Origin of the sequence: Lysobacter defluvii IMMIB APB-9 = DSM 18482 (genome assembly GCF_000423325.1) — a bacterium.
In the GTDB taxonomy this organism is placed as follows: Bacteria; Pseudomonadota; Gammaproteobacteria; order Xanthomonadales; family Xanthomonadaceae; genus Novilysobacter; species Novilysobacter defluvii.
The window spans coordinates 1-111639 of sequence record NZ_AUHT01000007.1 but is presented as its reverse complement, the minus strand read 5'-3'; the positions used below and the strand labels follow the sequence as shown (position 1 = coordinate 111639).

At 70.1% G+C, this 111639-nt stretch carries 114 protein-coding genes, 2 tRNA genes and 1 pseudogene (1 of these 117 only partly in view); 74 read left to right on the top strand and 43 right to left on the bottom strand.

Translation table 11 applies throughout. The features are described 5' to 3' along the window. Positions 1–600 carry the final stretch of an ATP-dependent protease ATPase subunit HslU gene (gene hslU, locus G545_RS0107035; RefSeq protein WP_027069760.1) on the top strand. 774 nt of this gene lie to the left of the window's left edge, so only the last 600 of its 1374 coding nucleotides appear in the window; its start codon lies off the left edge, out of view; it ends in the stop codon at positions 598–600. 9 nt (positions 601–609) lie between these two features. Here hslU and G545_RS13975 read toward each other — a convergent pair whose 3' ends face one another. The 3 genes from G545_RS13975 to G545_RS0107020 form a co-directional block, all read right to left on the bottom strand. Beyond that, positions 610–918 (bottom strand): hypothetical protein, encoded by a 309-nt coding sequence (locus G545_RS13975; RefSeq protein ID WP_154656534.1) that lies wholly within the window; start codon positions 916–918, stop codon positions 610–612. 68 nt (positions 919–986) lie between these two features. After that, positions 987–1784, bottom strand: coding sequence for a hypothetical protein (locus G545_RS0107025; protein ID WP_027069759.1), 798 nt, complete (start codon positions 1782–1784; stop codon positions 987–989). Positions 1785–1869: 85 nt separating this feature from the next. Continuing rightward, the gene (locus G545_RS0107020) at positions 1870–2334 is read right to left on the bottom strand and encodes a nucleoside deaminase (RefSeq protein WP_027069758.1); all 465 of its coding nucleotides are present in this window, start codon (positions 2332–2334) and stop codon (positions 1870–1872) included. An 82-nt stretch (positions 2335–2416) separates the two neighbouring features. On the opposite strand from G545_RS0107020, the gene ubiE reads away from it, so the two are divergent. From ubiE to G545_RS0107005, 3 genes are all read left to right on the top strand, one after another. Beyond that, entirely contained in the window at positions 2417–3184 is a 768-nt protein-coding gene (gene ubiE / locus G545_RS0107015) for a bifunctional demethylmenaquinone methyltransferase/2-methoxy-6-polyprenyl-1,4-benzoquinol methylase UbiE (protein WP_027069757.1), read from the top strand. 82 nt (positions 3185–3266) lie between these two features. Beyond that, complete coding sequence (locus G545_RS0107010) at positions 3267–5213, top strand: M1 family metallopeptidase (RefSeq protein ID WP_027069756.1); 1947 nt, start codon at positions 3267–3269, stop codon at positions 5211–5213. A gap of 186 nt (positions 5214–5399) precedes the next feature. Continuing rightward, positions 5400–6131 carry a hypothetical protein gene (locus G545_RS0107005; protein WP_027069755.1) on the top strand — a complete coding sequence of 244 codons (732 nt, stop codon included), beginning with the start codon at positions 5400–5402 and terminating at the stop codon, positions 6129–6131. A gap of 48 nt (positions 6132–6179) precedes the next feature. Here G545_RS0107005 and G545_RS0107000 read toward each other — a convergent pair whose 3' ends face one another. The 3 genes from G545_RS0107000 to G545_RS0106990 form a co-directional block, all read right to left on the bottom strand. Beyond that, entirely contained in the window at positions 6180–6761 is a 582-nt protein-coding gene (locus tag G545_RS0107000) for a hypothetical protein (RefSeq protein ID WP_027069754.1), read from the bottom strand. A 48-nt stretch (positions 6762–6809) separates the two neighbouring features. Further along, complete coding sequence (locus G545_RS0106995) at positions 6810–7244, bottom strand: hypothetical protein (RefSeq protein WP_154656532.1); 435 nt, start codon at positions 7242–7244, stop codon at positions 6810–6812. A gap of 103 nt (positions 7245–7347) precedes the next feature. Further along, a complete protein-coding gene (locus G545_RS0106990) occupies positions 7348–8280 on the bottom strand; it encodes a carbohydrate kinase family protein (protein WP_027069752.1) in 933 nt (310 codons plus the stop codon). A 245-nt stretch (positions 8281–8525) separates the two neighbouring features. On the opposite strand from G545_RS0106990, the gene G545_RS0106985 reads away from it, so the two are divergent. The 12 genes and pseudogenes from G545_RS0106985 (at position 8526) to G545_RS0106930 (ending at position 22369) form a co-directional block, all read left to right on the top strand. Next, positions 8526–9572, top strand: coding sequence for a rod shape-determining protein (locus G545_RS0106985; protein WP_027069751.1), 1047 nt, complete (start codon positions 8526–8528; stop codon positions 9570–9572). Between the two features lie 54 nt (positions 9573–9626). Next, positions 9627–10454, top strand: a pseudogene (gene mreC / locus G545_RS13970) (rod shape-determining protein MreC); the annotation flags it as partial. 113 nt (positions 10455–10567) lie between these two features. Continuing rightward, positions 10568–11053, top strand: a complete 486-nt coding sequence (gene mreD / locus G545_RS0106975) for a rod shape-determining protein MreD (protein WP_027069750.1) — start codon at positions 10568–10570, stop codon at positions 11051–11053. 3 nt (positions 11054–11056) lie between these two features. Further along, positions 11057–12976 carry a penicillin-binding protein 2 gene (gene mrdA, locus G545_RS13965; protein WP_052106663.1) on the top strand — a complete coding sequence of 640 codons (1920 nt, stop codon included), beginning with the start codon at positions 11057–11059 and terminating at the stop codon, positions 12974–12976. A gap of 17 nt (positions 12977–12993) precedes the next feature. Beyond that, a complete protein-coding gene (rodA, locus tag G545_RS0106965; protein ID WP_407059632.1) occupies positions 12994–14085 on the top strand; it encodes a rod shape-determining protein RodA in 1092 nt (363 codons plus the stop codon). A 98-nt stretch (positions 14086–14183) separates the two neighbouring features. Beyond that, positions 14184–15365, top strand: a complete 1182-nt coding sequence (gene mltB / locus G545_RS13960; RefSeq protein WP_052106666.1) for a lytic murein transglycosylase B — start codon at positions 14184–14186, stop codon at positions 15363–15365. Continuing rightward, positions 15362–16615, top strand: a complete 1254-nt coding sequence (locus tag G545_RS0106955; RefSeq protein WP_027069748.1) for a septal ring lytic transglycosylase RlpA family protein — start codon at positions 15362–15364, stop codon at positions 16613–16615. The genes mltB and G545_RS0106955 overlap by 4 nt, the downstream gene beginning before the upstream one ends. 49 nt (positions 16616–16664) lie before the next feature. Next, positions 16665–17888 (top strand): D-alanyl-D-alanine carboxypeptidase family protein, encoded by a 1224-nt coding sequence (locus tag G545_RS0106950; RefSeq protein ID WP_027069747.1) that lies wholly within the window; start codon positions 16665–16667, stop codon positions 17886–17888. Next, positions 17885–18166, top strand: a complete 282-nt coding sequence (locus G545_RS0106945) for a DUF493 family protein (RefSeq protein WP_027069746.1) — start codon at positions 17885–17887, stop codon at positions 18164–18166. The genes G545_RS0106950 and G545_RS0106945 overlap by 4 nt, the downstream gene beginning before the upstream one ends. Next, positions 18154–18840: a lipoyl(octanoyl) transferase LipB gene (gene lipB / locus G545_RS0106940; protein WP_027069745.1), complete on the top strand. Its 687-nt coding sequence runs from the start codon at positions 18154–18156 to the stop codon at positions 18838–18840. Before G545_RS0106945 ends, lipB begins: the two co-directional genes overlap by 13 nt. Before the next feature lie 10 nt (positions 18841–18850). Next, on the top strand, positions 18851–19864 hold the full coding sequence (gene lipA, locus G545_RS0106935) for a lipoyl synthase (RefSeq protein ID WP_027069744.1): 1014 nt from the start codon (positions 18851–18853) through the stop codon (positions 19862–19864). Between the two features lie 228 nt (positions 19865–20092). Further along, complete coding sequence (locus tag G545_RS0106930) at positions 20093–22369, top strand: carboxy terminal-processing peptidase (protein WP_027069743.1); 2277 nt, start codon at positions 20093–20095, stop codon at positions 22367–22369. A 63-nt stretch (positions 22370–22432) separates the two neighbouring features. Here the strand turns inward: G545_RS0106930 and G545_RS0106925 are convergent, their stop codons facing one another. From G545_RS0106925 to G545_RS0106910, 4 genes are all read right to left on the bottom strand, one after another. Further along, positions 22433–23749, bottom strand: a complete 1317-nt coding sequence (locus tag G545_RS0106925; RefSeq protein ID WP_027069742.1) for an ABC transporter permease — start codon at positions 23747–23749, stop codon at positions 22433–22435. A gap of 12 nt (positions 23750–23761) precedes the next feature. Next, positions 23762–24922 (bottom strand): ABC transporter permease, encoded by a 1161-nt coding sequence (locus tag G545_RS0106920; RefSeq protein ID WP_027069741.1) that lies wholly within the window; start codon positions 24920–24922, stop codon positions 23762–23764. A 13-nt stretch (positions 24923–24935) separates the two neighbouring features. Next, the gene (locus tag G545_RS0106915) at positions 24936–25628 is read right to left on the bottom strand and encodes an ABC transporter ATP-binding protein (protein ID WP_036137716.1); all 693 of its coding nucleotides are present in this window, start codon (positions 25626–25628) and stop codon (positions 24936–24938) included. 65 nt (positions 25629–25693) lie between these two features. Beyond that, the gene (locus G545_RS0106910) at positions 25694–26947 is read right to left on the bottom strand and encodes an efflux RND transporter periplasmic adaptor subunit (protein ID WP_027069739.1); all 1254 of its coding nucleotides are present in this window, start codon (positions 26945–26947) and stop codon (positions 25694–25696) included. Between the two features lie 201 nt (positions 26948–27148). Here G545_RS0106910 and G545_RS0106905 point away from each other — a divergent pair, with 201 nt between their 5' ends. The 4 genes from G545_RS0106905 to G545_RS0106890 are packed head-to-tail and all read left to right on the top strand — an operon-like array spanning position 27149 to position 30717. Continuing rightward, positions 27149–28063, top strand: a complete 915-nt coding sequence (locus tag G545_RS0106905; RefSeq protein WP_027069738.1) for an ABC transporter ATP-binding protein — start codon at positions 27149–27151, stop codon at positions 28061–28063. Then, a complete protein-coding gene (locus G545_RS0106900; RefSeq protein ID WP_027069737.1) occupies positions 28063–28833 on the top strand; it encodes an ABC transporter permease in 771 nt (256 codons plus the stop codon). Before G545_RS0106905 ends, G545_RS0106900 begins: the two co-directional genes overlap by 1 nt. A 16-nt stretch (positions 28834–28849) precedes the next feature. Then, positions 28850–30118 carry a sensor histidine kinase gene (locus G545_RS13955; protein WP_081677777.1) on the top strand — a complete coding sequence of 423 codons (1269 nt, stop codon included), beginning with the start codon at positions 28850–28852 and terminating at the stop codon, positions 30116–30118. Continuing rightward, the gene (locus tag G545_RS0106890) at positions 30115–30717 is read left to right on the top strand and encodes a response regulator transcription factor (RefSeq protein WP_027069736.1); all 603 of its coding nucleotides are present in this window, start codon (positions 30115–30117) and stop codon (positions 30715–30717) included. Before G545_RS13955 ends, G545_RS0106890 begins: the two co-directional genes overlap by 4 nt. Positions 30718–30727: 10 nt before the next feature. Here G545_RS0106890 and G545_RS0106885 read toward each other — a convergent pair whose 3' ends face one another. From G545_RS0106885 to G545_RS0106855, 7 genes are all read right to left on the bottom strand, one after another. After that, the gene (locus tag G545_RS0106885) at positions 30728–32110 is read right to left on the bottom strand and encodes a leucyl aminopeptidase family protein (protein ID WP_027069735.1); all 1383 of its coding nucleotides are present in this window, start codon (positions 32108–32110) and stop codon (positions 30728–30730) included. Beyond that, entirely contained in the window at positions 32107–32829 is a 723-nt protein-coding gene (locus G545_RS0106880; RefSeq protein WP_027069734.1) for an HAD family hydrolase, read from the bottom strand. Before G545_RS0106880 ends, G545_RS0106885 begins: the two co-directional genes overlap by 4 nt. A 48-nt stretch (positions 32830–32877) precedes the next feature. Continuing rightward, positions 32878–33921 (bottom strand): AI-2E family transporter, encoded by a 1044-nt coding sequence (locus tag G545_RS0106875; RefSeq protein WP_027069733.1) that lies wholly within the window; start codon positions 33919–33921, stop codon positions 32878–32880. Positions 33922–34019: 98 nt separating this feature from the next. Beyond that, positions 34020–34442, bottom strand: coding sequence for a hypothetical protein (locus G545_RS0106870; RefSeq protein WP_027069732.1), 423 nt, complete (start codon positions 34440–34442; stop codon positions 34020–34022). Between the two features lie 23 nt (positions 34443–34465). Beyond that, complete coding sequence (locus G545_RS13950; RefSeq protein ID WP_052347279.1) at positions 34466–35053, bottom strand: phage holin family protein; 588 nt, start codon at positions 35051–35053, stop codon at positions 34466–34468. A gap of 8 nt (positions 35054–35061) precedes the next feature. Beyond that, the gene (locus G545_RS0106860; protein ID WP_027069731.1) at positions 35062–35397 is read right to left on the bottom strand and encodes a hypothetical protein; all 336 of its coding nucleotides are present in this window, start codon (positions 35395–35397) and stop codon (positions 35062–35064) included. A 163-nt stretch (positions 35398–35560) separates the two neighbouring features. Continuing rightward, complete coding sequence (locus G545_RS0106855; RefSeq protein ID WP_043711493.1) at positions 35561–36997, bottom strand: trypsin-like peptidase domain-containing protein; 1437 nt, start codon at positions 36995–36997, stop codon at positions 35561–35563. A 468-nt stretch (positions 36998–37465) separates the two neighbouring features. On the opposite strand from G545_RS0106855, the gene G545_RS0106850 reads away from it, so the two are divergent. The 3 genes from G545_RS0106850 (at position 37466) to G545_RS0106840 (ending at position 41045) form a co-directional block, all read left to right on the top strand. Next, positions 37466–39616, top strand: coding sequence for an adenosylcobalamin-dependent ribonucleoside-diphosphate reductase (locus G545_RS0106850; protein WP_036136660.1), 2151 nt, complete (start codon positions 37466–37468; stop codon positions 39614–39616). Between the two features lie 93 nt (positions 39617–39709). Next, positions 39710–40522: a TSCPD domain-containing protein gene (locus tag G545_RS0106845; RefSeq protein WP_027069728.1), complete on the top strand. Its 813-nt coding sequence runs from the start codon at positions 39710–39712 to the stop codon at positions 40520–40522. A 112-nt stretch (positions 40523–40634) separates the two neighbouring features. Continuing rightward, positions 40635–41045 carry a hemerythrin domain-containing protein gene (locus G545_RS0106840; protein WP_027069727.1) on the top strand — a complete coding sequence of 137 codons (411 nt, stop codon included), beginning with the start codon at positions 40635–40637 and terminating at the stop codon, positions 41043–41045. Between the two features lie 6 nt (positions 41046–41051). On the opposite strand, the gene G545_RS13945 is transcribed toward G545_RS0106840, so the two are convergent. The 3 genes from G545_RS13945 to G545_RS0106825 form a co-directional block, all read right to left on the bottom strand. Further along, the gene (locus G545_RS13945) at positions 41052–41759 is read right to left on the bottom strand and encodes an SAM-dependent methyltransferase (protein ID WP_081677776.1); all 708 of its coding nucleotides are present in this window, start codon (positions 41757–41759) and stop codon (positions 41052–41054) included. A gap of 50 nt (positions 41760–41809) precedes the next feature. Then, positions 41810–42616, bottom strand: coding sequence for a hypothetical protein (locus G545_RS0106830; protein WP_036136658.1), 807 nt, complete (start codon positions 42614–42616; stop codon positions 41810–41812). Between the two features lie 75 nt (positions 42617–42691). Continuing rightward, positions 42692–43993 carry an APC family permease gene (locus G545_RS0106825; RefSeq protein WP_027069725.1) on the bottom strand — a complete coding sequence of 434 codons (1302 nt, stop codon included), beginning with the start codon at positions 43991–43993 and terminating at the stop codon, positions 42692–42694. 117 nt (positions 43994–44110) lie between these two features. Here G545_RS0106825 and G545_RS0106820 point away from each other — a divergent pair, with 117 nt between their 5' ends. Next, positions 44111–44887, top strand: a complete 777-nt coding sequence (locus tag G545_RS0106820; RefSeq protein ID WP_027069724.1) for an N-acetylmuramoyl-L-alanine amidase — start codon at positions 44111–44113, stop codon at positions 44885–44887. Positions 44888–44962: 75 nt separating this feature from the next. Next, positions 44963–45577, top strand: coding sequence for a hypothetical protein (locus G545_RS0106815; RefSeq protein ID WP_027069723.1), 615 nt, complete (start codon positions 44963–44965; stop codon positions 45575–45577). Positions 45578–45628: 51 nt separating this feature from the next. Here the strand turns inward: G545_RS0106815 and G545_RS13940 are convergent, their stop codons facing one another. Next, positions 45629–46813, bottom strand: a complete 1185-nt coding sequence (locus tag G545_RS13940; protein ID WP_052106645.1) for a PQQ-dependent sugar dehydrogenase — start codon at positions 46811–46813, stop codon at positions 45629–45631. Positions 46814–46819: 6 nt separating this feature from the next. After that, a complete protein-coding gene (locus G545_RS0106805) occupies positions 46820–47317 on the bottom strand; it encodes a hypothetical protein (RefSeq protein WP_027069722.1) in 498 nt (165 codons plus the stop codon). A 115-nt stretch (positions 47318–47432) separates the two neighbouring features. Here G545_RS0106805 and G545_RS0106800 point away from each other — a divergent pair, with 115 nt between their 5' ends. From G545_RS0106800 to G545_RS0106765, 8 genes are all read left to right on the top strand, one after another. Next, entirely contained in the window at positions 47433–48155 is a 723-nt protein-coding gene (locus tag G545_RS0106800; RefSeq protein ID WP_027069721.1) for an HAD family hydrolase, read from the top strand. 75 nt (positions 48156–48230) lie between these two features. Continuing rightward, positions 48231–48641, top strand: a complete 411-nt coding sequence (locus G545_RS0106795) for a hypothetical protein (protein WP_027069720.1) — start codon at positions 48231–48233, stop codon at positions 48639–48641. 98 nt (positions 48642–48739) lie between these two features. Then, complete coding sequence (locus G545_RS0106790; RefSeq protein WP_027069719.1) at positions 48740–49183, top strand: hypothetical protein; 444 nt, start codon at positions 48740–48742, stop codon at positions 49181–49183. 102 nt (positions 49184–49285) lie between these two features. Next, complete coding sequence (locus G545_RS15000; RefSeq protein ID WP_052106644.1) at positions 49286–49894, top strand: hypothetical protein; 609 nt, start codon at positions 49286–49288, stop codon at positions 49892–49894. Positions 49895–49982: 88 nt separating this feature from the next. Further along, positions 49983–50966, top strand: a complete 984-nt coding sequence (gene dusA / locus G545_RS0106780) for a tRNA dihydrouridine(20/20a) synthase DusA (RefSeq protein WP_036136653.1) — start codon at positions 49983–49985, stop codon at positions 50964–50966. A gap of 131 nt (positions 50967–51097) precedes the next feature. Beyond that, positions 51098–51463, top strand: coding sequence for a PepSY domain-containing protein (locus tag G545_RS0106775; protein WP_027069717.1), 366 nt, complete (start codon positions 51098–51100; stop codon positions 51461–51463). A 62-nt stretch (positions 51464–51525) separates the two neighbouring features. After that, positions 51526–52209, top strand: a complete 684-nt coding sequence (locus tag G545_RS0106770; protein WP_027069716.1) for a response regulator transcription factor — start codon at positions 51526–51528, stop codon at positions 52207–52209. A gap of 63 nt (positions 52210–52272) precedes the next feature. Continuing rightward, positions 52273–53682, top strand: a complete 1410-nt coding sequence (locus G545_RS0106765) for an ATP-binding protein (protein ID WP_027069715.1) — start codon at positions 52273–52275, stop codon at positions 53680–53682. Here the strand turns inward: G545_RS0106765 and G545_RS0106760 are convergent. Further along, the gene (locus tag G545_RS0106760) at positions 53679–54485 is read right to left on the bottom strand and encodes a M90 family metallopeptidase (protein ID WP_027069714.1); all 807 of its coding nucleotides are present in this window, start codon (positions 54483–54485) and stop codon (positions 53679–53681) included. The genes G545_RS0106765 and G545_RS0106760 overlap by 4 nt on opposite strands. Then, on the bottom strand, positions 54452–54715 hold the full coding sequence (locus G545_RS15615) for a hypothetical protein (protein WP_036139815.1): 264 nt from the start codon (positions 54713–54715) through the stop codon (positions 54452–54454). Before G545_RS15615 ends, G545_RS0106760 begins: the two co-directional genes overlap by 34 nt. Before the next feature lie 136 nt (positions 54716–54851). Between G545_RS15615 and G545_RS13930 the strand changes: the two genes are divergently transcribed. From G545_RS13930 to G545_RS0106710, 10 genes are all read left to right on the top strand, one after another. Further along, positions 54852–55667: a biotin--[acetyl-CoA-carboxylase] ligase gene (locus G545_RS13930; RefSeq protein WP_052347277.1), complete on the top strand. Its 816-nt coding sequence runs from the start codon at positions 54852–54854 to the stop codon at positions 55665–55667. Continuing rightward, a complete protein-coding gene (locus G545_RS0106750) occupies positions 55667–56407 on the top strand; it encodes a type III pantothenate kinase (protein WP_027069713.1) in 741 nt (246 codons plus the stop codon). The genes G545_RS13930 and G545_RS0106750 overlap by 1 nt, the downstream gene beginning before the upstream one ends. Positions 56408–56429: 22 nt before the next feature. Next, complete coding sequence (locus G545_RS15610) at positions 56430–57107, top strand: hypothetical protein (RefSeq protein ID WP_052347276.1); 678 nt, start codon at positions 56430–56432, stop codon at positions 57105–57107. 14 nt (positions 57108–57121) lie between these two features. Beyond that, positions 57122–57197: transfer RNA gene (locus G545_RS0106740), tRNA-Thr, on the top strand. Between the two features lie 17 nt (positions 57198–57214). Beyond that, positions 57215–58138: an arginase gene (rocF, locus tag G545_RS0106735; RefSeq protein WP_027069712.1), complete on the top strand. Its 924-nt coding sequence runs from the start codon at positions 57215–57217 to the stop codon at positions 58136–58138. 120 nt (positions 58139–58258) lie between these two features. Further along, positions 58259–58408, top strand: coding sequence for an entericidin A/B family lipoprotein (locus G545_RS0106730; RefSeq protein WP_027069711.1), 150 nt, complete (start codon positions 58259–58261; stop codon positions 58406–58408). A 46-nt stretch (positions 58409–58454) separates the two neighbouring features. Next, positions 58455–58655, top strand: coding sequence for a CsbD family protein (locus G545_RS0106725; RefSeq protein WP_027069710.1), 201 nt, complete (start codon positions 58455–58457; stop codon positions 58653–58655). 134 nt (positions 58656–58789) lie between these two features. Next, positions 58790–60127 carry a tryptophan--tRNA ligase gene (locus G545_RS13920; protein ID WP_052106568.1) on the top strand — a complete coding sequence of 446 codons (1338 nt, stop codon included), beginning with the start codon at positions 58790–58792 and terminating at the stop codon, positions 60125–60127. Further along, entirely contained in the window at positions 60124–60453 is a 330-nt protein-coding gene (locus tag G545_RS0106715) for a hypothetical protein (protein WP_027069709.1), read from the top strand. The genes G545_RS13920 and G545_RS0106715 overlap by 4 nt, the downstream gene beginning before the upstream one ends. A gap of 51 nt (positions 60454–60504) precedes the next feature. Further along, a complete protein-coding gene (locus G545_RS0106710) occupies positions 60505–61611 on the top strand; it encodes a GGDEF domain-containing protein (protein WP_027069708.1) in 1107 nt (368 codons plus the stop codon). Positions 61612–61701: 90 nt separating this feature from the next. On the opposite strand, the gene G545_RS0106705 is transcribed toward G545_RS0106710, so the two are convergent. Genes G545_RS0106705 through G545_RS13915 form a run of 4 tightly spaced genes read right to left on the bottom strand, consistent with a single transcriptional unit; the run spans position 61702 to position 67810 of the window. Continuing rightward, complete coding sequence (locus G545_RS0106705; protein WP_027069707.1) at positions 61702–63147, bottom strand: dihydrolipoamide acetyltransferase family protein; 1446 nt, start codon at positions 63145–63147, stop codon at positions 61702–61704. A 56-nt stretch (positions 63148–63203) separates the two neighbouring features. Beyond that, positions 63204–64202 (bottom strand): alpha-ketoacid dehydrogenase subunit beta, encoded by a 999-nt coding sequence (locus tag G545_RS0106700; RefSeq protein ID WP_027069706.1) that lies wholly within the window; start codon positions 64200–64202, stop codon positions 63204–63206. Beyond that, the gene (gene pdhA / locus G545_RS0106695) at positions 64199–65272 is read right to left on the bottom strand and encodes a pyruvate dehydrogenase (acetyl-transferring) E1 component subunit alpha (RefSeq protein WP_027069705.1); all 1074 of its coding nucleotides are present in this window, start codon (positions 65270–65272) and stop codon (positions 64199–64201) included. The genes G545_RS0106700 and pdhA overlap by 4 nt, the downstream gene beginning before the upstream one ends. A gap of 21 nt (positions 65273–65293) precedes the next feature. Further along, positions 65294–67810, bottom strand: a complete 2517-nt coding sequence (locus tag G545_RS13915) for a type VI secretion system Vgr family protein (RefSeq protein ID WP_081677772.1) — start codon at positions 67808–67810, stop codon at positions 65294–65296. 132 nt (positions 67811–67942) lie between these two features. Between G545_RS13915 and G545_RS0106685 the strand changes: the two genes are divergently transcribed. From G545_RS0106685 to G545_RS0106675, 3 genes are all read left to right on the top strand, one after another. Further along, positions 67943–68818 (top strand): tryptophan 2,3-dioxygenase, encoded by an 876-nt coding sequence (locus tag G545_RS0106685; RefSeq protein WP_231553164.1) that lies wholly within the window; start codon positions 67943–67945, stop codon positions 68816–68818. Positions 68819–68889: 71 nt separating this feature from the next. Next, a complete protein-coding gene (locus G545_RS0106680) occupies positions 68890–70467 on the top strand; it encodes an AbgT family transporter (RefSeq protein WP_027069703.1) in 1578 nt (525 codons plus the stop codon). A 138-nt stretch (positions 70468–70605) separates the two neighbouring features. Continuing rightward, complete coding sequence (locus G545_RS0106675; protein ID WP_027069702.1) at positions 70606–72228, top strand: peptide MFS transporter; 1623 nt, start codon at positions 70606–70608, stop codon at positions 72226–72228. An 85-nt stretch (positions 72229–72313) separates the two neighbouring features. Here the strand turns inward: G545_RS0106675 and G545_RS0106670 are convergent, their stop codons facing one another. After that, entirely contained in the window at positions 72314–72799 is a 486-nt protein-coding gene (locus G545_RS0106670) for a MarR family winged helix-turn-helix transcriptional regulator (RefSeq protein WP_027069701.1), read from the bottom strand. 102 nt (positions 72800–72901) lie between these two features. Between G545_RS0106670 and hppD the strand changes: the two genes are divergently transcribed. Both hppD and hmgA read left to right on the top strand, forming a co-directional pair. Next, positions 72902–73987 carry a 4-hydroxyphenylpyruvate dioxygenase gene (gene hppD / locus G545_RS0106665; RefSeq protein WP_027069700.1) on the top strand — a complete coding sequence of 362 codons (1086 nt, stop codon included), beginning with the start codon at positions 72902–72904 and terminating at the stop codon, positions 73985–73987. A 194-nt stretch (positions 73988–74181) separates the two neighbouring features. Beyond that, positions 74182–75489, top strand: coding sequence for a homogentisate 1,2-dioxygenase (hmgA, locus tag G545_RS0106660; RefSeq protein ID WP_027069699.1), 1308 nt, complete (start codon positions 74182–74184; stop codon positions 75487–75489). A gap of 58 nt (positions 75490–75547) precedes the next feature. On the opposite strand, the gene G545_RS0106655 is transcribed toward hmgA, so the two are convergent. Genes G545_RS0106655 through G545_RS0106630 form a run of 6 tightly spaced genes read right to left on the bottom strand, consistent with a single transcriptional unit; the run spans position 75548 to position 81566 of the window. Continuing rightward, positions 75548–75946 (bottom strand): Na+/H+ antiporter subunit G, encoded by a 399-nt coding sequence (locus tag G545_RS0106655; protein ID WP_027069698.1) that lies wholly within the window; start codon positions 75944–75946, stop codon positions 75548–75550. 20 nt (positions 75947–75966) lie between these two features. Beyond that, positions 75967–76266: a K+/H+ antiporter subunit F gene (locus G545_RS0106650; RefSeq protein ID WP_027069697.1), complete on the bottom strand. Its 300-nt coding sequence runs from the start codon at positions 76264–76266 to the stop codon at positions 75967–75969. Further along, complete coding sequence (locus G545_RS0106645) at positions 76263–76751, bottom strand: Na+/H+ antiporter subunit E (RefSeq protein WP_027069696.1); 489 nt, start codon at positions 76749–76751, stop codon at positions 76263–76265. Before G545_RS0106645 ends, G545_RS0106650 begins: the two co-directional genes overlap by 4 nt. Further along, a complete protein-coding gene (locus G545_RS0106640; RefSeq protein ID WP_027069695.1) occupies positions 76748–78310 on the bottom strand; it encodes a monovalent cation/H+ antiporter subunit D in 1563 nt (520 codons plus the stop codon). The genes G545_RS0106645 and G545_RS0106640 overlap by 4 nt, the downstream gene beginning before the upstream one ends. Next, positions 78307–78723, bottom strand: a complete 417-nt coding sequence (locus G545_RS13910; protein ID WP_052106570.1) for a Na+/H+ antiporter subunit C — start codon at positions 78721–78723, stop codon at positions 78307–78309. The genes G545_RS0106640 and G545_RS13910 overlap by 4 nt, the downstream gene beginning before the upstream one ends. Next, positions 78723–81566, bottom strand: coding sequence for a monovalent cation/H+ antiporter subunit A (locus G545_RS0106630; protein ID WP_036136205.1), 2844 nt, complete (start codon positions 81564–81566; stop codon positions 78723–78725). The genes G545_RS13910 and G545_RS0106630 overlap by 1 nt, the downstream gene beginning before the upstream one ends. 150 nt (positions 81567–81716) lie before the next feature. Here G545_RS0106630 and G545_RS0106625 point away from each other — a divergent pair, with 150 nt between their 5' ends. Continuing rightward, positions 81717–82613, top strand: a complete 897-nt coding sequence (locus G545_RS0106625) for an SDR family oxidoreductase (RefSeq protein ID WP_244874618.1) — start codon at positions 81717–81719, stop codon at positions 82611–82613. Between the two features lie 10 nt (positions 82614–82623). On the opposite strand, the gene G545_RS0106620 is transcribed toward G545_RS0106625, so the two are convergent. After that, positions 82624–83517 carry a DMT family transporter gene (locus tag G545_RS0106620; RefSeq protein ID WP_027069692.1) on the bottom strand — a complete coding sequence of 298 codons (894 nt, stop codon included), beginning with the start codon at positions 83515–83517 and terminating at the stop codon, positions 82624–82626. A gap of 37 nt (positions 83518–83554) precedes the next feature. Next, complete coding sequence (locus G545_RS0106615; protein WP_027069691.1) at positions 83555–84499, bottom strand: phosphoribosylaminoimidazolesuccinocarboxamide synthase; 945 nt, start codon at positions 84497–84499, stop codon at positions 83555–83557. 130 nt (positions 84500–84629) lie between these two features. Here G545_RS0106615 and G545_RS0106610 point away from each other — a divergent pair, with 130 nt between their 5' ends. The 8 genes from G545_RS0106610 (at position 84630) to G545_RS13905 (ending at position 91674) form a co-directional block, all read left to right on the top strand. Next, positions 84630–84962 carry a J domain-containing protein gene (locus G545_RS0106610; protein WP_027069690.1) on the top strand — a complete coding sequence of 111 codons (333 nt, stop codon included), beginning with the start codon at positions 84630–84632 and terminating at the stop codon, positions 84960–84962. 20 nt (positions 84963–84982) lie between these two features. Further along, positions 84983–85657: a ribulose-phosphate 3-epimerase gene (gene rpe / locus G545_RS0106605; protein WP_027069689.1), complete on the top strand. Its 675-nt coding sequence runs from the start codon at positions 84983–84985 to the stop codon at positions 85655–85657. Positions 85658–85724: 67 nt separating this feature from the next. Next, the gene (gene yegS / locus G545_RS0106600; RefSeq protein WP_027069688.1) at positions 85725–86690 is read left to right on the top strand and encodes a lipid kinase YegS; all 966 of its coding nucleotides are present in this window, start codon (positions 85725–85727) and stop codon (positions 86688–86690) included. A 180-nt stretch (positions 86691–86870) separates the two neighbouring features. Further along, complete coding sequence (gene trpE, locus G545_RS0106595) at positions 86871–88382, top strand: anthranilate synthase component I (protein ID WP_052106711.1); 1512 nt, start codon at positions 86871–86873, stop codon at positions 88380–88382. Between the two features lies 1 nt (position 88383). After that, positions 88384–88962, top strand: coding sequence for an anthranilate synthase component II (locus G545_RS0106590; RefSeq protein ID WP_027069686.1), 579 nt, complete (start codon positions 88384–88386; stop codon positions 88960–88962). Positions 88963–89061: 99 nt separating this feature from the next. Then, positions 89062–90096, top strand: coding sequence for an anthranilate phosphoribosyltransferase (gene trpD / locus G545_RS0106585; RefSeq protein ID WP_027069685.1), 1035 nt, complete (start codon positions 89062–89064; stop codon positions 90094–90096). 4 nt (positions 90097–90100) lie between these two features. Further along, complete coding sequence (trpC, locus tag G545_RS0106580) at positions 90101–90892, top strand: indole-3-glycerol phosphate synthase TrpC (RefSeq protein WP_027069684.1); 792 nt, start codon at positions 90101–90103, stop codon at positions 90890–90892. Continuing rightward, positions 90889–91674 carry a haloacid dehalogenase-like hydrolase gene (locus tag G545_RS13905; protein WP_081677770.1) on the top strand — a complete coding sequence of 262 codons (786 nt, stop codon included), beginning with the start codon at positions 90889–90891 and terminating at the stop codon, positions 91672–91674. Before trpC ends, G545_RS13905 begins: the two co-directional genes overlap by 4 nt. 71 nt (positions 91675–91745) lie before the next feature. On the opposite strand, the gene crp is transcribed toward G545_RS13905, so the two are convergent. After that, positions 91746–92432 (bottom strand): cAMP-activated global transcriptional regulator CRP, encoded by a 687-nt coding sequence (gene crp / locus G545_RS0106570; protein WP_027069683.1) that lies wholly within the window; start codon positions 92430–92432, stop codon positions 91746–91748. Between the two features lie 193 nt (positions 92433–92625). Here crp and speD point away from each other — a divergent pair, with 193 nt between their 5' ends. After that, complete coding sequence (speD, locus tag G545_RS0106565) at positions 92626–93423, top strand: adenosylmethionine decarboxylase (protein WP_197050209.1); 798 nt, start codon at positions 92626–92628, stop codon at positions 93421–93423. 359 nt (positions 93424–93782) lie between these two features. Then, positions 93783–94124, top strand: coding sequence for an addiction module antidote protein (locus tag G545_RS0106560; RefSeq protein ID WP_052106714.1), 342 nt, complete (start codon positions 93783–93785; stop codon positions 94122–94124). Positions 94125–94329: 205 nt separating this feature from the next. Here G545_RS0106560 and coq7 read toward each other — a convergent pair whose 3' ends face one another. Next, positions 94330–94974, bottom strand: coding sequence for a 2-polyprenyl-3-methyl-6-methoxy-1,4-benzoquinone monooxygenase (gene coq7, locus G545_RS0106555; protein ID WP_027069680.1), 645 nt, complete (start codon positions 94972–94974; stop codon positions 94330–94332). Between the two features lie 36 nt (positions 94975–95010). Beyond that, positions 95011–96189: a (Fe-S)-binding protein gene (locus tag G545_RS13900; protein ID WP_052347275.1), complete on the bottom strand. Its 1179-nt coding sequence runs from the start codon at positions 96187–96189 to the stop codon at positions 95011–95013. A gap of 172 nt (positions 96190–96361) precedes the next feature. Between G545_RS13900 and rplM the strand changes: the two genes are divergently transcribed. The 5 genes from rplM to maiA all read left to right on the top strand — a co-directional run bounded on the left by rplM (position 96362) and on the right by maiA (position 99240). After that, positions 96362–96790: a 50S ribosomal protein L13 gene (rplM, locus tag G545_RS0106545; protein WP_027069679.1), complete on the top strand. Its 429-nt coding sequence runs from the start codon at positions 96362–96364 to the stop codon at positions 96788–96790. A 10-nt stretch (positions 96791–96800) separates the two neighbouring features. Next, positions 96801–97193: a 30S ribosomal protein S9 gene (gene rpsI / locus G545_RS0106540; RefSeq protein ID WP_027069678.1), complete on the top strand. Its 393-nt coding sequence runs from the start codon at positions 96801–96803 to the stop codon at positions 97191–97193. A gap of 45 nt (positions 97194–97238) precedes the next feature. After that, positions 97239–97313 (top strand) — tRNA-Gln (locus tag G545_RS0106535). A 138-nt stretch (positions 97314–97451) separates the two neighbouring features. Further along, a complete protein-coding gene (locus G545_RS0106530; protein ID WP_027069677.1) occupies positions 97452–98432 on the top strand; it encodes a fumarylacetoacetate hydrolase family protein in 981 nt (326 codons plus the stop codon). 145 nt (positions 98433–98577) lie between these two features. After that, the gene (gene maiA, locus G545_RS0106525; protein ID WP_027069676.1) at positions 98578–99240 is read left to right on the top strand and encodes a maleylacetoacetate isomerase; all 663 of its coding nucleotides are present in this window, start codon (positions 98578–98580) and stop codon (positions 99238–99240) included. Positions 99241–99327: 87 nt separating this feature from the next. Here the strand turns inward: maiA and G545_RS0106520 are convergent, their stop codons facing one another. Beyond that, positions 99328–100434 carry a PilT/PilU family type 4a pilus ATPase gene (locus tag G545_RS0106520; protein WP_027069675.1) on the bottom strand — a complete coding sequence of 369 codons (1107 nt, stop codon included), beginning with the start codon at positions 100432–100434 and terminating at the stop codon, positions 99328–99330. A 171-nt stretch (positions 100435–100605) separates the two neighbouring features. Here G545_RS0106520 and G545_RS0106515 point away from each other — a divergent pair, with 171 nt between their 5' ends. The 3 genes from G545_RS0106515 to G545_RS0106500 all read left to right on the top strand — a co-directional run bounded on the left by G545_RS0106515 (position 100606) and on the right by G545_RS0106500 (position 102199). Then, a complete protein-coding gene (locus G545_RS0106515; protein WP_244874617.1) occupies positions 100606–100929 on the top strand; it encodes a DUF4398 domain-containing protein in 324 nt (107 codons plus the stop codon). Next, complete coding sequence (locus G545_RS13895) at positions 100926–101510, top strand: hypothetical protein (protein WP_052106482.1); 585 nt, start codon at positions 100926–100928, stop codon at positions 101508–101510. Before G545_RS0106515 ends, G545_RS13895 begins: the two co-directional genes overlap by 4 nt. Positions 101511–101980: 470 nt before the next feature. Then, on the top strand, positions 101981–102199 hold the full coding sequence (locus tag G545_RS0106500) for a YdcH family protein (RefSeq protein ID WP_027069673.1): 219 nt from the start codon (positions 101981–101983) through the stop codon (positions 102197–102199). 102 nt (positions 102200–102301) lie between these two features. On the opposite strand, the gene G545_RS0106495 is transcribed toward G545_RS0106500, so the two are convergent. Further along, positions 102302–102580 carry a type II toxin-antitoxin system RelE/ParE family toxin gene (locus G545_RS0106495; RefSeq protein WP_027069672.1) on the bottom strand — a complete coding sequence of 93 codons (279 nt, stop codon included), beginning with the start codon at positions 102578–102580 and terminating at the stop codon, positions 102302–102304. Beyond that, positions 102580–103005: a hypothetical protein gene (locus G545_RS13890; RefSeq protein WP_197050167.1), complete on the bottom strand. Its 426-nt coding sequence runs from the start codon at positions 103003–103005 to the stop codon at positions 102580–102582. Before G545_RS13890 ends, G545_RS0106495 begins: the two co-directional genes overlap by 1 nt. 171 nt (positions 103006–103176) lie before the next feature. On the opposite strand from G545_RS13890, the gene G545_RS0106485 reads away from it, so the two are divergent. The 7 genes from G545_RS0106485 to G545_RS13875 all read left to right on the top strand — a co-directional run. Next, positions 103177–104553 carry a pyridoxal-phosphate dependent enzyme gene (locus tag G545_RS0106485; RefSeq protein WP_027069671.1) on the top strand — a complete coding sequence of 459 codons (1377 nt, stop codon included), beginning with the start codon at positions 103177–103179 and terminating at the stop codon, positions 104551–104553. A gap of 11 nt (positions 104554–104564) precedes the next feature. Next, entirely contained in the window at positions 104565–105953 is a 1389-nt protein-coding gene (locus G545_RS0106480; protein WP_154656530.1) for a glycosyltransferase, read from the top strand. Between the two features lie 91 nt (positions 105954–106044). Then, positions 106045–107220 (top strand): cystathionine gamma-synthase, encoded by a 1176-nt coding sequence (locus G545_RS13885; protein ID WP_036135721.1) that lies wholly within the window; start codon positions 106045–106047, stop codon positions 107218–107220. 19 nt (positions 107221–107239) lie between these two features. After that, the gene (locus G545_RS0106470; protein ID WP_161625776.1) at positions 107240–108031 is read left to right on the top strand and encodes an ABC transporter permease; all 792 of its coding nucleotides are present in this window, start codon (positions 107240–107242) and stop codon (positions 108029–108031) included. Between the two features lie 17 nt (positions 108032–108048). Beyond that, positions 108049–108882: an ABC transporter ATP-binding protein gene (locus G545_RS15260; protein ID WP_161625775.1), complete on the top strand. Its 834-nt coding sequence runs from the start codon at positions 108049–108051 to the stop codon at positions 108880–108882. A 29-nt stretch (positions 108883–108911) separates the two neighbouring features. Then, the gene (locus G545_RS0106460; protein WP_161625774.1) at positions 108912–110942 is read left to right on the top strand and encodes a glycosyltransferase family A protein; all 2031 of its coding nucleotides are present in this window, start codon (positions 108912–108914) and stop codon (positions 110940–110942) included. A gap of 33 nt (positions 110943–110975) precedes the next feature. Next, the coding region (locus G545_RS13875; protein WP_043711483.1) for a hypothetical protein at positions 110976–111639 on the top strand (664 nt) is incomplete at its 3' end.

The following is a 111639-nucleotide window of genomic DNA, read 5'->3' as shown; positions in this document are numbered from 1 at the left end:
TGCGAGCAGCACGGCATCGTGTTCCTGGACGAGATCGACAAGGTGGCCAAGCGCAGCGAGGCCGGCATGAGCGGCGGCGATGTCAGCCGCGAGGGCGTGCAGCGTGACCTGCTGCCGCTGGTCGAAGGCTCGACGGTGTCGACCAAGTACGGCTCGGTGAAGACCGACCACATCCTGTTCATCGCCTCCGGTGCCTTCCACCTGGCCAAGCCCAGCGACCTGATCCCGGAGCTGCAGGGCCGGTTCCCGATCCGCGTCGAGCTCGACTCGCTGGACAAGGACGACTTCGTCCGCATCCTCACCGAGCCGCGCGCCGCGCTGACCACCCAGTACGTGGAACTGCTGAAGACCGAGGGCGTGTCGCTGCAATTCACCGACGACGCGATCGAGCGCATCGCCGAGATCGCCGCGACCGTCAACGAGCGCCAGGAGAACATCGGCGCGCGCCGGCTGCACACCGTGCTGGAGCGCCTGCTCGACAAGCTCAGCTACGAGGCCCCGGACCGCGGCGGGCAGTCGGTCAGCATCGACCGGGCGTACGTCGACGAGCACCTGGGCGAGCTGGTGCAGGACCCGGACCTGAGCCGCTACATCCTGTAGCGGCCGGGGCTACTCGCGGAACAGCGGCTCCAGGCTGGCGCGCGACAGCGGCACGAAGCGGTATTCGTCCCCGTTCAGCCGCAACTCGACTTCGAAGGCCGCGGGCTCGTCCCAGAGCGCCTGGTCGATCCGCGCCCGCTCGCCGCTGCCGCGGCGGTACACGTGTACCTGCACGGGCCGGGCGCCCGGCGGCCGCTCAAGCGCGAGGAATGCGTCCAGCGCCGCGCGCTGCGCCACCGGGTCCGTTGCGGACGCCACCGCGGCCCACGCCTTTGCGTGGGCGCTGCCGGGCCTGGTCTGTTCACCGTTCAGGGGCATGGCGTTGCAGGCTGGAAGGACGCTGGAGCATGCCACCAGCATCCCGGCGAGCGCCAATGCGCGCGGCTTCAGTGGACGGATTCCACCCACGATTCAAACAGGTCCATGTGGCGCTCCCGCACGTCCATGCCAGTATGCATCAGGCTGTCGGTGTCCTTCATGGCCTCGGGACCGGCGCGACCGTTGTACTCGTCGGGCAGGCCGATCATGTGGCCGAACTCGTGGGCGGCGCCGACCTGCGGGTCGCTCGCGCCCTTGTGCACCGGCTTCACGTCCTCGCTGTCGAACACGCCGGTGTTCTGGCTCGGGATCACGTAGCTCTGGCTGAAGCCGCCTTCCTCGATGCGGATGATGTCGACGGTCCAGTTGCCGTCCCCGGAGCCGGGCGTGCCCAGCTCGTGGATGTCCAGGTCGATCGACAGCGTGACCTCCTGGCCCTGGTCGGTGGTGATGGTGTGGCCGTCCCACGACTCCAGCACCACGCGCTCGAAGTCCTCGATGAACTGCTGCTTGTCCTGCGCGTTCCAGTCCAGCCCGCGCTCGCCATCGACGAAGTTGAAGTCGATGGCCATCGCCATGTCCAGGGTCAGGCTGCCGTCCGCCTCGCGGAACAGCTGCAGGTCGTAGGCATCGCGCACGCCGCCGGCGGTGACGCTGTCCTCGGACGCGAGCAGAGTGCGCTCGCCGCCGTCACGCCCGGGGGCCGCGGCCGCCTGGTTGGCGGCGTCCAGCATGCGCGCCACGCCGCCGGCGACCGACGTGCGGTCCGCCGCGGTGGCCAGGCCGTCGCGGACCGGCGCCGCTTCGGGCTGCCAGGCCAGGCCGGAGAGCGTGGAGGCGTTGAGGTCGTTGCCGATGCCGAGCATGGGAAGGTCCTTCCGGTCGGGGGTGGACCAGTCTCGGCACGCGGTACCGCTGCGCCAACTGGGGCGTACCCCACGTCGGCCGCGTTCAGCCGGGGTGGCACTCCTCGCCGATGTCCTCGTTCCACAACGCCGGATTCGCCGCGATCCAGTCCCGCATCATGTCGATGCAGCGCTCGTCGGCGAGGTCGATCACCCGCACGCCTGCCTCGCGCAGCCAGTCCAGGCCGCCGGCGAAGTTCACCGACTCGCCCACGACCACGGTGCCGATGCCGAACTGCCGCACCAGGCCGCTGCAGTACCAGCACGGCGCCAGCGTGGTGACCATGATGGTGTCGCGGTAGGAAGCCTGGCGGCCGGCCTTGCGGAAGGCGTCGGTCTCGCCGTGGATGGAGGGGTCGCCCTCCTGCACGCGGCGGTTGCGGCCGGAGCCGAGCACGCTGCCGTCGGCGTGGTACAGCGCGGCCCCGATCGGGATGCCTCCCTCCGCCAGGCCGGTGCGGGCCTCCTCGAGGGCGGTGTCAAGCATTGCGCGGTACTGGTCGATGTCCATGTCCATGGGCGGCTCCTGCGGGAAAGGGGGTTCCCATCCTGACATGCCGCCCCGCGCGGTCCACCAGTGCGATAATCCGCCCATGGACCAGACCCCCGGCAACAAGCCCGACGACACCACCCACTTCGGCTTCCGCGACGTCCCGGCGCGGGACAAGCAGAAGCTGGTCGGCCAGGTGTTCTCCTCGGTCGCAGGCAACTACGACCTGATGAACGACCTGATGTCGCTGGGCATCCACCGCGCGTGGAAGCGCTACTACGTGGCGACCTCGCAGGTGCGCCGCGGCGACCGGGTGCTGGACCTGGCCGGCGGGACCGGCGACATCGCCGCGCTGCTGCGGCCGCGGGTGGGCGCGACCGGGTCGATCGTGCTGGGCGACATCAACGGCGACATGCTGCGCGTGGGCCGCGACCGCATGCTCGACCGGGGGTACGTCGACGGCTTCGAGTACGTGCAGTGCAACGCCGAGGCCCTGCCGTTCCCCGATGCCAGCTTCGACCTGGTGACCATGGCCTTCGGCCTGCGCAACGTGACCGACAAGGACGCCGCGCTGCGCGAGATCCGCCGCGTGCTCAAGGTCGGCGGGCAGGCTCGGGTGCTGGAATTCTCCGAGGTCAAGCCGGAGTGGTTCCGCCCGGTCTACGACTTCCATTCCTTCCAGGTGCTGCCGCGGCTGGGGCGCCTGTTCGCAGGCGACGAGGACAGCTACCGCTACCTCGCCGAGAGCATCCGCAAGCACCCGCCCCAGGATGAGCTGAAGGCGATGATGGAAGCGGCCGGGCTGGAGCGCTGCAGCTACCGCAACCTTTCGGCGGGCATCTGCGCGGTGCATACCGGCTACCGGTTCTGATCCGAACGGCCAGCTCCGGTACTTCGCGCCCCCTTCACCTCGCGGCTACACTCACGGGTCCGATCAAAACCACGGATCCGCCATGCGACTTCCGATGATGACCCTTTGCCTGGCCGCCGCGTTCGCGGTGACCGGCTGCTCGCGCGAGGCCGTCCCCGCCGGCGCCGCGTCCGCGCCCGAGGGCCGTACCGACCCGGTGGCCGCCGTGGTCGAGCACGACCCGTTCTCCTACGCAGAGCCGGCCAAGGTCCGCATCGACGACCTGGCGCTGGAGCTGGACATGGATTTCGACGCGAAGACCCTGTCCGGCAGCGCGACCTACACACTGGACTGGCGCGACGACAGTGCCCGCGAGCTGGTGCTCGACACCCGCGACCTCACCATCGACAAGGTGGTCGGCGAGCGCGGCGACGGCAAGTGGCAGGACCTGGAGTACTCGCTGGCCGAAGCCGACCCGCGCCTGGGCAGCAAGCTCACCATCCAGGCCCCGGACCGAAACCCGCGCATCCGCGTGAACTACACGACGTCGCCGGAGGCTTCGGGCCTGCAGTGGCTGACCCCTGCGATGACCGACGGCGGCGAGCAGCCCTTCATGTTCAGCCAGTCCCAGCAGATCCACGCCCGCTCCTGGGTGCCGCTGCAGGACACCCCGCAGGTGCGCTTCACCTACACCGCGCACGTCACCAGCCCGGATGACGTGATGGTGCTGATGAGCGCGGACAACGATCCGGAGGCGGAGCGCGACGGCGACTACCGCTTCGAGATGCCGCAGCCGATCCCGTCCTACCTGCTGGCGATCGCGGCCGGCGACCTGGTGTTCGAGCCGATCAGCGAGCGTGCCGGCGTCTGGGCCGAGCCGGGCATGGTCGAGGCCGCGGTGGAGGAGTTCGCCGACACCGAGAAGATGATCCAGGTCACCGAGGAGCTGTACGGCCCGTACCAGTGGGGCCGCTACGACCTGCTGATCCTGCCGCCCTCGTTCCCGTACGGCGGCATGGAAAACCCGCGCCTGAGCTTCATCACCCCCACCGTGATCGTCGGCGACAAGTCGCTGGTCTCGCTGATCGCCCACGAGCTGGCGCACAGCTGGTCGGGCAACCTGGTCACCTTCGCCACCCCGAAGGACCAGTGGCTCAACGAGGGCATCACCAGCTACGTCGAGAACCGCATCGTCGAGGAGCTCTACGGCCGCGACTTCGCCGTGATGGAGGCCGCGATCGCCCAGAACGACCTGCGCGCCAGCCTCGACAGCATGGATCCGCAGGCACAGGCCCTGGCGATCCGCCCGGAGGTCGAGGTCGACGCCAACTCGACCTACACCGCGGTGGCCTACGACAAGGGCGCCTGGTTCCTGATGTTCCTGGAGCAGCGCTTCGGCCGCGAGGCCTTCGATGCCTTCCTGCGCAAGTACTTCGACGACTTCGCGTTCCAGTCCGTCACCACGCAGACCTTCTTCGACTACGCCAGCGAGCACCTGCTGGGCGCGAACCCCGGCAAGGTCACGGAGGCCGAGCTGGAGCAGTGGCTGTACGAGCCGGGCATCCCGGACTCCGCCCCGGTGTCGGCCTCGACCCAGTTCGACCAGGTCGACGCGCTGCGCCAGGCCTGGCTCGACGGCGAGGGCCTGCCGGCGAAGGACGCCACCGACGCCTGGTCCACCCAGGAGTGGCTGCACTTCCTCGACGGCATGCCGCCCACCCTGGAGCAGGCCCAGCTGGCCGAACTCGACCGCGCGTACGAGTTCACCGGCACCGCCAACGGCGAGATCGCCATGCGCTGGTACCCGCTCGCCGTCCGTAGCGGCTACGACCAGGCCAACGGCGAGATCGAGGAGTTCCTCGAGGAGATCGGCCGCCGCAAGCTGATCATGCCGACCTACGCCGAGCTGGTGAAAACCCCCGAGGGCCTGGCCATCGCCGAGCGGGTGCTGGAGAAGGCCCGCCCCGGCTACCACCCGATCACCACCGCCTCGGTGGAGCGGGTGATCGCCGAAGCCAAGGGCGAGACGGCCGCGCCGGTCGCGGAATAACGCCCGGGCGAACCACGCCACATGCACCACCAGCGGCCGCCTCCGGGCGGCCGCTGCGTTTCCGCCATCCCCGCGCGCGCCCGTCATCCCTGCGCGTGCCTGTCATCCCCGCGCACGCGGGGATCCATGGCCGCTGGCGGGGAACCCGCTCTTACAATGCATCCGTCCAGCCTGTAGGAAGCGCCCATGAACCTCCGCACCGCCCTCCTGTGCACCGCCATCACCCTCGGCCTGGCCGCCTGCCAGCCGGCTGCCGATCCCGAGGCCGAGCGCGCCCGCCAGGCCGCGGCCGCCGAAGAGGCGGCCGCCGACATGGCCCGCCAGTTCGAGGAGAACTACGACGCGGAGAACTGGCAGCTGGCGAAGGCGCACGGCGACGTGCTGCTGTCGCAGTACCCGGAGAGCGAGGCCGCGGCCGCGATCAAGGAGCGCCACGCCGATGCCGCCCAGCGGGCGAACGACATCCGCGAGGACGAGCGTACCGCCGCCCTGTGGGCCTACCAGCGCGAGCCGCAGGCCAGTGGCGGGGCGCAGATCTCCGCGGCGATCTATGCGAAGGACAACGTCAAGACCGACGACGGCAGCGCCCGTCCTGTCCGGTTGATCTTCCGGGACCATCCGGAGTGGGGCACCAGCGCCTACCTGACGCTGGAGACCGGCGACTTCGACTGCTACTCCGGCTGCGACCTCAGGGTGACCCTCGACGACGCGGAGCCGGTCACCATGGACGGCAGCCGCCCGGACACCGACGAGGCGATCGCGATGTTCATCGAGGACGAGAAAGCCCTGTGGCGGCACGCCATCGCCGCCGACGTGCTCAGCATCGAGTTCCCGGTGAAGGCGGGCGGTACCCGCACCGCGGTGTTCGAGACGCGGGGGCTGGATCCCTCGAACCTGCCGAAGTGGCCGCAGGAATAATCTTGCGGCGTTGTAGGGCGCAATGGGCGGAACGCCGTATTGCAGCAATCACCCGGCAGGCGTGTCCTCGTAGCGTCGTGCCCGGGCAAGGGGTTGCCGGGCCGTGATCAAGGTGATGCAGTCTGGTGCATCGGTATCGGCCGCAACCATGAGCTTGCCCCCATCGGGATATTCGGCGGTGTAGCCAAGCGTGCCGGGTGTTCCCGTGGGGGCATGCGGAGAAGGCGGGATACGGAAAGTTTCAGTCGCACCCACGCGTGCCGACAAAGCTTGGATGCCCGCGCAGGGTTCGGGCTCTACCCTCGCGAGTACCAGCCTGGAACTATCGACGCCCCCGAGCCGGGTACGGATCTCGATCTCCCGGACAACGTGTCCCCGAGGATCAACGAAGCCGGCGGTCCTGGCATCGGCCGGCGGGCGCGCTTCCCCGGGGGACGGCAAAGGGACCAGCGGTTCAAGGGCGCGGGACACCGTGGATTCGCCCTTCGCGATGGCATCCATGGCGTCGGCAAGGGCTTCGAGCGTGGGCTGCTGCGTCGCGTCAGACGGGGCTTGGGCCAGTCCCGCATGGCAAGCGGCAAGCAGGCTCGTGATGACCGCGACGGCGAGAAGAACGGGCTTCAAGTGCATGTGTCCTCTCAAGGCTTCATATGCCGCAGGAGTGATCCTCGCCCGGGATTAGTTCCGGGCGGCGGTCATCAGCGTCACACACTTCCATTCGTCATGGCCGCTGGCCACGAGGAAGCGGCCGCCACTCTCGGATTCGTGGGCGTAACCACTCACCCACCCGCTGGCGGGGTCGTGTGCGCTCGAAGGGAACTCGACCCGCTCGTGCGCCCCCGCGGCGAGCGCGAACTGCCGGAAAGGCAGGCATGGGGTGTCGTGCACGTAGAGCAGGACGAAGGGGGCGTCGTCAAAGCCTCCCTGGCGGACCCTCACCTCGAAGGACTCGATGCGATAGCCGTCGGCGGTAGGGAGATCCCCGGCCGTGAAGCTCCAGTGCTCCCGCGACAAGTCGATCCCCGAGGTTTCCACTCCCAGGCCCGCCGCGAGCTGACTGCCCGGGATGGATCCGTCGGCGAACCCGCGCATCAACCGCGCTACTTCTTCCATTGCGGGGTGTTCCGGCCCGGTCCGCTGGAGAGGGCCCGCGCAGGCGGCAAGGGCCACCCACGGCACCAGGGCCACCAGGGTCCAGCCGGAAAGCCGGCTCGCCCTACAGGTCGTACCCGAACTGCTCCCGGAACTCCGCCGCAAACTCGTCATAGGTGAATCGCTGGTTCTGCGTCCCATGGTGCTCGACCTTCAGGGCGCCCATCAGGTTGCCGATGCGGCCGATGGTCGGCCAGTCGAAGCCGCGCAGGATGCCGAAGATCAGGCCGGCGCGGAACGCGTCGCCGCAGCCGGTGGGGTCGGTGATGGCGCGCTCGCGCGCCGGCGGGATGTCGTGGGTTTCGCCGTCGGCGTGGATCATCGCGCCCTTGGGGCCGCGGGTGGCGATGTAGGCCTTCACCTTGCCGGCGATCTCGGCCTCGCTCCAGCCGGTGCGCTCGGCGAGCAGGTTGGACTCGTAGTCGTTGACGGTGACGTAGTCGGCCTGCTCGATGAAGGCGCGCAGCTCGGCGCCGTTGAACAGGGGCATTGCCTGGCCGGGATCGAAGATGAAGGGGATGCCGGCCTCGGCGAACTCGCGGGCGTTCTGGATCATGCCCTCGTAGCCGTCGGGGCTGACGATGCCGATGTCCACGTTGGGCACGTCGCGCACGTGGTTCTCGTGCGAGCGCTCCATCGCGCCGGGATGGAAGGCGGTGATCTGGTTGTTGTCCAGGTCGGTGGTGATGAAGGCCTGCGGGGTGAACAGGCCCGGGATCTCGCGCACCCGGGACAGCTCGATGCCCTCGCGCTGGAAGTGCGCGCGGTAGGGACCGAAGTCCTCGCCGACGGTCGCCATCGGGATCGGGTCGCCGCCCAGCAGCTTGAGGTTGTAGGCGATGTTGCCGGCGCAGCCGCCGAACTCCCGGCGCATGCGGGGAACGTGGAAGGAGACGTTCAGCAGGTGGACCTTGTCCGGCAGGATGTGGTTCTTGAACTGGTCCTGGAACACCATGATGGTGTCGTAGGCCAGCGAGCCGCAGATCAGGGCTGACATTCGGTCGCACTCCGGTGGCCGCGGGCGGGGCGGCGGGGCTACAGGCGGGGGAGGGTGCCGCGCCGCACGGGGCCGCGCTTGCGCAAACCGGTGGATTCTAGCCGCGGTGGGCGTGCCGGGCCACCCCGCGGGCGGTGCCGCCGGACGGCGCAAACGGCCGCAGGGCGTTGATTCTCCTTGCCGCTGCAGGGGTGCGTTGCTAGATTAGCCGGCCGCCCCCGCCCCCTTACAACACGGCCCAGACGATGTTCAAGAAGTTCCGCGGCATGTTCTCCAACGACCTGTCCATCGATCTGGGGACGGCCAACACGCTGATCTACGTGCGCGGGCAGGGCATCGTACTCAACGAGCCGTCGGTGGTCGCGGTGCGCCAGGACCGGGTGATCGGCGGCAACCGTTCGGTGGCGGCGGTGGGTACCGAGGCCAAGCAGATGCTGGGCCGCACCCCGGGCCACATCACCACCATCCGGCCCATGAAGGACGGGGTGATCGCGGACTTCACCTACACCGAGGAGATGCTCAAGCACTTCATCCGCAAGGTGCACAAGAGCCGTTTCCTCCGCCCCAGCCCGCGCGTGCTGGTGTGCGTGCCCTGCGGCTCGACCCAGGTCGAGCGCCGCGCCATCAAGGAGTCGGCCGAGGAGGCCGGCGCGCGCGAGGTCTACCTGATCGAGGAGCCCATGGCCGCGGCGATCGGTGCCGGCATGCCGGTGACCGAGGCGCGCGGCTCGATGGTGGTCGACATCGGCGGCGGCACCACCGAGGTGGCGGTGATCGCGCTCAACGGCATCGTCTATGCGGCCTCGGTGCGCGTGGGCGGCGACCGGTTCGACGAATCCATCATCGCCTACGTGCGCCGCACCTACGGCACCCTGATCGGCGAGGCCACCGCCGAGCGGATCAAGGTCGAGCTCGGCTGCGCGTTCCCGCAGGAGGACAACGGCAGCATGGAGGTCACCGGACGCAACCTCGCCGAGGGCGTGCCGAAGATGATCACCATCACCGCCAACGAGGTGCTGGACGCGCTGCGCGAGCCGCTGGCCGGCATCGTCACCGCGATCAAGCTGGCCCTGGAGCAGACCCCGCCGGAGCTGGGCGCGGACGTGGCCGAGCGCGGCATCGTGCTGACCGGTGGCGGCGCCATGCTCAAGGACATCGACCGTCTGATCAGCGAGGAGACCGGCCTGCACGTGCAGGTGGCCGACGAGCCGCTGACCTCGGTGGCCCGCGGCGGCGGGCGCGCGCTGGAGCTGGTCGACATGCACGGCAACGAGTTCTTCGCCGCCGAGTAACCCGGCCTCCCAGTAACCGGCGCCGGAGCCGCTTCCACCCGATCGCAGAGCACCGTGCCACCCCCAGGCGTCAACAGCCCCAACCGCCAAGGCGAAGTCGTCGCCACCCTCAGGCTCCTGGGCTACCTGGCGCTGGCGGTGATGCTGATCGTGCTCGACCACCGCGGCGGCTGGCTGGGCACGGTCCGTGACCAGGCCTCGCTGGCGGTGCAGCCGCTGTGGGTGGTGGCCGGGTGGCCCGGGCGGGCGGTGCGCCGGGTCTACGACGACGCCGGCACCCTGGCGCAGCTGACGGCCGAGAACGAGAACCTGCGCAACGAGCTGCTGGTCAGCAGCGCACGCATCACCCGCCTGCAGACGCTGGCCTACGACAACGCGCGGCTGCGGGCGCTGCTGGGCGCGGCGCGCAGCGGCGGACTGGACGTGCAGTTGGCGCCGATCCTGGACATCGACCTGGACCCGGCGCGGCAGCGGCTGGTGCTCGATGCCGGCAGCAACCAGGGGGTGCGCGTCGGCCAGAGCGTGCTCGATGCCGGCGGACTGGTGGGGCAGGTGATCGAGGTGCGCCCGCTGCACTCGGTCGCCCTGCTGCTGACCGATCCCTCGCACGCGGTGCCGGTGCTGGTCACCCGCAGCCAGGTGCGGCTGGTCGCGTACGGGGAGGGCCGCAGCGACCTGCTGCGGATCCCGGGCATCCCCCTTTCGACCGACCTGCAGGTCGGCGACGAGCTGGTGACCTCGGGGCTGGGCGGGCGCTTCCCGGCCGGCTTCCCGGTGGGCACGGTGACGGGGCTGCAGCCCGACGACAGCCGGGCGTTCCTGGTCGGCGAGGTGGCGCCGGCCGCTCGCCTGGACCGCGGCCGCGACGTGCTGCTGCTGCGCCAGGTCCCCAGTCCCCCGCCGGAAGACATCATCGCCACGGACGAGCCGGGCGCCGCGCCCGCCGCCGAAGGGAAGCCCGAGGCCGATGGCCCGTCCCCCACGGAGGAGGTGCCATGAGCCGCCGTGTCCCGAGTTGGCTGCTGCCGGCCAGCGTGCTGGTCGCGATCGTGCTGGGCCTGTTGCCGCTGCCGGACGCGCTGCAGCCGCTGCGTCCGTACTGGCTGGCGCTGGTGCTCGCCTACTGGCTGATCGAGCATCCCGACCGCGCCGGGCTGGGGCTGGCGTTCGCCTGCGGGCTGCTGGCGGACCTCTCATTCGGCAGCCTCCTGGGCGAGCAGGCCCTGCGGCTGGTGGTCATGGCCTTCATCATCCAGCGCTTCCGCGCCCGGCTGCGATTCTTCCCGCCGTGGCAGCAGGCGCTGGCCATCGGCGCGCTGCTGCTCAACGACCGCATCGTCGACGCCGCGCTCAACATGGCCCTGGGCCTGCCGCTGGTGCCGACCCTGTCCTGGCTGGCGCCGCTGGCCGGGATGGTGCTGTGGCCGCCGGTGTTCTGGCTGCTCGACGCGCTGCGCCTGGGCACCTGGCGCAGGGGCTGAGCGATGCGTGCGCGCCGGCTCAAGAACCTCCACCAGGAAGCCGCCCAGTTCCGCCGCCGCGCCTTCATCGCGTTGCTCGGGGTGGTGCTGGGCCTGGCCGGGCTGGCGGCCTGGTACTTCCACCTGCAGGTGGTGCGGCACGACGAGTTCGCCACCCGTTCCGAGCAGAACCGGGTCAAGCTGCGCCCGGTGGTGCCCGGCCGTGGGCTGATCTACGACCGCAAGGGCCGGGTGCTGGCCGATAACGTGCCGGCCTGGCGCCTGGAGGTCACGCTGGGCGAGGCCGGGGACCCGGAGCGCTGGCTGCCGGAGCTGGCCAAAGTGGTCGAGCTGACCCCGGACGACATCGACGCCTTCCACCAGGCGCGCCGCGGCGTGCCGGGCTTCCGCGCCGTGCCGCTGAAGATGCGCCTGGAAGAGGACGAGGTCGCGCGCTTCGCGGTGGAGCGCTGGCGGTTCCCGGGCGTGGAGGTGGTGTCCTATCTCAACCGGCGCTACCTGCATGGCGAGCTCTTCGCCCACGTGATCGGCTACGTAGGCCGCGTGGACGAGGAGGACCAGGCCAGCCTGGGACCCGACATCGCCCACTTCAGCCACACCGGCAAGACCGGGCTGGAGCGCTCCTACGAGGAGGCGTTGCGGGGGCGGATCGGGCACGAGCAGGTGGAGACCAACGTCGAGGGCAGGCCGATGCGGATCGTCGGCCGTGAACCGGCCGTGCCCGGCGCCGACCTGCGGCTGTCGATCGACCTGGACCTGCAGCGGGCGATGGTGGCGGCCTTTGGCGAGCAGGAAGGCTCGGCGGTGGCGATCGATCCAAGGACCGGGCAGGTGCTGGCGATGGCGAGCCTGCCGTCCTACGACACCAACCTGTTCGTCAATGGCATTTCCCATGCCGACTACGACGCGCTGACCTCCAACCCCTCGCGCCCGCTGTTCAACCGCAACGTGCTCGGCGGCGGCCCGCCCGGCTCGGTGGTGAAGCCGATGATCGCGCTGGCGGGCCTGGACTACGGGTTGCGCACCCCGGAGCAGCGCTTCTTCTCCAGCGGCGAGTTCCACATCCCGGGCCAGTCGCGCGGCTACCGCGACGCCTCGCGCGGCGGCCACGGCTGGCACGACCTGCGCGAGTCGATCGCGTGGTCGGTCAACACCTACTACTACCAGCTGGCCCTGGACATGGGGATCGACCGCCTGTCGGAAGCGATGTACCGCTTCGGCTTCGGTGGCACGACCGGCATCGACCTGGTGGGCGAGAGCACCGGCTCGGTGCCCTCGCGCGACTACAAGCGCTCGATCAGCACCGAGCCGTGGTATCCGGGAGAGACGGTGATCGCCGGCATCGGGCAGGGCTACTGGGTGACCACCGCGCTGCAGCTGGTGCGTGCCACGGCGGCCATCGCCGACGGCGGTGCGCTGCATGAGCTGCGGCTGGTGGAGGCGCGCCGCGATGGCTACGGCGCGCCCTGGCGCGAGCTGGGGCCGACCCCGGTCAGCCGGGCCAGCGACAACCCCGCGCACGTGCGGGCGGTGCACGAGGGCATGGTCCAGACCATGCACGGCGCACGCGGCACCGGGCGCCGCAGCGCGATCGGCGCGGAGTACACCATGGCCGGCAAGACCGGCACCGCGCAGCGCTCCAGCCGCCGCGGCAACGTCAGCGCCGACCCGCGCTCGCTGCCCTACCACCTGCGCCACACCGCCCTGTTCGTGGGGTACGCGCCGGCCGAGGACCCGCAGATCGCGGTCGCGGTGATGGTCGAGCACGGCGGCTATGGCGGAAGCGCGGCGGCGCCGATCGCCCGCCAGGTGTTCGACGCCTGGCTGCTCGGGAAGATGCCCGAGGGCGCCGGGGCCGAGGAGGGCGGCGGGTTGGACGCAGCGGACCGGCCCGCCGCCCCCGAACGGGAGGACGGCGAGTGACCGTGCTCCTGCGCTGGATGCTCGACCTGGTGTTGCGCGTGCTGCGCACCGTCGACCTGCCGCTGCTCGGGGCGTTGCTGGCCCTGATGGGGATCGGCCTGGCCGTGCTCTACAGCGCCAGCGGCCAGTCGACCGGCATGGTCACCGCGCAGGCGCTGCGTTATGGCGTCGGCCTCGCCGCGATGTGGGCGCTGTCGAGGCTGCCGCCGACCCAGCTTCGCAACTGGACGCCCCTCGTCTATGCCGCCTCGCTGGTGCCGCTGGCGCTGGTGCTGGTGGTGGGAACCGGGCGCCACGGCAGCCACTGGCTCAACCTCGGGGTGTTCTACTTCCAGCCGGCCGAGGTGCTCAAGCTGAGCCTGCCGATGATGGTCGCCTGGTACCTCAACAGCCAGCCGCTGCCACCGCGCCTGCCGGTGGTGCTGGTGGCGGCCCTGCTGGTGGGGCTGCCGACCGGGCTGGTGCTGCTGCAGCCCGACTTCGGCACCGCGATGCTGGTGGGCATCAGCGGGGCCTTCGTGCTGTACCTGGCCGGGCTGTCGTGGTGGTGGTTCGCCGCCGCCGCCGGCGCCGTGGCCGCGGCCGCCCCGGCGGCGTGGTTCTGGCTGCTGCGGCCGTACCAGAAGGACCGCATCCTGACCTTCCTCGACCCGGAGCGCGACCCGCTGGGGGCCGGCTGGAACATCATCCAGAGCCGGATCGCGATCGGCGGCGGGGGGCTCGACGGCAAGGGCTGGGGCGAGGGCACCCAGTCGCACCTGAACTACATCCCCGAGCACACCACCGACTTCATCTTCGCGGTGCTGAGCGAGGAGTTCGGGTGGATCGGCGTGGTGGTCACGCTGGCCCTGTACCTGTTCGTGGTCGGGCGCTGCCTGTGGGTGGCGGCGGGGGCGCGCGACGGCTACTCGCGGCTGCTCGCCGGTGCGCTCGGGTTGTCCTTCTGCGTCTACGTGCTGGTCAACGGCGGGATGGTGGCCGGCCTGCTGCCGGTGGTCGGGGTGCCGATGCCGCTGCTCAGTTACGGCGGAACCTCCGCGGTCTCGCTGCTGGCCGGGCTGGGCGTGGTGATGGCGGTCCGGGCCCATCGCCCGGTGCACCAACGCTGAGGGGATGAACCGCAGCTGACGGTGGCCGCCGCGGTCGCCCCAGGCGGGGCGCGGAGGGGTTCAGGTCGGCCCGCGGGGCCGTGCTAACCTCGCCCGCGATGAGCAGATCGCACGCCCGTAGCGCCCTGGCAGGCGCCCTCGCCCTGGTGCTCGCCGCCTGCGCGACCCAGTCCCCGCCGCCTCCGGCGGCCGAGTCGCAGCCCGCGGCTGAAGAGGACACCGCGGCACCGGAGCCGGAAGCCGCCCCGGAGCCGGATTCCGGCCCGGTGGTCTCCAGCTACCAACCGATCGAGGTCGCCCGGCCGGAGTTCGTGCGCACCACCGCCGCCCGCTACGACGTGGACCCGGAGTGGATCGAGCGCGTGCTCGACGGCGCCGAGATCCGCCAGAGCATCATCACCGCCATGTCGCGGCCGGCCGAGGCCAAGCCGTGGAAGGACTACCGGCCGATCTTCATCACCGACGCACGCATCAACGCCGGCCGTGCCTTCCTGGCCGAGCACCGCGAGGCGCTGGAACGGGTGGAGGCCCGGTACGGCGTACCCGCCGAGGTCATCGTGGCCATCCTCGGGGTCGAGACCAGCTACGGCGGCAACATGGGCAGCTATCCGGTGGTCGATGCCATCTACACGCTGGCCTTCGCCTACCCGCGCACCGACGAGCCGGGCAAGATCGAGCGCGAGAACCGCCGCGAGGCGTTCTTCCGCGACGAACTGGCGCAGCTGTTCGCGCTCGGCAAGGAGACCGGCCTGGACATCACCACGCTCAAGGGCAGCTACGCCGGGGCGATGGGATGGGGCCAGTTCATGCCGTCCAGCTACCGCGACTACGCGGTCGATGGCGACGGGGACGGCAAGGTCGACCTGTTCAACAACCTCGACGACGTGTTCGCCTCGGTGGCCAACTACTTCGTCGAGAAGGGCGGCTGGGAGCGGGGCGGTCCGGTGGTGGTCCGCGCCAACCGTGCCGAAGGTGCCGCGGACTTCGAGCCGGAGGGACTGGAGCCGCGCTACAGCCTGGCGCAGCTGGCCGCCCGCGGGTACACCGCCGCGACCCCGGCCGCGCACCGCGCCGACGGGGTCTCGCTCGACGCCACCCTGCTGAACCTGGAGGGCGTCGACGGGCCGGAGTACTGGCTCGGCTTCAACAACTTCTACGCGATCACCCGCTACAACATCTCCAAGCACTACGCGATGGCGGTGTACCAGCTGGCCGAGGCGATCGCCGGGCGCGATCCGCTGGCCGTGGCCGAAGCCGACGGGGAGCGCGGCGAGGCATGATCCGGCTGCTTGCGGCGATCCTGGTCCTGGGCCTGGCGGCCTGCTCCAGCGCCCCCCGCAAGCCGGACGGCTCCCCGACCGCAGATGCCCGCGCCGGTGCAGGGGCGGGCGAGGCGCGGCGTTCGCCGTACCCGCCGGCGCAGGAGGACCCGTCCAAGCGCGGCGACTACACCGCGGGCGGCCTGTACGCGCCGCACATCGCCGACACCGCGCCCGACATCGACATCCAGGTCGACCTGATCCCCGAGCCGGAGGTCGTCGCCGAGCCGCGCTCGCGCTACGGCAACCGGCCGGTCTACACGGTGCTGGGCAAGGACTACAAGGTCCTGGACGATCCCACCGGCTTCGTCGAGCAGGGCATCGCGTCGTATTACGGCACCAAGTTCCACGGCCGCCGCACCTCCAACATGGAGGTCTACGACATGTACGCCTTCACCGCGGCGCACAAGCACCTGCCGCTGCCCAGCTTCGCCCGGGTCACCAACCTGGACAACGGGCGCTCGGTGGTGGTGCGGGTCAACGACCGCGGGCCATTCCACGAGGGGCGGGTGATCGATTTGAGCTACGCGGCGGCGGTGAAGCTGGGCATCCATCCCCGCGGCACCGGGAGGGTCGAGGTCCGCGCGCTCGTGCCCGACGACCTCGGCCCAACGCCGGCACCGGCCGACACCCGGGTGGCCGCGGTGCAGGCGGCGCCGGACAGCCCGATGGACGGGCTGGTGGCCGCGCTTCCGGTGGCCGCGACGGGCGCTGCCGACGGGCCGGTGCCCGACGTGGCGCCGGTGCCCGACATGGGCGCGGGCGCGGGCGCGCCGGCGCGGCACTACCGCTACGACGTCGACGCGGCGGCGGCATCCGGCGACGCGGAACGCTTCGAGCAATGGATGCGCGAGCGCCAGGTACGCGTGGCGACCGGTCGCCCGGGCAAACCGGACGCGGCCGCGGTTTCCGCTGGCGACGCCACGGGCGTATCCTCGTCCCCCTCACCGGAGGCCGCGCCTCCCGCGGCACCCGCGGGCGATGGCGTGGTCCTCCAGGTGGCCAGTTTCTCGGCACGTTCCAACGCCGACCGCGCACTGGAGACCCTGCTGGGTGCCGGCATCGACGGTGCACGCATCCACGACGCGGTCGCCGGTGGACGCCAGGTGTGGCGCCTGCGCGTGGGGCCGGTGCGGCCCGACACGGTCGCCGCGCTGGCGCCGCGCATCGCCGCCCTGGGCTTCGGCGAGCCGCAGCCGGTGCGCGACTGATCCAACACAACAGGCATGCCGGCCCGCAGCCGGACGGAGCAACCCAACGATGAAGTTCCCCAACCTCCTTCGGGCGTTCGGCCTCGCCGCGCTCGGCACGCTTGCCGTGGGCCTGGCGACCGCGCAGGACGCGATGCCGCGGCCGGCCGCGCAACCGGCGCCGGCGCCCGCGGCCGAGCCGGCGCCCGTGCCGCCGCCGCCGGAACCGGTCGGCGAGGCCTGGATCCTGGTGGACGCCGCCAGTGGCAAGGTGCTGGCGGGGGAGAACATCGACGAGCCGCTGCCACCGGCGAGCATCACCAAGGTGATGACCAGCTACGTCATCGCCGCCGAGATGGCCGCCGGGAAGATCAGCCCGGACGACCAGGTGCGCATGAGCGAGAACGCCTGGCGCAAGGGGGGCGCGTCCACCGACGGCAGCTACTCCGGGTTCGAGGTCAACCAGAGCGCGCCGCTGGTGGAGATGGAAAAGGGCATGGTGGTGCAGTCGGGCAACGACGCCGCCATCGCCCTGGCCGAGCACGTCGCCGGCAGCGAGCAGGCGTTCGCCGCGCTGATGAACCAGTACGCGCAGCGCCTGGGGCTGACCAACACCCACTTCGCCAACGCGACCGGCCTGCCCGACGAGGGCCACGTGTCGACCGCGCGCGACCTGGCGATGCTGGGCATCGCGCTGGCGCGCGACTACCCCGAGGCGTACTCCTACAACGCCATCAAGGAGTTCACGGTCGGCTCGATCACCCAGCCCAACCGCAACGTGCTGCTGTGGCGCGACTCCAGCGTCGACGGCATCAAGACCGGGCACACCTCCGCCGCCGGCTACTGCCTGCTGGCCTCGGCCAAGCGCGGGGACCAGCGGCTGGTGTCGGTGGTGCTGGGCTCGACCTCCGAGCGACAGCGCGCCGACGACAGCCAGGCGCTGCTGAACTGGGGCTTCCGCTTCTTCGAGACGCACGGCCTCTACGAGCCGGGCACCGCCGTGGCGACCCAGCGGGTGTGGAAGGGCCAGGCCGACGAGATCTCGCTGGGCGTGGAGTCGCCGGTGCTGGTCACCGTGCCGCGTGGCCGCTACGAGCAGCTGCAGCCGATGATGGACGTGCCCTCGGTGCTGGTGGCGCCGTTCGAGCAGGGCCAGCAGGTCGGCACGGTGCGGGTGATGCTCGACGACGAGGTATTGGCCGAGCGTCCCCTGGTGGCGCTGGAGCCGGTCGAGCGCGCCGGCTTCTTCAAGCGCATCTGGCACGAAATCCTGATGTGGTGGGAGTCGCTGTGAAGACCAACGGCAAGGGCCCGGAGGAGAAGGGGTTCCAGTTCCCGGGAACCTTCGAGCTGGCCGCGATGGGCGCGGCCGACAAGGACCTGGAAACCGCGCTGCCGACTTGCCTGCGCGATGCGGGCATCGACGTGGTCACCGACCGGGTCCAGTCGCGCCACTCGTCGAACGGGCGCTACGTCTCGGTGCGGATCCTGTTCCGGGCCGACTCGCGCGAGCAGTACGACCGGGCGCACCAGCTGCTGCGCGACCACCCCGAGGTGAAATGGACGCTGTAACGAGCGCCGCACCACCGGAAACCCCGGCCGCCCTCCGGCCGGTGCGGGTGCGCGACCTCGGCCGGCAGCCCTACGAGCCGGTGTGGCGGGCGATGTCGGCGCTGACCGCGGGCCGCGGACCGGAGACGGTGGACGAGTTCTGGATCGTGGAGCACGACCCGGTGTTCACCCTGGGACAGGCGGGCAGGGAAGAGCACGTGCTGATGCCCGGCGATATCCCGGTGATCCACGTCGACCGCGGCGGACAGGTCACCTACCACGGGCCGGGACAGATCGTCCTGTATCCGCTGCTGGACCTGCGCCGGCTGAAGGTCGGGGTGCGCGAGTACGTGTGCCGGATCGAGCAGGCGATCATCGACACCCTGGCCGACTGGAACATCGGCGCCGCCCGCCGCGATGGGGCGCCGGGCGTCTACGTCGCCGGGGCCAAGGTCGCCGCCCTCGGGATCCGGGTCCGGCGCGGCTGCAGCTTCCACGGGCTGGCCTTCAACATCGACATGGACCTGGAGCCGTTCCGGCGCATCAATCCCTGTGGCTACGCGGGGTTGCAGGTGGCCTCGATGGTAGACTTCGGCGGTCCCTCGTCGATGGAGGCGGTCAAGCCGGTGCTGGTGCAGCACCTCGCCCGGCAGTTCGGGCTGGCGCCCGGCGCCGCGCCGCCCCCGACGCTCTGAAGAGCCCCCCATGTCCGACCCCAGCAACAAGGCCATTCCCCTTTCCGTCGTCGAAGACGCCGCCCCCGCGCCGCTGCAGCCGGGCGTGAAGCAGGTCGCCGGCGACAAGATCGCGCGCTCGCCGGTGCAGTTCGCCGACGCCCCGGTGCTGCGCAAGCCGTCCTGGATCCGGGTCCGGATCCCGTCGGGCAATGCGGTCGCGCAGCTGAAGTCCAAGCTGCGCGCCAACCGCCTGGTGACGGTGTGCGAGGACGCCAGCTGCCCGAACATCCACGAGTGCTTCGGCCACGGCACCGCGACCTTCATGATCCTGGGCGACGTGTGCACGCGGCGCTGCAGCTTCTGCGACGTCGCCCACGGCCGGCCGAAGCCGCCGGATGCCGACGAGCCGCGCCGCCTGGCCGAGACCGTCGCCGACATGGGGCTGCGCTACGTGGTGGTCACCAGCGTCGACCGCGACGACCTGCGCGACGGCGGCGCCGGTCATTTCGTGGAGTGCATCCAGGCGATCCGCGCCACCTCGCCGGGCACGAAGGTCGAGATCCTGACCCCGGACTTCCGCGGCAAGGGCCGCATGGACCGCGCCCTGGCGATCCTCGCCGAGGCGCCGCCGGACGTGTTCAACCACAACCTGGAAACCGTGCCGCACCTGTACCGCAACGTCCGCCCGGGCGCGGACTACCAGTGGTCGCTGACCTTGCTGCAGCGCTTCAAGGCCCAGCACCCGGAGGTGACCACCAAGTCCGGGATCATGCTGGGCCTCGGCGAAACCATGGAGCAGGTGCAGGAAACCCTGCGCGACCTGCGCGCCCACGACGTGGACATGGTCACCATCGGCCAGTACCTGCAGCCCAGCCCGCACCACCACCCGGTGATGCGCTACTGGACGCCGGAGGAGTACCAGGCGCTGGAGTCCTACGGCCTGGAGCTCGGGTTCACCCACGTGGCATCGGGGCCGCTGGTGCGCTCGTCCTACCACGCCGACCGCTCGGCCGCCGAGGCCGGGCTGGTGGCCACGGCCTGAGCCGCTCCGCGCGCCTGCCTTGCCGCGGCCTTCGCGCCGGCGGTGTTCCCATGCGGTGCCCGGAACGGCCGGGCGCGGGCATGCCGCCACGCCGCCGCGGCGGCTGAATGGAACCCGCCCGCGGCGGCGCCCATGGAGACTTCCGGCACTGCCAAACGTGGCATTGTTGATTGACGCTGGGTCGCAAGCCCCGGCCACCTCCCGCCTATCGGGGCACGTGCGCACCCAATGAAGCTCAAGACCTCGCTGCTCGCCCTCCTGCTTACCCTGCCCCTGGCCCTGGTGGCCCAGGTGGAGTCGCCCCCGCAGCCGGTCGACCCCCCGGTGACGCTGCCGGAGCCGCCTGCGCCGACCGGCGCCGGCGAGGCCGACGACGAGGCACGCCGCCCCAGCGAGCCGGTGCCGCTCCCCGCCGCGCCCACCGAGGACCAGGCCACGGCCGCCAAGCTGGTGTTCGGCCTGCTGTCGGACAGCCGCTACGCGTACCGTCCCAAGCCGCTCGACGACGCCCTGTCGGAGCAGATCCTGGAGCGCTACCTGGAAGCCCTGGACGGCGGCAAGCAGTTCCTGCTGGCCAGTGACGTCGAGGGTTTCGACCGCTACGCGCTGGAACTCGACGACGCGATCCGCAGCGGCGAGCTCGGGCCCGCCTACGACATCTTCGCGGTCTACCGGCAGCGGGTGGCGGAGCGCATCGCGCACGCCCGCGGGCTGCTGCAGGAGGACATCTTCGACTTCACCGCCGACGAGCGCTTCGTGTACGACCGCGAGGACGCGCCCTGGCCGGCGGACGAGGCCGAGCTCGACACCCTGTGGCGCAAGACGCTGCGCAACGAGTGGCTGCGCCTGAAGCTGGCCGGCCGCGAGGCGGACGACATCCGCGCCACGCTGGACAAGCGCTACGTGAACATGCTGGACAACGTCAACGAGCTCGAGGGCCGGGACGTGTTCCAGATCTTCATGAATGCCTACGCCGGCGCGATCGACCCGCATACCGCGTACTTCACCCCGCGCACCGCGGAGAACTTCAACCTGTCGATGTCGCTCTCGCTGGAGGGCATCGGCGCGGTCCTGCAGAAGCAGGACGACGTGACCGTGATCCGCGAGATCATGCCCGGTGGCCCGGCCGACAAGTCCGGCCTGCTCGGGCCCGGCGACCGCATCATCGGCGTTGGCCAGGGCAGCGACGGCGAGGTCGAGGACGTGATCGGCTGGCGCTTGGACAACGTGGTCGAGAAGATCCGCGGCCCCAAGGGCTCGCTGGTGCGGCTGGACGTCGTCCCCGCCAAGGCCGGGCTGGACAGCGAGCCGGTGCGGGTCGCGATCACCCGCGACGAGGTCCGGATCGAGGACCAGGCCGCCAAGGCCGAGGTCTACGACATCGAAGGCGGCGACGGCATGGCCGATCGCCGGATCGGCGTCATCGAGCTCCCGGGCTTCTACCAGGACTTCGAGGGCCGCCGGATGCGCCGTGACGACTACGCGTCGGCGACCCGCGACGTCGCCCGCCTGCTGCGCGAATTCGACGGGCAGGGTGTCGACGGCGTGGTGCTGGACCTGCGCGACAACGGGGGCGGCTCGCTGAACGAGGCGATCGAGCTCACCGGCCTGTTCATCGACGACGGCCCGGTGGTGCAGGTCCGCGAGTCGGGCGGCCGCATCAGCGTGGAGGGTGACGAGGACGCCGGGGTGGCCTGGGACGGTCCGCTGGCGGTGCTGGTCAACCGGCGCTCGGCCTCGGCCTCGGAGATCTTCGCCGGCGCCATCCAGGACTACGGCCGCGGCCTGGTGATCGGCGAGACCACCTTCGGCAAGGGCACCGTGCAGAACCTGGTGAACCTGGACCGCTGGCCCGCCAACGAGGCCGAGCGCTTCGGCCAGGTCAAGCTGACCGTGGCGCAGTTCTTCCGCGTCAGCGGCAGCTCGACCCAGAACAAGGGCGTGGTGCCCGACATCCGCTTCCCGGCCTCGATGGACGCCGGCGAGTACGGCGAGAGCACCTACGACAACGCGTTGCCGTGGACCAAGATCTCGGCGGTCCCGCACACCACCTACGGCGACTTCGCCCCGCTGCTCGAGCGGCTCGACGAGCGCCACCACGAGCGCGTGGCGCAGGACATCGAGTTCGGCTGGTGGAAGGAGGACGTCGAGCGCACCCGCGAACTGCTCGAGCGCGACTGGATCTCGCTCAACGAGGACGAGCGCCGCGCCGAGCGCGAGGAGCACGAGGCCCGCCGCGAGGAGCGCCAGCGCATCCGCGAGGAACTCGGGCTGGCGCCGGACCCGCTGGCCGACCTGGCCCTGTCGGACGATGGACTGACCGCGAACGAGCGCGACATCGCCGCCGACGTTGCCCGCGAGAAGGCCGCCGAGGAGCGCCCGGACCCGCTGCAGCGCGAGGCCGCCGCGATCCTGGCCGACGCGCTCAACCTGCTGGCGACCGACGACCAGCTGTCCAGCCTGGTGCTGCCGCCGACCGCCAACGCACAGCACTGGACCAACTAGGCGGGGGCCGCGGCCCCGCCGGCTAGGCGGCATCCACCAGGGTGCCGCCTGCGGAAGGCGCGCCTACCCGGCGCGCAAAGCGTCGGTCACCGGCAACCGGGCCGCCCGTAGCGCGGGGAACAGCCCGCCGATCAGTCCGATCCCCAGCGCCCACTTCAGGCCCGTCCACAGCAGCTCCGGGCCGACCCGAAACTGGAACACCACCTGGCTGAAGTTGCTGCCCAGGGTCGATACGGTGTAGCCGTTGAACACGAGCCAGGCCAGCGCGGCGCCCAGCAGGCCGCCCAGCAGCGCCAGCAGCATGGTCTCCAGCATGACCGCCACCACCACCGGCAGGCCGCGGAAGCCGAGTGCGCGCAGGGTCGCGACCTCGCGCGCGCGGCCGGCGACCGCGGCGTACATGGTATTGAGCGCGCCGAATACCGCGCCCACCGCCATGATCGAGCCGATGACCGTACCCAGCAGGCTGATCAGCCGCGACAGTCCCTCGGACTGGCGGCGGAAGTAGTCGGCCGTGGTGAGCACGTCGAGCTTCAGCCGCGGGTCCGCGGCCAGCGCCGCCTTGAGGCGGTCGAAGCCGTCGCCGGGCTCCAGCCGCGCGGTCACCGACTGGTAGGCCTGCCTGTCGTAGGTGGTGGCCACCACCTCGGCGTCCGCCCACAGCTCGGAATCGTGCGAATCGCCACTGGCGAAGCGGCCGACCACCGTCCATTCCTGGTTTCCGAAGCGGACCGCCTCGCCGATCCGCAGGCCACGGAACTGCTGTGCCGCGCCATTGCCGACCACCAGCTCGCGCAGGCCCGGGTTGAAGCGGCGGCCCTCGACCACCTCCACCTGCGGCCGCAGTTCCCAGGCCGTCGCGCCGACGCCGCGCAGCTGCACGTTGGCATCGGTGCCGTCGGCCATAGTGGGCAGCGAGACGACCTGCGACAGCTCCGGTGAGGCCAGCGGCTGCCCCTGCTGCCCGGTGGCGATGCCGTCCAGGCCCGTGATCAGCGGCACCTGGTCGCGGGTGATCACCGAGTTGGTCTCGGCCATGGCGCCGCCGCGCAGGATGATCGCGGTGTCCTCGTCGCCGGTGCTGTTGAGGGTGGCCGAGAACCCGGCGCCCATCGCCAGCATCGCCACCAGCACCCCGACCACGCCGGCGATGCCGACGATGATCACCCCCGACGCCCCCCAGCGCTGCGGCAGGCTGGAGATCCCCACGCTCGCCACCGCCAGCGTCTGACGCCCGCGCCGGGCGAGCAGCAGCCAGGCGACCAGCAATGCCACGCCTGCGAGCGCGCCCCACCACGGCAACATCACCCACACGGCCAGGCCCACGGCCAGCGCCAGCAGCACGCCGAAGTTCGAGGCCCACTTCCTGATCTTCTTCATCGCGATCCCTCCTCAGCGCCCGGCCAGGGCATCGACGATCTTCAGGCGCTTGGCACGCAGTGCCGGCAGCAGGCCGACCACCACGCCCAGGCCGACCACCAGCGCCAGTGCCAGCAGCCAGGTCTCGGTCGGGATCGCCTTGCCCGGGAGCAGTCCCTGGCTGTAGCCGGCCATCCACGCCACGATGCCCTGCGCCAGCAGCATGCCCAGCACCCCGCCCAGGCCGATCAGCAGCACCGACTCGGCCAGCACCAGCCCCAGCACGCTGCGGTCGGTGAAGCCGATGGTCTTGAGCACCGCGAGCTCCGGGATCCGCTCGCGCACCGCCTGCGCCATCGTGTTGCCGGTCAGCAGCAGCAGGGTGAAGAACACCGCGCCCATGATCGCGGTGACGATCATGCCCACGTCCGCGAACTGCCTCAGGAACGACTGCTGGAACGCGGCCTCGGTCTGGGTCCTGGTCTCGTGGTCGGAGTTCGCCGAGATCGCGTCGATCGCCTGGCCGACCCGGTCGGCCTGCGCGGGGTCGGCCACGCGCACCATGAACCAGCCGATCTCGTCGTCGATGTAGTCGTTGGCTTCGTTGAAGTACTCCCAGTGGAACATCAGCTGGTTCTCCTGCTGCTTCATCGCCTCGTCCTCGACGTGGAAGATGCCGCGCAGGGTGAACTGCCAGTCGTTGCTGCCGTCCCTGGGGAAGATCGTGGCCTGCAGCGGGATGGTGTCGCCGATCTCCCAGCCGAACTTGTCGGCCAGCATCGCCCCGACCACCGCGCCGGTGCGGTCGCCGCGGAAGGACTCCAGCTGGTCCGGGGCGATCACGAACTCCGGGTACATCTCGAAGTAGTCGTCGCTGACCGCGAAGTTCGGGAAGAAGTTCTGCATGTCCCGGTAGACGCCGCCGAACCAGTTGCCGTAGGCGACGTCCTCCACGCCCGGAACAGCCTCGATCTGCGGCAGCAGGCGGTAGGGCAGGGACTGGGTGATCGACAGCCGCGAGGCGACCACCAGCCGGTCGGCGCCGGCCAAGCCCTGGCCGCTGTTGGCAAAGGCGACGCGGACGCTGTCGAGCATGCCGAACAGCAGGAAGGCCGTGACCACCGACAGCAGCGTGAGCAGCGTGCGGGTCCGGCTGCGCATCAGCGCCGACCAGACCAGGTGCAGGTATTTCATGGCCGCCTCCGGGTCAGTGCGCGGCCAAGGCCGCATCCGTCACCAGCACGCCCTTGTCCAGGTGCAGGGTGCGCCGGGCGTGGTCGGCCGCCTTGGGGTCGTGGGTGACCATCACGATGGTCTTGCCGTGCTCGCGGTTGAGCGTCTGCAGCAGGGCCAGGATTTCCTCGGCGGACTGGCGGTCCAGGTCGCCGGTGGGCTCGTCGCAGATCAGCAGGGTGGGATCGGACACGATCGCCCTGGCGATCGCGACGCGCTGCTGCTGCCCGCCCGACAGTTCGTTGGGCCGGTGCCGGCCGCGGTCGGCCAGGCCGACCAGCTGCAGGGCGATCTCCGCGTTGCGCCGGCGCTGCGAGCCGGACAGCCTGGTCAGCAGCAGCGGCAGCTCGACGTTCTTCTGCGCGGTCAGCGCCGGCATCAGGTTGTAGAACTGGAAGACGAAGCCGACGTGGTTGCTGCGCCAGTGCGCCAGCTGCCCGGCGCCCATCGAGTCGATCCGTTGGCCGTTGATCTCGATCTCCCCGCCGGTGGGCGTGTCCAGCCCGCCGATCAGGTTGAGCAGCGTCGACTTGCCGGAGCCGGACGGACCCATGAGCGCGACGAAGTCGCCCTCCGGGATCTCGAGATCGATGCCGTGCAGTACCTGGACCTCCTCCGGGCCGCGCTGGTAGGTCTTGGTGAGGTTGCGGGTGGTGACCAGTGCCATTGCTGCATCCTTGGTGTCGATGGTTGGAACCGTCATTCCCGCGTGCGCGGGAACGACGGGTGGGTCTACTCCTGGGCTGCGATGCGTACCTCCGCGCCGTCCTCCAGTTCCGGCGGTGCGTCCAGCACCACGGTCTCGCCGCCGGCCAGGCCGGAGGTGACCTCGCGGTCGCTGCCCAGCGTACGGCCCAGCTCCAAGGCCCGCTGCTCGACGGTTGCGCGCTCGCCCCCGCGTCCGGCGACCACGAACGCCACCGGTGCATCTCCACGCCGCGCGATCGCCGACGACGGCACCAGTACCGCGGCCGCGGCCTCGTCCGTTCCCGCCGGCTCGGACCTCTCGAGGAAGCTGACCCGCACGCCCATCTCCGGCACGATCCGCGGGTCCTGTTCGTCCAGTCCGATCCGCACCTTCACGGTGGCCTTGCCGCGGTCGGCGGTGGGGATAATCGCGATCACATGGGCCGGGATCTTCCAGTCCGGGTAGGCGTTGAGCGTCGCCTCCACCGGCATGCCCGGCTCGACCCGGCCGATGTAGGACTCGCCGACGTCCACCTCCACCTCCAGCGAATCCATGTCGACGATGGTGCCGATGCCGGTGCGGGTGAAGCCGCCGGTGGCCATCGGCGACACGATCTCGCCCGGTTGCGCGGCCTTGGCGGTGACCACGCCGGCGAAGGGCGCGCGCACGATGGTGTTGTCCACGCCGATTTCGGCGATGCGGAGCTGGTCGGCGGCCACGCCCGCCTGGCGGCGGGTGCTGGCGAGCTGGGCGCGGAGCGCATCGCGCTCGGCCACGGCCTGCTCGTACTGGGCCTGCGAGACCAGCTGCTGGCCGACCAGTCCCTGCAGCCGCTCCACGTTGGCCTCGGCCTCGCGCAGCCTCGCCGCGGTGGCCTCCGCCGTGGCGCGGGCGGCACCGAGCTGGTCGGCGGCAAGCGCGCGCTGGGCATCGGCGTCGACCGGGTCGAGCCGGGCCATGACCTCGCCCTCCTCGACGCTCTGGCCCTCCTCGATGAGCACCTCGCGCACCCGCCCGGTGATCTTGGCCGACACCGTGGCCATGCGCCGGGCGACGACGTAGCCGGTGGCGTCGAGCACGGAGGCCGCGGAACCGGAAGCGCCGCCGATCGCGGTGGCGGTCGCGGTGCGCACCTGCGGCGCGTCGCCGCGGGCCAGCAGGAACCAGCCCAGCACGAGGGCCAGCAGCACGGCGATTGCGATGCCAATGCCGATGAACAGCCCGCGGCGAGGCTCGCGCGGCGGCGGCGCACCGCGGTCGATCCGAAGTTCCTTCAACAACTCGGCGTTGCTGCTCATCGACTCCCCTGCGAAGGCGGGCCCGTCCCAGGGCCGGGATGCCGAGTCTGCACCGCGCGGCGGCCGCTTGTCAGGTGACGTCCGTCATCCGCCGTAGCTGCAGCATGACGAGTGTCACCGGCGCTGGCTGACCGCCGCGACTGCCCGGGCCGGCAGGGGAGCGCGAGCATGGCCCCACACGCCGCAGCAACAGGAGCCGTCATGCACGCCGTCCAACCCATTCCACTGGCGCAGCTTCGCGGGGTGGTGAAGCGCTTCGGCGCGGTCACCGCGCTCGAGCGCGTCGACCTGGAACTGCACGCCGGACAGGTACTGGCGCTGCTGGGCGCCAATGGCGCCGGCAAGAGCACCGCCATTTCGCTGCTGCTGGGCCTGCTGGAGCCGCACGAGGGGGAGGCGCTGCTGCTGGGTTCGTCGCCACGGACATTGGCCGCACGCCAGCAGGCCGGCGTGATGCTGCAGTCGGGCGCGATCGCCGACACGCTCAGGGTCGGCGAGCTGCTGGACCTGACCCGCAGCTACTACCCGAACCCGCGCAGCATGGAGGAATGCACCGCGATCGCAGGCCTGGAGGGCCTGCTCGGGCGCCGCTACGGCCGGCTTTCGGGCGGCCAGCAGCGCCGGGCGCAGCTGGCACTGGCGATCTGCGGGCGCCCACGCGTGCTGTTCCTCGACGAGCCGACGACCGGCCTGGACATCGAGGTGCGCCAGTCGTTGTGGCGCGGCGTGCGCGAGCTCGCGGCCGGCGGCACCTCGATCCTGCTGACCACCCATTACCTGGAGGAGGCCGAAGTGCTCGCCGACCGCGTGGTCGTGCTGGCGCATGGCCGGGTCGTGGCCGACGGCAGCCTGGAGGAGGTGCGGGCGCGTGTCTCGCAACGTCGCATCCGGTGTGCCAGCGCACTCGATCCCGCCGAGGTGGCGCGCTGGCCGGGCGTGCGTTCGGCCACCCGCCAGGACGGACGGTTGGAGGTAGTCACTGACGACGCCGAGGACGTCGCGCGGCGGCTGCTGGCACGGGACCCGGGGCTGACCGGACTGGACGTGAGCCGCGCCGGCCTCGCGGAAGCCTTCCTCGAGATCACACGTGAACAACCGTCGCAGGAAGCCGCCTGATGGACACCATTGCAGGTTCCACCCTTGACCGTCCCCGCCACCGGCTGTTGCGCAGCTACGTGCTGGAGGCGAAGTACGAATTCCTTCGCCTGCTTCGCACGCCGATGTTCTCGCTGCCGACGCTGCTGTTCCCGGCGATGTTCTACCTGCTGTTCGGAGTGCTGTTGAACCGCGGCAACCCCGCCGCTGCCACCTACCTGTTCGCCACCTATGGCGTGTTCGGGGTCATGGGTGCGGCGCTGTTCGGCTTCGGCGTGACGGTGGCCATGGACCGCGAGCAGGGATTCCTCATGCTCAAGCGCGCACTGCCGATGCCGCCGGGTTCCTACGTGGCGGCGAAGATGGCGATGGCGGTGATGTTCGGCGTGTTCGTTGCGCTGTTGCTGGCACTACTGGGCGCGTGGGCGGGAGGGGTATCGCTCCGGTCTCCGCAGTGGGCCTTGTTGCTGCTGGTGCATGTCGCCGGTGCACTGCCCTTCAGTGCGATCGGCCTGTACCTCGGGACGCTGGCGAGCGGCAGCGCCGCCCCGGCGGTGGTCAACCTGGTGTACCTGCCGCTTTCGCTGCTGTCGGGGTTGTGGCTGCCGCTAGAGATGCTGCCGGGGGTGTTCGGAACGCTGGCGCCACTGTGGCCTCCATACCACGCCGGCCAGCTGGCACTGAAGGTCGTCGGGATGGATGCGGGCCAGCCGGTCTGGCTGCACGTGGGGATGCTGGCGCTGGTGACGGCCGGCTTCTTCCTGCTGGCCCGCACGCGGCTGGCGCGCTGAGTGGCATCATCGCGCCATGCACCGCCCCGGGACCCGCGCCGTCGCCACCTTGCGCAGCTGGCTGTCGCCGGCACCGGACTCGGTGCTGGCGGCTGTGTCGCGGCAGGGGCGCTCGCCGTGGTCGGAGTGGGTGCACCTGCTGTGGTCGGCGTGGGTGTTCCTCACGCCGAGCTTTTCGCCTGCCGGGTACGACGCTCGCTGGCTGGCGCTGACCCTGCTGTCGTATCCGGTCTTCCTGCTGCTGTACGCGCTTGCGCTGCTGCGGCCGGAATCCCGGATGTGGCGGCCGGCCCTGGGCATGGTCGGGCTGGCCGTGGTGCTGCTGCCCTGGTACCCGGCGGGATTGAGCTATTTCGTGTTCGGCTGCGTGATGCTGCGGGGTACCGGACACGGTTCGCTGGGGCGCTACCTCGCCACGCTGATGGTGCTCAACGCGGGCCTGATCGCGCTGGCGCTCGCGCTGGGCTACCCGTTGCAGGTGGTGGGCTGGCTGCCGCTGGTGACCTTCATCATCGGTCTCGTGGTCCACGCCGACGCGGTCAACCGGCGCAAGGACGCGGCCCTGAAGCTCTCGCAGGAGGAAGTGCGGCGCCTGGCGACAGCCGCCGAGCGCGAGCGCATCGGCCGCGACCTGCACGACCTGCTCGGCCACACCCTGTCTCTGGTGGCGTTGAAGTCCGACCTGGCGGCGCGGCTGGTCGAACGCGACCCGGTCCGGGCCCGGGACGAGATCTCCGAAGTCAGCCGCGTCAGCCGCGAGGCGCTGGCACAGGTGCGGTCGGCAGTGGCCGGCATTCGCTCGGCAGGCATCGCGGCCGAACTCGCCTCGGCGAGGCTGTTGCTGGAATGCGGCGGGGTTTCGATGCACCACGACGTCGACGACTCCGGCCTGGAGGGCGTCGTGCTGCCTGCCCCGGTGGAGACAGCGCTGGCGATGGCCTTGCGGGAGGCGGCGACCAACATCCAGCGGCATGCCGGTGCCACCCGCGCCGAGGTCACGCTGCGCGTGGAGCGGGGTGAGGCCGTCCTGCGCATCGTCGACGACGGGCGTGGCGGCGCCCACGTCGCGGGCAACGGGCTGGCCGGGATGCGCGAGCGCGTGGAGGCGCTGGGCGGGTCGTTGCGCATCGATTCGCCGCGCCGTCGGGGCACGACCGTCGAGGTGCGTGTCCCGGTTTCCACCGGCGCACCCGGCCCCGCCCACGAAGTGGACGAGGGCACTCCGCAATCGGGACGGCAGGCGACCGCAGGAGGCGTCGTGGCGGCCGGGGGGCCGATGCCGTGATCAGGATCGTGCTCGCCGAGGACCAGGCGATGCTGCGCAGCGCGCTGGAGGCACTCCTCGGGCTGGAGCCGGGCCTGGAGGTGGTCGGTGCCGCAGGGGACGGGGAGACTGCCTGGCGCGAACTGCAGCGCCACGCGCCCGACCTGCTGGTGACCGACATCGAGATGCCGGGCCTTACCGGCCTCGAGCTGGCCGCGCGGATCCAGCGCCACGGCCTGGCGACGAAGGTGGTGATCGTCACCACCTTCGCCCGCGCCGGCTACCTGCGCCGCGCGCTGGACGCGGGGGTCCATGGCTACCTGCTCAAGGACGCGCCAGCCGGGGAACTCGCCGACGCGCTGCGCCGTGTCCATGCCGGGGGCCGCGCGATCGACCCGCAACTGGCACTCGAAGCCTGGTCGGAGGCGGACCCGCTCACCGACCGCGAGCGCCAGGTATTGCGCCTCGCTGGCGAAGGCCACGCGGCGAACGACATCGCCGGCCGGCTCAACCTCTCGCACGGCACGGTGCGCAACTACCTCTCGGAGGCGATCGGCAAGCTCGGGGCCGGCAACCGCATCGAGGCGTACCGGCTGGCGCGGCAGAAGGGGTGGCTGTAGGGTCCCGGCCTCAGGCGCCGTACCGCGCCCGCAACATCGCGAAGGCCGAGCGCAGCCCCTGGGCCTCGCCGCCCACCGGGTGGCCCGGGGCGTCCGCCTCGTTCCAGGCGAACGTGTCCAGGTGCGCCCACTTCTGGCCCTCGGGCACGAAGCGCTCCAGGTACAGCGCGGCGGTGATGCTGCCGCCCATCTTCGACGGCCCGCCGTTGGCGATGTCGGCCACGCTGCTGGCCAGGTAGCGCCAGTACGGCCGCCACAGCGGCATGCGCCAGACCGGGTCGCGCTCGAGCAGGCCGGCGTCCAGCCAGGCCTGGGCGAGCGCATCGTCGTTGCTGTACAGCGCCGGCAGGTCCGGACCCAGCGCGATGCGGGCGGCACCGGTCAGGGTCGCGAAGTCCAGCAGCAGGTCGGGCTTGTGCTCGGCTGCGAAGGCAAGCGCGTCGCACAGCACCAGCCGGCCCTCGGCATCGGTGTTGTCGATCTCCACGCTGATGCCGGCGCGGGTGGCGATGACTTCGCCCGGGCGGAAGGCATCCGGACCCACCGCGTTCTCCACCGCCGGGACGAGCATGTCGATCCGCAGCGGCAGGCCGGCGGCCATGATCCATTCGGCCAGCGCGATCGCGTGCGCCGCGCCGCCCATGTCCTTCTTCATGTTGCGCATGCCGGCGGCGGGCTTGAGGTCCAGTCCGCCGGTGTCGAAGCACACGCCCTTGCCGACGATCGCCACGCGGGGATGCGACGCATCGCCCCACTGCAGCCGGATCAGCCGCGGCGCGCGATGGCTGGCGCGCCCCACGGCGTGGATGGCGGGGAAGCCCTGCTCCAGCAGCGCGTCGCCGGCGGTCACCTCGACGGTGGCGCCGAATCGGTCGCCGAGCCCGCGGGCGACGTCCTCCAGCTGCCCGGGACCCATGTCCTCGGTCGGGGTGTTCACCAGGTCCCGGACCCGGACGCACGCGGCCAGCGCCAGCCTGGCGGCGCTGGCGTCCCCCTCGATGCACAGCTGCGCCGGCTCGCGGCGCGGCGTGCGATAGCGCGTGAACCGGTAGGCGCCGAGGCCCCAACCCAGCTGCAGCGCGGCGACGGTCACCGGGTCGTGCCCGCCGGCCAGCTGCCAGGGGCCGGCCGGCAGTGCGTGCGCGGCATGGCCGTAGCTGGCCGGATCGTGCGGGTCGCCGATGCCCAGCACCGCGGCCGCCGGCGCACCGTCTGGCCCGGGAAGCACCAGCGCGGTGTGCGGGCCGGCCTGGAAGCCATGGCCCCGGACCCAGGCCTGGACGGCCGCGGGCTGGGTGCCAAGCCACCTGTCCAACTGCGCCGCGCCGACCACGTGCAGCGGCCGCCCGCCGCCTGCGGAAACGAGGCCGGGGAGGGAGGTGTCGTCGGTCATGGGGAAGGCTCCGTGTCGTGGGTCGCCTCCAGCCAGTCGGCCAGGGCGGAAAGGGAGGGCAGGTGCAGGTCGGGCGGGGGCGCGCCTTCCGGCATCCGGTCATGGAACGCGCCGGGGCGATGGATCCAGCAGGTGCGCAGGCCGGCGCGCTGCGCGCCGGCGATGTCGCAGGCGGGGTCGTCGCCCACGTGCAGGACCTGCCCGGGCGGGACGCCGAGCCGCTCGCAGGCGGCCAGGAAGATCCCCGGTTCCGGCTTGGGCGCGCCGAACTCGCCCGCGCCTAGCTGGAACGAGAACAGGTGGTCGATGCCGATCGTGCGCAGGCACGCATTGCCGTTGCTCACCGCCGCCAGGGGGACGCGTGCGGCGAGCCGCTCCAGGGCCGCAAGGCTGTCCGGGTAGTGCTCGACCTGGCAGCGGGCGGCGAAATAGGCGTCGTAGGCCGCGTCGGCCAGCACGGTGTCCTCGCCGGCTTCCTCGAGCATGCGCTCGATCATCCAGCGCCGCTGCGCGCTCATGTCGTGGGCGAGGTGCGGGCGCTCGCGATCCAGCTGCCGGCGCAGCTCCTGGCGCGCCGCGGACGGCCACTGCCGCGCCGCGCGTGGCGCGTGGCGGGCGAAGAAGGATTCCAGCGCCGCTTCCGCGCGTACGATCGCCGGGGCGACCGGCCACACGGTGTCGTCGAGGTCCAGGGTGATGGCACGGATGGGGGGATGCACCCGTCCATTGTAGTGCCCGCGCCGCGTCGGCCCGCGCACGACTGCAGCTCACTCCAGCAGCCGGGCCCAGCCTTCCAGGCCCTCGATGCGCGCCAGCACGATCTTCGTGCACACCAGCAGCGGCACCGCCAACAGAAGCCCGATGATGCCCCACAGCCAGCCGAACACCAGCAGCGCCAGGACCAGCACCAGGGGCGACAGCCGCATCTGCCGCCCCAGCACGATCGGGGTGATGATCTGCCCCTCCAGTGTGTGCAGGCCCAGGTAGATGCCGGCGGGCAGCAGCGCCTGCCAGACCTGGTCGGAGGCGACGAAGCCCATCAGCAGCATGATCAGCATGCCGATCAGCGGACCCACGTACGGGGCGTAGTTGAGCACCGCCGCCATGGTCCCCCACAGCAGGGCCTCGGCCGCCGGCACCCCGATCAGGTACAGCGCGCCGGCGAATGCCAACCCGACGGTCGCGTTGATCGCGCTGATCGTCAGCACGTAGCGCGAGATCTCGTGCTCGATCGACTGCAGGATCTCGACGGTGATGCGCTTCTGCTGGCGGGTCGGCAGCAGGGCCAGCGCGTTGCGCTGCAGGTTCTGCCCAAACACCATGAAGAAGAACGTCAGCAGGATCACCGCGAACACCGCGGCGATCATCCGCGGGGTCGCGGTGAGCGAGCGGTAGGGATCGTTGATCTCGGTACGCACCACCTCCACGCGGTCGCCGCCGTCGGCGGCGCGGGCGATGTCGGCGGCCGCCTCGTTGGCCTCCTTCACCGGCCGGGTGACCTCCTGCAACCGCGGGGCGATCTTGCGGATCTCGCGAGGGACCTGCCGCGCCCACTCCGCGGCCGGGTCCACCAGCTGGCTGGCCAGCAGGGTGGTCCCGGCCATGCCGGCGAACAGCACCAGCAGCGCGGCGGCCGCCCTGGGCAGGTAGAGCCGCTGCAGTCCACGGATCAGCGGGTTGCCGATCAGCGCGAAGAACATCGCCAGCAGGATCGGCAGCAGGACCGGCTGCGCGGCCCACATGGCCGCGCCGGCGGCCAGGGTGGTCAGCAGGAGCAGGGCGGACGAGGCCCGCGGCCGCACCGGTGCCAGCGGCGGGTCCGCCGTGGCAGGACCGGCGCCCGCGGAAGTGGCCCCGGGGGCGGCCTCGCCGGTGCCGGTGCCGTCCCCCGGCCCCGGTACCGGCGTGTTCACGGCTCCGCGCCGGCCGCCCGTGCCGCGTCCGCCGCGCGGGCGAGCCGCTCGTTGTCGCGGAACGCGGCGCCCAGGCCAGCGACGGCCGGGTCGGGCGCAGCGCCGGTGGATACCGCCTCGGCGGCCTGGCCGGCTTCCTCGGCGGCCGATTGCGCGCTGGTGCCCGCCACCAGTCCGCTGAGGCTGGCGAGCATGGACATCAGGCGCAGCGCGCCGGTCCCGGTGGACGCCATCCGGTTGGCGTCGGCGAGGCCGACCAGCAGGCCGGCGCCCAGCCCGCCGAGCACGATCCGGCCGGGCGTCCACAGGTCCTTCCACGACGCCTTCAGCTGGCGCAGGTCGGCGCCCGCGGCCCGCTCATTGGCCTCGATGGCGTTCTCGGCCTGCTCGACCTTCCGGATCAGTTGTTCGAATCGCATCTCGCCTTCCCCTGTGTCCATCGTCAGGGCGGGGTGACTTCCACGCCGCGGCTGTCACGCGCCGGCTCGCCCGGTGCATCGCCCGGGGGCGGTGCCTGGGTGTCCTCGCGTGCGGAGCGGGCGGAATCCGGATCGGACACGAAGTCCGACAGCTCGCCGATGCCGATCCGCGCCAGCTGCCGGCGCGTGGCCTGCAGGCGGGTGTGCTCGAAATAGCGCATGGACATCCAGAAGCCGATGCCGGCGATGACCAGGCTGACCAGCCCCGGCAGCAGCATGGCCAGCCACCACGACAGCCCCGATGCGCGCAGGAGCATCACCAGGGCGGCCATCATGAAGAGCCAGGCGGTGACGCCGCCGACCAGGGCCACGCCGCCCGCCACGGCCGCGCGTGCCGCCGCGCTGCGCGCCAGCGCCACGTCCGCCGCCACGAGGGAACGGAAGGACTTCGCCACTTCCCCGGCGGCGTGGAGGCTGCCGCGGGTGCCCTCGCCGATCTCCCTCAGCGCCTCGAGCAGGTCGGGCCGCGGACGCTCGCCCGGGGCATCGCCCCGGGCGGACTCGTGGATGTCGTCGGGACCAGGCCCGTGCGATCCCGGCGGATGTGACATGGCGGGGCTCAGCGGCCGCCGCGCGCGAGCTTGGCGATGATCCAGCCCGCGGCGAACGCGCTGCCGAAGGCCACCAGCGGGCGCTCGCGGATCAGCTCCGCGGCGCTGTCACACAGCTCGCGGCCCTTGTCCATGATGTCGTCGTACTGCTCGCGTGCCGCGCCGCCGAGCTCGTCGGCCGCGGCACGGCTCGCGCGGGCCCCGCTCGACAGGTCGTTGCGCACCTGCTCGGTGCCGCTGCGCAGGTGCTCGCCGGCCGCGCTGGCGGCACCACGAAGCGCCTCGCTGCCGTCGCGCGCGGCCTGCTTCAGGTGCCCGCCGGCCTCGTTGAGATGGCCCTTCATGTTCTCCCTGCCGCCGGCGGTGCCGGCGCCGCTGCTGGTGTCGCCCGCGGACGTGCCGCTGGTGCCTGTGGTGCCGGTGGAGGTGGGGTTCTGGCCGGTGGCCATCGGGTCGGTCGTGCTCATGAAGGGTGCTCCTGTGGATTCATCGGGTGGGCGATCGTGCTCATCGCATCGGCAGGACGCCGCGCCGGTTGCCGCGCACGATCTGCAAAACCAACTGTGCGGGCGACTGTGTGAAGCCGGTGCGGAAGCCGCCCAGGTCGGCGAAGCCGCCCGCGCTGGTGGCGGTCACCACGTCGCCCGCGCGCAGGCCACTGCGGGCGGCGCGGCTGTCCGGCTCCACCGCCTCGACCAGCACCCCGGACAGGCCGGCCTGGCGCAGGCGCTCGGGCAGCTCGGCGAAGGTCGCCCCGGCCAGCCTGGGGTCGAGGTCGGCGCCGGCGATCGCGCCCGGCTGCTCCAGCAGCGTGGCCACGACCTGCAGCGCCTGCCCGTCGCGGTGGACGTCGAGGCGCACCTCGCTGCCGATCGGCTGCAGGCCCTCGAAGTTGCGCAGCGAGTCGCGGTCCTGGATCGGGCTGCCATTGGCGGCGGTGATCACGTCGCCCGGCCGCAGGCCGGCGCGCGCGCCGGCCGAGCCGGCATGCACCCGCGTCACCACGGTGCCACGCACGTGTTCCAGCCCGAGGGCGCGGGCCAGGCGCGCGTCCAGGTCCTGGGTGTCGATGCCGAGCGTGCCGCGGCGCACCTCGCCGGTGGCGACCAGCTGGTCCATCACCGAGCGGGCGAGGTTGGCCGGGATGGCGAAGCCGAGCCCGATGTTGCCGGCCATCGACCCGCGCGGATTGAAGCTTGCGGTGTTGATGCCCACCAGCCGGCCGTCCAGGCTGACCAGCGCGCCGCCGGAGTTGCCGGGGTTGATCGAGGCATCGGTCTGGATGAAGTCCTGGTAGCCCAGGCCACGCAAACCGCTGCGGCCCACCGCCGAGACGATCCCGCTGGTCACGGTCTGGCCGATGCCGAACGGGTTGCCGACGGCCACCACGAAGTCGCCCACGCGCAGCGAGGAGGAGTCGGCGAGCGGGATCGCCTGCAGGTCGCCGGCCGGGATCTTCATCACCGCCACGTCGGTGTCCGGATCAGAGCCGACGAACTCCGCGTCCAGCACCCGCCCGTCGTGCAGGGTCACCGTCACCTCGTCGGCGCCCTCGATGACGTGGTGGTTGGTGAGCACCAGGCCCCGGCGTGCATCGACGATCACGCCCGAGCCGAGCGACTGCTCGATCCGCTCGCGCGGCACGTGCGGGAACATCCGGCGGAAGAACGGATCGTCCAGGAACGGGTTGCGCACCCGCACGCGCTGGCGGGTCTGCACGCTGACCACCGCCGGGGTGACGGTCTCGAGCATGGGGGCCAGCGACGGCAGTGGCTGGCCGTCGACCGCCCGCGGCAACGCCGCGGTGGTCGCGGCCGGCACGGTGGCGGGTGCCGGCGTCGCGAGTGCCGCGGGGGCGACGCCATCGCGGACGAAGGAGCCGGCCACGCCGCCCAGCACGGCGACGAGGACGAGCAGCAGCAGGAATCGGGGACTGCGGGACATGGCAGGGGACCGGAGTCGAGGGCAGGGTGGCGCGCCCGGGACGTCGAGCCGGGTACGCCGCGTCGGAGCCGGAGTGTGGCCGGCCCCCATTTAATCACCGGTGAAGCCCGCGGGGCCTGCCTCCGCGTCCCGCGGCCGGTTTCTGGCGTTGACGGAAGGCGGGGGGTCGCGTAGCTTCCCCTCCCACGGGCCGACACAAGATCTAGTGGTCGTCCTGGCTTCAAAGCCCAAGCAAGGGGGTTGCGAGGGCTGGCCCATACGCCGCGGAAGCCACTGGAACAAGGCTTTGGCGGTCCCCGATGGAGCGTTTCGTGGACGTCCATCCCGCCCGTTGAAACACCTCGGTCCGCCGGTGCCAGGCACGGGCGGGCGAAGCGTCCGCCGGTGGCGGGTGCAGCGGCTGCCACGGCAGCGAACACGAACCATGGCGGCGCCCGGCGCCCACAATCGAACGGAGACAGCACAGGCATGAGCACGGTACGTCTGGAGGCGGTGAAGATGGACACGGTCAAGGACATTCCCCTGCAGCCGGCATCGCTGGACATCTGGGACAAGAAGTACCGCCTCAAGACCAAGGCCGGCGATGCCGTGGACGAGGACATCGACGGCACCTGGCGCCGCGTCGCCCGCGCGCTGGCCGAGGCCGAGCCCACCGAGGAGCTGCGCCGCTACTGGGAGGAGCGCTTCGCCTGGGCGCTGCGCCGCGGGGCGATCCCGGCCGGCCGCATCACCTCCAATGCCGGCGCGCTGGAGCACAAGCCCGCCACCAGCACCATCAACTGCACCGTCTCGGGGACCATCGAGGACTCGATGGACGGCATCCTGCAGAAGGTCCACGAGGCCGGCCTGACGCTGAAGGCCGGCTGCGGCATCGGCTACGAGTTCAGCACCCTGCGCCCGCGCGGTGCCTTCGTCGCCGGCGCCGGTGCCTATACCTCCGGCCCGATGTCCTTCATGGACATCTACGACAAGATGTGCTTCACCGTGTCCTCCGCCGGTGGCCGCCGCGGCGCGCAGATGGGTACCTTCGACGTGTCCCACCCGGACGTGAGGGACTTCATCCGCGCCAAGCGCGAGGACGGCCGGCTGCGCCAGTTCAACCTGTCGCTGCTGATCACCGACGGCTTCATGGAAGCGGTGCGGGACGACGCCGACTGGCCGCTGGTGTTCCCGGTCAACATCAAGGAAAAGGACGACGTCGACCTGGACGACCCGGCCCAGGTGACCTGGCGCGAGTGGCCCACCCACCGCAACTACATCGTCCGCGACGACGGCCTGGTCGCCTGCAAGGTCTACGGCCACATCCGGGCGCGGCACCTGTGGGACATGATCATGGTCTCGACGTACGACTACGCCGAGCCGGGCTTCATCCTGATCGACCGCGTCAACGAGATGAACAACAACTGGTGGTGCGAGGACATCCGCGCGACCAATCCTTGCGGCGAGCAGCCACTTCCGCCGTACGGCGCCTGCCTGCTGGGCTCGGTCAACCTGACCAAGTTCGTGCGCAACGCGTTCACCGACAAGGCCGAGTTCGACTGGGACGAGTACCGCGAGGTGGTGCGCGTGTTCACCCGCATGCTCGACAACGTGGTCGAGGTCAACGGCCTGCCGCTGGAGGAGCAGCGCAACGAGATCATGCGCAAGCGCCGCCACGGCATGGGCTTCCTGGGCCTGGGCAGCACGGTGACCATGTTGCGGATGAAGTACGGCTCGAAGGAGTCGTGCGAGTTCACCGAGCGCGTCGCCCGCGAGATGGCGGTCGCGGGCTGGGAGACCGGCCTGGAGCTGGCGAAGGAGAAGGGACCGGCGCCGATCATGGACGAGGTGTTCGAGGTCGACGCCGGCATGCTGCGCAAGCGCCCGGAGATGGTCCGCGACGGCTGGAAGGTGGGCGACACCATCCACGGCCGCGAGCTGCACGCGAAGTACTCGCGCTACATGCAGAAGATCGCCGAGGTCGCCCCGGAGCTGGTCGGCCAGCTGGCCGAAACCGGCGCGCGCTTCACCCACCACAGCTCGATCGCGCCCACCGGTACGATCTCGCTGAGCCTGGCCAACAACGCCTCCAACGGCATCGAGCCGTCGTTCGCGCACCACTACAGCCGCAACGTGATCCGCGAGGGGCGCAAGACCAAGGAGAAGGTGGACGTGTTCTCCTTCGAGCTGCTCGCCTACCGCGCGCTGGTGAACCCGAGGGCGATGCCGTTCTCCGACGACCCGGCCGAGAAGCTGCCCGACTACTTCATCGCCGCCGACGATGTCACCCCGAAGCAGCACGTGGACGTCCAGGCCGCCGCGCAGAAGTGGGTGGACTCCTCGATCTCCAAGACCGCGAACGTCCCGACCGACTACCCGTACGAGGACTTCAAGGACATCTACACCTACGCCCACTCCCAGGGCCTGAAGGGCTGCACCACCTTCCGCTTCAATCCCGCCGCCTTCCAGGGCGTGCTGGTGAAGGAGAAGGACCTGGAGAACACCACCTACCGCTTCGAGCTCGAGGACGGCAGCGTGGTCGAGCTCAAGGGCAACGAGGAAGTCGAGTACGACGGCGAGACCCACACCGCGGCCAACCTCTTCGACGCGCTGAAGGAAGGCTATTACGGCAAGTTCTGACCACCGGAGCCGTAGGGCGCAATAGCCGAAGGCGTATTGCGCCGGACGCCAACCAGCGACATACCCCCGAACACAACGCCAAGGACCACCACCATGGCCATCCGAATCGACAAGAAGATCACCGGCTACGCCGTCGCCACCCCCGAGGACAAGGCCAAGGCCGCGGAGCAGCCCGCCCCGGCGCCGGCCGCCAGCGAGGAGCGCGGCGCCAAGGTCATCCAGATGCACGAGAAGATCGAGCGTCCGGAGACCCTGGTCGGCTCGACCTACAAGCTCAAGACCCCGCTGTTCGAGCACGCCCTGTACGTGACGATCAACGACATCGTCCTCAACGCCGGCAGCGAGCACGAGCATCGCCGGCCGTTCGAGATCTTCATCAACTCCAAGAACATGGACCACTTCCAGTGGATCGTGGCGCTGACCCGGATCATGTCCGCGGTGTTCCGCAAGGGCGGCGACGTGACCTTCCTGGTGGAGGAGATGAAGGCGGTGTTCGACCCGCGCGGCGGCTACTTCAAGGCCGGCGGCGTGTACATGCCCTCGCTGGTCGCCGAGCTGGGCAGCATCGTCGAGGAGCACCTCAAGTCCATCGGCCTGATCCAGGACCCGGAGCTGAGCCCCGAGCAGCGCGCGCTGATCGAGGAAAAGCGCGCCGCCTACGCCGCGCTGGACTCAAAAAAAAACACTGACGAACCGGTAGCCCCGCGCGACGAGCTCAGCGGCGACCTGTTCCCCGAGCCGCGCGTGCGCGAGGAGCCGCGCAGCGAGGATGTCGCGGTGACCGGCGACGGCGGCGCCTCGTTCCCGCCCAGCGCCACCATGTGCCACAAGTGCTCGGCCAAGGCGGTGGTGATCATGGACGGCTGCGCGACCTGCCTGAACTGCGGGTACAGCAAGTGCGGGTGAGTCCCCTGCAGCCACGGCGGGGCTGAAGGGCTACGGCCCCGCATTCAAGCCCCGGGAAAGGCAGCCGTTGTCGGGGGAGAGGCGCACCCCCACGCGCCGGGAAGCTCCCATCATGGACATCCGTCATTACCGCGAGACCCACCAGCAGGTGCTCGGCCAGATCGAGCAACTGCGCAGCCTGATTCGCGGCGGCATCCCCGCCAACGCCGCGGCCATCTCCGGGCTGCTGGTAAACATCGCCAGCGGCATCAAGTTCCACCTCGCGGCCGAGGACAAGGTGCTGTACCCGACCCTGGCCCGCTCGGGCGATTCGGTCGCCATGGAAGCCGGCGAGCGCTACCAGCAGGAGATGAAGGGCCTGTCCGCCGCCTTCGGCGAACTGGTCATGCGCTGGCGTGTTCCCTCCCGCGTGGCGGCCGACCCGGAGGGGTTCCGAAGCCACGCCAACACGGTATTCAAGGCCCTGTTCGAGCGGATCATGCGCGAGGAACGCGAGCTGTACCCGATCGCCGAGCAGGTCTGAGGCCGCTCACTCGCGCAGGTGTGCCGGGATCTCCTCCGGCACCCGCCACAGGTAGACCACCGACTCGCCGACCTGCCGCGATTCGTCGGGCCGCCAGTCGTCCATGTGGTAGTTGTGGCTGACGATGCGGGTGCCGGGGGCCAGCGACAGCAGCTTCGGGCGAAGGCGCAGGTTGAGGTCGGGAAGCAGGTACAGCGTGACCACGGTGGCCTGCGACAGGTCGGCCTCGAACATGTCGTCCTCGACGAAGTTCACCAGGTGGCCGACGCCGGCTTCGGCCGCGACATGGCGCGCGTAGTCGACCAGCAGCGGGTCGATCTCGATCCCGACCCCGCGCGTGCCGTGCTCGCGCGCGGCGGTGATGTTGATCCGCCCGTCGCCGGCACCGAGGTCGTAGAGCACGTCGCCGGGACCCACATCGGCGATGTCCAGCATCTGCGCCACCACCTCGTCGGGGGTGGGATGATAGATGACGTCGGGCTCGCGCAACGGTTCGCGCTGCTCGCCGCCAGGCGCGAGCGAGGTCGTCGCCCAGGGGTCTGAGAGGGGTACAGCCGGCGGCGTGGTGTCGGCCTGGATCGCGTCCAGTTCCACGGGATCCGATTCCGGGGTGGCCGCCCTCTCCGCCGGAATGTCGGCGGGGGCCCCGCCGCACGCGGCCAGGACCAGGCAGGCGAGGGCGGCAGCGGCCACGGGGGTGGGACGAGGATTCATCCCGTGATCCTCGCCCCCCGCCTGCCGAGGCCGCAATACCGCCGCGCCGGTCAGAAGCGCAGGCTCACTCCGGCGACAGGCCCCTTGAACTCCTGGCGCAGGCCCAGCACGCCGTCGCTGCCGGTCTGGTCGACGTCCAGGCGGAACCACTCGTAGCCCAGGTGCACGCCGAAGCGGTCGGTCCACTGGTAGTCGACCAGCGCGCTGGCCCGCGACAGGTCACCGTCGTAGTCGTCGAAATTGCCCCAGTCCGCGTCCAGGTACTGCCCCTGCACGACGAACAGCCAGCGGTTGGCCGGGCTGTAGGTCAGCCGCGTGCCGATCACCGGCGCGAAGCCGTCGGAGGTCTCGCGCGCCGACCAGGTCTCGTCGCCGACCTCGGCGCGGGCGCCGGCCTGGATGCTGGCGTATTCCACGCCCAGCTGCAGGCCCCAGCTCAGCGAATCGGTCTCCACCACGGCGAAGTCGTAGGCCAGGCTGGCGATTTCGAACTCGACCTCTCCGCCGATGAAGCTGCCCGCCGGGACGGTCTCGCCGCCATAGCTGAAGTCCTCTTCCAGGGTCCAGCGGCGGTCCTTGTCGTAGTTGAAGTAGTCGAACAGCAGGCGGTGGCGCTCGCCCATGCGGAACTGCGCGTCCAGCCGCGGCGCGACTTCGGTGCCGCCGAAGTCGAAATCCTCGCGGAAGGAGATCGGCTCGCCTTCGAACACGCCCTCGCCACGCAGCTGGCTGTCGGCATCGGCCCACAGCGCACCGACGCGCAGCGTGGTGCCGTCCTCGTCGATCGCGTGGGCGGGAAGGGCGGGCAGGGCGGCGGCGCTTCCAAGCGCCAGGGCAAACAGGGTCTTGCGGAACATGCGCGACTCCGGACGGGTAGGGGTCGCCAATGAAACCGGCCCGCCGGTGGTTTGGACGTGAACCGCGGGGCCGGATCAGCCCGTCCGGCGGAACCGGTAGACGACGGCGCCCAGGAGCAGCGCGACGAGTCCGGCCAGCAGGTTCTGCAGGCTTGCGCTCGCCAGCAGGCCGAACGACAGCAGCAGCGCCAGCACCGGGATGAGCGGTCCGCTGGGGAGCTGCATCGCCCCGGCCGTGTTGCGGTGGCGTCGTTGCAGCACCAGTACCGAACCCGCGGTTCCGATGTAGGTGAGCAGCCTGGCCACCACCGAAAGCAGCGCCAGCTGCACGAACGAACCGGTGAGGGCCAGCACGAGCGACAGCACGCCCAGGGTGAGCACCGCCGCCGCCGGGGTGCGGAAGCGCGGATGCACCCGGGCCAGCCAGCGCGGCCCGAAGCCGTCCAGGGCCAGCGCGTGCAGGTAGCGCGGGCCCATCATGATCGTGTTGCTGTTGGTGCCCAGGATCGACACTGTCGCGCCGACTGTCAGCACCAGCGCCAGCCAGCCGCCCCCGAACCTCGCGGCCGCGTCCGCCAGCGGCGTCTGCGACTCGCCCAGGCCCGGGAGGGTCCCCAGCGCCACCCACTGCACCGCGAAGTAGATCAGGGTGACGGTGGCGATCATGGCCACCAGTGCGAACGGCACGTCGCGCTTCGGGTTGTTGTACTCGCCCGCCGCGGCCGGCAGGTTCTCGAAGCCGGCATAGGCGAACAGCAACAGCAGCGCCGCCTCGCCCAGGTCGCGCACCGGGATCGGGCTGGGCACCGGCGCGGCGATCGACATGTCGACGTACATGGCGCCGATGCCGATGAACATCGCCAGCGGCAGCAGCTTGGCGATGGCCAGGAACACCCCCGTGCGAGCGGCGGCGCGGACTCCGATGATGTTGACGATCACCAGGAACGCCAGCGAGCCGACCACGATCGCGATGCGCAGCGCGCCACTGGCGGCACCGGGCCAGAAATGGGTCACCGCCTCGGCCAGCCCGTTGCTGAGCGCCGCCGCACTGGCGATGCGGGTCAGGAACAGCATCCAGCCGACCTCGAAGCCGACGAACGGTCCGAAGGCCTCGCGCGCGTACAGGTATCCGCCGCCGGGCTGGTCGAAGTAGCTGGACGCCTGCGCGTAGCACAGCACGAGCAGCGCGACCGCGGCCCCGGCCAGCAGCACCGCCCACAGGCTCGCGGGCCCCAGCAGCAACGCCGCGGCCGCGGGCAGCAGGTAGATGCCGCTGCCGATGACGTCGTTGATCGCCAGCCCGAACAGCTGCCAGCGGCCCACCGCACGCCGCAGCGTGGGCGTGCCCGGTGGGACCTGGGGTGCCGTGTTGGCCATGTGCACTCCTGACTGCGACTGCAGCCGAGAGTGCATGATCGTGAAGGCAGCGTCCATGCAGTGGGCCTTGCCGGGACCCGGGGTGCCCGATCCCGCGCGGCGTGCTTGAATGCGGGCATGATTTCCCGCATCGCGACCGCCTGCCTGCTGGCCTGGATGCTTGCCTCGTGCGCAAGTGCCCCAGAGCGCAACCCCATTGCACGCTGGGAGGGTTCGCCCAACCACAGCCCCCGATGGGCGCGCGCCATCGTGCTGCACCACACGGCGATGGACAGCGCCGAGGGCGCGATCCGCACCCTGCAGACCGGCAACTCCGGTGGTCCGGTGAGCGCGCACTACCTGGTCGGGGAGGACGGGCGCATCCACCAGCTGGTCGCCGACGGCCAGGCTGCCTGGCATGCCGGCAACAGCCGCTGGGCCGGGGTCGACGAACTCAATGCCTGGTCGATCGGGATCGAGATCGACAACGACGGCCGCGAGCCCTTCCCGCCTGCCCAGGTGGAGGCCCTGCTGGTGCTGCTGGAGGACCTCACCACCCGGCTGCGGATCCCCCGGCACATGGTCATCGGGCACTCCGACATCGCGCCCACGCGCAAGGACGACCCGAGCGTGTTGTTCCCGTGGGAGGCACTGGCGCGCGCCGGCTTCGGGCTGTGGCCGAGGGAGTCGCTGCCGCCGCCGCCCGCGGGCTTCGATCCCTGGGTGGCGCTGCGCCTGGTGGGCTATGACCTGCGTGATCCGGAGGCCGCGCTTGCCGCGTTCCACCGGCGCTTCCGGGGCAACGAGGCGAGGGAGTGGCTGCCCGGTGACGCGGAGATCCTGTTCGACCTGCAGCAGCAACTGATGGAGCTTCCACCGTCGCGGCCTGAAGCGTTAACCACGGGACTGCGCTGAACGCGGGAGCGCTCACCATGCCTCCACGCTACCGGGCCGAACCTGCGATCCGGCCCCAAGGCATTGGAGATCCGCATGAACACCCGGACCCTGGCGGCGACGCTCGCCGCGCTGTTGTTCCCGTTCGCAGCCGCCTCCGCGCAGGACGATCCGCGCCTGCAGGACCTTGATACCGCGGCCGAGCGCACCACGCAGGACACGGCGACCGACGAGCCCGAGGCGTCGGGGAACTACCCCTGGGGCGAGCCCGAGCTGCCACCCCCGGCCAACCCGGACCCCGCGCCGGCGGACCCGCGCGTGCCGACGGTGGACGAACTCGACGACCCCATGGTGACGCCGCCGGAGCCCGACGTGCCGCCGGATGTACCCCCGCCGGACGTCGACACCGCGCCCATGGACACCAGCGACCGCTGGAGCCAGCTGGACGCGGACGGCGACGGCCGAATCACGGCCGAAGAGGGCCGCATCGACGCGGACTTCCACTCCAGCTTCGAGATGATGGACCGCAACAGCGACGGCTTCATCGACAGCACCGAACTCGACGAAGCCGGTTCACCGGAGGACGGGCGCGACTCCGGCGTGGACCGTTCGCGCGAGGCGGACCGCTCGGACCATACGGACGCGGTTGACGCGGGAGAAGACATCCGCGGCGTCGGGGACGACGACGCCGGCGATGAAGGCTCGGCTTGATGCCCTTGGCGGCGGGGCTTCGCCCCGCCGTTCCGTCGACCACCGGCCCGTTCAGGCGTCCGGGGCCGTTCCCTCCTCCACGGGAGCAGCCGGGGGCGAGAGCTTCAACAGGCTCGCGTCCTCCCCGTCCTGCAGCACCCAGATGCTGCCGTCCGGGCCCTGCTCGACCGCGCGGATGCGCCCGCCCAGGTCCAGCCGCTCGGCTTCCCGCGCCTGGTCGCCATCCAGCTCCACGCGCACCAGCGCCTGCGAGGACAGGCCCGGGATGAAGGCGTCGCCCTGCCACTGCGGGAAGGCGTCCCCGGAGTAGATGAGCAGCCCGCCGGGGGAGATCACAGGGGTCCAGTCCAGCACCGGGGCGATGAAGGACGGATCGGTCGAGTGGTCCGGGATCGGCCGGCCGTCGTAGTGGTCGCCGTTGGAGACCAGCGGGTAGCCGTAGTTGCCACCACGCTCGATGAGGTTGAGCTCGTCGCCGCCCTTCGGGCCCATCTCGACCTCCCACAGCCGGCCTTCGGCGTCGAAGTCGATGCCCAGCGGGTTGCGCAGGCCCAGCGCCCAGACCTGGGCGGCCACGCCGCCCTGGTCGGCGAACGGGTTGTCGGCCGGGACGCTGCCGTCGTCGTTGAGGCGCAGCAGCTTGCCCATGTTCGACTCCATGTCCTGTGCCGGGTCGAACTTCTGCCGGTCCCCGGAACTGATCCACAGGTAGCCGTCGGGGCCGAACAGCAGCCGATGGGCGTAGTGCCCCTGGCCGCGCACCTTCGGCACCTGCCGCCAGATCACCTCCAGGCCGGACAGCGCCGGGGTGCCGCCTTCCAGCTCCAGGCGTGCACGCGCCACGGCCGCGCCCGCGGTGCCGCCTTCACCGGCCTCGGCATAGCTGATGTAGACCAGCCGGTTGTTGGCGAAGTCCGGATGCAGGGCCACGTCGCCCAGCCCGCCCTGGCCGCCGTAGGCCACGTCCGGGACACCTTCCACCGGCGTCGCGCCGCCATCGGCGCCGACGAGCTGCAGCCGGCCGGCCTTCTCGGTCACGAGCAGGCGGCCGTCCGGCAGGAAGGCCATCGCCCACGGCTCCTGGAAGACCGCGATGTCCTCGGTGACGTAGGGACCCGCGGGCGCCGTGGCCTGCGCAGGCGCGGGGGTGCTGTTGCTGGTGCCGCTGCTGCAGGCCGCCAGGACGGCCAGGCAGGACGCCGCCAGCAGGTGCTGGGGCAGGGGGAATCGGGCCATTGGAGTTCAACTCGCCGCGGACGGGGCCTCGAACGGTAGCCGCGCACCCCCGGCCGCTGCAATTTGCGGGTCCACCCGCTCCAGTTCCGCCGCGGGGCCATCGACGACGATGAGGATCTCGCCGGCCTCGATGCGCTCCTCGAAACGCTGGCGGACCGGATCGGGCAGCGAGGATCCCATCAGCGCCGCGGACCAGGAGCCGATCGCCGCCCCGGCGATGGTCGTGGCCGCCGCGCCCGCCAGGGTCACCCCGAGAGGCGGGATCGCCACCGCCACCAGGCCGGCGAGCAGCCCGGCGCCGGCCCCCATGCCCGCGCCGCGCGCCGCCGCGGGCAGCATGTCGCTGTCGGCTTCCTTGCGGTCGTCCGGGACGGCGTCCAGCTCGATGTCCGATCGCGCGACCAGCAGGATGTCGTCGTCGGCCACCCCGGCGCTGCGGGCGGCCGCCATCACCTTCTGCGCGGCGGGCAGGTCGGGCGTGGTGTAGACGTGGCGGGTCTTCATGGGGCCTCCTTCCGTAGCGGGTCGCGGGGGCGCCAGTATTCCGGCGGCCGGGTGAGATCGTAGTGAGAGCGGGCCCGGCCACGCTTCCGCGGCCGAACCGCGACATACTGGCGCGATGGCACGGATCGAAATGGTCGGCTTCGACGCCGACGACACCCTCTGGCGCAGCCAGGACTACTTCGACGAGGCGCAGCTCGAGTTCGAGTCCATCGTCGCGCGTTACATCGACCTGGAGGACATGCGGGTGCGGCAGCGCCTGCACGAGGTCGAGGGCGGAAACATCGGCGTGTTCGGCTACGGCGTGAAGGGCATGGCGCTGTCGATGATCGAGGCCGCCGTCGAGCTGACCGGCGAGCGCATCAGCGCCGCCGACATCGGGCGCGTCGTGGACCTCGCCAAGCGCCTGCTGCGGCATCCGGTGGAGCTGCTGCCTGGCGTGCGCGAGGCCGTGGAGGAGGTCGGCAGGCGCCACCCGCTGGTGCTCATCACCAAGGGCGACCTGTTCCACCAGGAAGCCAAGGTCCGCCAGTGCGGCCTGGCCGGGCTGTTCCGCCGGATCGAGGTGGTCAGCGAGAAGGACCCGGGCACCTATGCGCGCCTGCTGGACGAGTTCGGCCTGCCGGCGGCGCGGTTCGCGATGGTGGGCAACTCGGTGCGTTCGGACATCCTGCCGGTACTGGAACTGGGCGGCTGGGCGGTGCACGTGCCGTACCACAGCACCTGGGTCCACGAGGAGGCGGACTCGCCGGATTCCGGCCACGCGCGGCTGTGCACCGTGGCCGACGCGAGCGGGGTCCCCGCGGCGCTGGAGGAGCTCGCCCGGCGCGCGGCTGGCTGAAGCGAAGCGGCGGTGTTGCGGCAGCGTTCATGCCGGCGGGGGCATGTTCGGGCCAGGCCCAATGAGGACGACGTGATGATCGCAGCCCGCCTGTTTGCCCCCGCTCTGGCCCTGTTGCTGGGCACCGCCGCGGTTTCCGCGCCCGCTCCGGCCCAGGCAAGCGACGACCTGGTGCGCGTGCTGGTCGACGTCGCCGACGTGGTCCTGCGCGGTGGCCAGCCCTATTACCGGCACGGCAGCTACGGCCGCCACGACCGGCTGGTGGTCGTGCGCGACCACCGCGGCCGGGTCAACTACTACCGCCAGGTGCCGCGTGGATACCGGTCCGGGCCGCCGCGCGGCGTGGCCCACGGGTACTACCGCAACGGTCCGGGGCGCAATGCCAGCTGCAACAGCCGCGGCAAGTGCAAGGTGACCTACTACGACCCGCGGCATGACCGCCGCTACAGCCGCAGTCGGCATGACCGCCGCTACCGCGGCTGGTAGCAGGCGCACACCCGTGATCGACCGCGAGGCCGGCCATTGCGCCGGCCTCGCTTCTTTGCGCTAGCCTGAGCGCCACGCCAGGACCGGAGTCTCCAACGATGCGAGGATTTTCGTTCCACGCTGTTCCCGTACTGCTGGCCGCGGGGCTTGCCCTGGCTCCGCCGGATGCGCGGGCCGCGGACCCGATCGACTGCGAACTGCGCTACGACCTGTCGGGTTGGTCCGCGTTCTACAAGACCGCCTCCGGCTCGGGGACGGTGAGCTGCAGCAACGGGCAGTCGATGCCGGTGAAGATCCGCGCCAAGGGCGGCGGGATCAGCTTCGGCAAGACCCGCATCGTGGACGGACGGGGCGAGTTCTCCGGCGTGCGCGGCATCGACGAGGTCCTTGGCGCCTATGCCACGGCCGAGGCGCACGCCGGCGCCCAGCGCAGCGCGGGCGCCCAGGTGATGACCAACGGCGAGGTGTCGCTGGCGCTGGCGGGCAAGGGCGAGGGCTGGAACCTGGGCGTGGCGTTCGGGAAGTTCGTGATCGAACGCTGAGCGGGGCCGCAACGGCGCGCGGCGCGAGCGGTGCGTTTCAGAGGTGGTTAACCGCGTGCGGCCAACCATTGCAGGCTCCCGAATCGCAATGGAGGCAGCCGAATGACGCGCCTGCTCGCCCCGGCCAGTACGTTCTCCCGCCGCATGACCGCCCTGTCGACCGGACTCGTGGCGCTGCTCGGCGTTGGCCAGGTCGCTGCCCAGGAGTACGCGTTCGGCTGGAACCCCCGCTCGGGCGACGAGTGGGTCGACACCTGGCTCGGCGACGTCAACGAGTACGCCACGCGCTACCGGGAGCCTTTCATTGACGAGATGGTGCGCTACCACGGCGCCCCGCGCTCGCTGGTCGTGGAGCTGCTCGATGCGCGCTGGGCTCCCGGCGACATCTACTACGCCTGTGCCATCTCCCAGATCATCGGCCGCCCCTGCCGCTACGTGGTGGCCGAGTGGGAGCGCGACCACGCCGACGGGTGGGGCGCCCTGGCGGAGCGGCTTGGCGTCCGCCCCGGCTCGGCCGAGTTCCACCGGCTCAAGCGCGGCTTCGTGCCCACCTATGACCGCTGGTCGCGGCCGATCTACATCGACCGTGACATGCGCGACGCCTATCCCGGCCGCAAGCTGATGCCGGGACTGGACGAGGGCGCGAACGGCGGGCAGGCGGGCGGGCGCGCCGCACCGGGCGGGCGCAATGGCAACGGCCGGGGCGGCTGACGCCCGCACCCAACCCGGTGCCGGACCGGGGCCCGGCGGTCCTGCGGGTAGAATCCCGGCCCCGTCCACGACTCCACGGAACGATTCCTTGCAGACCCGCCTGCACACGCGGTACGCGGCCTCGGTGCGCCTGTCCGTCGCCCCGATGATGGACTGGACCGACACCCACTGCCGGGTATTCCACCGCATCCTGGCGCCGCACGCCCGCCTGTACACCGAGATGGTCCACGCCAACGCGGTGATCCGTGGCGACCGCGCCCGGCTGCTGGCGATGGACCCGTCCGAACACCCGGTCGCCCTGCAGCTGGGCGGAAGCGAGCCGGACCTGCTGGCGCAGGCGGCGCGCATCGCCGCGGATGCGGGCTTCGACGAGGTCAACCTCAACTGCGGTTGCCCCTCCGACCGGGTGCAGGCAGGCCGGTTCGGGGCCTGCCTGATGCGCGAGCCGGCGCTGGTCGCCGAGTGCGTGGCCGCGATGCAGGAGGCCTGCCCGGTGCCGGTCACGGTCAAATGCCGCCTCGGTGTGGACGACGACAATGAGTACGAGCGCTTCCTCGGCTTCATCGACACCGTGGCCGCTGCGGGTTGCCGCAGCTTCGTGGTGCATGCACGCAATGCCTGGCTGCAGGGCCTGAGCCCCAAGGAAAACCGCGACATCCCGCCGCTGCGCCGCGACTGGGCCTGGCGCCTAAAGCGCGAGCGGCCGGAACTGGAGGTGGTGGTCAACGGCGGCATCGCCGATGCCGAGGTGGCCGCCGAGCAGCTCGGGCACCTGGACGGGGTGATGCTGGGGCGTGCGGCCTACCACACGCCCTGGCTGCTGCACGAGCTGGATCGCGCCTGGTTCGGGGGCGAGCCGCGCACGCGCGAGGGGGTCTTGCGTGAAATGCGTCCGTACATCGAGTCGCAGCTGGAGCGCGGGGTGTACCTCAAGCACATCACCCGCCACCTGCTGGGCCTGTTCGCCGGGCAGCGCGGCGGGCGGGCCTTCCGTCAGGTACTCAGCGAGGGCGCGCACCGTCCGGGCGCGGACTGGTCGCTCATCGAACGGGCGCTGGAGCCGACCCGCTGAACCGGGCAGACATCCGCGGCGGTCGGTGAGAGACTGAACGCGACAACGCCGTGAAGAAAAAGTTCAGACCGGATTCACCGCGGCGTTCCAATGATGGAAAGCCGCCCGAGTCGAGAGCCGTCCGACCTGCCATGCGTGCGCGTTTTGCCTGTGTCCTGTCCCTGGGGGTGGTCCTGATCGCGGGAACCGCGGGCGACGCCTGGGCACAGCGGACGCGCGACAAGGCCCGGGAGTCGAACCGGGAGCTGATCCGACGCGCCCCGGTCGGCGCCAGCGACCATGGTCCGCGGCGCGCGACCGGCAGCCGGAACCAGAGGGAGCTGTCGGAGGCGGTGCGCCGGGTGGAACGCCGTACCGGCGGGCAGGTCCTGAGCGCGGAACTGGTCCCCTTCGATGGCCGGACCATCAGCCGGATCAAGGTGGTCGACTCCGCGGGGCGCGTACGCGTGTATCTGGACGACGGCACCTCGCGCCGTTTACGCAGCGACGACAACTAAGGCCGCACCCTTCGGGTAGGATCCCTGTTCAGGGAATTCATCTACCGTTACGAGGAGTGACCATGCGTATCCTGCTGGTGGAAGACGAGGCCCCGCTGCGCGAGACGCTGGCGGCACGGCTCAAGCGCGAGGGATTCGCCGTGGACGCGGCCCAGGACGGTGAGGAAGGCCTGTACATGGGGCGCGAGGTGCCGTTCGACCTGGGCATCATCGACCTGGGCCTGCCCAAGATGTCGGGCATGGAGCTGATCAAGGCCCTGCGCGACGAGGACAAGAGCTTCCCGATCCTGATCCTGACCGCCCGTTCGAGCTGGCAGGACAAGGTCGAGGGACTCAAGCAGGGCGCCGACGACTACCTGGTCAAGCCCTTCCACGTCGAGGAGCTGCTGGCGCGCATCAATGCGCTGGTGCGCCGTGCCGCCGGCTGGAGCAAGCCCACGCTGGAGTGCGGCCCGGTGATGCTCGACCTGGCCGCGCAAACGGTCAGCGTGCATGGCCAGAACGTCGACCTGACCAGCTACGAGTACAAGGTGCTCGAGTACCTGATGATGCACGCCGGCGAGCTGGTCTCGAAGGCCGACCTGACCGAGCACATCTACCAGCAGGACTTCGACCGCGACTCCAACGTGCTGGAGGTCTTCATCGGCCGCCTGCGCAAGAAGCTGGACCCCGACGGCACCCTCAAGCCGATCGAGACCGTCCGCGGGCGCGGCTACCGCTTCGCCATCCCGCGCAGCGGCGAGTAAGCGCTGCGTGCCAGGCGCCGGCGGCCGCTCGCGCCGCTCGGCGCCAGCCGCTACCCTGCCGCCATGTCGATCATGAACTGGGGCCGGCCGCGCTCGCTGCAGGCGCGCCAGGTGATGGCCGCCAGCATCGGACTGGTGGCCTTCCTGGCGCTCGCCGGCGTGGCCCTGGACCGGGCGTTCCTCGAGACCGCCGAGAACAACCTCTACCAGCGCATGCGCAGCTTCGCGCTTGCGTATGCCGACAGCGACTTCGCCCGCGACGGCACCTTCATTCCCCCGTACACGCCGCCGGACCCGCGCTTCGAGCGTCCGGGCAGCGGCCTGTATGCCGAGGTGGTGCTGGCCGACCAGCACTGGGATTCCTCCTCCTCGGTGGGGCCGCTGTTGCCCGACGGCCAGATGCTGGCGGTGGGCGAGGAGGTCTTCGAGGGGCCGCTGGACATCGTCGAGCTCAACGGCGAGGAAGGCCAGGCCTACCGGTATGGCCGCGGCCTGATCTGGGTCGGCAGCGACGAGGACGGGCAGGAGGACGAGGTCCCCTACACCGTCTACATCCTCGAGGACACGACCGCGCTGAGCCGCCAGGTGGAGGTGTTCCGCGCCGCGCTGTGGCGCTACCTGGGCGGCGTCGGGCTGATCCTGCTGCTGGGCCAGGTGCTGATCCTGCGCTGGAGCCTGAGGCCGATGCGCAAGGTCATCTGGGACCTCAAGCGCGTCCAGCGTGGCGACGCGTCGCGGATGAGCGAGCGCCATCCGCGCGAGCTCGAACCCCTCGCCGAGAGCATCAATGCCTTCATCGAGAGCGAGCGCGAGAACCTCGACCGCCAGCGCAACACCCTGGCCGACCTCGCCCACAGCCTGAAGACCCCGCTCGCGGTGCTGCGCACCCGGCTCGACGCCGACGCGCCCGAGGACGAACTGCGCCGGGAGCTGGATACCCAGCTGCGGCGCATGACCGAACTGGTGTCCTACCAGCTGGCGCGGGCGGCCTCGGGCGGGCACGCGCTGTTCTCGGCGCCGGTGCCGATCGAACCGGAGGCCGAGGCGCTGGTGACCAGCCTGGAGAAGGTCTACGCCTCCAAGGGCGTGCTGTGCGAGTTCGACCTGGCCGAGGGGGTGCAGTTCCACGGCGAGCGCGGCGACCTGCAGGAGCTGCTGGGCAACCTGCTGGAGAACGCATTCAAGTGGGCATCCTCGCGGGTGCTGCTGACCGCGCGGCCGAGTGAGTGCGCGCCCGACCGCCGCCCCGGCCTGGTGCTGGTGGTGGAGGACGACGGCGCCGGCATCGCGCCCGAGGCCGTGGCCGACGTGCTCCAGCGCGGCGTGCGCGGCGACGAACGGGTGCACGGCCACGGCATCGGGCTGGCGATCGTGCAGGACATCATCCGCGCCTATCGCGGCACGCTGGACGTGGGCGCCTCGGCGGAACTGGGCGGCGCCCGGTTCGAGGTGCAGTTGCCCTCGCGGCTCTAGTCCGCCGGGGCGGGGTCGAACGGCGGTGGGCCGTACAGCCGTGCCAGGTGCGCGGCCACGGCGGGCATCTCCGCGCGCAGCGTGGCCGGGTCGCTGAAGTGGTACTCGGTGGCCACGGCGAAGAACTCCTCCTCCGCCTCCGCGGCGTAGGGGTCGATCCGCGTCGGCGCGCCCGCGTCCACCTGCCGGCAGAACGCCTCGTAGGCGGCCTGGAAATCACGGGCCCAGGCACGTTGCCACTCGCGGGGCAGCGGCGGGGTGCCGTCCAGGGCGCCGTCGAGCACGTCCAGCTTGTGCGCCATCTCGTGCGCGGCCACGCAGAAGCCGGCGCGCGGCTCGGCGCAGTCCGCCATCACGTCGGCCCAGGACAGGATCAGCGGGCCGGCCTCCCAGGACTCGCCGATCAGCTCGTCCTGCCACTCGTGCAGCACCCCGGCCGCGTCGACGTGGTTGCGCTGGACCCGGAACGCCTCCGGGTAGACCAGCAGCTGGGTCCAGCCATGCAGCCCTTCCTCCCCGAATTCCAGCAGCGGCAGGCAGCACAGCGCCGCCAGCAGGCAGCGCTCGGCCCCGTCCAGTTCCAGGCCGCCGATCGGGGTGATCGCCTTGCGCTGCAGGAACAGCGCGGCCAGCCCGCGCAGGCGCGCGCGGCGCCCGTCGGGCAGCGCGGCCAGCCAGGGACCCTGCCGGCAGGCGGCGGCCCAGGTGTCGTCGTCGATCGTGGGGGGAGGCCGGCGGAACCGGCGAAGGAGTGCGCGCAAGCGGCCGGTCAGCGCAGCATGCCGGGCAGGTAGCTGCGCCAGCTCGGGGGCCGCAGGTGGTCGGTCATGTCCGGGCCGGCCTTGGCGCCGGGGATCGTGCCCGCATCGCCGCCGCGGATGCCCTGCTCGGCCTTGCGCGGGGTCGTGGACTCGCCTGCCACGGGGCCGGCATGCGCCTCGGCACACTCGCTGCCGTCCGGTGCGGCCATGGACTCGCCGGCCAGGACGGCACCCGGGGAGGACAGCAGCAGGATCAGGAGGATACGGTTCATGCGGGGGACCTCGGCGACTCCCTGACTATAACGCGAACGTCACGCGGCGGTTGACACGGCCGCGGCGATCACGCCCGGTTGTGCAAGCCCCTGCGCTGCACGGCATGCTTGGCATCCCGCGACCGCTTTCCAGGACATGGCCGACTCCCTCGACAGCGACCTGATCCTTGCCCGCCTGCGGCCGCAGGTCCGCGCCCGGATGGCGTCCCTGGCCGTGCTGCGGCGGGTGGACTCGACCAATGCCGAGCTGTTGCGCCGGCCGGTGCCGGAAGGCGGCCTGGCGGCGGTGCTGGCCGCCGACTGCCAGGACGCGGGGCGGGGCCGGCGCGGGAGGGACTGGGCATCGCCGCAGGGCGGCAACCTGTACCTGTCGCTTTCGCGCGGCTTCTCCGGCGGGCCGGCGCGGCTGGAAGGCCTCAGCCTGGTTGCCGGGATCGCCGCGGCGGAAGCCCTGCACGCGCTCGGCTACCAGGAGGTGCGCCTGAAGTGGCCCAACGACCTGGTGGTTGCCTCGCCCGCCGGGTTGCGCAAGCTGGGCGGCCTGCTGGTGGAAGGCGCCGGAACCGGCGACGGGCAGTCGCGCGCCGTGCTCGGGCTGGGGGTGAACTCGCGCGTGGACGCCGGCGCCGCCGGCCGGATCGACCAGCCCTGGTGCGACCTGGCGGCGCTCTCCGGCCAACCGCCGCCGGCGAGCGAGCTGGCGGCGGCGGTGCTCGACCACTGGGTGCCTGCGCTGGACCTGTTCGACCGCGACGGCCTGGCCCCGTTCCTGCCCCGGTTCCGCGCGCTGGACGTGCTCGAGGGAGCCCAGGTGACGGTGCAGCTGGAAGGGAACGCCATGCACGGGGTGGCCCGGGGCCTCGCCGGCGGCGGCGCGTTGCGCGTCCGCCTGGAGGATGGCACCGAGCGCGCCTTCCACGCCGGCGAAGTGAGCGTGCGAAGGGCCGGCTGATGCAGTCCTGGCTGTTCGACCTGGGCAACACCCGGCTGAAGATGGCGCCGCTGCACGACGACGGCGCGATCGGCGAAGTGGTCGCCGTGCCGCACGGGGGCGAGGGGTTCGGGCCGGCACTGGAGGCCGCGCTCCCCGGCCACGTCGACGTGGCCCACGTGGCGGCGGTGGCGGGGCCCGCCTTGCGCCTGCAGCTGTCGCGCGCGCTGGCCGCGCGCTGCCGGCGGATCAGCCACGCGGCGACGGTGGCGCGCCTGGGCCGGCTGCAGGTGGGGTACCCGGAGCCGGCGCGGCTGGGGGTGGACCGATTCCTGGCCCTGCTCGCGGCAAGCGCCGACGGCGGCGGGGCGGCACTGGTCTGCGGGGTGGGCACCGCGCTCACCCTAGACCTGGTCGACGCCGGAGGCCGGCACCACGGTGGGCTGATCGCGCCCTCGCCGACCCTGATGCGGGAGGCCCTGCACGCCCGCGCCGCGCATCTGCCAGCGGAGGGTGGCGTGGCCACCGCGTTCGCCACCGATACCGCCGATGCGCTGGCATCGGGCTGCGAGGGCGCTGCCGTCGCGCTGGTCCTGCAGCGGATGGAGCGCGCATGCGACCTGCTGGGGGACGTGCCGCGCCTGCTGCTGCACGGCGGGGGCGCCGCCGCGTTGGCTGCGGAGCTCCCCGGCGCCAGCATGCGGCCGATGCTGGTGCTCGAGGGATTGTCGGAGTGGGCGCGGGCGCAAGCCGCGCCGTGAGCCGCTTGCCTACAATCGCGCCATGCTGACGCGCGCGCTCATCGTCCTGTTGCTGGTGCTCAACCTGGGCGTCGCCGCCTGGTGGATCGCCCGGCCCGAGCCGCCGGTGCCGGGGTTCACGCCGCAGATCGGGAATGCCGCGCTGCTGCAACTGGTCGACGAGCCGACTGCGCCCGCGGCCGGCGGCGAAGCCGGCCCGGGCCCGGCGCCGGAAACCGCGCCGGCCACGGCGTGCTACCGCCTGGGACCGTTCGCCGATGCCGACTCCGGCGCCGAGGCCGTCGCGGCCCTGGAGCCGGACGTGGCCGGGGCACGGCTGCGCCGCGAGTGGCCCGGACCGCCGGAGAACTGGCGGGTGGTGCTCCCGGCGGAAAGCATCGAGGCGGGGATCGAAGCGGCCGGACGCGTGGCCGAGGCGGGCTTCGACGACTACTACGTCATGCGCGAAGGCGTCGACGAGGGCGTGGTCGCGCTCGGGATGTACCGCGACCGCGCCCGCGCGGAAGCCCGGGCCGCCGACCTGCGCGGGGCCGGTTTCGGGGTCCGCGTGGAGCCGTTCGGCGGGGGCGAGGCGGAGTACTGGGTGGACGCCCGGGTCCGCGCCGGCTTCGACGCCGGGGCGGCCGGCGAGCGCCTGGGCGCCGCGCAGGTGCTCGAGGACGGCTGCGCCGCGGAGGTGGACGCGGACGTGGCACGTTAGAATCAGGGGCTTCCGCCGGCTTAGCTCAGTTGGTAGAGCAACCGCCTTGTAAGCGGTAGGTCGTCAGTTCGAGTCTGACAGCCGGCACCAGCGTCGCAGGAGGCCCCATGAACCATCCCAACCCCGCCATTTCACTCATTGGCGTACCCACCGACGTGGGCGCCGGGGAGCGGGGCGCCCGACTGGGGCCGGAGACCCTGCGCATCGCCGGCCTGCGCGAGGCGCTCGCCGCCCGCGGTCTGGACGTCCAGGACTGCGGCAACGTCACCGGACCGGACAATCCGTGGCAGGAGCCGGTCGATGGCTATCGCCACCTCGCCGAGGTCGCGGCCTGGAACCGCGCCGCGATGGACGCGGTCTACGCCGAACTCGCCCGCGGCCGGATGCCGATCATGATGGGCGGCGACCACTGCCTCGGCCTCGGCTCGATCACCGCCGTGGCGCGCTGGTGCCGCGAGCAGGGCAAGAAGCTGCGGGTCGTTTGGATGGACGCGCACACCGACTTCAACAGCGCCGACGCCACGCCCTCCGGGAACATCCACGGCATGCCGGTCGCCTGCCTGTGCGGGATCGGGCCGGAGGCACTGACCCACCTGTCCGGCGAGTCGCCGATGATGGCGCCGTCCCAGATCCGGCAGGTCGGCATCCGCTCCGTCGACGAGGGCGAGAAGCGCATGGTCCGCGACCACGACCTGCCCGTGTACGACATGCGCTACATCGACGAGGTCGGCATGCGGCGGGTGATGGAGGAGGTGCTCGCCGACATGGACGAGGACACCCACCTGCACGTGAGCTTCGACGTCGACTTCCTGGATCCGTCGATCGCTCCGGGCGTGCCGACCACGGTGCCGGGGGGGCCGACCTACCGCGAGGCGCAGCTGGCGATGGAGATGATCCACGACTGCGGGCGCATGGGCTCGCTGGACATCGTCGAGCTCAACCCGATCTTCGACGTCAACAACAAGACCGCCCTGGTGGCGATCGACCTGGTGGAGAGCCTGTTCGGGAAGTCGACCCTGCTGCGTCGCTGAACAGGAGCGCGCCACTCCCTCCGGTGGTGCACGTTGGCTTCACGACCGCCCACGCGATGATGTCGCCAAGGCCGCACGCGCGGCCGGACCAACAGGCGCATCGCCGACGAGGAGGAAGCCATGAAGCGTTTGACCACCCTGATGCTGCTGTCGCTGTTTTCGCTCGGCCTGACGGCTTGCCACACCGTTGCCGGGGCCGGCAAGGACATGCAGTCGGCGGGCGAGACGATCGAGGAAACCGCCCAGGACTGCCGCGACGCGGACTGCTGAGCGGGACCGGGCAGCTTCTCTCCCCATACACCGGAGGACTGACTATATGAACAAGGACATCATTGCGGGCAAGTGGACCCAGATCAAAGGCAAGGCGCAGGCGCGCTGGGGCGACCTGACCGACGACGTGTTCGACGTTGCCGAGGGCAACTCCGAGTACCTGTCGGGCAAGCTCCAGGAGCGCTACGGCTGGAACCGCGAGCGCGCCGAGGAGGAAGTGCGGGAGTTCGAGCGCACGCTCGGCTGACCCGTACTCCCCGCTGCAGGAAGGCCCGGGCATTGCCCGGGCCTTCTTCGTTGGGCGACCCGCGATCTGCAGGAGCAGGTCCGCCCCGTCGGCCCCGGCTAAACTGGGGCGCTCCCGCACACCCGGCACCCGCAATGCAGAACACCCGCGTCCTCACCGGCATCAAGCCCTCGGGCACCCCGCACCTGGGCAACTATGTCGGTGCGATCCGCCCCGCCATCACAGCCAGCCGGCAGGGGGGCATCGAGAGCTTCTTCTTCCTGGCCGACTACCACGCGCTGATTTCGGTCACCGAACCGGCGCGGGTGCAGGACGCGACCCTGCAGATCGCCGCCTCCTGGCTTGCCGCGGGGCTGGAGCCGGAGCCGGGCAAGGTGTGGTTCTACCGCCAGTCCGACCTGCCCGAGACCACCGAGCTGACCTGGCTGCTCAGCTGCGTCGCCGGCAAGGGGCTGCTCAACCGCGCCCACGCCTACAAGGCCGCCAACGACCGCAACCGCGAGGCCGGCGTGGACGAGGACGCCGGGGTCAGCGCGGGGCTGTACATGTACCCGGTGCTGATGGCGGCCGACATCCTGCTGTTCAATGCCCACCGGGTGCCCGTGGGGCGGGACCAGGTCCAGCACATCGAGATGGCGCGCGACTTCGCGCAGCGCTTCAACCACCTGTACGGCGAGCACTTCACCCTGCCGGAGGCCGCGATCGAGGAGCACGTGGCCACGCTGCCCGGCTTGGACGGGCGCAAGATGAGCAAGAGCTACGACAACGTCATCCCGTTGTTCGCCCCTCGGGAACGGCTGCGCAAGCTCGTGTACTCGATGGTGACCGACTCGCGCGGGCCCAGCGAGCCAAAGGACACCGAGGGCTCGAACGTGTTCGAGCTCTACCAGGCGTTCGCGACCGGGGAGGAGACCGCGGCGATGCGCGGCGCCTTCGCCGGCGGGATCGCCTGGGCCGACGCCAAGCAGGCGCTGTTCGAGCGCATCGATGCGGAACTGGCGCCGGTGCGCGAGCGCTACCAGGAACTCGTCGCGGCGCCCGAGCGGATCGAGACCCTGCTGCAGGAGAACGCGGCCCTCCTGCGCGAGCAGAAGGTCGCGCCCCTGCTGCGCGAACTGCGCGCCGCCGTGGGACTGCGGCCGCTGACGGTGGCGGCGGGCAGGCCATCCACGGAGGCGCGCAGCCGTGCCACCGCGCCCGTGTTCAAGCAGTACCGCGAGGCCGACGGCCGGTTCGGCTTCAAGCTGGTGGACGGCGATCGCACGCTGCTGGTCGCCGAAGGCTTTGCCTCGCCCAAGGAGTGCGGGCAGTTCATCGCCAGTTTGCGCGGCGGGCGCTACGACGCCGACGACGAGCGCCTGCAGCGCGGCGAGGGAGTGGACGCCGATGATGTGCGTGCCGCCCTGCAGGCCATGGCCAAAGCCGACGAGCGCAAGGCGAAGGAGAGGGCCGGGGAGGGGCAGGGCGCATGAGCGCGGGCGTCGAGCTCAACCTGACCCTGATCCTGTTCCTGCCGTGGTTCCTGATCCTGTCGGTGCTGTTCTGGGTCTACCCCCGCCAGCCGCGGACGCTGGCGCGCCGCGCCTATGACGTGGCCGCCCTGCTGGTCTCGCTGGCGCTGTTCCTGGCCAGCGTGTACTGGGCGCAGGCGTACGCGGACCCGGCCGCCGGCAAGATGTGGAAGCAGATCCTCGCCACCGCGCTGGGCTACGCGGTGTACCTGGGGGCGATGACGGTTGCCTTCGTGGTGCGCTGGCTCTGGCTGCGCCGCACGGGCGACGGACAGGGTCCGGGCTGAGCCGAACGCCGGCTCACCTCGCATTGCAGGGAGCGCCGATACGCTCCCTCCATGGGACCTTCCTCTTTGCCCCCCGACCGCGCGGCAGCGCACGAGCGCGCGCGCCAGGCGGTCCTGGACTCCTACCGCCTTTCGGAGACCGGGGCCGAGCAGGCGTTCGACGAGATCGTCCGGCTGGTCACCCGGCTTTGCGGCGCACCGGCGTCCACGCTGTCGCTGATCGACCGCGACCGCCAGTGGTTCAAGGCCAGCATCGGCACGGACTGCTCGAGCACGCCGCGGCTGCTTTCGATCTGTGACTACACGATCCGCTCCTCGTCCCCGCTCGTGATCGAGGATGTCGCCCGCGACCCGCGCTTCACCCGTTTGCCGGTCCGGATCGGCGGCGAGCCGGTCCGGTTCTATGCGGGCGTGCCGGTGCACGGGCACGGCGGCCACGTGCTCGGCACGCTCACCGCAATGGACGTGCGGCCGCGCGCGCTGGAGGAGGACCAGCTGGATTCGCTGCAGATCCTCGCGCGGCAGTGCGAGCGGCTGCTCGAACTGCGGTGGTTCGGCCTGGAGCAACGGCGGCTCGCCGACGAGCGCGCGAGCACCCTGCGCAAGGCCGAACGGGCCCAGGAATACCTGCGCCAGGAGATGGAGCAGATCGTCGAAACCGCGCGCCTGGATCCGCTGACCGGGCTCCTGAACCGTGCGGCGCTCTCGCAGTTGCGGGGCGACCCGGCGGCGCTGGCCCGCCTCGACGCCGGGACCTACTGCCTGATCGTGCTGGACATCGACCACTTCAAGCAGATCAACGATGCCCATGGCCACCGCGAGGGTGACCGGGCGCTGCGCGCCGTCGGCGAAGTGGTGGAGGCGTCCGTGCGCCACGACGACGTGGCGGTGCGCTTTGGCGGCGAGGAATTCCTACTGATCCTGCCGCAGACCACCCTGGAGGCGGCGCTCGAGGTCGCCGAGCGCATTCGTGCGGGGGTCGCCGCCATGGACCTGCCGTTCCCGGTCACCGTCTCGGCGGGGGTGGCGGCCGGTGATCCCGCCGGGCCGCTGCCGGAGGTGGTGTTCGAGGCGGCCGACCGGGCGCTCTACCAAGCCAAGCAGGGTGGGCGCGACCGGGTGGTGGTCGCCGATGGGGTGGCCGGAGTCAACGGGTAAGGGCACCGGTGCGACTCTGGCGCCGATTGCCGCAGGCATGAAAAAGGGCGGCCGACGGGCCGCCCTTCTCCGTTTCCTGCGTGGTTGCCGTCAGTTCGGCAGCGACAGGTCGTCCAGCAGCGCCTTGAGGAAGCGGGCGGCCTCGCCGCCGGTGGCGGCGCGGTGGTCGAAGGTCAGCGAGATCGGCATCCGGCGGTGCACCTCGATGCCGCCCATCACCGCGACCACGTCGTGGCTCAGCTTGCCCGCGCCCACGATCGCCACGCACGGCGGCACCACCACCGGGGTGGCGTAACGGCCGGCGAACATGCCGAAGTTGGACAGGCTGATGGTGTAGCCCTGCAGCTCGCTGGCCGGGATGGTGCGGTCCTCGACCTGCTGGCGCAGGCGCTGGATCGCCGAGCGCACGCCGGCCGCGTCGAGCACGTCGGCATTGCGCAGCGCCGGCACGAACAGCCCGTCCTCGGTGTCCACGGCGATGCCGATGTCCACGTGCGGGTGCATGGTGCGGCTCAGGTTGTCGCCGTCGAACCAGGCATTGAGCGCCGGCACCGCCTTGGCCGCGGCGCAGATCGCGCGGATCAGGCGGGCGGTGATGTCCTGCTTGCCGATCCAGGCATGCAGGTCGGCGTCGTCCACCAGCGTGGTCGGCACGACCTTGCTGTGCGCGTCGGCCATGACCCGCGCCATGTTCCGGCGCACGCCCTTGAGCTGCTCCGGCTGCCCGGTAGCGGCCACGCCCGGCGGCTGCGTCCGCATCGGCCGCCCCGCCTGGGACACCGTGCTGCGCCCCTGCTCTTCCCTTCTCCCGCTTGCGGGAGAAGGTGCCCGAAGGGCGGATGAGGGCAGCCCCTGCTGCTGACTACCCTCACCCCCGGCCCCTCTCCCGCCAGCGGGAGAGGGGAGCGAGGCGGAGGCCGAGCCATCGGCGGCGGCCTTCTTCACGTCGGCCAGCGTCACCACGCCGTCCGGGCCGGTCGGGTTCACCCGCGACAGGTCGACCTTGAGCTTGCGCGCCATCGCGCGCACCGCCGGCATCGCCTTGACGCCACCGACGGCGACGGCCTGCTCGGTGTGCACAGTGTCGGAGGACTGCATGGCGCCAACCACGGTGCCCGCGTCCTGGCGGACCTCGCCCTTGGCCGCCGGCTCGCCGTCGGCCTCGATCGCGCCACCCTCGTCGGAGGCGACCACGCGGTCGTCCGGCGCCGGGTCCTGGCTGCCCACGCCCTTGTCACCGCCGCCGTGGTGATGGCCGGTGTCCTGGCCCTCGGCGCGCTGCGGCATGGACGGGTCGACCTCGAACTCGGCCAGCATCGCGCCGGTGGTGATCACGTCGCCGGCGGCGCCGGCCAGCTTCAGCACCTTGCCCGAGACCGGGGACGGCACCTCGACCACGGCCTTGGCGGTTTCCATCGAGACCAGCGCCTCGTCGAGGCGGATGGTGTCGCCTTCCTTCACGTTCCACTCGACGATGGTCGCGTCCGGCAGGCCTTCGCCCAGGTCGGGCAGGTAAAACGTCTTCTTGTTGCTCATGGCGTTTCCCGTTGGGCGGGCCGCGGCCCGCCGTTGGTGTGTGGGTTCCCGGAGGGTCAGCCGTGCGACACGGCGCGCCTGGCGGCCGCGACCACGCGGTCGACGCTGGGCAGGAACTTCATCTCGAGCCGGAACAGCGGGATGTGGGTGTCCGGGCCGGTGACGCGCTCGACCGGGGCGACCAGGTCGTACATCGACTCCTCGGCCAGGCGCGCGGCGATCTCGGCACCGAAGCCGGCGGTCTTGGGCGCTTCCTGCACGATCACGCAGCGGCCGGTCTTGCTGACCGACTCGGCGATGGTCGCGAAGTCCAGCGGACGCAGGGTGGCGACGTCGATGACCTCGGCGCTGATGCCCTCCGCGGCCAGCTTGTCGGCGGCCTCCAGGGCCTCCTTCACCTGCGCGCCCCAGGTCACCAGGGTCACGTCGGTGCCGTCGCGCAGCACGTAGCACACGTCCAGCGGCAGCGCCTCGCCGTCGTCCGGGACCATTTCCTTGTACTGGCGGTAGATGCGCTTGGGCTCGAAGAACACCACCGGATCCGGGTCGCGGATCGACGCCAGCAGCATGCCGTAGGCGCGCTGCGGCGAGGATGGCATGACCACGCGCAGGCCCGGGACGTTGGTGAAGATCGCCTCGTTGGCCTCGCTGTGGTGCTCCGGCGCGCGGATGCCACCGCCCCACGGCACGCGCAGCACCATCGGGCACTCCAGCCGGCCGCGGGTGCGGTAGCGCATGCGGGCCGCGTGGCTGACGATGAAGTCGACCATCGGGTAGACGAAGCCGTCGAACTGCGCCTCGGCGATCGGGCGCATGCCCTGGCTGGCCATGCCGACGGTCAGGCCGGCGATGGTGGTCTCGTCCAGCGGGGTGTCGATGACGCGCTCGCTGCCGAACTGCGCGTGCAGTCCGGCGGTGGCGCGGAACACGCCGCCGTTGACGCCCACGTCCTCGCCCAGCACCACGACGCTGTCGTCGTTGCGCATCTCGTAGGCCATCGCCTGGGTGAGGGCCTCGATCAGCGTGATCGGGTTGGCCTGCTGGTTGGTGCTCATGCGCGGCCCTCCCGCTCGATGGCTTCCTGGCGCTGTGCCAGCAGGTCGGCTGGCGGGTCGGCATACAGATGGTCGAACATGGCCTCCACCGGCTGCACCGGGGTGTTGAGGTAGGCGTTGATCTCCTCGTCGACGCGCGCCTCGCAGTCGGCGATCCAGGCCTTCTCCTCGTCCTCGCTCCACACGCCGGCCTCGGTCAGGTAGGTGCGCAGGCGGGTCATCGGCTCGCGGGTCCAGCCGTCCTTGACCTCGGCCTCGTCGCGGTAGCGGCTGGCGTCGTCGGCGGTGGTGTGGTCGTGCAGGCGGTAGGTCATCATCTCGATGACGGTGCCGCCCTCGCCATTGCGGGCGCGCTCGGTGGCGCGGCGCATGCCCTCCAGCACCGCGATCAGGTCATTGCCGTCCAGCTGCAGGCAGTGCAGGCCGCCGGCCAGGCCCTTCTGGGCCAGGGTCTCGGCGCCGGTCTGGGCGTGGCGGGGCACCGAGATCGCCCAGCCGTTGTTGATCACGCACAGCACCAGCGGGGACTTGTAGGCGCCGGCGGAGTTGAGCGCAGCGTAGAAGTCGGTCTTGGACGAGCCGCCGTCACCGCAGCACGCCACCGCCACGCGGTCCTGCCCGCGCAGCTTGAACGACAGCGCCGCGCCGGCCGCCATCAGGCACTGGGTGGAGATCGGGACGCACCACGGGTAGTCGTTCTTCGGCCCCTCGAAGTCGTTGCCGCGCTCGTCGCCGCCCCAGTACAGGAGCACCTCGCGCGGCTTCACCCCGCGCATGAACTGCGCGCCGTACTCGCGGTAGCTGGGCGCGAACACGTCCTCGGGCTTCATCGCGGCACCGATGCCCACGTGCGCGGCCTCATGGCCCAGGCTGGCGGCGTAGGTGCCGAGCTTGCCGGTGCGCTGCAGCTTGATGGCCTTGCTGTCGAAGGTGCGCACGAACAGCATCTGCTTGAACAGCGGCACCAGGGCCTTGGGATCCTGCAGCCCCTCGGGGAGGTCCCTGACGAGCTTGCCGTCAGGCCCCAGGTACTGCAGGTACTCGATCTCGAACGATGCGGCGACCGTCATGCGACGCTTTCCTCGGTCAGGCTAAAGACCCGCGATTGTAGCCGGGGTGGAACGGGTGGTGCCTGTCTGGGGGGAACCGGACGGCACCTGCCCGGCCCGGACCGTGAAGGTCCCCGGGCACGCAAAGGTGATGTCCCCGCCCTCGAGCACCACCTCCGTCCGCCCCGCGCGCAGCACCACCTTCTCCTTCGCCAGCACGTCGATCCGGTCTTCGGTGGAGCTCACGCTCAGCGACCCGTCGGCCAGCAGCTCCAGGGGACCGGCGTGCGCCTGCAGGCCCAGTGGACCGTTCGCGGCGACCACCTTCAATGGTCCTCGCCCGGCGAACAGGGCGACGTGCCGGCCGCTCACGCCGGCGAAGCTGTGTGCGGCGGCCAGGTGCAGGTCCTGCTGCGCGGTGAGGTGCAGGTTGCCGCCGGCATGGGCGAGGGCGCTGGCGTCGGTGGCGAACGCGATCGCGTCGGGGGACTCGGCCAGCAGCACGGGCCTGGCGAAGCGCTCCACCGGGTCGCCGCCCTCCCGCACCGCGGCAACAGGCTTCGTCGCCGACTGTCCTGCGACGGGCCCCTGGTAGCGGCCCTCCTGTTCCGGGTCCACCTGGGCGATGAAGTCGGCCTGTGCCTGGTTGGCGGAGAGCGGAGGGGCTCCGCTGCCTTCGGCGGCGTCGTCCAGCGCCCGGGCGGTGCGGGCGGCCCCCTTCAGCTGCGCCACCGCCTCCGCCGCGTCCATCTGGGTCGAGCGGGCGCCCGGCCGCGCCGTGGTGGACAGCAGCAGGCCCTGGCCGGCGCGCAGGTTGGCCCAACCGAGGGTCGCGAAGTCGAAGCCCTGCCCACGGTGGCGGCCACGCCGGGCGTCGTGGTGTTCGACCAGGTAGCCCAGCTCCAGCCGGCTGTCGGCCAGGCTGGTATGCAGGCGTTGGCGCAACTGGCCGGCCGCATCGTCCATGAGCCATTGCTGGGTGCCGGTGCCGTCCAGCGACCGGGTGTGCAGGCCGGACACGGTGCCGGGATGGTTGCTCGCCTCCGCGAGGGCGAACGGTGGGGCGACCTCGCCGTTGTAGAGCTGGCCGGTGATCACCGGCTGGTCGATGTCGCCATGCAGGAATTCGACCAGCACTTCGCTACCGATGCGGGGCAGCGCATGGCTGCCCCAGTCCGGGCCGGCCGTCCACTCGGCCACCCGGACCCAGGTGCCGCTGGTGTGGTCGCCGGGGGCGTGCCCGTCGGGAAACGCGTCAGACCCCGCGTCGACCAGGCCGCCCGGGTTGGGCTGCCGGCCGCGCTGCCACGGGAACTGGATCCGCACCTGGTGGTCGCGGCTGGACGTCACGGCCGCGTCCGGCAACCCGACCACGCGGGCGGTCTGGGGACCCGGCGCGGTGGGCTTGTGCGACGGGGTAGGCGCGACGGCCGTTCCCTCCGGCACGGCAAGGAAGCGGTTGCGGTAGCTGCCGCGCTCCAGTTCCGGCGCCTCCGCCAGTTCGGCAATGCCGCTGCCCAGGTTGTTGACCGCGACGTGCTCGATGGCCAGCGGAACGAAGCGCTGGCCCGCGAGGCCGGGGTGCTGGTCCAGCCGGAAGGCGTGCCCCGGGGCCATCGCCCGGCCGCTCCCCGCGCCGGCATGCAGGCGCCGCGGGAGCCGCAGGGCGTCCAGGCGCCACCCGGCAAGTGCGTCTGCCGTCCCGCGGTCGGGCAAGTGGCCGGCACGCGGGGCGGTGTACACCTCCAAGGCTGGAAGGTGCGGACCGGCGGCCTCCCCCTCCAGCGTGGCCGCAACCGCCGCCGCCTGTTCGGCCTGCCAGCTGGCCGTGGTGAACACGTTCGGCGTCGCCTGCCGCTGGTCGGCGAAGTGGTGGATCGCATCGTGCTTTTCCGCGATGTCGCTGCGGTGGAAGCGCAGCACCGGGGTCGCGCAGGTGGGCGTGGCCGCGTCGCGGTCGAACACCGCCAGCACGTGGCGTGGCCCGTCCCCGTCGTCCACGTGGTCGAACCGCCACGCCAGGCCCGCCCGGGACAGCAGGCGGAACACGAAGGCATGATCGCTCTCGCGGTACTGGGTGGTGACCGGCGGCGCCGGCAGGCTGCGGCCGACGTCGACCGACATCGCCGCCTGCGGGTAGTCGTCCAGGATCCGCTCGACCACGCCCAGCGCGTCCAGGTCCTGGAACACCAGCGCGTTGCGCCGCAGTCGCAGGAACGCGGTCCAGGGTTCGATGCGGAGGCGATAACGCGCCAGGCCGCCGTCGCTGCCCAGCGCCTGCACCGCGGTGCAGTGGCCGTGCCACGTGCGCCTCGATCCGTCGGCCCGTTGCAGCCGCAGGACGACCGAGCGCCCCAGCAGCGGACCGGTATCGAGCCGGTCGCACTCGGAAAGGCAGTCGACGTCGAAGCGGAAGTCGGTACAGACCCCTTCATGGCCGGTGAAGCGCTCCGCCACCAGCGGCAGGTCGCAACCGGTTTCGATCGAGATCAGGCGGTCCTGCGCGGCCCGCAGGAGGTGGGGCAGGGCAGGCGCCACCCCGGAAAGCACGCTGTCCATGGCGTGGGCTCCAAGTCCGTTTGGCAAGGCCGGGACCTCGCTGTCCCGTGCGCCGCGAGCATATCAGGGCCGTTGGCGCGCGTGCCTGCGCTACCCTTGCGGGGCCGGAAGGCTGCAGCGGAGCGGTTGGGGATGGGTGACAACGACATGCGGGAGGATGGGGCAAAGGCACGCAACGAGCGCGACCTCGAAGCCGGCATCCAGACCGACCTTGCGGGCCGGATGACCTACGGCGGCTACCTACGGCTCGACCGCCTGCTGTCGGCGCAGTCGCCGGTGTCGGATCCCCCGCACCACGACGAGATGCTGTTCATCATCCAGCACCAGACCTCCGAGCTGTGGCTGAAGCTGGTGATCCACGAGCTGGGCGCGGCGGTCGCGCACCTGCGCCGCGACGAGGTCGGGCAGTGCCAGAAGGTCCTGTCGCGCTGCAAGAAGGTCTTCCACCAGCTCACCGAGCAGTGGTCGGTGCTCGAGACCCTGACGCCCTCCGAGTACATGGGGTTCCGCGACCTGCTGGGGCCTTCGTCCGGGTTCCAGTCGCTGCAGTACCGAACCGTCGAGTTCCTGCTGGGCAACAAGAGCGCCGACATGCTGAAGGTGTTCGCCCACGACCCGGCCGCGCACGACCGGCTGCGGGCGGTGCTGGAAGCGCCCAGCCTCTACGACGAGTTCCTGCTGTACCTGGCCCGCTGGGGCCACCCGGTGCCGCGGCGCAACCTGGAGCGTGACTGGAGCCGGACCCACGTGGAGGACCCGGAGCTGCTGCCCGTCTTCGAGGCGATCTACAAGGACACGGGGCGCCACTGGCGCGAGTACGCGCTGGCCGAGGACCTGGTCGACCTGGAAAGCCAGTTCCAGCTGTGGCGCTTCCGCCACATGCGCACGGTGATGCGGATCATCGGCTTCAAGCCCGGCACCGGCGGCTCGTCCGGCGTGGGCTTCCTGCGCCGCGCGCTGGAGCTGAGCTTCTTTCCCGAACTGTTCGCGGTGCGCACCCGGATCTAGCGGCGTTCAGCGGGCGTGAGGCGGCTGTTAGGATGCGGTGAATCCGCATTCGCTTGCCTCCAGGAGCCGGCATGAACCAGGTCCCCGAAGCCGCGCCACGGCGCAACCTCGTCACGCGTTTCCTCGATGGCGTGGAACGGGTCGGCAACAAGCTGCCGGACCCGGCGGTGCTGTTCCTGCTGCTGATGCTGGCCACGTGGGCCGTCTCCGCCCTCATGTCAGGGATGAGCTTCAGCGAGATCGACCCGCGCAGCGGCGAGCCGGTCGAAATCAACAACCTGCTCTCCGGCGCCAGCCTGACCGCGTTCATGGCGACCCTGGTCTCCACCTTCGTCAACTTCGCCCCGCTGGGCGTGGTGCTGGTGGCGATGCTGGGCCTGGGCGTGGCCGAGCACACCGGCTTCATCAATGCCTTGCTGCGCGCGATCCTGGCGGTCACGCCGAAGATGCTGCTGACGCCCGCGCTGATCGCCGTCGGCATCCTGAGCCACATCGCGGTCGACGCCGGCTACGTGCTGGTGATCCCGCTGGGCGCGGTGATCTTCTACGCGGCGGGGCGGCACCCGCTGGCGGGCATTGCGGCGGCGTTCGCCGGCGTCTCAGGCGGGTTCTCGGCGACGTTCTTCATTCCCTCCAGTCTCGATCCGATGCTGGCGGCGCTGACCCAGGAGGCCGCGCGCATCGTCGCCCCGGCCGCGGAGATCAGCCCGCTCAACAACTTCTACTTCACCAGCGCGTCGACCGTCCTGGTGGTCCTGGTCGGCTGGTACCTGACCGACCGCGTGATCGAGCCGCGGCTGAAGTCTACGCCGGTGGATGGCGACTCGAGCGACATGCCGACCATGGAGCCGCTGGAACCGAACGAAAAACGCGGCCTGGTCGCCGCCGTCGCGGCCATGGGCATCGCGTTGGTGCTGTTCGTGCTGACCCTGCTGCCGGAAGGCACCCCGTGGGCGGCCGACCCGGCCACTCTGGCCCCGGGCACCCAGCCGCTGCTGGCGTTCACCGCGCCGCTGATGCAGTCGATCGTGGCGCTGATCTTCCTGTTCTTCCTGATCCCCGGCGTGGTCTACGGCTACGTCGCCGGCACCGCCCGGAGCCACCGCGACATCATCGGCGGGATGAGCAAGGCGATGAGCGGCATGGGCTACTACATCGTCATGGCGTTCTTCGCGGCGCAGTTCATCTATGCCTTCAGCCAGTCGAACCTGGGCGTGCTGATCGCGATCAAGGGCGCCAACGCGCTGCAGGCCATGGGCCTGCACATGTCGCTGACCCTGGTCGGCATCGTGCTGCTGTCGGGCCTGGTGAACCTGCTGATCGGCTCGGCCTCGGCCAAGTGGGCGCTGATCGGCGCGATCATGGTGCCGATGCTGATGCAGCTGGGGATCTCGCCGGACCTGACCCAGGCCGCCTACCGGGTGGGCGACTCCAGCACCAACATCATCACCCCGCTGCTGCCGTACTTCCCGCTGATCGTCGTGTTCTGCCAGAAGTACGTGAAGTCCGCGGGCGTCGGGACGCTGCTGGCGCTGATGCTGCCGTTCTCGATCTCGCTGCTGGTGGTGTGGACCCTGTTCCTGGTCGGGTTCTGGGCGCTGGGCATTCCGCTGGGCGTCGGCTCGTCCTATGCGTGGCCTGCCGGTTGAGGATGATGAACAGGGGGACGCGGTCCCGGTGGACGTCGAGTTGGGGTAAGTTTCACCGTCGCCCTGCCACCGAGGGGGCGGATCGACGACAGCGGCCGCGTGACGGTTGCCGATCAAACATCGGGGAGTAGAGAAAAAGTGGCTACCAATCCAGTACCCGTCCAGGAAGGCAAGACCTTCCTGGGCCACCCGCGCGGCCTGTTCGTGCTGTTCTTCGCCGAGATGTGGGAGCGCTTCTCGTACTACGGGATGCGCGCGATCCTGATCTTCTACCTCATCCAGCACTGGCTGTTCTCGGAGGAGAAGTCCTACGTCATCTATGGCGCCTACACCGCGCTGGTGTACATCACCCCGGTGATCGGCGGGTACCTGGCCGACCGCTACATCGGCCAGCGCAGGGCGGTGCAGTTCGGCGCCATCCTGCTGGTGATCGGCCACGGCCTGATGGCCTTCGAGGGTCCGAGTCCGTCGCAGTTCCCGGGGCTCACGCCGGCGGACATGCAGAACTCGATCTACGCCAACATCTTCTGGCTGGCGCTGGCGTTCATCATCATGGGCGTGGGCTTCCTGAAGTCCAGCATTTCGGTGATGGTCGGCCAGCTGTATCCGGAAGGCGACATCCGCCGCGACCCGGCCTTCACCATCTTCTACATGGGCATCAACCTGGGTGCCGCGCTGGGCTCGCTGCTGGTCGGCTACCTGGGCCACACCTGGGGCTGGAGCTGGGGCTTCGGCGCCGCGGGCGTCGGCATGCTGCTGGGCCTGATCGTGTTCGTCTGGGGCCGTCCCGCGCTGCTGGGCAAGGGCGAGGCACCGGATCCGGCGCGGCTGCGCGAGCGGTTCGCCGGCATCCCGCTGGAGTGGCGGGTGTACCTGTCCGGCCTGGTCGGCGTGGTGGTGGTCTGGTTCCTGGTGCAGTACCAGTCGATGGTCGGGTGGTTGCTGGGCCTGTTCGGCCTGGCGGTGGTGCTCTTCATCCTGTTCAACGCGGTGTTCAAGATGGAGCGGGTCGAGCGGCACCGGATCATCGCCGCGCTGTTCCTGATCGCGCTGCAGCCGCTGTTCTGGTCGCTGTTCGAGCAGGCGGGTTCCTCGCTCAACGTGTTCACCGACCGCCACGTGGATCGCACCATCCTCGGTTGGGAAGTGCCCCCGGGCATGTTCCAGTCGCTGAACTCGATCTACATCATCCTGCTCGCGCCGCTTTTCGCCTGGCTGTGGCTGAACCTGGCAAAGCGGAACCTCGAGCCGTCCACCCCGGCCAAGTTCGGCCTGGGCCTGGTCCAGCTCGGCGCCGGCTTCCTGGTACTGGTGGCGGGCGTGGCCGCAAGCGGCAACGGCATGACCCCGGTGATCTTCATCTTCCTGATCTACCTGCTGCACACCATGGGCGAGCTGTGCCTGTCGCCTGTCGGCCTGTCGGCGATGACCAAGCTGGCTCCGGCCCGCATGGCCGGACTGATGATGGGCACCTGGTTCCTGGCCAGTGCGGCCGGCAACTTCATCGGCGGGCTGATTGCCAGCGCCACCGCGAGCGGTGCGGAAGAAGGGAGCACCAGCCAGGTGGTCGAGGTCTACTCGCAGATCGGCTGGGTCGCGATCGGCGTCGGCGTCGGCGTGATCGTGATCGCCCCGCTGGTGCGCAAGCTGATGCACGAGGAGCTGATCGGGCGTACCGACCACGCGCTGGCCGGCGGTGAGACCGGGCTGGCCGAGCCGGCCGCCGCGGGTACCGACACCGGGACCGAGCGCAAGCCATAACCGGTCCGGCCAACGCGCCACCCGCGGGTGGCGCGGCGGCAATGGCAGTTCCAGACGCCGGCCCGGGTGGCCGGCGTCGCCGTTTTCAGCCCCGGTCGATGTCGATGGCGTCGAGCCGGTCGAGCAGGGCGAACAGCGCCTCGCGCTCGCGCGGCCCCAGGTGGCCGAACAGGCGCTGCTCGAACTCCAGCGCGAGCGGGGCGACCTCGGCATAGATCTGCTGCCCGACCGGGCTCAGGTGCAGCACCGAGCGCCGGCGGTCTTCCGGGTCCATGCCGCGCTCCACCCGCCCTGCCTCCACCAGCCTCGCCACCGCGCGGCTGACCGCCACCTTGTCCATCGCCGTGCGCTGGGCCACCTCGCCCGCGGACAGGCCGGGATGCAGGCCGAGCACGGCCATCACGCGCCACTCGGTGATGCCCAGGTCCAGGCGCTCGGCGTAGATCCGGGCGATCGCGGTGCTCAGCCGGTTGGACAGCACCGAGAGCCGGTAGGGCAGGAAGTGGTCCAGGTCCAGCTTCGTGCCGGCCCCGCCGGGGCGTTCCGGACCGGGCGCGTCTGCAACGGCCATGTGGCCCCCTTGCATATGGTTTCAGGTGAAACTATAAATCGTCATCCACCCCACGCAAGCCGCGCGGCCCGCGCAGGCATGCACGAACACCAGGAGTACGCCATGAGCGCCCAGCCCAACCTCGGCATGGAAGTCACCACTTTCGAGAACCCGATGGGGATCAACGGGTTCGAGTTCGTCGAGTTCGCCGCGCCGCAGGGCGAGGGCCCGCGCATGCGCGAGTACCTGGAGAAGCTCGGCTTCACGGCGATCGCGAAGCATCGCCAGCGTGCGATCACCCTGTTCCGCCAGGGCACGATCAACTTCCTGCTCAACGAGGAGCCGGACTCCTTCGCGGCCGACTTCGCCGCCAAGCACGGTCCCTCGGCCGCGGGCTTCGCCATCCGCTTCAAGCGGAAGCCGTCCGAGGTGCTCGAGCACGTGCTGGCCAACGGCGGCGAGAAGGCCGACCACAAGGCCGAGACGCGGGCGGTCGACTTCCCGGCGATCAAGGGCATCGGCGACTGCATGCTGTACCTCATCGACGACTCCGCCGCCAACGTCTACGCCGACTACGAGCCGCTGCCGGGCGTGGACCAGAACCCGCGCGGGTTCGGCCTGACCTTCATCGACCACCTGACCCACAACCTGTTCCTCGGGAACATGCAGAAGTGGTCGGACTACTACGAGAAGCTGTTCAACTTCCGCGAGATCCGCTACTTCGACATCAAGGGCAGCAAGACCGGCCTGCTGTCGAAGGCGATGACCGCCCCGGACGGCGTGGTGCGCATCCCGCTCAACGAGTCGTCCGACGAGAAGAGCCAGATCAACGAGTACCTGCGCGACTACAAGGGCGAGGGCATCCAGCACATCGCCCTGTTCACCGACGACATCTACGAGTCGGTGGAGAAGATGCGCGAGGCCGGCATCGAGTTCCTGGACACCCCCGACACGTACTTCGACGTGATCGACCAGCGCATCCCGAACCACGGCGAGGACGTGGAGCGCCTGCGCAAGAACGCGATCCTGATCGACGCCGACCCGGAGACCAAGCAGCGCAAGCTGCTGCAGATCTTCGGCCAGAACGCCTTCGGCCCGATCTTCTTCGAGATCATCCAGCGCAAGGGCAACGAAGGCTTCGGCGAGGGCAACTTCCAGGCGCTGTTCGAGTCGATCGAGCGCGACCAGATGAAGCGCGGCGTGCTGTAAGGGAGTTCCTCCCTTCTCCCGCGCGCGACTGCCCTTCTCCCGCTAGCGGGAGAAGGTGCCCGAAGGGCGGATGAGGGAAGCTTTTGATTTTTCCTGAGTCAGGAGCAAAAGCAAAAGCAAAAGCAAAAGCCCCTCACCCCAACCCTCTCCCGCGAGCGGGAGAGGGGATAACTGCGAAAGCACAGGTAACGCCCATGCACCAGCACGCCTACATGTCCGGCTTCGCCAACGAGTTCGCCACCGAGGCGATCGAGGGCACGCTGCCCGTCGGCCGCAACTCGCCGCAGAAGGTCGCGCACGGCCTCTACGCCGAGCAACTGACCGGCACGGCGTTCACCGCGCCGCGGGGGAGTAATCGGCGCAGCTGGCTGTACCGGATCCGGCCGGCGGCGGTGCATGGACCCTTCGAGCGGCTTGGAGCGGCGGACGGCACGGCGCGGTTCCACAACGACTTCGGCGACGGGCCGGTGACGCCGGACCAGCTGCGCTGGGATCCGCTGCCGATGCCGGCGGACGACCAGCCCACCGACTTCGTCGATGGCCTCTTCACCATGGCCGGCAACGGTGGGCCGCAGCAAATGACCGGCATGGGCGTGCACGTGTACGCCGCCAACCGGTCCATGCAGGGGCGCTTCTTCTACGACGCCGACGGCGAGCTGCTGGTCGTCCCGCAACAGGGCCGGCTGCGCATCGCCACCGAGCTGGGCGTACTCGAGGCGGAGCCGCAGGAGATCGCGGTGATCCCGCGCGGGGTGCGCTTCCGGGTGGAGCTGCCCGACGGCAGCGCCCGCGGCTACGTGTGCGAGAACTTCGGCGCGCTGTTCAGGCTCCCGGACCTGGGTCCCATCGGCAGCAACGGCCTGGCCAACCCGCGCGACTTCCTGACGCCCCAGGCGGCGTACGAGGACGTGGAAGGCGACTTCGAGCTGGTCGCCAAGTTCCAGGGCCACCTGTGGCGCGCCGACATCGGCCACAGCCCGCTCGACGTGGTCGGCTGGCACGGCAACTACGCCCCGTACAAGTACGACCTGCGCCGTTTCAACACCATCGGCTCGATCAGCTTCGACCACCCGGACCCGTCGATCTTCCTGGTGCTGCATTCGCCCAGCGACACCCCCGGCACCAGCAACATCGACTTCGTGATCTTCCCGCCGCGCTGGCTGGTGGCGCAGGACACCTTCCGCCCGCCGTGGTTCCACCGCAACGTCGCCAGCGAGTTCATGGGCCTGGTGCACGGCGCCTACGACGCCAAGGCCGAAGGCTTCGTCCCCGGCGGCGCCAGCCTGCACAACTGCATGACCGGCCACGGCCCGGATGCGGCCACCTTCAACAAGGCCAGCAATGCCGACCTGTCGAAGCCGGACGTCGTCACCGACACCATGGCCTTCATGTTCGAGTCGCGGGCGGTGATCCGCCCCACAAGCCAGGCGCTCGCCGCGGGCCACCGCCAGCGTGGCTACCAGGCCTGCTGGGAAGGCCTGCGGCGCAACTTCACCCGATAGCTCCGCGCCGAGGGCAACACGCCCGCAGCGACGCCGGACCGTGGCCGCGCCCCGGCCGCTACTGCGGGTCGTGGCGTTCTTCGGTCTGATCCGGCGCGTACTCGTCGTACTGTCCGTCCGGCCGCGGCGGCACGTGGGTGTCTTCCTCGGACACGCCCGGCAGCTGCGGGCGCTCGTCCATGCGCAGCGACAGCCCCGCCTTGGCCATCAGGTGCGCGCTGATCGGCGCGGTGATGAACAGGAACGCGGTGATCAGCAGCTCGCGCGGCTGGGGATCGCTGCCGGCCCAGGCGTGGTAGCCCACGGACGTGGCGAGGATGCAGCCCACGCCCAGGGTGCTGGCCTTGGTCGGGCCATGCAGGCGCTTGAAGAACTCCGACAGCTTCACCAGGCTGAAGGCACCCAGCAGCATGAAGAAGCTGCCCACCGCCAGCAGGAACACCAGCCCGATCTCCATTGCGTTGGCGAGCACGGTGTTCATTCGACGATGTCCCGGCGGATGACGTACTTGCTCAGCACGACGGTGGTCACGAAACCGAGCATGGCGATGATGAGCGCGGCCTCGAAGTAGACGGCGGTGCGCAGGTGGATGCCCAGCAGCATCAGCTCGGCGATGGCGGTGACGTTGAGGGTGTCCAGGGCGAGGATGCGGTCGGGCACGGTCGGGCCCCGCACCAGCCGCCACATCGCCAGCAGGATCGCCAGGCCGACGGCGAACATCGACCCGACCACCGCCGCGTCGATCAGGCTCACCCCGAAGATCTGGATTCCGGTCATGGGAAGATCACCTTCAGTGGTTCCTCGTAGCGGCGCTTGATGTCCGCGATCTGCTCCTCGGCCCCCTGGAGGTTGAACACGTGGATCAGCAGGTAGCGCCGGTCATCGGAAATCGCCGCGCTGACCGTGCCCGGCGTCAGGGTGATGAAGCTGGTCAGGGCCGCGATCGCGTGGATGTTCTGGATTTCCAGCGGGTACCAGATGAAACCCGGATGGATGTCCTTCTCCCGGCCGAGCACGCGGCGGGCCACCTCGATGTTGCTCAGCAGGATGTCCCACAGCAGCACCAGCACCAGCCTGGGCACCGGGCGCAGGCTGCCAATGCGCGCGAACTCGCGGTCCAGCCGCGCCGCGAACGGCGGGATCACCAGCCCCAGCACAACGCCCAACAGCAGCTGCTGCAGCGAGAATTCCGACACCATCAGGAGCCAGAACACGACGATGTTCACGAACAGCAGCGGGGAGGGGATCCAGCGCTTCATCATGGGTTCCTCATCTCCGGCGCGGTGCCGCGCAGCTGGGCGACGTAGTCCCCCGGCGCGAGCAGCTGGCGGGCGGCGGCCTCGGTGTACTCGATCACCGGGGCGGCCGCGAGGGTCATGGCGATGCCGTAGGCCAGCAGCAGCATGGTCGCCGCGGTCTCGGTGGCGCGCATCGAGCGCAGGCCCTTGGGCCCCGGGCTGTGGCCCGCGCGGTCGCGGATGTCGTTGGCGTCCCGGGTGTTGCGCCAGAACACCCGGCCACCGGCGCGGGCCAGGCCGATGATCACCATCAGGCTGCTGGCCAGGATCGCCGACCAGGCCCAGCCCACGTGTTCGGCGGGCACCGCGGCCAGCAGCGCGAGCTTGCCGATGAAGCCCGACAGCGGCGGCAGCCCGGCGATCGAGACCGCCGCGACCAGGAACATGATCGAGGCCATCCGCCGCACCGGGGGCGGGGCGTTGATCTCGCGCAGGTCGGTGCTGGCATCGCCACGGCCGCGGCGGACCAGCTCGGCGATCATGAACAGCGCCGCCGCCACGAAGGTGCTGTGCACCAGGTAGTACAGCCCGGCGCCGATGGTGCCCGGCTGCCGCAGGCCGAAGGCGATGAACAGCGTGGCCGCCGAGACCAGCACCAGGTAGGCGACCAGCATGCGCATGCGCGCCGCCGCCAGCACGCCCAGCGCCCCAAGCGCGAGCGTCACCACCGCCAGCGGCAGGATCCAGCTCCAGCCGTAGTCCTGCAACGGACCGGCGGCCTCGCCCAGCATCAGCGCCCAGATCCGCAGCACCGCGTAGATGCCGACCTTGCTCATCACCACGAACAGCGCCGCCACCGCCGCGGGGGCGCGGGTGTAGGTCTCCGGCAGCCACAGGTACAGCGGCGTCAGCGCGGCCTTGGCGCAGAACACCACCAGCAGCAACCCGAACACGGCCTTGGCCAGCGCCAGGTCGTGGGCCGGCAGGTTGGCGACCTTCACCGCGATCTCGGCCATGTTCAGCGTGCCCAGCACCCCGTACAGCAGGCCCAGGCCGATCAGGAACAGCGTCGAGGCGGCGACGTTGAACACCACGTAGTGCAAGCCCGCGGTCATGCGCACGCCCCGGCCGCCCGACAGCAGCAGCCCGTAGGACGCGATCAGCATCACCTCGAAGAACACGAACAGGTTGAACACGTCGCCGGTCAGGAAGGCGCCGTTGAGCCCTACCAGCTGCAGCTGGAACAGGGCATGGAAGTGCAGCGCCCGGCGGTCCCAGCCCGAGCAGGCGTGCAGCAGGCAGGCTGCCGCCAGCAGGTTGGTGGTCAGCAGCATCAGCGCCGACAGCCGGTCGACCATCAGCACGATGCCCAGCCGCGACGGCCAGTCGCCAAGCAGGTAGACCAGCACCTCGCCGCTGGAGGCCTGCACCACCAGGCCCACCGTGGCCGCCAGGCAGGCGAGCATGAACACCCAGGCCACCGAGCGCTGCACCACGGTGCCGATCCGGCGGTGCTCGACGAACAGCGACAGGGCGCCGCCGATGACCGGGATCAGGATCGGGAGGAGGGGCAGGTGGCTCACGGGCGCTCCTCCCCGCGCGGCAGGCCCATCGGCACGCCGACATCCCCGCCCGCGGGCGCATCGCGCTCCTGCGGCGGTGCCTCCAGCCCGTCCAGGTGGTCGTTGTCATTGTCGGCCCGGCTGCGCATCGCGACCACGATGGAGACCGCGGTCATCGCGAACCCGATCACGATCGCGGTCAGCACCAGTGCCTGGGGCAGCGGGTCGGTGTAGTCGGCCAGGTTGCCCGGCACGCCTTCGCGGATCACCGGCGGCTTGCCGGGGACCAGCCGGCCGCTGGAGAAGATCAACAGGTTGGCGGCGTACGACAGCAGGGTGAGGCCCAGGATCACGTCGAAGCTGCGCGCGCGCAGCAACAGGTAGACCGAGGCGAAGACCAGCACGCCGATACCGCTGGCAAGGGCGAGTTCCATCAGCGCAGCGCCTCCCCGGTGATGGCGGACCGGCGCATCGGGTCGATCACGCCTCGGTGGGCGACCATGCGCTTGGACGGCTTGAGCGTGCCGAGCATCGACAGCATCAGCATGGTGCTGCCGAACACGACCAGGTAGACGCCGGTGTCGAACACCATCGCGCTGGCCAGCGGGATCGTGCCCAGCAGCGGGATCTCCAGGTCCAGGTGGCCGCTGGTCAGGAACGGCAGGCCGAAGGCCATCGAGCCGATGCCCCCGAGCGCGGCGACCAGCAGCCCGGCACCGATGCAGCGGATGTAGTCGAAGCCGAAGCGCGACTCCACCGAGTCCGCGCCCTGGATCACGTACTGGATCAGCAGCGGCACCGCCAGGGTCAGGCCGGCGATGAAGCCGCCGCCCGGCGCGTTGTGGCCGCGAAGGAACAGGAACACCGAAACCACCACCGTGAGCGGGAACAGGATCTGGGCCAGGTCGGCGGGCACCGGCAGCTTCACCGGCGGACCCGGCATGACCTTCTCCGGCGCCATCCGGGCGCGGCGGACCAGGGCGTGCACCACCAGCCCGGCGATGCCGAACACGGCGATCTCGCCGAAGGTGTCGAAGCCGCGGAAGTCGACCAGGGTCACGTTGACCACGTTGGCGCCCCAGGCCTCCGGCAGCGAGCGTGCAAGCAGCTCGCCGGCGATGGTGTCGGCCGGGCGCGTCATCATGGCGTAGGCGAGCGCGGCCACGCCGCCGCCGGCCACCAGGGCGATCGAGCCGTCGCGGACCCGCCGCAGCCAGGAGCGCTCCGGCGGCGCGCCCTGCGGCAGGTAGTGCAGGGCGAGCAGCAGCAGCGAGACGGTCACCATCTCCACCAGCAGCTGGGTCAGCGCCAGGTCCGGCGCCGACAGCGCCACGAAGGTCAGGCTGACCGCCAGGCCGACGCCGCCGATCACGATCACCGCCAGCAGGCGGTAGCGGTACAGCGCCAGGGTGGCCAGGGTGCAACCGACCAGCAGCACCCACAGCACCAGCGCCAGGCGGTTCATCGGCTGCGAGCCGGCGCGCACCAGCGGGGCGGGGTCGAGCAGGCCGGCCATGCCGTTGGCCAGGAACGGCGCCAGTCCCGCCGCCACCGCCGCCAGGACCAGCCACAGCATGCTGCGCTGCACGCTGCCGTTGGCAAGCGAATGGGTGAAGCGGCGGGCGAGGCGGAACAGGGCCTCGACGTTGATCCAGAACAGCTTGCGCCCCAGCGAGCCGCGCACGATCGCGTGCAGGTCGAACAACCGCCGCAGGCCGGAGTACAGGATCACGCCGCCGACCACGCCAGCGATGCTCATCATCAGCGGCAGGTTGAAGCCGTGCCACACCGACAGGCTGTAGTCCGGGGTGGCCGGACCCAGCACGCCCAGCGAAGCCGCCTGCAGCGCGGGCCCGACCACCAGCTGCGGGGCGATGCCGACCGCAACGCACAGCACCACCAGGATCGCCACCGGCACCTGCATGAACGCCGGCGGCTCGTGCACCTCGCGGTCCACCTCGCGCGGCCCGGGGCCGAAGAAGGTGTCGTGCACGAAGCGCAGCGAGTACGCCACCCCGAAGATCGCGAACAGCAGCGCGGCGATGCTGACGAAGTTGCGCACCAGGTCGTGGCCCTGGATCTCCAGCGCCTGGGCGAAGAACATTTCCTTGGACAGGAAGCCGTTGAGCAGCGGGATGCCCGCCATCGCCAGCGAGGCGACGATCGCCAGCGCGCTGGTCCAGGGCAGGTAGCGCCGCAGGTTGCCCAGCCTGCGCATGTCGCGGGTGCCGGTCTCGTGGTCGATGATGCCGGCGGCCATGAACAGCGAGGCCTTGAAGGTCGCGTGGTTGATGATGTGGAACAGCCCCGCCACCACCGCGAACGGCGTCGACAGCCCGAACAGCAGCGTGATCAGGCCCAGGTGGGAGATGGTCGAGTACGCCAGCAGCCCCTTGAGGTCGTGCTGGAAGATCGCGAACCAGGCGCCCACCAGCAGCGTCAGCGCGCCGACGATGGTGACCACGTAGAAGAACAGGTCGGTCCCGGCCAGCACCGGGTGCAGTCGCGCCAGCAGGAACACGCCGGCCTTCACCATGGTCGCCGAGTGCAGGTAGGCCGACACCGGCGTCGGGGCCGCCATCGCGTGCGGCAACCAGAAGTGGAACGGGAACTGCGCGCTCTTGGTGAACACGCCGGCCAGCACCAGCAGCAGGATCCACGGGTACAGCGCGTGCCCGCGGACGAGATCCCCCGACGCCAGCACCACGTCCAGGTCGAAGCTGCCGACCACGTTGCCGAGCAGGATCACGCCGCCCATCAGGGCCAGCCCCCCGCCGGCGGTGATGGTCAGCGCCATGCGGGCGCCGTCGCGGGCGTCCTCGCGGTGGTTCCAGAAGCCGATCAGCAGGAACGAGCTGATCGAGGTGAGCTCCCAGAACACCACCATCAGCAGCAGGTTGCCGGCGAGTACGACCCCCAGCATCGAGCCCATGAACAGCAGCAGGTAGCCGAAGAAGCGCCGCGCGTTCTCCTCCGGGCCCAGGTAGTAATGGGCGTACATCACCACCAGCCCGCCGATGCCCAGTACCAGGCCGGCGAACATCCACGCGTAGCCGTCCAGCCGCAGGGTCAGGTCCATGCCCAGCTGCGGCACCCACTCCAGGCTCCAGCGCACGATCTCCCCGTCGAGTACCGCCGGGGTCAGCGAAACCAGGATTGCCAGTCCGGCCAGGGGCACCGCCCCTGCGATCCAGGCCGTGGTACGCCGGCCAACCCCGCTGAACGCCATCGCCAGCACGGAAAACAGGAACGGGAGGACTAGCAGCAGTGGCAGCATCGGGCTCCGCAGTCGGATGGCGGACGAGACGGGTCTGTGCGGACGCGGACGACTCGACGTGTGGAGGGAGGGTGGCCGGGCATGGTAACCCGAAGAGCGGCCGTGAACAGTGCCCGTTATGCTGCCAACTTCGCCACACGGGACCCGATCGTGCCCCTATCCGCCCTGCTTGAAACCGATGCCCCGGTCCTCGTTTTCGGTGCCAGCGGGCAGGTCGGCGACGCGGTCGTGCGCCGCCTGCTGGAGGGCGGCCGGCAGGTCGTCGCGGTGTCGCGGGAGGCCCGCGATGGGCCGGCCGGCGTGACCTGGCTGCAGGGCAGCCTGGACGCCCCGCCGCCCTTGCCTGCAGGCGTGGGCGTGGTCTTCAGCTGCGGCCCGCTGGACAACTTCGCGCGCTGGTATGCGGGGGCCGCGCCCGGGGCGCACCAGGTGGTCGCCTTCGGTTCGACGAGCGCCGAGACCAAGGCGGCTTCGGGGGATGCGGACGAGCGCGCGCTGGCCGGGCGCCTGCTCCAGGCCGAACACACCGTTCTGGAGACCGCGGCCCGCCGGGGCGCCAGTGCGACCGTGCTGCGCCCGACCCTGGTCTACGGGGTGGGCCGGGACGCCAACCTGACCCGGATCGCGTCGCTGGGGCGACGCCTCGGCTGGTTCCCGCTGCCCCGCGGCGCGACCGGCCTGCGCCAGCCGGTGCACGTGGACGACCTCGCGGCCGCCGCCCTGGCCTGCCTCGGCAACCCCGTCGCCGCCGGGAAGGTCTATGCCCTGCCCGGGGGCGAGCGCCTGCCGTATCGCGAGATGGTGGCCCGGGTGCTGGCCTGCCTGGAGCCGCAACCGCGGCTGGTGGAACTGCCGCCGGCACTGTTCCGGCTCACGGCCCGCGCGGCGCGGCTGGCCGGCCGCGGGGCCGGGCTGGCCGCCGTGGTCGAGCGCATGGGCGTGGACCTGGTGTTCGACGATGTGCCGGCGCGCCGCGACCTTGGCTACGACCCGCGGCGCTTCTCGCCCACGACGGCGATGGTGACCCCGCCCCGGCGCGAGGCCTGAGCCGGCCCGCTCAGATTTCCCGGGTCGGCGGCACCGGAAGCGACCGCGACCGCGCCAGCGCCCGCAGCGCGATGATCAGCACGCCGCCCAGCACCATCACGCCGCCGACCCAGAGCTGCGGCCCCGGCTGGTCGCCCCAGACCACGATCCCCAGGATCACCGCCAGCACCGGGGTCAGCAGCAGCCAGGGCGTGAGCTGGGCGATCTCGTGCCGCTGGACCAGCACGTAGTACAAGCCGTGGCCCAGCAGCGAGGAGAACACGGCCGAGTACAGCACCCCGGCCCAGACCACCCAGCTCGCCTCCGGCAACGCGGCCAGCGCACCCGGCTCGAACAACAGGCTCAGCGCCACCAGCGGCCCGACCGCGATGATCGAGCTCCAGCCCTGCTGGCTCACCATGTTCAGCCCCACCAGGCGGCGCATCAGCACCGTGCCCAAGGCCAGGAAGCCGGCCGAGACCAACATCAGTAACAACGACGCGGGCTGCTGCATGACCGTGGGATCGAAGCCGATCACCAGCACCCCGGTGAAGCTGACCGCGATCGCCGAGCCGGTGCGCCAGCCGAAGCGCTCGCCCAGCACCGCCCAGGCCAGCAGCGAGGCCATCGGCACGTAGCTCTGCGCGACGATCGCCACCGACGACAGGTCGCCGGCCAGCTTCAGCGCCCAGAAGCTCAGGCCGAAGTGGAAGACGTTGTTGCACAGCGCCACCGCAAGCAGCCGCCGCCACTGCCCCTTCGGTGGCGCCTTCAGGAACGGTGCCAGCACCAGCGCCAGGATCACCATCCGCAGCGCGGTGAACTCGAAGGCGGGCACTTCCTCCAGCGCGTAGGCGGAGGCCAGGAAGTTGCCCGCCCAGACGAGGCAGACAACGAGGATCAGCAGCAGGTCGCGGATCGGCATGGCGGGGGAGAGGGCAGGGGACGGGCGGCGGGGCCGCTCAGTCCATCTGGATCCCCGCCAGCTTCCACAGGGCCTCGGCGTAGCGGGCGCGGGTGCGCTCGACCACTTCCTCCGGCAGCCTCGGGCCGGGGGAAGTCTTGTCCCAGCCGGACGCCTCCAGCCAGTCGCGCACGATCTGCTTGTCGTAGCTGGGCGGGCTGGAGCCCACCTCGTACTCGTCCGCCGGCCAGTAGCGCGAGGAGTCCGGGGTCAGCATCTCGTCCATCACGTACAGCCGGCCGTCGGCGTCGGTGCCGAACTCGAACTTGGTGTCGGCCAGCAGGATCCCGCGCTCGGCCGCGTGGTCGGCCGCGTAGCGGTACAGGCGCAGGGTGGCATCGCGGATCGCCTCGGCCAGGTCCGGTCCGCACAGGCGGACCGCGGTATCGAAGTCGATGTTCTCGTCGTGCTCGCCCACCGCGGCCTTGGTGGAGGGGGTGAAGATCGGCTCGGCCAGCTTCTCGGCCTGGCGCAGCCCGTCGGGCAGGGCGATGCCGCTGATACGGCCGGTGCGCTGGTAGTCCTTCCAGCCGCTGCCGATCACGTAGCCGCGGGCGATGCACTCGATCGGCACCGGGCGCAGCCGGCGCACCACCACCGCGCGCTTTTCGTACAGCGCCGGGTCGACCCCGTCGGGCAGCACGGCGGCGACGTCGATGCCGGCCAGGTGGTTGGGGATGATGTGCTCGGTGCGGTTGAACCAGAAGTTGCTGATCTGGCAGAGCATCTCGCCCTTGCCGGGGATCGGGTCGGGCAGGACCACGTCGAAGGCGCTGAGCCGGTCGGTGGCCACCATCAGCAGACAGCCGGTGCCCGGGGGCGTGCCGGCGGGCAGGCGCTCGGGCGGGATGTCGAACACGTCGCGGACCTTGCCGCGATGGCGCAGAGGGAAACCCGGGAGCTCGGACCGGGACAGGGTGCGGCGTTGCGAAAGCGTGGACAACGTGAGGCCCTCGGTAGCGCGTCTGGCACTGCCCCGCCGCGGTCTGCCGCCGGCCTTTTTCCAACCCGCGGGCGCGACAGGGCCGGCCAGTGTACGCCGCTGCGCGCCCGCGTGCAGGTACACTTCGCCCATGAAGCGCTGGTACGGAAAACTGCTCGGATTCGTGGCCGGTGCGGCCCTGATGCGCTTCAACCCGCTGTTCGGGGCGCTGCTGGGCCTGCTGATCGGCCACGCCTTCGACGCCGACTGGTTCCGCCTGCGCCGCGACGACCCGTACCGGGTGCTGGGGCTGACCAGCGATGCCACCGACCAGGACATCGAGCGCGCCTACCGCCGCCTGATCGGCCAGTACCACCCCGACCGCGTGGCCGGCGCCGCGCCCGAGCTGCGCCAGCAGGCCGAGACCCGCGCCCGCGCCATCAACCGCGCCTACGACCGCATCCGCACACTGCGCAAGCAGTAGCCAACGAGAACCCGCCTCCCATGCAGAGCACCGTCATCGCCCCCTCCATCCTGTCCGCGGATTTCGCCCGGCTCGGCGAGGAGGTCGACGCGGTACTGGCAGCCGGCGCGGACTGGGTGCACTTCGACGTGATGGACAACCATTACGTGCCGAACCTGACCATCGGCCCGATGGTCTGCCAGGCGCTGCGCAAGCACGGGGTGACCGCGCCCATCGACGTGCACCTGATGGTGGAGCCGGTCGACCGCATCGTCCCCGACTTCGCGAAGGCCGGTGCCTCGCTGGTCAGCTTCCACCCGGAGGCCAGCCGCCACGTGCACCGCACCATCCAGCTGATCAAGGCCGAGGGCTGCAAGGCCGGGCTGGTGCTCAACCCGGGTACCCCGGTGGATGTGCTGGACTGGGTTTTGGACGAGCTGGACATGGTGCTGCTGATGTCGGTGAATCCCGGCTTCGGCGGCCAGGCCTTCATTCCCTCCACCCTGGACAAGCTGCGCCGGGTGCGGGAGATGATCGACAACAGCGGGCGCGACATCCGGCTGGAGATCGACGGCGGGGTCAAGGCCGACAACATCCGCGAGATCGCCGCCGCCGGCGCCGACACCTTCGTGGCCGGCTCGGCGATCTTCGGGGCGGCGGACTACGCGGACGTGATCGCCCGCATGAAGGCGGAAGTCGACGCCGCCCGCGGCTGAAACCGGCGGCGTCTCCCTCCCGGCCCGGGCAGACGCGCGCTACACGGCCCGCGGCTATGCTGCGCCGATGGAAACCCGAACCGCGGCGGTACGTCGATGGAGGCTGGTCCTCAACGGCAAGGCCGCCGGTGACCCGCGCCTGCGCGAAGCCGTCGACAGCCTGCGCGGGCGCGGGTTCGAGGTGGGCGTGCGGGTCACCTGGGAGGGCGGCGACGCGGACCGCTTCATCGCCGAGGCGGTCGAGGACGCCGTCGAGGTGGTGATCGCCGCCGGCGGGGACGGCACCCTCAGCGCGGTCGCGACCGCGATGGCCCGCCACCCGGATGGCGCGCTCCCCTCGCTGGGACTGGTGCCGCTGGGTACGGCGAACGACTTCGCCACCGCGGCCGGCATCCCCGACGATCCCCTGGCGGCCCTGGCCCTGGTCGCCGACGTCGAGCCCCGGCCGGTGGACCTGCTGCGCATCCAGGCCGACACGGAAGAGCACTGGTGCGCCAACCTCGCCAGCGGCGGCTTCGGCACCCAGGTCACCGTCAACACCAACGAGGGCCTGAAGAAGATGCTGGGCGGGCTGGCCTACCTGGTCACGGGGGTCGCCAGCCTCGGGCGTATCGACCCGGTGCACGCGCGCATCCATGGCCCGGCGGCGGAGGGGGAGCCCGCGTTCGAGTGGCACGGCGGCTTCATCGCCCTGGGCATCGGCAACGGGCGCCAGGCCGGAGGCGGCCGCGCGCTGTGCCCGGATGCGTGGATCGACGACGGCCTGCTGGACGTGACCATCATCCCGGAGTTTTCGGACGGGCTGGGTGACACGGTGTCGAACCTGGTGGCGGAGGGCAGGGAAGGGGCGCTGGAGGCGGTGGCCGTGCGCGCGCGGCTGCCCTGGGTGGAGCTGGAATCGGGCGAGGAATTCGTGCTCAACCTCGATGGAGAGCCGGTCAGCGCCCGCCACTTCCGCATCAGCTGCGAGCCGGGCCGCCTGCGCATGCACCTGCCGCCCGACTGCCCCCTCGTGAAGCCCCGCACCGAGTAGCCGAGCGCGGCCAAGGAATGCATCCGCAGCGCGGCGCACGGGTTACGCGAACCCATGCAACCGGGTAAAGTGCCCGGATGATCTCCCGGGCACATCCGCATTCCCGCACCGCCGGCATGGGTTGGCGATGGTGGCATCCGTCCACCGTCCACGCCCCGTCGCACCTGCAGGAAATGCCGCATGACCACGCCCGAGTCTCCCTCGAACGATCCGCAATACGACCGCTTCCGCCAGCTCGCCGCTGACGGCCATACCCGCATCCCGGTCGTCCGCGAGGTCCACTCCGACCTCGACACCCCCCTTTCCGTGTACCTGAAGCTGGCAGACGGCCCGCACACCTGCCTGTTCGAGTCGGTGCAGGGCGGCGAGCGCTTCGGCCGCTACTCGATCATCGGGCTGCCGGCGCGGCGGGTGTACGCCTTCGCCGGGCACACCCTGTACGCGACCGAGCACGGCGAGCTGGTCGAGGCGCGCGAGGTGGACGATCCGTTCGCCGAGGTCGAGCGGCTGAGGACGCGGCATTCGGCGCCGCGCATCGACGGGCTGCCTGGGTTCACCGGCGGGCTGGTGGGGTGGTTCGGGTTCGAGTGCGTGGGGTTCGTGGAACCGCGGCTGGGCGAGGCGCCCACCGATGAACTGGGGACGCCGGACATCCTGCTGATGCTCTGCGAGGAGCTCGCGGTGTTCGACAACCTCAAGGGCCGGCTGTACCTGGTCGTGCATGCCGACCCTGCCGAGGCGCAGGCATACGCGCGCGCGCAGCGGCGGCTGGACCAGCTGGTGCACCGGCTGCGCACGGGCGCCGCCTACCCCGAGACGCTGGATCCGGCCGGGCTGGAGGAGGCCGACTTCGTGTCCGGCTTCACCCGCGAGGGCTTTCTCGAGGCGGTGCGCACCGCCCAGGAGTACATCCGCGCCGGCGACATCTTCCAGGTGGTGCTCAGCCAGCGGCTGTCGGTCCCGTTCAAGGCGCGGCCGGTCGACGTGTACCGCGCCCTGCGCGCGCTCAATCCGTCGCCCTACATGTACTTCCTGGACGTGGGCGAGATGCAGGTGGTCGGCGCCTCGCCCGAAATCCTGGTCCGGCTGCAGCACGACGCCGGGGGCCGCGGCACCGTCACCGTCCGCCCCATCGCCGGCACCCGCCCGCGCGGGGCGACCCCGGAGGAGGACGCCGCGCTCGAGGCCGAGCTGCTGGCCGACCCGAAGGAGCGCGCCGAGCACCTGATGCTGCTGGACCTGGGCCGCAACGACGTCGGCCAGGTCAGCGAACCGGGCACGGTGCAGGTGGGCGAGTCCTTCGTGATCGAACGCTACAGCCACGTCATGCACATCGTCAGCGAGGTCACCGGCACGCTGAAGGAAGGACTCGGCTATGCCGACGTGCTGCGCGCGGCCTTCCCGGCCGGGACCGTCTCCGGCGCGCCCAAGGTGCGCGCGTTGGAGATCATCCGCGAGCTGGAGCCGATTCGCCGCAACGTCTACGCCGGCGCGGTCGGGTACCTGGGCTGGCACGGCGACGCCGACATGGCGATCGCGATCCGCACCGCGGTCATCCAGGACGGCCGGCTGCACGTGCAGGCCGGCGCCGGGATCGTCCACGACTCGGACCCGGAGAGGGAATGGGACGAGACCATGAACAAGGGCCGCGCGCTGTTCCGCGCCGTCGCCAACGCCGCCCGGGGCCTGTGACGTGCTGCTGATGATCGACAACTACGACAGCTTCACCTTCAACCTCGTGCAGTACCTGCAGATGCTCGGGGCCGAGGTGAAGGTGGTCCGCAACGACGAGCTGACCGTCGACGACGTCGAGCGCCTGGCTCCGGAGCGGATCGTGATCTCGCCGGGTCCGTGCACGCCCAACGAGGCGGGCATCTCGCTGGAACTGGTCGAGCGCCTCGGCCCGCGCATCCCGATCCTGGGCGTGTGCCTGGGCCACCAGGCCATCGGCCAGGTGTACGGCGGCGAGGTGGTGCGGGCAAAGCGGATCATGCACGGCAAGACCTCGCCGATCCGCCACCGCGGGCAGGGCGTGTTCGCCGGCCTGCCCGACGGCTACGAGGCGACGCGCTACCACTCGCTGGTGGTCGCCCCCGCCAGCGTCCCGGACTGCCTGGAGGTCACCGCCTGGACCGAGGACGAGGACGGCGGCTTCGAGGAAGTCATGGGCCTGCGCCACCGCGAGCACCCGGTCGAGGGCGTCCAGTTCCACCCCGAATCCATCCTCACCGAGCACGGCCACGCCCTCTTGCAGAACTTCCTCGACGGCTGACCGTCGTTCCCGCGTACGCGGGAACCCAGGCCCGAAAACTGGATCTCCGCGTGCGCGGGGATGACGTTTCCTCCCTACCTTCCTTATCCAGCCAATCCGATGCCCATTACTCCCCAAGAGGCGCTCCAGCGCACCATCGAACACCGCGAGATCTTCCACGACGAGATGGTCGACCTCATGCGGCAGGTCATGCGCGGCGAGGTCAGTCCGCTGATGACGGCGGCGATCATCAGCGGCCTGCGCGTCAAGAAGGAGACCATCGGCGAGATCGCCGGCGCGGCGCGGGCGATGCGCGAGTTCGCCCGCACCGTGGACGTGGCCGACCGCACCCACCTGGTCGACATCGTCGGCACCGGCGGGGACGGCGCCAACACCTTCAACATCTCCACCGCCTCGACCTTCGTCATCGCCGCAGCCGGCGGCCGCGTCGCCAAGCACGGCGGGCGCAGCGTGTCGTCGAGCTCCGGCAGTGCCGATGCCTTCGAGGCGCTGGGCGCGGCGATCGAGCTGGAACCTGCGCAGGTCGCCGCGTCCATCGCCCGCAGCGGCATCGGCTTCATGTACGCCCCGGCCTACCACCCGGCGATGAAGGTGGTCGCCCCGGTGCGGCGCGAGATGGGCGTGCGCACCCTGTTCAACATCCTCGGCCCGCTGACCAACCCGGCCGGCGCGCCTAACATCATGATGGGCGTGTTCCACCCCGACCTGGTCGGCATCCAGGTGCGCGTGCTGGAGGAGCTCGGTGCCGAGCGCGCGCTGGTGGTCTGGGGCCGCGATGGCATGGACGAGCTGTCGCTGGGCGCGGCCTCGATGGTCGGCGAGCTGCGCGACGGCAAGGTGCGCGAGTACGAGGTGCATCCAGAGGACTTCGGCATCGCCATGGCCGCCAGCCGCAACCTGGCCGTCGCCGGCCCGGCGGAATCGAAGGCGATGGTGCTCGACGCGATCGAGGGCCGCGAGGGCCTGCCGCGCGAGATCGTCGCCCTCAACGCCGGCGCGGCCCTGTACGTGGCCGGCGTCGCCGAGAACATCGCCGACGGCATCGACCGCGCCCGCAAGGCCATCGATTCCGGTGCCGCCCGCGCCAAGCTCGACGAGTTCGTCAGCACCACCCGCGAACTCGCGGGACAATAGGCGCATGACCGACATCCTGCAACAGATCCTCGCCCGCAAGCACGAGGAAGTGGACCAGCGCAGCCGCATCCGCTCGCTCGACAGCATCCGCGCGCGCGCCGCCCACCAGCCGCCGACCCGCGGCTTCACCGCCGCGATGCGGCGCAAGCTCGACGCCGGAGAGGCCGCGGTCATCGCCGAGGTGAAGAAGGCCAGCCCTTCCAAGGGTCTGATCCGCAAGGACTTCGACCCGGCCGCGATTGCCCGCAGCTACGAGGCCGCCGGCGCGGCCTGCCTGTCGGTGCTGACCGACGTGGACTTCTTCCAGGGCAGCAACCGCTACCTGGGCGAGGCGCGCGCCGCCTGCTCGCTGCCGGTGTTGCGCAAGGACTTCATCGTCGACCCCTACCAGGTCTACGAGGCGCGGGTGATCGGCGCCGACTGCATCCTGCTGATCGTCGCCAGCCTGGAGGACGGCCCGCTCGTGGAGATGTCCAACCTCGCCCACGAGCTCGGCATGGACGTGCTGGTGGAGGTCCACGACATCGACGAGCTCGAGCGCGCGCTGCAGGCTGACTGCGACCTGGTCGGCATCAACAACCGCAACCTGCGCGACTTCAGCGTCTCGCTGGACACCACGATCCAGCTGCGCGACGCAGTCCCGCCCGACCGCCTGCTGGTCACCGAGAGCGGCATCGCCACCCGCGAGGATGTCGCCCGCCTGCGCGCCGCTGGCGTCGACGCCTTCCTGATCGGCGAAAGCTTCATGCGCGAGCGCGACCCCGGCGAGGCCCTGAAGAGGATGTTCCAGGCATGAGCGAACAGAAGACCACGCCGGCCGGCGAGAAGGTCGCGGTCGCCGGGCAGGGCCAAGAAGGCACCGGCGCCCCGCTGGTCGTGTTCGACTTCGACCACACCCTCTACGACGGCGATTCCGGTGGCCACCTGTTCAAGTGGCTGGTGATGCGCTCCTGGTGGCGGATCGCGCTGGCGCTGCTGATCGCCCCCGTGTTCGGCCCCATGATCGCGTTCCTGCCGACCCGCCGTGTCGGCATCTCCGGTTTCGTCTGGGCCGGCACCGTTGGCCTGCGCGGACCGAAGGACCTGGACGACCACATCGACCGCTACGTCGCCCTGCACGACGAGCGCCTGCGCGAACGCCTGCTCCCCATCGCGCTGGAGGTGCTGGCCCGGCACCGCAGCGCCGGCGACCGCGTGGTGATCGCCACCGGCGCGCCGCCCGAGCTGGCCCGCGCCATCCTCGCCTTCGTCGCCCACGAGGATGTTCCCGTGGTCGGCACTGCGGTGGGACCGCGCCTCGGCGGCATCGTCGCGGTGCGCCACTGCCACTTCCGGATGAAGATGACGATGCTCCGCGAGGCCGGCTTCACCGGCCCCGTCCTGCGCGCCTATTCCGACAGCAGCGCGGACCTGCCCTTGTTGATGGAGGCGGCCGAGCCGGTGGTGGTGAATCCGAAGGCGGAGAGCGTGGAGCGCTTCCGGGAGGCGCTGCCGGCGGGCACGCCGATCCTCAACTGGGGATGCGTTGATCGTGCGGGGGCGCCGGCGGACAAGGTCGATCCGACGCGGGCGGCCTGACGACGCGGGCGTCTGGATCCCCGCGTGCGCGGGGATGACGGGGTTACCGCGTGCGCGGGGATGACGGTCGCTTATCGCGTCCCGTAGATGACGATCGTCTTGCCGCGGGCGTGCAGCTTGCCATCGGCCTCGAGCTTCTTCAGGACCCGACCCGCCATCTCGCGCGAGCAGCCCACCAGGCGCGACAGCTCCTGGCGCGACACGCGGATCTGGGTGCCGTCGGGGTGGCTCATCGCCTCCGGCTCCTTGGCCAGGTCGAACAGCGTGCGCACGATGCGGTCGGTAACGTCCAGGAAGGCCAGGCGGCTGGCCTTGCGGCTGGTGTCGAGCAGGCGGCGGGAGATCTGCGCGCCCATCGCGTACAGCAGCTTGGGGGCGTCCGGTGCCAGGCGCGACAGCAGCAGTTCGTAGAAGCGCTCGTGCCCGATCTCGGCCAGCTCGCAGGGCGCGCGGCTGCGCAGGATCACCTCGCGCTGGCTGCTCTCGACGAACAGGCCGAGCTCGCCGACGAACTGGCCGGGACCGAAGTAGCCCAGCACCAGCTCACGGCCGTCCTCCTCCTCGGCGATGATGCTGACCGAGCCGGAAACGATGTAGTAGAGGGTGTTGGCCGGGTCGCCGGGCCGGAACACATCGGTACGCGACGGATAGCGCCGACGGTGGCAGTGTGCGAGGAAACGCTCGATCGTCGCCCCATCGGGAGTCAGGGGGGTAGTCGGACGGCGCATCAACGTAGTGTGGCCCTGCAAGACGGTCATGTTCACGAAACGCTAAGGTTCGGGTGAGCTTAGGCGGTAGCGCCATGCGGTGGCAAATGATGCCGCGCGGCGACAGTTTCTGACTGCGCGCCCGCATGGACGCAGCCACAACGCCGCATCCGGCATGGTTCCTTTGCGCGCACCGCGTGCCCCATAATTCCGCTCTTGTGTCCCGAACCGGGGTGTTACGCCAGTGGTCCAGCCCAAGCCGTTGCCGCGCCTGCGCCTGCAGGGGTTCAACAACCTCACCAAGGCGCTGTCGTTCAACATCTACGACGTCTGCTACGCGGCGTCGGAAGATGAGCGACGCCGCTACATCGAGTACATCGACGAGGTGTACAACGCCGATCGGCTCACGCAGATCCTCACCAACGTCGCCGACATCATCGGCGCGAACATCCTGCACGTGTCCCGCCAGGACTACGACCCGCAGGGTGCGTCGGTGACCATCCTCATTTCGGAGGAGCCGGTGATCGACAAGAAGGATGCCAAGGGCGTGATCTCCGACGCGGTGGTCGCGCACATGGACAAGTCGCACATCACCGTGCACACCTATCCGGAGACCCACCCGGACAACGGCATCGCGACCTTCCGCGCCGACATCGACGTGGCCACCTGCGGCGTGATCTCGCCGCTGAAGGCGCTGAACTTCCTGATCGAGTCGCTCGAGTCCGACATCGTGATCATGGACTACCGCGTCCGTGGCTTCACCCGCGACGTGAAGGGCAAGAAGCACTACATCGACCACAAGATCAACTCGATCCAGGACTACCTGCACAAGAACATCAAGTCGCGCTACGAGATGCTCGACGTGAACGTCTACCAGGAGAACATCTTCCACACGAAGATGCACCTGAGGGACTTCGACCTGGACCAGTACCTGTTCGAGGAAAAGGCGCGCAACCTGTCGTTCAAGGACCGGATGAAGGTCGAGATGCGGCTCAAGCGCGAGATCGAGGAGCTCTACCACGGCCGCAACCTGGTCGACTGAGCCCCCCGTCGTTCCCGCGAACGCGGGGACCCAAGGACGTTATCCCGCAAGGCCGGCTACTACGCCGGCCTTGTTGCATCTGGACGGCAGGTTCGTTGGCTCCGGAAAGAGCGTCGCCCGTGTGGGGTGCTTGCCGGCCGGTTCGATCGCGCCATCCATGGCGCGACTCACCGGGCGCAGACCATCCATGGTCTGCTCCGGCAACACCCCACACGGACGCCGCACCGGCGTATCGGGCATGCGGCGCGACCAGGAAATCGCGCTTCGTATCCAACCGGATACATCCCCGCGTATCATGCGGACGCGCCATTGCGACAACTACGCCTTGGCAAAGGTCCGGCGCTGACGGAGTGAGTTCCATGACAAAGCGGAAAATCACGCCTGCCCCGGCTGCGCTGGAGGCACTGGGAGTGCAGCCATTTGACTTGGCCGACTACCTCGACAGCGACGAGGCAATCACCGAGTACCTCTCTCAGGTGCTGGCCGACGGCGACGCGGATGAGTTGCTTCGAGCGTTGGGCCACATCGCCAAGGCCAAGGGAATGACACGCGTCGCCCGTGAAGCCGGGCTTGGTCGTGAAAGCCTCTACAAGACCCTCGCGCCCGGCGCAAAGCCGCGCTTCGACACGATCCAACGAATCCTCGCGGCACTCGGGCTGCGCCTCAGTGTGGAGGCCGACAAACCACGCTCTGCCGCCTGACGGATACGCCGCTGCGGTGTGCGTGCCGGCGGTTGCCTGATACGCCGGGGCGGCGTGCGTGCGAGGTGTTGCTGGAGCAGGCCATGGATGGCCTGCGCTCGGTGAGTCTGCCCATGGATGGGCAGACCGAACCGACCAGCAAGCACCTCGCACGCGCGCCGCTCAGCCCGGAGCCGACAAGCGCTCCGCAGGCTTGCCCCGCGAATCAGACCCGGTACGCCACCGCCTTCATCACCTTAGACGCCATCGCCATCACCCACGGAATCGGGAACGGCAGCACCCGCGCCCCCGCCGCCTCGGCGTTGTCCGCGTGGCGCGCCTCGTCGGCCTTCATGACCTCCAGGATCGCCCGGCTGCGCGAGTCCGCCGGCGGGAGATGGTCCAGGTGCTCGTCGATGTGCGCCTCGACCTGGCGCTCGGTCTCGACCACGAAGCCCAGGTTCCAGCCGTCGCCGCGCAGCCCGGCGGCGGTGCCGATCGCGTAGCTGCCGGCGTACCACAGCGGATTGAACACGCTGGGACGGCTGTCGAGTTCGCGCAGGCGGTCGGCGCACCAGGCCAGGTGGTCGGTTTCTTCCTGGGCGGCGTGGAGCAGGTGCTCGCGGGTTTCCTCGCTGCGCGCGACCGCGGCCTGGCCGAGGTAGAGCGCCTGGGCGCAGACCTCGCCGACGTGGTTGATGCGCATCAGGCCGGCGGCGTGGCGGCGCTCGGAATCGTCCAGTTCGACCTCGGGCAGGCCGGCGGCGGGGTTCGGGCGGGCGGCGGGCGGGTTGCCGAAGACGGTCTCCAGGGCGCGCTGGCCCTGGTCGATGATCCGGTCGAGGGGGGTGAGGCGGCGGACGGTATTCATCCCGCGATTCTATTGGATGCTGGCGTGCGGCGGCCGTCAGCGCAGCGCTTCGGCCAGCAGCTCCAGCGGGTGCTGGACCGGCACCCGTGTGCCGTTGGCCAGGTGCAGGCGGCAGCCGATGTTGGCGCCGAGCACGCGGGTGGCTCCGCAGGCGTGGAGCTGGTCGAGCAGGGGCTCGCGGAACGCGGCGGCGCGCTCCGGATCCAGCAGCATGTTGGTGCCGGCGGCGCCACAGCAGCCATGGCCGGCGTCCAGTTCGACCACCTCGAGTTCCGGCACGCGCGTGAGCAGGCGGCGGAGCGCGGGGGCAGAGCCGACGACGTTGCGCTGGGTGCAGGGCAGGTGCAGGGCGATCCGTTCGGGTCGCGCGGCGAATGACAGGCGGTCGGCATGCCGGTCCAGGAACTCGAGGGCGTCGATGGCGCGGCCGGGCAGGGCGCCCGCCACCGACTCGTGGCAGCCGCTGGCCAGGGTGAGGACCGGCGGCGCGTCCGCCTCCCCTCCGAAGGCGCGGCGGTTGCGGGTGGCAAGCGCCTCCGCGCCCTCGAGGTTGCCGGCATGTGCATGCAGGGCGCCACAGCAGCCCTGGACCGGTGGCACGTGCACCTCGATGCCCAGTGCCCCGAGCAGGCGGGCGAGCGCGGCGCGCACCGGTGGCTCGTACGCGGTGGCCACGCAGCCGGTGAACAGCTGGACTCGGGTGGGCAGGTCGAGGCCAGCGGCGGTACCCGCAGCCGCGGGTTCGCGGGTCGGCGTGGCGTCGGGCGCCGGAATAGACGTGGGGCGCGGCGGCAGGGGAAGCGGTCGCAGCCGCGACGGCAACACGCGGGCGGTGACCCGATAGGCCCCGAGCAAGCTCCCGAGCACCCGCGGCCGCGCGGCCAGCCACTCGACCAGCCTCTGCCGGGCACTCGCCCCCCGGCGCCCGCGCTGCACCCCGCGCGTGCGCACGAGCAACTCCCCATACCGGACGCCCGCCGGGCACACCGCCTCGCAGGCGCGGCATGCGAGGCAGTCGTCCAGGTGCCGGTCGCCGGCCGGCGTCGGGTCGATGATGTCCAGGGCCCAGGCGCGGGCCAGCGCGATGCGGCCGCGGGGCGACTGCGGCTCCAGCCGCTCCAGCGAGTAGGTGGGGCAGGCCGGCAGGCAGAGCCCGCACTGGACGCAGCGGTCGGCCAGTGCGGTGATCGTCTGCGGGGTAGTGGCGCCGGGCACCTGGCGATGCTAGCATGGCCGGCTCGCGCGACTTGCGGTGGCTGCCCGTGGCGGCTACACTTCGCGTCTTTCGTTCCGCCCTTTCCACAACGCGATGGTGGAGTTCCGCCGCCGCTGGCCCCCGTGGCCCGGCACCAGACGGAACCAGCCCGACCAGGTACCCCTATCAGTCATGAAGACCTTCACCGCCAAGAACGAGACCGTCCAGCGTGACTGGTACGTGGTCGATGCCTCCGGCAAGACCCTCGGCCGCCTCGCCGCCGAGCTCGCCCACCGCCTGCGCGGCAAGCACAAGCCCGTGTACACCCCCCACGTCGATACCGGCGACTACATCGTGGTCGTGAATGCCGAGAAGATCGCCGTGACCGGCAACAAGCTGGCGGACAAGAAGTACCACCGCTTCACCGGCTACATCGGCAACCTCAAGACCGAGACCCTCTCCCAGGCGCTGGAGCGCCACCCGGAGCGCGTCATCGAGATCGCGGTCAAGGGCATGCTGCCGAAGAACCCGCTCGGCCGTGCGATGTACCGCAAGCTCAAGGTCTACGCAGGCCCCGAGCATCCGCACACCGCCCAGCAGCCGCAGCCGCTCGACATCTAAGGTCCCGATCATGGCAATCCAGCAGAACTACGGCACCGGCCGTCGCAAGTCCTCCACCGCCCGCGTGTTCCTGCGCAAGGGCGAGGGCAACATCGTCATCAACGACCGTCCGATCGACGACTTCTTCGGCCGCGAGACCGCGCGCATGATCGTGCGCCAGCCGCTCGAGCTGACCCAGACGACCGACAAGTTCGACGTCAAGGTCACCGTCAGCGGCGGCGGCACCACCGGCCAGGCCGGCGCCATCCGCCTGGGCATCGCCCGCGCGCTGGTCGAGTACGACGAGACCCTGAAGGCCGACCTGCGCCGCGCCGGGTTCATGACCCGCGACGCCCGCGAGGTCGAGCGCAAGAAGGTCGGTCTCCACAAGGCCCGCCGCGCGACCCAGTTCTCCAAGCGCTAAAGGCTTTTGCACCCGGGGCGGATTGGTTTACAATCCGCCTCCCACAGCCCCGTCGCCAAGTGGTAAGGCATCTGACTCTGACTCAGACATTCGGTGGTTCGAATCCATCCGGGGCTGCCATCTTCACGAAGAACCCGCCGCAAGGCGGGTTTTTTGTTGCGCCATCCCCGAGCGCGCGGGGATGACGGCGACTCAGCACTCGTTACAATTGAAACGATTGCGCCCAGGCAGGCGCGCCCGTTTACGTAGGAGGCATCGATGAAGCTTGGTTCCCTCAAGGAAGGCGGCCGCGACGGCACCCTGATCGTGGTCTCGCGCGACCTGTCGCGGGGCGTGCGCGCCACCGGCATCGCCGACACCCTGCAGCGTGCGCTGGAGGAGTGGGAGGCCACGGCGCCGAAGCTCGAACAGCTGTCCACCGCGCTCAACGAGGGCAAAGCGGAGGGTGCCTTCGACATCGACTTCGCCGCGCTGGCCGCGCCCTTGCCGCGGGCCTACGAGTTCCTCGATGGCAGCGCCTACCTGCCGCACGTGGAGCGCGTGCGCCGGGCGCGCGGGGCGGAGGTGCCGGAGAGCTTCTACACCGATCCGCTGATGTACCAGGCGACCAGCGCCGGCTTCCACGGCCCGCGTGACCCGGTGCTCCTGCCGAGCGAGGAGCATGGCATCGACTTGGAGGCCGAACTCGTCGTCGTTACGGATGACGTGCCGCTGGGCACCTCCCCGGAGCAGACCGCTGGCCACATCAAGCTGGTCGGGCTGGTCAACGACGTCAGCCTGCGCAACCTGATCCCGGGCGAGCTGGCCAAGGGCTTCGGGTTCCTGCAGTCCAAGCCGCGTTCGGCCCTCAGCCCGGTGTTCGTCACCCCGGACGAGCTGGGCGACGACTGGCGCGACACCAAGTTGCACCTGCCGATGCTCACCCACGTCAACGGCAAGTGGTTCGGCGCGCCGGAGGCGGGCGTGGACATGCAGTTCAACTTCGCCCAGCTGGTCGCGCACGCCGCCCGCACGCGGCCGCTGTCGGCCGGCACCATCGTTGGTTCCGGGACCATCGCCAACGAGGACACCAGCCTGGGTGCCTCGTGCTTCGCCGAGCTGCGGACGGTCGAGGCGCTGCGCGATGGCAAGCCGTCGACGCCGTTCATGAGCTTCGGCGACACCGTGCGCATCGAGATGCTGGACCGCGAGGGCAACAGCATCTTCGGCGCGATCGAGCAGAAGATCGCGAAGGCCTAGGCCCCATCGTTCCCGCGAAAGCGGGAACCCAAGGACGTCGGCGCCACCAAAAGCCGCCCCTGGATCCCCGCGTACGCGGGGATGACGTTCGGCGTGCGGCGCGCGTATATAACGGACGAAGCAGATGATCCAGGAAAGGACCACCATGGCCGACCAGCTCCAGCTCCACTCCTACTGGCGCTCCAGCGCGGCCTATCGCGTGCGCATCGGGCTCAACCTCAAGGGCCTGGAGTACCGGACCGTGCCCGTGCACCTGGTCCGCGACGGCGGCGAGCAGCACAGCGACGAGTACCACGCGCTCAACCCGCAGGAACTGGTCCCGGTGCTGCAGCATGGGGAGCGCGTACTGCGCCAGTCGCTGGCGATCCTGGAGTACCTGGACGAAACCTGGCCCCGGCACCCGCTGCTGCCCAGCGGCAGCCGGGAGCGTGCCCGGGCCCGCGCACTGGCCCAGACCGTTGCCTGCGAGATCCACCCGCTCAACAACCTGCGGGTGCTGCAGTTCTTCGAGCACACCTGGAACGTCCCACAGCCCGAGCGCGAGGACTGGGTGCGGCACTGGATCGGGCAGGGCTTCGCCGCGCTGGAGGAAATGCTCGCCGACCACCCCGGCACCGGCGACTACTGCGTAGGCGACACCCCCGGCATCGCCGACTGCTGCCTCATCCCGCAGGTCTACAACGCCCGCCGCTTCGGCGTCGACATGTCGGCGTACCCGACCATCAGCCGGGTAGAAGCCGCCTGCCTCGCACACCCCGCCTTCGACGCCGCACGCCCAGAAAACCAGCCGGACGCACCGCGCCCGTAGACCTTTCGTTCCCTGTTCCCCGTTCCCCGTTCCCGCTTTCAATCCCTCCTAGCGGGAACCACACGACCCCCACCGCGTCTCCCGGCACTACTGCGGACTGAACACATCCCCATACGGATCGTGCTCCGCCCCGGCGCCCTCGGACAGCCGGAACTTCAACGCCAGCCCATCGCGTGAATCCGCCGCGCGCAGCGCCTCGTCCTGGTCGATCTTGCCTTCCTTCGCCAGCCGGAACAGGCACTGGTCGAAGCTCTCCATGCCTTCCTCCAGCGACTCCTCCATGGCGTGCTTGATCTCGTGCACCTGGCCGCGGCGCATCAGGTCGCGGATGTGCGGGGTGTTGATCAGCACCTCGGTGGCGGGGACGCGGCGGCCGTCGGTGCCGACCACCAGGCGCTGGCTGACGACCGCGCGCAGGTTCAGCGCCAGGTTCATCAGCACGTTGCGGTGGGCGGCCTCGGGGAAGAAGTTGAGGATGCGCTCGATGGTCTGGTCGGCGTTGTTGGAGTGCAGCGTCGCCAGGCACAGGTGGCCGGTCTCGGCGAAGCTGATCGCGGCTTCCATCGTGGTCTGGTCGAGGATCTCGCCGATCAGGATGACGTCGGGCGCCTCGCGCATCGCGTTCTTGAGCGCGTTGTGGAAGGCGTGCGTGTCCAGCCCGACCTCGCGCTGGTTGACGATGGAGCGGCGGTGCCGGTGCAGGTACTCGATCGGGTCCTCGATGGTGAGGATGTGGCCGGCCACGTTGGCGTTGCGGTGGTCGATCATCGACGCCAGCGTGGTCGACTTGCCCGAGCCGGTCGAACCCACGATCAGCACCAGCCCGCGCGGGGCCATGATGATGTCCTTGAGCACCTGCGGCAGCTGCAGCTCCTCGATCGACGGGATCACGCTGCGGATGGCGCGGATGACCATGGCCACCTCGCCGCGCTGCTTGAACACGTTGATGCGGAAGCGGCCGGTGTCCGGCAGGGCATAGGCGGTGTTGAGCTCCAGCTCGCGCTCGAAGATCGGCACCTGGCCCTCGTCCATCAGCGAGTAGGCGATCTTCTTGACCATGCCAGGGGGCAGGCCGGTGTTGCCCAGCGGGTGCAGGCGGCCTTCGATCTTGATGTACACAGGCGCGCCGGTGGTCAGGAACATGTCCGACGCGTTCTTTTCCACCATCAGCTTCAGGAAGTAGCCGATGTCCATCGATTCGCCCCCGGTAATCAGTATTCGGACAAAGGGCGGGCGGCGCCGCGGCGTTGCGGTACGGCGGTGCCTTGCCCAGAATGCCGGCAACACTACATGCGAGCCGGCTCCCCAATGACGCCCAGCTTCTCACATCTCGGCCGCCTGCTGGCGGGCACAGTTCTCGCTTGCGTGCTCGCGTCCTGCGCGACCGTCCCGCCGCCGACCAGCGAGCTCAACACCGCCCAGCAGGCCGTCGTGCGCGCCACCGGCGCCGATGCCGACCAGTACGCCCGCGAGCAGATCGAACTGGCCCGGCAAGCCCTTTCCCGCGCCCAGTCCGCCATGGCCCAGGGCGACAACGACAACGCCCGTGCCTACGCCCTCGCCGCCGCCGCCGACGCCGACCTGGCCCGCGCCCTGAGCCTGGAGGCCCTGGCCACCGCGCAGGTCGCCCAGCGCCGCGCCGAGGTCCAACGCCTGCGCCGCGAGCTGCAGCTGGAGGACCGCCGATGAGCACCGCCCGCACCCTCCTGGCCGCCGCCGTCCTGGCGTTCGCCGTCGCCGCCCCGGCCCACGCCCAGGACCGCGACGCCGCCCTGGCCACCCTGCGAGCCGACCTGGTCCAGCTGGAGTCCGACGCCGAACTGGGCAGTCTGGCCGCCTACGAGCGCCTGCAGGCCCGCCACGCCATCGACACCGCCTCCCAGGCGCGCTCGAGCAACTTCGAAGGCGCCCGCTACGTCGCCGAACGCCGCGTCCAGATCGCCCAGGTCGCCGCCCGCACCGAGGCCCTGCAGCGCGAAGCCGACCGCCTTGACCGTGAACGCAGCGAACTGATCGTGGAAGCCAGCCGCCGCGACGCCGCCGCCGCCCGCGCCGAAGCCGAACGCCTGCGCATCCAAGCCCAGATCCAGGCCGAGGAAGCCGCGAGGCTGCGGGCGCAGACCATGACGGACGCCGAGACGATGGCGGACGTCGAGCGGGCGCTGGAGGGGGTGGCCGATGCCCAGGCGGCGAAGCTGCGCGAGGCACGGCGCCGGGAGGCGGAGCTGAAGCGGCTGGAAGAAGAGCTGCTCCGCGAATCCGACGACTAGACCCCCTCTCCCCCCCGCTCTTACCCCCTCTCCCGCTTGCGGGAGAGGGTTGGGGTGAGGGCAGCTCTTGCTCTTGCTTCTGCTTTTGCCTTTCAAGGAACAAGCAAAAGCAGCCCTCATCCGCCCTCCGGGCACCTTCTCCCGCAAGCGGGAGAAGGGACGCGCGTGGCGCTTCTGAACCCCGCCCGACCCCTCACAACCCTGACTCCGCCCCGGCCCCTTGCCGCCCCCCGACCCCAGGAGTAGGGTCAATCATCCAGGTGCGCATTCCGCCCGCCTGGAGGGCCAGGCCGATGACGCGAGCGATCGACTCCACCATCCCGCCCCATGGGCACACCGCAGTCCGCTTCGACAGCGACTGCCGCCGTGATGGCGAGCCCATCGCCGCCGCCGCCCGACCCGTGACCCACCCCGCACGCCCTGGCCTTGGCCGGGGCGTCGTGTTTCTGTCACACAGGAGGCCTCGCATCATGTTCGAAGACCAGTCGCAGCAGGACGTCGAGTCGTTGATGAACTCGGACCGCGAGTTCCGGCAGCTCTACCAGCAGCACAAGAAACTGGACAAGAAGGTCGCAGATGCCGAACTGGGGGTCCTGCCGATGGACCCGGACACCGTCACGCAGTGGAAGCGTGAAAAGCTGGCCGCCAAGGACCAGCTGCAGCGAATGTACGACGCCCGAACGCACTGATCACGCGTACCGCATGCGGGCGGTGGCGGTCCCTTTCCTCGTCAGGGGGGTGTCACCGCCCGTTTGCACCTCCGCCTCCCCTGGACGCCCATACCCCGCCCGCTACGGTTTCCAGTTCGACCGCGCCGGCGCCACGTCGAGCACAAGCACATCACCTGTGGCGGGATCGCGGTCATACAGGACCACGATGGGATACCTTTGCACCGGCACGTAATAGGTACCATCCGGCAGCTGCTGATACGTGGCAACGCCATCCAGCGAGCTCACCAGCCGACTGAGCGCATCATCCTGTCTGTCCGCTGCCTGGGGATTCTTCGTCCCGAGCTCAAGGAAGAGGCGCTCGCGCTCGTCGGCTGCACGCTTCGACCACGCGACGGCCATCAGGCCCTGCGCCCGGTGCGCAGCGTCCGCATTCGCTCATTCACCTGCTCGTCGGTGTAGCGCACCGTGTCGCGGCGCCCTGCCTCGGCCCGCTGCTGCAGGAATTCCAGATACGCCGCATTCTCGTGTGTCCGCTTGAGCGCGACAGCGCGATCGGGCCGGCGCCTGCGAGGCAGGTCCTCTTCAGCCAGACCGCTGGAATCTACCCGGTAGCGGGCGATCCCGAGACCACCCAACACACGCGCAGCCGCATCGATGCCGGTGAACAGACGCGGCGAACCGCTCTTGGTGACCAAGGTGCGTTCGCCCGCACCGATCTTGAACCGCACAGCATAGCCACCGCGCTGCCCGACGAGCAGGGTGTCGCGGACGCTGCCGGCCGCAGCCAGTTCACGGGCCGTGGCAAGTTGAACAGGATCGGACATGTCGGTGCTCCAGGTAACTGTTAGACGGGCGCCCGACATTTATACCGCAAGAAGTGTGGGCCTTGGGAGAGCGGGCGCAGCGGCCAGCAGGGGACCGCACCCTGCGGCCAAGCGGGGCTGCCTGCTCGCCCACCCGGGTAGAATCCCCGCACACCCGCACCAAGTGCCCCCATGCCCATCGCCAACTCGGTCCTCGACCTGATCGGCAACACCCCGATCGTCCGCGCCCGCAACCTCGACACCGGCCCCTGCACCATCTACCTGAAGCTGGAGTCGCAGAACCCCGGCGGTTCGATCAAGGACCGGATCGGCCTGAAGATGATCGAGGCCGCCGAGGCCCGTGGTGACCTGAAGCCCGGTGCCACCATCGTCGAGGGCACCGCCGGCAACACCGGCCTGGGCCTGGCCCTGGTCGCCCGGCAGAAGGGCTACAAGCTGGTGCTGGTCGTCCCGGACAAGATGAGCCGGGAGAAGATCTTCAACCTCAAGGCCATGGGCGCGCAGGTCGTGCTGACCCGCTCGGACGTCGCCAAGGGCCACCCGGACTACTACCAGGACCTGGCCGAACGCATCGCCAGCGAGACCCCGGGCGCCTACTTCATCAACCAGTTCGGCAATCCGGACAACCCGGCCGCCCACGAGCACGGCACCGGCCCGGAGATCCTGGCCCAGATGGCCGAGGCGGGCGGCGTGGACGCGATCGTCTTCGGCTGCGGCAGCTCGGGCACCATGACCGGCCTGTCGCGCTGCTTCGCCGAGCAGTCGCCCGGGACCGAGCTGATCCTGGCCGACCCGGTCGGCTCGATCCTCACCGAGTACATCAACGAAGGCACCCTGTCCGACAAGTCCGCCAGCTGGATGGTCGAGGGCATCGGCGAGGACTTCCTGCCGACCATCTCCGACTTCACCCGCGTGAAGAAGGCCTACGCCATCAGCGACAGGGAGAGCTTCCTGACCGCTCGCGAGCTGCTGGAGAAGGAAGGCGTCCTGGGCGGCTCGTCCACCGGCACCCTGCTGGCCGCCGCGCTGAAGTACTGCCGCGAGCAGACCACCCCGAAGAACGTCCTGGTACTGGTGCCCGACACCGGCAACAAGTACCTGTCGAAGATGTACAACGACTACTGGATGGCCGACAACGGCTTCCTGGAGCGCGAGCGCCATGGCGACCTGCGCGACCTGATCGGCCGCCCCTTCGCCAACCGCGACACCGTGGTCGTCAGCCCCAGCGACCTGCTGGTCACCGCCTATCAGCGCATGAAGTTGCACGACATCAGCCAGCTGCCGGTGATGGAGGACGACCGCCTGGTCGGCCTTATCGACGAGTCCGACCTGCTGCTGCACGTGTACGGCGACGAGGCGAAGTTCCGCGACCCGGTGAGCACCGCCATGGCCAGCAAGCTGGACGTGCTGGACGTGGGCGAGCCGATGGAGGCGCTGCTGCCGGTGTTCGAGCGCGGGCACGTGGCGATCGTGACGGAGGGGGGCAGGTTCCTCGGTCTGGTGACCAGGATGGACCTGTTGAATCACCTGCGGCGGCGGGTGGAGTGATCCGGGGCACCGTGGACGAGACGCCCTCCAACGCGGGCCGGGGCGGCTCCGGTCGCGCACGGCCCCTGCGCGTCCTCCTGATCGCCTATGAGTTTCCACCCAGCCCGTCGCCGCAGTCGCTGCGCTGGGCTTACCTGGGCAACCGGCTGGCCGAAATGGGTCATGAGATCCATGTGCTTGCGCCGGATATCGGCGGCAGCATGGAAGGCTTGCCGGAGGCTGGGCCCGGCGTGCACGTGCATCGCACCTGGCCGGGTCCGATACGGGCCCTGCTGGGCTTTCTTGCGCGGCGGCGCCCGGCGGCTTCGGTTGTTGCTGCGGCAGGAACCGTCACGTCAGCCTCTGGAAGTGGGGAGACAACGGCAGGTTTGGACCTGCCGCCGACCGCCGAGCCTCCACGCCTGAACTGGAAGGGGCGCCTGCTGGAGCACCTGCAGGACGCGAGTTCCTGGTTGCTGTTTCCGGACCTGCGCGGTGAATGGGAGCGGCCGGCACGCAAGGCCCTGCATCGGCTTCTGGATGAGGTCCAGCCCGATGTCGTGGTGTCCTCCCATGAGCCCGCCACCACCTTGCGGCTGGGCCTTGAAGCGAAGCGGCGTGGCTTCCGCTGGGTGGCCGACCTGGGCGATCCGGTGCTGGCGGGCTATACCCCCCGCAGGTGGCGCGGGCGTGCGGCTTCACTCGAGGCTGCGGTAGTACGCGAAGCCGATCACGTGCTGGTCACCGCCGTTCAGGCGCTGGAGCTGTTCCGCGAGCGATACGGAAGTGTGGCCCGGGCGACGGTGGTGACGCAGGGCTTCGACGAGCAGTTCGCCGGTGCCGGTGCGCGGATTTCCGCGCCCGATCCTGCCGCACCGCTGGAACTGCTCTATGCCGGCAGTTTCTACAGCTTTAGGCATCCGCAGGCCTTGGTCGAAGCGGTACTCGCGGTGCCCGGTATCCGGCTCAACATTGCTTCCGGCAACGTGCCGGAGTGGCTGGCCGCCGCTGCACGGAAGCACGCCATGCAGGTGCGCCTACTTGGCCGGGTTCCCCATCGGCGGCTGCTCGCCCTGCAGCGGGAGGTCCACGTGCTGGTCAACCTGGCCAATGCGGACCCCAGTCAAGTGCCGGGCAAGTTCTACGAGTACCTGGGAGCGGGGCGGCCGGTGCTGCACGTATTGGCCGGTGCGGGTCTTGATGCGACCGGTGTGCTTGTCGGCCAGCTCGGGCGCGGCTGGGCTTGCGGCGGCGAGCGCGAGTCGATCGCCGCGGAGCTGGCCCGGATCGCGGACCGCCATCGGCGCGGCGAGCTCTCGGTCGGGCTGGATCTGGAACCGGGACCCGTGGCCCCGTGGTCCTGGACGGCGTCAGCCAGGACAGCGGCAGTGGCCTTGAGGGACGTCGTCGCGTCGGCGTGAAGAATATTTAAGGAGCCCTCCCGCCTCGTTGCTAGAATGCCGGGTTCGCTTTTTGCGGTTTAAGGCCGTTCGACGGCCACACGGGAGAGACATGCAGCACTCCGATGACAAGACTTCGCGCCGCGGCCTCGGCACGCTCGCCATCCATGCCGGGCAGGCGCCGGACCCTTCCACCGGCGCGGTGATGCCGCCGATCTATGCGACGTCGACGTACGCCCAGTCGAGTCCGGGCAAGCACCAGGGCTTCGAGTACTCGCGTACCCACAACCCGACCCGCTTCGCCTACGAGCGCTGCGTAGCCGGCCTTGAGCGCGGCAGCCGCGGCTTCGCGTTCGCCTCCGGCATGGCCGCCACCGCCACCCTGCTCGAACTGCTGGACAGCGGCAGCCACGTGATCGCCATGGACGACGTCTACGGCGGCACTTACCGCCTGTTCGAAGGCGTGCGCCGGCGGACCGCCGGGCTGGACTTCGACTGGGTGGACCTGAGTGATCCCGCCAGGTTCGAGGCCGCAGTCCGGCCGGAAACCAAGATGGTCTGGATTGAGACCCCCACCAACCCGCTGCTCAAGCTGGTCGACATCGAACTGATCGCGGCCATCGCCCACAAGCACGGCCTGACCGTGGTGGTCGACAACACCTTCAGCTCGCCGATCCTGCAGCGCCCGCTGGAATTGGGTGCCGACATCGTCGTGCACTCGGCCACCAAGTACCTCAACGGCCACTCCGACATGGTCGGCGGCATGGTCGTGGTGGGGGACAACGAGGAATTGGCCGAGCAGCTCGCCTACCTGCAGAACTCCGCTGGCGCCGTGCAGGGACCATTTGACAGCTTTCTCGCCCTGCGCGGCCTCAAGACCCTGCACCTGCGGATGAAGGCGCACTGCGAGAACGCGCATGTCATCGCCGAGTTCCTCCAAGGGCACGATGTGGTGCAGGACGTGCTCTATCCGGGGCTGGCGTCGCACCCGCAGCACGCGCTGGCCAAGCGGCAGATGGACGGATTCGGCGGAATCGTTTCGGTGCGGTTGAAGGGCGGTTACGAGGCCGCCAAGCGGTTCTGCGAGCGCACGAAGCTGTTCACCCTCGCCGAATCACTGGGCGGCGTCGAGAGCCTGGTGAACCACCCGGCGGTGATGACCCACGCCAGCGTGCCGGTGGAGCGGCGGGAGCAACTTGGGCTGGGGGATGACCTGGTGCGGTTGAGCGTGGGGGTGGAGGCGGTGACGGATCTACAGGATGACCTGGAGCAGGCACTTGCCGGTTGACAGCACTACGAACGACAACATGACTGCATCCTTCCTTGGCCACTTGCGGGCCAGTACCCGGTTCCCTGAATTCTGGGCCTACTCCAGTTGGCTCGATATTGTCACCAAGTACCGCCGGACACGATTGGGTCTTGTCTGGATTTTTGTTCCAGTTGCGGTATTTGTAGGTGTCATTGGGAGCATCTATTCGCGCCTTATGGGGCACGAGCCTGCCTTCTATATCCCCTATCTTGCAATCGGGTACGTGATCTACCGCTTCATGGTGCAGTGTACGAACGAGTCCGCCTCCATCCTGCGGTCCCATAAGCCGTTCATCATGGATGGCCGTATCCGGCTGACAGACTTTGTGCTTCGGTCGATATCAAAGGCCTTTTTTTACTTTTTCTGCACCTGGATTGTTGTCATCGGTGCGGTTGTATGGTCGCCGGAAGTACACCTGACAAGTATGTTCACCATGCTGCTGACGTTTCCAGTAGTGATTGTCAACATGGTCTGGTGGTCGATGTGCATGTCGTTGATCGGCGCACGCCACGCCGACACCGGAGAAATGATCAACACGGCACTGCGTTTCGGAATGCTCCTGACCCCTATCTTGTGGGTGGGTGATCGCTTTCCTCCCGGGACTTATTTCTGGTGGGCTGTGCAGGCCAACCCTGCATATCACCTGATCAACTTTGTGCGTGCGCCGTTGTTGGGACAGCCGATAGATCCGATTACCATCTGGTACCTCGGCATCATGACTGTTCTCGGGTGGGTTCTAGCGGCATTGTTGTACCGTCGTTATGCACGTTTCGTGCCGCTGTGGATCTGACTGGAGGCAAAGAGATCGTGAACAATGCCTACATCCGCGCGCATGACATCGGACTGGACGTTCCTTATTACGCCCAGCCTGAGCGGCAGGGGGATTCGTGGCTTGGAACCCTCATCAGCGCAGCGACCGCGGTTCCCCGCCGCAGGTTTGCGACTTTGCTGGACGAAGTAACCTTCGATATTGAGGAAGGGGACCGCGTCGCGCTGATTGGTAGCAATGGTGCTGGTAAAACCACCTTGCTCCGTGTTTTGACCGGAGCTTTCCGCCCGACCCGCGGGCGGCTGGAGGTGCGTGGATCCCGGCAGGCGCTCCTCAACCTCAGTCTCGGGTTTAACCCAGAAGGCACCCTGCACGAGAACATCTATTTGCGCGCCACTGCGATGGGCATCCCTGCAGCGAAGGTGCGGACCATGGTCGGTGACATCCTTGACTTCGCGGAGCTGGGGCATCTGGCCAACCGGCGCCTGTTGACGTTGTCATCCGGGCAGAGGATGAGGCTCGGTTTTGCCATTTCGACTTCGGTCCAGCACGACATCATGTTGCTGGACGAATGGTTTGGCGCCGGTGACGCGCAGTTCGTCAAGAAGGCGCGTGGCCGATTGGTTGACCGGGTCAAGGGAAGCAAAATCGTGGTGGTGGCCAGTCACAACACCGATCTGGCCAAGAAACTTTGCAACAAGGGCATGGTGATCAACTATGGCCGTCAGGTTTTCATCGGCCCGATCCAGGAAGCGCTGGCTGACTACAAGCGGATTGTGCAGGAAGAAAAAGCGGCCAAGAAGGCGATGCTCGAGGAGAAAGTCGCTGCTGGCGCTGCTATCGCTCCGAGTGTACGAGATGCGATGTCATGACGGAGCGCGGTCGAAGCGAAGTTGAGGCCTTGGCGTCGGATGCCGATGGCAGCACCGAGGCAATCAGCATCGAAGTGCGGCGCCTGCGCCAAGCGCTGGAGCAGAGTGAAGCCGAACGTCGGGAACTGCTCTCAAGTACATCCTGGCGAGTCACGGCTCCGCTGCGAGCGATCAGGCGTCTTGTTTCAGGGGAGCCGCGGCAACCGGCTGCCGAGACCGGTGTCCAGATCGAGATTCCTGCCCAGCTGAGGCGAACGTCAGCGGTCGATGCCGCGTTCAGCAACGACACCTACAGCTTGATCGATGCAACCAGTGCCACGGATGCGCTGCGAACGGCTCCCCGAAAGTCCGGAACGAGCTACCGGGTAGCGTTTCTTGGCAGTTGCGAGCTCGAAAACGACCTCGGGCATGATGCAGAGGTAGAGCGGGTTGCTGAGCTCGGGTGGCGTTCCCAGTTGCAAGCCGAGTGCTTTGACTTCCTGCTCGTGGAGCCGGTCTGGGTTGCGTCCGGCGGCGACTGGCGATACGCGTGCCTGCGCGACGGAAAACGAAGTGGCGAGCTTCGTCTCTTGTTGAAGCACTGTCGGACGATAGGGTTGCCCACGGTGCTGTGGTTTCGCGAAGATCTGAGCAACTACGAAGACTTCGCGTGGCTCGTAGAGCTCGTTGATCGGGCGTACGGCGTTTCGGAAGAGCTTGCAGAGCGGATCGCGCGGGACTTCCCCCGGCCATCGGCCGGAACACTGCCGCCTGCCGTGCAGCCTGCGATTGAGAACCCCCTGCGCACCTATGCGCTTGAGGAGGCTGCGCCGTGGTTCGCTGACCGAGTGTTGTTCGATGGCTGGTGGGAACTCGCTCGCCAGCGGCCCACGCGTGATGCGATCGCCGCACTGAAGGGGCGCGGCCTTCTCGTGTGTGAGAGTGCCTGGGACTTTGGGGGCGTGCGGCTGGGAGATATCCCTGATTTTGCCTCCAGCGTCGTGGGTTGCGTCGACAGGCAGGGAAAGGCTGTCGTCAACAAGCTGGTTGCTGCGGAGGTCTTTGCCCGCGGCAGTTTCAGGTTGCCTTGGCAACGTGAGCAAGCGATGATGCGCGCGATTGCCTGTGGCTCGCTGGTCGGATCGTTGGCCGGCTCCCCAAGTGAAATGAGCGGGCTGCCTGTTGCATGGCATGGGAACGAGGCGGGGATGCTGCCTTGGCTCGACGAGATTAAGAGCAACCCGCTTTCGGCAATGAAGCTCTGCCATAGGGCCCGCCGCGACTTGCTGAGCTCCCATACCGTAGCGCACCGCTTGAACCAGATTGCGGGTGACTTGGCACTACGTGAGCGAACGGGATCCCGGTCCGCATCAGTGGCGATGATTCTCGTCACCATGCGCCCCCAAATGTTGGGCCATTGTCTTCAGCGTTATCGCAGCGATAACTATGCTGACAAGGAGCTGGTTGTCGTCCTTCACGGTGATTACGACTTGGCCGCCGCGCGGAAGATGGCTCGTCCTGATGAGCAGATCAGATTCATGAAGGTTGGGGGCGAGAGAAGTCTGGGCGCCTGTCTGAACAGGGCGATCGACGCGACCGACGCCGACTACTGGGCGAAGGTCGATGACGACGATATCTATGGTCCGAATTACCTGACCGACCTGATGTTGGGTCGGCAGTTTGTTGACTACAGCGTCGCCGGAAAGCCGCCGATGTTCGCTTATCGGGAGAAAGATGATTCGCTCTACTTTGACCCTGTGTGGGGTGCGAAAGCGAATCTGTGGCACGGTCCCGAAGAAGCCAGTGCTGCCCTTGTAGCCGGTGGCACCCTTGTGGGTAAACGACAGCTCCTTGACGACGTGCGTTTCTGCGAGCGTCGACGCGGGGGGTCGGATTCCGACTTCATAAGGCGCTGCTATGAGAGTGGATATGGTTTGGCAGCGCTCGATGGCTTCAATTTCGTCAGGTACAGGAGTGCAAGTGAGGGGTTTCACACCTGGGCTATGGATGAAAGCGACCTGCTTAATCGTGCGCAGCGACTCGGCGGCAAATCAGATATCGAATCAGCTGCATTCATATAGCCCGCGGGACGTGACGAAAGAGGGGTTTCATCGATGCCTTTAATTACCTGGAAGCGGACGGCAACGGGCGTCCTTTTTTCCGCCGCGGCGATATTCCTGATGGTTGGAGTTCTACTGCGCGATAACGTTTACGTTGTGATTGGTGGTACGGCGCTTTTGCTCGTCGTAGGGCTGGTAGTGATCGCGGCATATCGGCGCGTTGGCTATAACATGCAACAGGTCGCCGATCAGCAGCGCGCGCTGTTGATGGCCCAGGAAACGCTCGACGGCATCAACCGTAAGGTGTTGAAGCTCGATGACTCCCTGCGGCGGGCGGCGGTGGGCGAATTGAGGCCATTGGTCCTCTCCGCGTTTCGCGACGTTTCCGATCAGATTGATCGCACCACTGAGGCGGTCAGCCAGCGGGACATGGAGTTGGCGCAGCGGCTGGATAAAGTAGAGAAGTTGTCGAGCGTGATCGAGGCCTCGACGAGAGCCACGGGGATTTCGCTGGATCACCATCGGGCTTTGCTTCGCCGGCTTTTCGACAGGCTTCACGGCGATGTCCTGGAGCGTCTTGACGAGATCAATGGGCGGTTTGAGAAACAGCTTTCAGAGCATCGGAGTTCCCTTGATGAAATCCGCGTGTCGCTGAAAGATGTCGCTCGGACTGTCGAGCTGACCTCGCGTAGCGAACAGCTGGAGAAGCTTTCAAGCA

Coding starts and splice junctions, on each gene's coding strand:
- G545_RS13975 (WP_154656534.1), bottom strand. CDS start 918: ATGCCCCTGAACGGTGAACAGACCAGGCCCGGCAGCGCCCACGCAAAG.
- G545_RS0107025 (WP_027069759.1), bottom strand. CDS start 1,784: ATGCTCGGCATCGGCAACGACCTCAACGCCTCCACGCTCTCCGGCCTG.
- G545_RS0107020 (WP_027069758.1), bottom strand. CDS start 2,334: ATGGACATCGACCAGTACCGCGCAATGCTTGACACCGCCCTCGAGGAG.
- ubiE (WP_027069757.1), top strand. CDS start 2,417: ATGGACCAGACCCCCGGCAACAAGCCCGACGACACCACCCACTTCGGC.
- G545_RS0107010 (WP_027069756.1), top strand. CDS start 3,267: ATGCGACTTCCGATGATGACCCTTTGCCTGGCCGCCGCGTTCGCGGTG.
- G545_RS0107005 (WP_027069755.1), top strand. CDS start 5,400: ATGAACCTCCGCACCGCCCTCCTGTGCACCGCCATCACCCTCGGCCTG.
- G545_RS0107000 (WP_027069754.1), bottom strand. CDS start 6,761: ATGCACTTGAAGCCCGTTCTTCTCGCCGTCGCGGTCATCACGAGCCTG.
- G545_RS0106995 (WP_154656532.1), bottom strand. CDS start 7,244: ATGGAAGAAGTAGCGCGGTTGATGCGCGGGTTCGCCGACGGATCCATC.
- G545_RS0106990 (WP_027069752.1), bottom strand. CDS start 8,280: ATGTCAGCCCTGATCTGCGGCTCGCTGGCCTACGACACCATCATGGTG.
- G545_RS0106985 (WP_027069751.1), top strand. CDS start 8,526: ATGTTCAAGAAGTTCCGCGGCATGTTCTCCAACGACCTGTCCATCGAT.
- mreD (WP_027069750.1), top strand. CDS start 10,568: ATGAGCCGCCGTGTCCCGAGTTGGCTGCTGCCGGCCAGCGTGCTGGTC.
- mrdA (WP_052106663.1), top strand. CDS start 11,057: ATGCGTGCGCGCCGGCTCAAGAACCTCCACCAGGAAGCCGCCCAGTTC.
- rodA (WP_407059632.1), top strand. CDS start 12,994: ATGCTCGACCTGGTGTTGCGCGTGCTGCGCACCGTCGACCTGCCGCTG.
- mltB (WP_052106666.1), top strand. CDS start 14,184: ATGAGCAGATCGCACGCCCGTAGCGCCCTGGCAGGCGCCCTCGCCCTG.
- G545_RS0106955 (WP_027069748.1), top strand. CDS start 15,362: ATGATCCGGCTGCTTGCGGCGATCCTGGTCCTGGGCCTGGCGGCCTGC.
- G545_RS0106950 (WP_027069747.1), top strand. CDS start 16,665: ATGAAGTTCCCCAACCTCCTTCGGGCGTTCGGCCTCGCCGCGCTCGGC.
- lipB (WP_027069745.1), top strand. CDS start 18,154: ATGGACGCTGTAACGAGCGCCGCACCACCGGAAACCCCGGCCGCCCTC.
- lipA (WP_027069744.1), top strand. CDS start 18,851: ATGTCCGACCCCAGCAACAAGGCCATTCCCCTTTCCGTCGTCGAAGAC.
- G545_RS0106930 (WP_027069743.1), top strand. CDS start 20,093: ATGAAGCTCAAGACCTCGCTGCTCGCCCTCCTGCTTACCCTGCCCCTG.
- G545_RS0106925 (WP_027069742.1), bottom strand. CDS start 23,749: ATGAAGAAGATCAGGAAGTGGGCCTCGAACTTCGGCGTGCTGCTGGCG.
- G545_RS0106920 (WP_027069741.1), bottom strand. CDS start 24,922: ATGAAATACCTGCACCTGGTCTGGTCGGCGCTGATGCGCAGCCGGACC.
- G545_RS0106915 (WP_036137716.1), bottom strand. CDS start 25,628: ATGGCACTGGTCACCACCCGCAACCTCACCAAGACCTACCAGCGCGGC.
- G545_RS0106910 (WP_027069739.1), bottom strand. CDS start 26,947: ATGAGCAGCAACGCCGAGTTGTTGAAGGAACTTCGGATCGACCGCGGT.
- G545_RS0106905 (WP_027069738.1), top strand. CDS start 27,149: ATGCACGCCGTCCAACCCATTCCACTGGCGCAGCTTCGCGGGGTGGTG.
- G545_RS0106900 (WP_027069737.1), top strand. CDS start 28,063: ATGGACACCATTGCAGGTTCCACCCTTGACCGTCCCCGCCACCGGCTG.
- G545_RS13955 (WP_081677777.1), top strand. CDS start 28,850: ATGCACCGCCCCGGGACCCGCGCCGTCGCCACCTTGCGCAGCTGGCTG.
- G545_RS0106885 (WP_027069735.1), bottom strand. CDS start 32,110: ATGACCGACGACACCTCCCTCCCCGGCCTCGTTTCCGCAGGCGGCGGG.
- G545_RS0106870 (WP_027069732.1), bottom strand. CDS start 34,442: ATGCGATTCGAACAACTGATCCGGAAGGTCGAGCAGGCCGAGAACGCC.
- G545_RS13950 (WP_052347279.1), bottom strand. CDS start 35,053: ATGTCACATCCGCCGGGATCGCACGGGCCTGGTCCCGACGACATCCAC.
- G545_RS0106860 (WP_027069731.1), bottom strand. CDS start 35,397: ATGAAGGGCCATCTCAACGAGGCCGGCGGGCACCTGAAGCAGGCCGCG.
- G545_RS0106855 (WP_043711493.1), bottom strand. CDS start 36,997: ATGTCCCGCAGTCCCCGATTCCTGCTGCTGCTCGTCCTCGTCGCCGTG.
- G545_RS0106850 (WP_036136660.1), top strand. CDS start 37,466: ATGAGCACGGTACGTCTGGAGGCGGTGAAGATGGACACGGTCAAGGAC.
- G545_RS0106845 (WP_027069728.1), top strand. CDS start 39,710: ATGGCCATCCGAATCGACAAGAAGATCACCGGCTACGCCGTCGCCACC.
- G545_RS0106840 (WP_027069727.1), top strand. CDS start 40,635: ATGGACATCCGTCATTACCGCGAGACCCACCAGCAGGTGCTCGGCCAG.
- G545_RS13945 (WP_081677776.1), bottom strand. CDS start 41,759: ATGAATCCTCGTCCCACCCCCGTGGCCGCTGCCGCCCTCGCCTGCCTG.
- G545_RS0106830 (WP_036136658.1), bottom strand. CDS start 42,616: ATGTTCCGCAAGACCCTGTTTGCCCTGGCGCTTGGAAGCGCCGCCGCC.
- G545_RS0106825 (WP_027069725.1), bottom strand. CDS start 43,993: ATGGCCAACACGGCACCCCAGGTCCCACCGGGCACGCCCACGCTGCGG.
- G545_RS0106820 (WP_027069724.1), top strand. CDS start 44,111: ATGATTTCCCGCATCGCGACCGCCTGCCTGCTGGCCTGGATGCTTGCC.
- G545_RS0106815 (WP_027069723.1), top strand. CDS start 44,963: ATGAACACCCGGACCCTGGCGGCGACGCTCGCCGCGCTGTTGTTCCCG.
- G545_RS13940 (WP_052106645.1), bottom strand. CDS start 46,813: ATGGCCCGATTCCCCCTGCCCCAGCACCTGCTGGCGGCGTCCTGCCTG.
- G545_RS0106805 (WP_027069722.1), bottom strand. CDS start 47,317: ATGAAGACCCGCCACGTCTACACCACGCCCGACCTGCCCGCCGCGCAG.
- G545_RS0106800 (WP_027069721.1), top strand. CDS start 47,433: ATGGCACGGATCGAAATGGTCGGCTTCGACGCCGACGACACCCTCTGG.
- G545_RS0106795 (WP_027069720.1), top strand. CDS start 48,231: ATGATCGCAGCCCGCCTGTTTGCCCCCGCTCTGGCCCTGTTGCTGGGC.
- G545_RS0106790 (WP_027069719.1), top strand. CDS start 48,740: ATGCGAGGATTTTCGTTCCACGCTGTTCCCGTACTGCTGGCCGCGGGG.
- G545_RS15000 (WP_052106644.1), top strand. CDS start 49,286: ATGACGCGCCTGCTCGCCCCGGCCAGTACGTTCTCCCGCCGCATGACC.
- G545_RS0106775 (WP_027069717.1), top strand. CDS start 51,098: ATGCGTGCGCGTTTTGCCTGTGTCCTGTCCCTGGGGGTGGTCCTGATC.
- G545_RS0106770 (WP_027069716.1), top strand. CDS start 51,526: ATGCGTATCCTGCTGGTGGAAGACGAGGCCCCGCTGCGCGAGACGCTG.
- G545_RS0106765 (WP_027069715.1), top strand. CDS start 52,273: ATGTCGATCATGAACTGGGGCCGGCCGCGCTCGCTGCAGGCGCGCCAG.
- G545_RS15615 (WP_036139815.1), bottom strand. CDS start 54,715: ATGAACCGTATCCTCCTGATCCTGCTGCTGTCCTCCCCGGGTGCCGTC.
- G545_RS13930 (WP_052347277.1), top strand. CDS start 54,852: ATGGCCGACTCCCTCGACAGCGACCTGATCCTTGCCCGCCTGCGGCCG.
- G545_RS0106750 (WP_027069713.1), top strand. CDS start 55,667: ATGCAGTCCTGGCTGTTCGACCTGGGCAACACCCGGCTGAAGATGGCG.
- G545_RS15610 (WP_052347276.1), top strand. CDS start 56,430: ATGCTGACGCGCGCGCTCATCGTCCTGTTGCTGGTGCTCAACCTGGGC.
- rocF (WP_027069712.1), top strand. CDS start 57,215: ATGAACCATCCCAACCCCGCCATTTCACTCATTGGCGTACCCACCGAC.
- G545_RS0106730 (WP_027069711.1), top strand. CDS start 58,259: ATGAAGCGTTTGACCACCCTGATGCTGCTGTCGCTGTTTTCGCTCGGC.
- G545_RS0106725 (WP_027069710.1), top strand. CDS start 58,455: ATGAACAAGGACATCATTGCGGGCAAGTGGACCCAGATCAAAGGCAAG.
- G545_RS13920 (WP_052106568.1), top strand. CDS start 58,790: ATGCAGAACACCCGCGTCCTCACCGGCATCAAGCCCTCGGGCACCCCG.
- G545_RS0106715 (WP_027069709.1), top strand. CDS start 60,124: ATGAGCGCGGGCGTCGAGCTCAACCTGACCCTGATCCTGTTCCTGCCG.
- G545_RS0106710 (WP_027069708.1), top strand. CDS start 60,505: ATGGGACCTTCCTCTTTGCCCCCCGACCGCGCGGCAGCGCACGAGCGC.
- G545_RS0106705 (WP_027069707.1), bottom strand. CDS start 63,147: ATGAGCAACAAGAAGACGTTTTACCTGCCCGACCTGGGCGAAGGCCTG.
- G545_RS0106700 (WP_027069706.1), bottom strand. CDS start 64,202: ATGAGCACCAACCAGCAGGCCAACCCGATCACGCTGATCGAGGCCCTC.
- pdhA (WP_027069705.1), bottom strand. CDS start 65,272: ATGACGGTCGCCGCATCGTTCGAGATCGAGTACCTGCAGTACCTGGGG.
- G545_RS13915 (WP_081677772.1), bottom strand. CDS start 67,810: ATGGACAGCGTGCTTTCCGGGGTGGCGCCTGCCCTGCCCCACCTCCTG.
- G545_RS0106685 (WP_231553164.1), top strand. CDS start 67,943: ATGGGTGACAACGACATGCGGGAGGATGGGGCAAAGGCACGCAACGAG.
- G545_RS0106680 (WP_027069703.1), top strand. CDS start 68,890: ATGAACCAGGTCCCCGAAGCCGCGCCACGGCGCAACCTCGTCACGCGT.
- G545_RS0106670 (WP_027069701.1), bottom strand. CDS start 72,799: ATGGCCGTTGCAGACGCGCCCGGTCCGGAACGCCCCGGCGGGGCCGGC.
- hppD (WP_027069700.1), top strand. CDS start 72,902: ATGAGCGCCCAGCCCAACCTCGGCATGGAAGTCACCACTTTCGAGAAC.
- hmgA (WP_027069699.1), top strand. CDS start 74,182: ATGCACCAGCACGCCTACATGTCCGGCTTCGCCAACGAGTTCGCCACC.
- G545_RS0106655 (WP_027069698.1), bottom strand. CDS start 75,946: ATGGAGATCGGGCTGGTGTTCCTGCTGGCGGTGGGCAGCTTCTTCATG.
- G545_RS0106650 (WP_027069697.1), bottom strand. CDS start 76,266: ATGACCGGAATCCAGATCTTCGGGGTGAGCCTGATCGACGCGGCGGTG.
- G545_RS0106645 (WP_027069696.1), bottom strand. CDS start 76,751: ATGATGAAGCGCTGGATCCCCTCCCCGCTGCTGTTCGTGAACATCGTC.
- G545_RS13910 (WP_052106570.1), bottom strand. CDS start 78,723: ATGGAACTCGCCCTTGCCAGCGGTATCGGCGTGCTGGTCTTCGCCTCG.
- G545_RS0106630 (WP_036136205.1), bottom strand. CDS start 81,566: ATGCTGCCACTGCTGCTAGTCCTCCCGTTCCTGTTTTCCGTGCTGGCG.
- G545_RS0106620 (WP_027069692.1), bottom strand. CDS start 83,517: ATGCCGATCCGCGACCTGCTGCTGATCCTCGTTGTCTGCCTCGTCTGG.
- G545_RS0106610 (WP_027069690.1), top strand. CDS start 84,630: ATGAAGCGCTGGTACGGAAAACTGCTCGGATTCGTGGCCGGTGCGGCC.
- rpe (WP_027069689.1), top strand. CDS start 84,983: ATGCAGAGCACCGTCATCGCCCCCTCCATCCTGTCCGCGGATTTCGCC.
- yegS (WP_027069688.1), top strand. CDS start 85,725: ATGGAAACCCGAACCGCGGCGGTACGTCGATGGAGGCTGGTCCTCAAC.
- trpE (WP_052106711.1), top strand. CDS start 86,871: ATGACCACGCCCGAGTCTCCCTCGAACGATCCGCAATACGACCGCTTC.
- trpD (WP_027069685.1), top strand. CDS start 89,062: ATGCCCATTACTCCCCAAGAGGCGCTCCAGCGCACCATCGAACACCGC.
- trpC (WP_027069684.1), top strand. CDS start 90,101: ATGACCGACATCCTGCAACAGATCCTCGCCCGCAAGCACGAGGAAGTG.
- G545_RS13905 (WP_081677770.1), top strand. CDS start 90,889: ATGAGCGAACAGAAGACCACGCCGGCCGGCGAGAAGGTCGCGGTCGCC.
- crp (WP_027069683.1), bottom strand. CDS start 92,432: ATGACCGTCTTGCAGGGCCACACTACGTTGATGCGCCGTCCGACTACC.
- G545_RS0106560 (WP_052106714.1), top strand. CDS start 93,783: ATGACAAAGCGGAAAATCACGCCTGCCCCGGCTGCGCTGGAGGCACTG.
- coq7 (WP_027069680.1), bottom strand. CDS start 94,974: ATGAATACCGTCCGCCGCCTCACCCCCCTCGACCGGATCATCGACCAG.
- rplM (WP_027069679.1), top strand. CDS start 96,362: ATGAAGACCTTCACCGCCAAGAACGAGACCGTCCAGCGTGACTGGTAC.
- rpsI (WP_027069678.1), top strand. CDS start 96,801: ATGGCAATCCAGCAGAACTACGGCACCGGCCGTCGCAAGTCCTCCACC.
- G545_RS0106530 (WP_027069677.1), top strand. CDS start 97,452: ATGAAGCTTGGTTCCCTCAAGGAAGGCGGCCGCGACGGCACCCTGATC.
- maiA (WP_027069676.1), top strand. CDS start 98,578: ATGGCCGACCAGCTCCAGCTCCACTCCTACTGGCGCTCCAGCGCGGCC.
- G545_RS0106520 (WP_027069675.1), bottom strand. CDS start 100,434: ATGGACATCGGCTACTTCCTGAAGCTGATGGTGGAAAAGAACGCGTCG.
- G545_RS13895 (WP_052106482.1), top strand. CDS start 100,926: ATGAGCACCGCCCGCACCCTCCTGGCCGCCGCCGTCCTGGCGTTCGCC.
- G545_RS0106500 (WP_027069673.1), top strand. CDS start 101,981: ATGTTCGAAGACCAGTCGCAGCAGGACGTCGAGTCGTTGATGAACTCG.
- G545_RS0106495 (WP_027069672.1), bottom strand. CDS start 102,580: ATGGCCGTCGCGTGGTCGAAGCGTGCAGCCGACGAGCGCGAGCGCCTC.
- G545_RS13890 (WP_197050167.1), bottom strand. CDS start 103,005: ATGTCCGATCCTGTTCAACTTGCCACGGCCCGTGAACTGGCTGCGGCC.
- G545_RS0106485 (WP_027069671.1), top strand. CDS start 103,177: ATGCCCATCGCCAACTCGGTCCTCGACCTGATCGGCAACACCCCGATC.
- G545_RS13885 (WP_036135721.1), top strand. CDS start 106,045: ATGCAGCACTCCGATGACAAGACTTCGCGCCGCGGCCTCGGCACGCTC.
- G545_RS0106470 (WP_161625776.1), top strand. CDS start 107,240: ATGACTGCATCCTTCCTTGGCCACTTGCGGGCCAGTACCCGGTTCCCT.